Source organism: Segatella copri, assembly GCF_024330485.1.
Classification (GTDB): domain Bacteria; phylum Bacteroidota; class Bacteroidia; order Bacteroidales; family Bacteroidaceae; genus Prevotella; species Prevotella copri_L.
Map to the genome: position 1 here is coordinate 1 of NZ_JANDWX010000004.1, position 115,343 is coordinate 115,343.

90 protein-coding genes, 2 tRNA genes and 1 rRNA gene (1 of these 93 running past the window's edge) are annotated in these 115,343 nt (G+C 47.0%); 54 read left to right on the forward strand and 39 right to left on the reverse strand.

The features are described from left to right. Positions 1–4: 4 nt before the first annotated feature. From rrf to NNC77_RS04045, 16 genes are all read left to right on the forward strand, one after another. A 5S ribosomal RNA gene (rrf, locus tag NNC77_RS03970) occupies positions 5–117 on the forward strand. A gap of 380 nt (positions 118–497) precedes the next feature. Beyond that, the gene (locus NNC77_RS03975) at positions 498–938 is read left to right on the forward strand and encodes a lytic transglycosylase domain-containing protein (protein ID WP_254970174.1); all 441 of its coding nucleotides are present in this window, start codon (positions 498–500) and stop codon (positions 936–938) included. A gap of 199 nt (positions 939–1,137) precedes the next feature. Beyond that, positions 1,138–1,210: transfer RNA gene (locus tag NNC77_RS03980), tRNA-Met, on the forward strand. A 159-nt stretch (positions 1,211–1,369) separates the two neighbouring features. After that, entirely contained in the window at positions 1,370–1,966 is a 597-nt protein-coding gene (locus NNC77_RS03985) for a TetR/AcrR family transcriptional regulator (RefSeq protein ID WP_006847902.1), read from the forward strand. A 52-nt stretch (positions 1,967–2,018) separates the two neighbouring features. Beyond that, entirely contained in the window at positions 2,019–2,777 is a 759-nt protein-coding gene (fabG, locus tag NNC77_RS03990; protein WP_022120325.1) for a 3-oxoacyl-[acyl-carrier-protein] reductase, read from the forward strand. 28 nt (positions 2,778–2,805) lie between these two features. Next, complete coding sequence (locus tag NNC77_RS03995) at positions 2,806–3,474, forward strand: RluA family pseudouridine synthase (RefSeq protein ID WP_022120326.1); 669 nt, start codon at positions 2,806–2,808, stop codon at positions 3,472–3,474. 17 nt (positions 3,475–3,491) lie between these two features. Then, entirely contained in the window at positions 3,492–8,252 is a 4,761-nt protein-coding gene (locus NNC77_RS04000; protein ID WP_254970173.1) for a translocation/assembly module TamB domain-containing protein, read from the forward strand. Next, the gene (locus NNC77_RS04005) at positions 8,252–10,657 is read left to right on the forward strand and encodes a BamA/TamA family outer membrane protein (RefSeq protein WP_254970172.1); all 2,406 of its coding nucleotides are present in this window, start codon (positions 8,252–8,254) and stop codon (positions 10,655–10,657) included. Before NNC77_RS04000 ends, NNC77_RS04005 begins: the two co-directional genes overlap by 1 nt. A gap of 187 nt (positions 10,658–10,844) precedes the next feature. Beyond that, positions 10,845–11,756 (forward strand): nucleotidyltransferase, encoded by a 912-nt coding sequence (locus NNC77_RS04010; RefSeq protein ID WP_022120329.1) that lies wholly within the window; start codon positions 10,845–10,847, stop codon positions 11,754–11,756. A gap of 15 nt (positions 11,757–11,771) precedes the next feature. Continuing rightward, on the forward strand, positions 11,772–12,806 hold the full coding sequence (locus NNC77_RS04015) for a DHH family phosphoesterase (RefSeq protein WP_437183274.1): 1,035 nt from the start codon (positions 11,772–11,774) through the stop codon (positions 12,804–12,806). A gap of 163 nt (positions 12,807–12,969) precedes the next feature. Then, positions 12,970–13,668: a DUF4827 domain-containing protein gene (locus tag NNC77_RS04020; RefSeq protein WP_118065715.1), complete on the forward strand. Its 699-nt coding sequence runs from the start codon at positions 12,970–12,972 to the stop codon at positions 13,666–13,668. Positions 13,669–13,688: 20 nt separating this feature from the next. Further along, the gene (glmM, locus tag NNC77_RS04025) at positions 13,689–15,080 is read left to right on the forward strand and encodes a phosphoglucosamine mutase (RefSeq protein ID WP_022120332.1); all 1,392 of its coding nucleotides are present in this window, start codon (positions 13,689–13,691) and stop codon (positions 15,078–15,080) included. Positions 15,081–15,331: 251 nt separating this feature from the next. Then, complete coding sequence (locus tag NNC77_RS04030; RefSeq protein ID WP_234564656.1) at positions 15,332–16,255, forward strand: hypothetical protein; 924 nt, start codon at positions 15,332–15,334, stop codon at positions 16,253–16,255. Between the two features lie 21 nt (positions 16,256–16,276). Beyond that, on the forward strand, positions 16,277–16,780 hold the full coding sequence (locus NNC77_RS04035) for a S24/S26 family peptidase (RefSeq protein WP_234564655.1): 504 nt from the start codon (positions 16,277–16,279) through the stop codon (positions 16,778–16,780). Between the two features lie 13 nt (positions 16,781–16,793). Next, on the forward strand, positions 16,794–17,060 hold the full coding sequence (locus NNC77_RS04040; RefSeq protein ID WP_234564654.1) for a PqqD family protein: 267 nt from the start codon (positions 16,794–16,796) through the stop codon (positions 17,058–17,060). Further along, positions 17,057–18,721, forward strand: coding sequence for an ABC transporter ATP-binding protein (locus tag NNC77_RS04045; RefSeq protein ID WP_234564653.1), 1,665 nt, complete (start codon positions 17,057–17,059; stop codon positions 18,719–18,721). The genes NNC77_RS04040 and NNC77_RS04045 overlap by 4 nt, the downstream gene beginning before the upstream one ends. Positions 18,722–19,406: 685 nt before the next feature. Here the strand turns inward: NNC77_RS04045 and NNC77_RS04050 are convergent. Beyond that, positions 19,407–19,790, reverse strand: coding sequence for a hypothetical protein (locus NNC77_RS04050; RefSeq protein ID WP_234564652.1), 384 nt, complete (start codon positions 19,788–19,790; stop codon positions 19,407–19,409). A 228-nt stretch (positions 19,791–20,018) separates the two neighbouring features. Between NNC77_RS04050 and NNC77_RS04055 the strand changes: the two genes are divergently transcribed. From NNC77_RS04055 to NNC77_RS04065, 3 genes are read left to right on the forward strand one after another with little or no spacing between them, the layout of a single operon-like run. Further along, positions 20,019–21,413, forward strand: coding sequence for a hypothetical protein (locus NNC77_RS04055; protein ID WP_254970170.1), 1,395 nt, complete (start codon positions 20,019–20,021; stop codon positions 21,411–21,413). A gap of 18 nt (positions 21,414–21,431) precedes the next feature. After that, positions 21,432–23,921, forward strand: coding sequence for a C10 family peptidase (locus tag NNC77_RS04060; RefSeq protein ID WP_254970169.1), 2,490 nt, complete (start codon positions 21,432–21,434; stop codon positions 23,919–23,921). Positions 23,922–23,974: 53 nt separating this feature from the next. Beyond that, positions 23,975–24,427, forward strand: coding sequence for a PepSY-like domain-containing protein (locus NNC77_RS04065; RefSeq protein ID WP_254970168.1), 453 nt, complete (start codon positions 23,975–23,977; stop codon positions 24,425–24,427). Between the two features lie 69 nt (positions 24,428–24,496). Here NNC77_RS04065 and NNC77_RS04070 read toward each other — a convergent pair whose 3' ends face one another. The 5 genes from NNC77_RS04070 to NNC77_RS04090 all read right to left on the reverse strand — a co-directional run bounded on the left by NNC77_RS04070 (position 24,497) and on the right by NNC77_RS04090 (position 30,254). Then, positions 24,497–25,555, reverse strand: a complete 1,059-nt coding sequence (locus NNC77_RS04070; RefSeq protein WP_254970167.1) for a YncE family protein — start codon at positions 25,553–25,555, stop codon at positions 24,497–24,499. Positions 25,556–25,568: 13 nt separating this feature from the next. Next, positions 25,569–26,858 carry a hypothetical protein gene (locus NNC77_RS04075; protein WP_254970166.1) on the reverse strand — a complete coding sequence of 430 codons (1,290 nt, stop codon included), beginning with the start codon at positions 26,856–26,858 and terminating at the stop codon, positions 25,569–25,571. A 236-nt stretch (positions 26,859–27,094) separates the two neighbouring features. After that, positions 27,095–28,453, reverse strand: coding sequence for a hypothetical protein (locus NNC77_RS04080; RefSeq protein ID WP_147329675.1), 1,359 nt, complete (start codon positions 28,451–28,453; stop codon positions 27,095–27,097). 17 nt (positions 28,454–28,470) lie between these two features. After that, positions 28,471–29,118 (reverse strand): zinc ribbon domain-containing protein, encoded by a 648-nt coding sequence (locus tag NNC77_RS04085; RefSeq protein ID WP_233339638.1) that lies wholly within the window; start codon positions 29,116–29,118, stop codon positions 28,471–28,473. Between the two features lie 245 nt (positions 29,119–29,363). Continuing rightward, positions 29,364–30,254, reverse strand: a complete 891-nt coding sequence (locus NNC77_RS04090; protein WP_117694032.1) for an Rpn family recombination-promoting nuclease/putative transposase — start codon at positions 30,252–30,254, stop codon at positions 29,364–29,366. Positions 30,255–30,525: 271 nt separating this feature from the next. On the opposite strand from NNC77_RS04090, the gene NNC77_RS04095 reads away from it, so the two are divergent. Further along, positions 30,526–33,189, forward strand: a complete 2,664-nt coding sequence (locus NNC77_RS04095) for a thiol protease/hemagglutinin PrtT (protein WP_254970165.1) — start codon at positions 30,526–30,528, stop codon at positions 33,187–33,189. Positions 33,190–33,298: 109 nt separating this feature from the next. Here NNC77_RS04095 and NNC77_RS04100 read toward each other — a convergent pair whose 3' ends face one another. The 4 genes from NNC77_RS04100 to clpB all read right to left on the reverse strand — a co-directional run bounded on the left by NNC77_RS04100 (position 33,299) and on the right by clpB (position 41,378). Next, positions 33,299–34,957 (reverse strand): FumA C-terminus/TtdB family hydratase beta subunit, encoded by a 1,659-nt coding sequence (locus tag NNC77_RS04100; protein WP_153139232.1) that lies wholly within the window; start codon positions 34,955–34,957, stop codon positions 33,299–33,301. 43 nt (positions 34,958–35,000) lie between these two features. After that, positions 35,001–36,857, reverse strand: a complete 1,857-nt coding sequence (locus NNC77_RS04105; protein WP_254970164.1) for a DUF4954 family protein — start codon at positions 36,855–36,857, stop codon at positions 35,001–35,003. 28 nt (positions 36,858–36,885) lie between these two features. Continuing rightward, entirely contained in the window at positions 36,886–38,133 is a 1,248-nt protein-coding gene (hflX, locus tag NNC77_RS04110; RefSeq protein WP_022120421.1) for a GTPase HflX, read from the reverse strand. 728 nt (positions 38,134–38,861) lie between these two features. Further along, positions 38,862–41,378: an ATP-dependent chaperone ClpB gene (gene clpB / locus NNC77_RS04115; protein ID WP_254970163.1), complete on the reverse strand. Its 2,517-nt coding sequence runs from the start codon at positions 41,376–41,378 to the stop codon at positions 38,862–38,864. A 487-nt stretch (positions 41,379–41,865) separates the two neighbouring features. Here clpB and NNC77_RS04120 point away from each other — a divergent pair, with 487 nt between their 5' ends. From NNC77_RS04120 to rodA, 6 genes are all read left to right on the forward strand, one after another. Then, on the forward strand, positions 41,866–42,459 hold the full coding sequence (locus tag NNC77_RS04120; protein ID WP_006847876.1) for a phosphoribosylaminoimidazolecarboxamide formyltransferase/IMP cyclohydrolase: 594 nt from the start codon (positions 41,866–41,868) through the stop codon (positions 42,457–42,459). A 177-nt stretch (positions 42,460–42,636) separates the two neighbouring features. Beyond that, entirely contained in the window at positions 42,637–43,659 is a 1,023-nt protein-coding gene (locus NNC77_RS04125) for a rod shape-determining protein (RefSeq protein ID WP_006847875.1), read from the forward strand. A 31-nt stretch (positions 43,660–43,690) separates the two neighbouring features. Then, on the forward strand, positions 43,691–44,563 hold the full coding sequence (mreC, locus tag NNC77_RS04130; RefSeq protein ID WP_218459593.1) for a rod shape-determining protein MreC: 873 nt from the start codon (positions 43,691–43,693) through the stop codon (positions 44,561–44,563). A gap of 29 nt (positions 44,564–44,592) precedes the next feature. Then, positions 44,593–45,090, forward strand: coding sequence for a rod shape-determining protein MreD (gene mreD / locus NNC77_RS04135; RefSeq protein WP_022120425.1), 498 nt, complete (start codon positions 44,593–44,595; stop codon positions 45,088–45,090). A gap of 63 nt (positions 45,091–45,153) precedes the next feature. Beyond that, positions 45,154–47,004, forward strand: coding sequence for a penicillin-binding protein 2 (gene mrdA, locus NNC77_RS04140; RefSeq protein ID WP_118151608.1), 1,851 nt, complete (start codon positions 45,154–45,156; stop codon positions 47,002–47,004). A 38-nt stretch (positions 47,005–47,042) separates the two neighbouring features. Continuing rightward, positions 47,043–48,506: a rod shape-determining protein RodA gene (rodA, locus tag NNC77_RS04145; RefSeq protein WP_218459594.1), complete on the forward strand. Its 1,464-nt coding sequence runs from the start codon at positions 47,043–47,045 to the stop codon at positions 48,504–48,506. 44 nt (positions 48,507–48,550) lie between these two features. Here rodA and NNC77_RS04150 read toward each other — a convergent pair whose 3' ends face one another. From NNC77_RS04150 to NNC77_RS04165, 4 genes are all read right to left on the reverse strand, one after another. Further along, entirely contained in the window at positions 48,551–49,033 is a 483-nt protein-coding gene (locus NNC77_RS04150; RefSeq protein WP_022120428.1) for a gliding motility lipoprotein GldH, read from the reverse strand. Positions 49,034–49,053: 20 nt separating this feature from the next. Continuing rightward, positions 49,054–50,493, reverse strand: coding sequence for a regulatory iron-sulfur-containing complex subunit RicT (gene ricT / locus NNC77_RS04155; RefSeq protein ID WP_254970162.1), 1,440 nt, complete (start codon positions 50,491–50,493; stop codon positions 49,054–49,056). A 101-nt stretch (positions 50,494–50,594) separates the two neighbouring features. Continuing rightward, entirely contained in the window at positions 50,595–51,707 is a 1,113-nt protein-coding gene (locus NNC77_RS04160; protein WP_254970161.1) for an ATP-binding protein, read from the reverse strand. Next, the gene (locus tag NNC77_RS04165) at positions 51,708–52,664 is read right to left on the reverse strand and encodes a methylenetetrahydrofolate reductase (RefSeq protein ID WP_117727839.1); all 957 of its coding nucleotides are present in this window, start codon (positions 52,662–52,664) and stop codon (positions 51,708–51,710) included. 206 nt (positions 52,665–52,870) lie between these two features. Here NNC77_RS04165 and xylE point away from each other — a divergent pair, with 206 nt between their 5' ends. The 5 genes from xylE (at position 52,871) to NNC77_RS04190 (ending at position 57,620) form a co-directional block, all read left to right on the forward strand. Next, a complete protein-coding gene (xylE, locus tag NNC77_RS04170; protein WP_117693998.1) occupies positions 52,871–54,322 on the forward strand; it encodes a D-xylose transporter XylE in 1,452 nt (483 codons plus the stop codon). A gap of 949 nt (positions 54,323–55,271) precedes the next feature. Beyond that, entirely contained in the window at positions 55,272–55,856 is a 585-nt protein-coding gene (locus tag NNC77_RS04175) for an HU family DNA-binding protein (RefSeq protein ID WP_181975300.1), read from the forward strand. A 25-nt stretch (positions 55,857–55,881) separates the two neighbouring features. Beyond that, positions 55,882–55,986 (forward strand): smalltalk protein, encoded by a 105-nt coding sequence (locus tag NNC77_RS04180; RefSeq protein ID WP_022120813.1) that lies wholly within the window; start codon positions 55,882–55,884, stop codon positions 55,984–55,986. Positions 55,987–55,996: 10 nt separating this feature from the next. Next, a complete protein-coding gene (locus NNC77_RS04185; protein WP_118064333.1) occupies positions 55,997–56,425 on the forward strand; it encodes an N-acetylmuramoyl-L-alanine amidase in 429 nt (142 codons plus the stop codon). 235 nt (positions 56,426–56,660) lie between these two features. Next, positions 56,661–57,620 (forward strand): Rpn family recombination-promoting nuclease/putative transposase, encoded by a 960-nt coding sequence (locus tag NNC77_RS04190; RefSeq protein ID WP_254970160.1) that lies wholly within the window; start codon positions 56,661–56,663, stop codon positions 57,618–57,620. A gap of 162 nt (positions 57,621–57,782) precedes the next feature. Here NNC77_RS04190 and NNC77_RS04195 read toward each other — a convergent pair whose 3' ends face one another. The 4 genes from NNC77_RS04195 to NNC77_RS04210 all read right to left on the reverse strand — a co-directional run bounded on the left by NNC77_RS04195 (position 57,783) and on the right by NNC77_RS04210 (position 62,185). After that, complete coding sequence (locus NNC77_RS04195) at positions 57,783–59,300, reverse strand: fimbrillin family protein (RefSeq protein ID WP_254970159.1); 1,518 nt, start codon at positions 59,298–59,300, stop codon at positions 57,783–57,785. Positions 59,301–59,311: 11 nt separating this feature from the next. Beyond that, a complete protein-coding gene (locus tag NNC77_RS04200; RefSeq protein ID WP_254970158.1) occupies positions 59,312–60,301 on the reverse strand; it encodes a fimbrillin family protein in 990 nt (329 codons plus the stop codon). Between the two features lie 32 nt (positions 60,302–60,333). Next, positions 60,334–61,245 carry a fimbrillin family protein gene (locus tag NNC77_RS04205; protein ID WP_254970157.1) on the reverse strand — a complete coding sequence of 304 codons (912 nt, stop codon included), beginning with the start codon at positions 61,243–61,245 and terminating at the stop codon, positions 60,334–60,336. Between the two features lie 61 nt (positions 61,246–61,306). Next, positions 61,307–62,185 (reverse strand): FimB/Mfa2 family fimbrial subunit, encoded by an 879-nt coding sequence (locus NNC77_RS04210; protein ID WP_254986860.1) that lies wholly within the window; start codon positions 62,183–62,185, stop codon positions 61,307–61,309. A 483-nt stretch (positions 62,186–62,668) separates the two neighbouring features. On the opposite strand from NNC77_RS04210, the gene NNC77_RS04215 reads away from it, so the two are divergent. Continuing rightward, the gene (locus NNC77_RS04215; protein WP_254970155.1) at positions 62,669–62,908 is read left to right on the forward strand and encodes a hypothetical protein; all 240 of its coding nucleotides are present in this window, start codon (positions 62,669–62,671) and stop codon (positions 62,906–62,908) included. A gap of 381 nt (positions 62,909–63,289) precedes the next feature. Here NNC77_RS04215 and NNC77_RS04220 read toward each other — a convergent pair whose 3' ends face one another. Beyond that, entirely contained in the window at positions 63,290–63,952 is a 663-nt protein-coding gene (locus NNC77_RS04220) for a DUF4840 domain-containing protein (RefSeq protein ID WP_254970154.1), read from the reverse strand. A gap of 297 nt (positions 63,953–64,249) precedes the next feature. Here NNC77_RS04220 and NNC77_RS04225 point away from each other — a divergent pair, with 297 nt between their 5' ends. Beyond that, positions 64,250–65,047, forward strand: a complete 798-nt coding sequence (locus NNC77_RS04225) for a DNA/RNA non-specific endonuclease (RefSeq protein ID WP_254970153.1) — start codon at positions 64,250–64,252, stop codon at positions 65,045–65,047. 83 nt (positions 65,048–65,130) lie between these two features. On the opposite strand, the gene NNC77_RS04230 is transcribed toward NNC77_RS04225, so the two are convergent. From NNC77_RS04230 to NNC77_RS04240, 3 genes are all read right to left on the reverse strand, one after another. Further along, positions 65,131–65,203, reverse strand: a tRNA-Lys gene (locus tag NNC77_RS04230). A 78-nt stretch (positions 65,204–65,281) separates the two neighbouring features. Then, the gene (locus NNC77_RS04235; protein ID WP_118081201.1) at positions 65,282–66,409 is read right to left on the reverse strand and encodes an AI-2E family transporter; all 1,128 of its coding nucleotides are present in this window, start codon (positions 66,407–66,409) and stop codon (positions 65,282–65,284) included. A gap of 14 nt (positions 66,410–66,423) precedes the next feature. Next, a complete protein-coding gene (locus NNC77_RS04240) occupies positions 66,424–67,008 on the reverse strand; it encodes a thymidine kinase (RefSeq protein WP_006847860.1) in 585 nt (194 codons plus the stop codon). A 95-nt stretch (positions 67,009–67,103) separates the two neighbouring features. Between NNC77_RS04240 and rsmI the strand changes: the two genes are divergently transcribed. Together rsmI and NNC77_RS04250 are read left to right on the forward strand one after the other, a co-directional pair. After that, positions 67,104–67,868 carry a 16S rRNA (cytidine(1402)-2'-O)-methyltransferase gene (gene rsmI, locus NNC77_RS04245; protein ID WP_254970152.1) on the forward strand — a complete coding sequence of 255 codons (765 nt, stop codon included), beginning with the start codon at positions 67,104–67,106 and terminating at the stop codon, positions 67,866–67,868. A 70-nt stretch (positions 67,869–67,938) separates the two neighbouring features. After that, positions 67,939–68,790, forward strand: coding sequence for a hypothetical protein (locus NNC77_RS04250; protein ID WP_254970151.1), 852 nt, complete (start codon positions 67,939–67,941; stop codon positions 68,788–68,790). Here the strand turns inward: NNC77_RS04250 and NNC77_RS04255 are convergent, their stop codons facing one another. Continuing rightward, a complete protein-coding gene (locus NNC77_RS04255; protein WP_117587405.1) occupies positions 68,791–69,237 on the reverse strand; it encodes a nucleoside deaminase in 447 nt (148 codons plus the stop codon). A gap of 103 nt (positions 69,238–69,340) precedes the next feature. Here NNC77_RS04255 and NNC77_RS04260 point away from each other — a divergent pair, with 103 nt between their 5' ends. The 3 genes from NNC77_RS04260 (at position 69,341) to pyrH (ending at position 71,281) form a co-directional block, all read left to right on the forward strand. Next, positions 69,341–69,718, forward strand: a complete 378-nt coding sequence (locus tag NNC77_RS04260) for a YraN family protein (protein ID WP_254970150.1) — start codon at positions 69,341–69,343, stop codon at positions 69,716–69,718. Positions 69,719–69,752: 34 nt separating this feature from the next. Then, the gene (locus tag NNC77_RS04265) at positions 69,753–70,493 is read left to right on the forward strand and encodes a biotin--[acetyl-CoA-carboxylase] ligase (RefSeq protein ID WP_254970149.1); all 741 of its coding nucleotides are present in this window, start codon (positions 69,753–69,755) and stop codon (positions 70,491–70,493) included. 77 nt (positions 70,494–70,570) lie between these two features. Next, on the forward strand, positions 70,571–71,281 hold the full coding sequence (pyrH, locus tag NNC77_RS04270; RefSeq protein WP_118086156.1) for a UMP kinase: 711 nt from the start codon (positions 70,571–70,573) through the stop codon (positions 71,279–71,281). Between the two features lie 113 nt (positions 71,282–71,394). Here pyrH and pssA read toward each other — a convergent pair whose 3' ends face one another. Together pssA and NNC77_RS04280 are read right to left on the reverse strand one after the other, a co-directional pair. After that, positions 71,395–72,126 (reverse strand): CDP-diacylglycerol--serine O-phosphatidyltransferase, encoded by a 732-nt coding sequence (pssA, locus tag NNC77_RS04275; protein WP_119238358.1) that lies wholly within the window; start codon positions 72,124–72,126, stop codon positions 71,395–71,397. A 71-nt stretch (positions 72,127–72,197) separates the two neighbouring features. After that, entirely contained in the window at positions 72,198–72,890 is a 693-nt protein-coding gene (locus NNC77_RS04280; protein ID WP_117727847.1) for a phosphatidylserine decarboxylase family protein, read from the reverse strand. Between the two features lie 165 nt (positions 72,891–73,055). On the opposite strand from NNC77_RS04280, the gene dnaE reads away from it, so the two are divergent. Then, complete coding sequence (gene dnaE, locus NNC77_RS04285; protein WP_117693972.1) at positions 73,056–76,766, forward strand: DNA polymerase III subunit alpha; 3,711 nt, start codon at positions 73,056–73,058, stop codon at positions 76,764–76,766. 37 nt (positions 76,767–76,803) lie between these two features. Continuing rightward, on the forward strand, positions 76,804–77,118 hold the full coding sequence (trxA, locus tag NNC77_RS04290) for a thioredoxin (protein WP_217326923.1): 315 nt from the start codon (positions 76,804–76,806) through the stop codon (positions 77,116–77,118). A 93-nt stretch (positions 77,119–77,211) separates the two neighbouring features. Here trxA and tsaE read toward each other — a convergent pair whose 3' ends face one another. Together tsaE and NNC77_RS04300 are read right to left on the reverse strand one after the other, a co-directional pair. Then, positions 77,212–77,622 carry a tRNA (adenosine(37)-N6)-threonylcarbamoyltransferase complex ATPase subunit type 1 TsaE gene (gene tsaE / locus NNC77_RS04295; RefSeq protein ID WP_022122095.1) on the reverse strand — a complete coding sequence of 137 codons (411 nt, stop codon included), beginning with the start codon at positions 77,620–77,622 and terminating at the stop codon, positions 77,212–77,214. A gap of 50 nt (positions 77,623–77,672) precedes the next feature. After that, positions 77,673–79,226, reverse strand: a complete 1,554-nt coding sequence (locus tag NNC77_RS04300; RefSeq protein WP_022122094.1) for a bifunctional response regulator/alkaline phosphatase family protein — start codon at positions 79,224–79,226, stop codon at positions 77,673–77,675. A 192-nt stretch (positions 79,227–79,418) separates the two neighbouring features. Here NNC77_RS04300 and NNC77_RS04305 point away from each other — a divergent pair, with 192 nt between their 5' ends. The 6 genes from NNC77_RS04305 (at position 79,419) to NNC77_RS04330 (ending at position 90,481) form a co-directional block, all read left to right on the forward strand. After that, complete coding sequence (locus NNC77_RS04305) at positions 79,419–82,793, forward strand: SusC/RagA family TonB-linked outer membrane protein (protein ID WP_153113101.1); 3,375 nt, start codon at positions 79,419–79,421, stop codon at positions 82,791–82,793. Positions 82,794–82,817: 24 nt separating this feature from the next. Further along, positions 82,818–84,350, forward strand: coding sequence for a RagB/SusD family nutrient uptake outer membrane protein (locus tag NNC77_RS04310; protein WP_254970148.1), 1,533 nt, complete (start codon positions 82,818–82,820; stop codon positions 84,348–84,350). A 145-nt stretch (positions 84,351–84,495) separates the two neighbouring features. Further along, positions 84,496–84,807 (forward strand): LysO family transporter, encoded by a 312-nt coding sequence (locus NNC77_RS04315; protein WP_022122090.1) that lies wholly within the window; start codon positions 84,496–84,498, stop codon positions 84,805–84,807. Continuing rightward, complete coding sequence (locus NNC77_RS04320; RefSeq protein WP_006847844.1) at positions 84,804–85,406, forward strand: lysine exporter LysO family protein; 603 nt, start codon at positions 84,804–84,806, stop codon at positions 85,404–85,406. The genes NNC77_RS04315 and NNC77_RS04320 overlap by 4 nt, the downstream gene beginning before the upstream one ends. A 33-nt stretch (positions 85,407–85,439) precedes the next feature. Next, complete coding sequence (locus tag NNC77_RS04325) at positions 85,440–88,595, forward strand: glycoside hydrolase family 2 TIM barrel-domain containing protein (protein WP_022122089.1); 3,156 nt, start codon at positions 85,440–85,442, stop codon at positions 88,593–88,595. Between the two features lie 5 nt (positions 88,596–88,600). Continuing rightward, positions 88,601–90,481, forward strand: coding sequence for an MGH1-like glycoside hydrolase domain-containing protein (locus tag NNC77_RS04330; protein WP_254970147.1), 1,881 nt, complete (start codon positions 88,601–88,603; stop codon positions 90,479–90,481). Between the two features lie 172 nt (positions 90,482–90,653). On the opposite strand, the gene NNC77_RS04335 is transcribed toward NNC77_RS04330, so the two are convergent. From NNC77_RS04335 to NNC77_RS04365, 7 genes are all read right to left on the reverse strand, one after another. Then, a complete protein-coding gene (locus NNC77_RS04335) occupies positions 90,654–91,604 on the reverse strand; it encodes a FecR family protein (RefSeq protein ID WP_118139320.1) in 951 nt (316 codons plus the stop codon). A 53-nt stretch (positions 91,605–91,657) separates the two neighbouring features. Continuing rightward, on the reverse strand, positions 91,658–92,179 hold the full coding sequence (locus NNC77_RS04340) for an RNA polymerase sigma-70 factor (protein WP_254970146.1): 522 nt from the start codon (positions 92,177–92,179) through the stop codon (positions 91,658–91,660). Positions 92,180–92,242: 63 nt separating this feature from the next. Continuing rightward, a complete protein-coding gene (locus NNC77_RS04345) occupies positions 92,243–95,368 on the reverse strand; it encodes a tetratricopeptide repeat protein (protein WP_254970145.1) in 3,126 nt (1,041 codons plus the stop codon). A 47-nt stretch (positions 95,369–95,415) separates the two neighbouring features. Continuing rightward, entirely contained in the window at positions 95,416–96,216 is an 801-nt protein-coding gene (locus NNC77_RS04350) for a metal ABC transporter permease (protein ID WP_153083001.1), read from the reverse strand. Between the two features lie 59 nt (positions 96,217–96,275). Beyond that, the gene (locus NNC77_RS04355; protein WP_022122083.1) at positions 96,276–96,659 is read right to left on the reverse strand and encodes a hypothetical protein; all 384 of its coding nucleotides are present in this window, start codon (positions 96,657–96,659) and stop codon (positions 96,276–96,278) included. A gap of 20 nt (positions 96,660–96,679) precedes the next feature. Continuing rightward, positions 96,680–97,924 (reverse strand): 3-phosphoshikimate 1-carboxyvinyltransferase, encoded by a 1,245-nt coding sequence (locus NNC77_RS04360; RefSeq protein WP_118081232.1) that lies wholly within the window; start codon positions 97,922–97,924, stop codon positions 96,680–96,682. A gap of 46 nt (positions 97,925–97,970) precedes the next feature. Then, entirely contained in the window at positions 97,971–99,179 is a 1,209-nt protein-coding gene (locus NNC77_RS04365; RefSeq protein ID WP_254970144.1) for a zinc-dependent metalloproteinase lipoprotein, read from the reverse strand. Positions 99,180–99,560: 381 nt separating this feature from the next. On the opposite strand from NNC77_RS04365, the gene NNC77_RS04370 reads away from it, so the two are divergent. After that, positions 99,561–100,067 carry a toxin-antitoxin system YwqK family antitoxin gene (locus NNC77_RS04370; RefSeq protein ID WP_022122080.1) on the forward strand — a complete coding sequence of 169 codons (507 nt, stop codon included), beginning with the start codon at positions 99,561–99,563 and terminating at the stop codon, positions 100,065–100,067. A gap of 229 nt (positions 100,068–100,296) precedes the next feature. Here the strand turns inward: NNC77_RS04370 and NNC77_RS04375 are convergent, their stop codons facing one another. The 5 genes from NNC77_RS04375 to NNC77_RS04395 form a co-directional block, all read right to left on the reverse strand. Next, positions 100,297–101,049 (reverse strand): exodeoxyribonuclease III, encoded by a 753-nt coding sequence (locus NNC77_RS04375; protein WP_254970143.1) that lies wholly within the window; start codon positions 101,047–101,049, stop codon positions 100,297–100,299. Positions 101,050–101,189: 140 nt separating this feature from the next. Further along, positions 101,190–101,783, reverse strand: coding sequence for a GTP cyclohydrolase I FolE (gene folE, locus NNC77_RS04380; protein WP_006849057.1), 594 nt, complete (start codon positions 101,781–101,783; stop codon positions 101,190–101,192). 348 nt (positions 101,784–102,131) lie between these two features. After that, positions 102,132–102,779: an SPOR domain-containing protein gene (locus NNC77_RS04385; protein ID WP_254970142.1), complete on the reverse strand. Its 648-nt coding sequence runs from the start codon at positions 102,777–102,779 to the stop codon at positions 102,132–102,134. A 148-nt stretch (positions 102,780–102,927) separates the two neighbouring features. Further along, positions 102,928–105,021: a BT_3928 family protein gene (locus NNC77_RS04390; protein ID WP_254970141.1), complete on the reverse strand. Its 2,094-nt coding sequence runs from the start codon at positions 105,019–105,021 to the stop codon at positions 102,928–102,930. A 9-nt stretch (positions 105,022–105,030) separates the two neighbouring features. Beyond that, on the reverse strand, positions 105,031–105,579 hold the full coding sequence (locus tag NNC77_RS04395; protein WP_254970140.1) for a DUF1599 domain-containing protein: 549 nt from the start codon (positions 105,577–105,579) through the stop codon (positions 105,031–105,033). 111 nt (positions 105,580–105,690) lie between these two features. Between NNC77_RS04395 and NNC77_RS04400 the strand changes: the two genes are divergently transcribed. The 7 genes from NNC77_RS04400 to NNC77_RS04430 all read left to right on the forward strand — a co-directional run. Beyond that, entirely contained in the window at positions 105,691–107,133 is a 1,443-nt protein-coding gene (locus NNC77_RS04400; protein ID WP_234563928.1) for a CCA tRNA nucleotidyltransferase, read from the forward strand. A 176-nt stretch (positions 107,134–107,309) separates the two neighbouring features. Further along, a complete protein-coding gene (locus NNC77_RS04405; RefSeq protein WP_254970139.1) occupies positions 107,310–108,521 on the forward strand; it encodes an efflux RND transporter periplasmic adaptor subunit in 1,212 nt (403 codons plus the stop codon). 34 nt (positions 108,522–108,555) lie between these two features. Further along, the gene (locus tag NNC77_RS04410) at positions 108,556–111,822 is read left to right on the forward strand and encodes an efflux RND transporter permease subunit (RefSeq protein ID WP_254970138.1); all 3,267 of its coding nucleotides are present in this window, start codon (positions 108,556–108,558) and stop codon (positions 111,820–111,822) included. 27 nt (positions 111,823–111,849) lie between these two features. Continuing rightward, positions 111,850–113,244 carry an efflux transporter outer membrane subunit gene (locus tag NNC77_RS04415; RefSeq protein ID WP_254970137.1) on the forward strand — a complete coding sequence of 465 codons (1,395 nt, stop codon included), beginning with the start codon at positions 111,850–111,852 and terminating at the stop codon, positions 113,242–113,244. 30 nt (positions 113,245–113,274) lie between these two features. After that, the gene (gene lpxA / locus NNC77_RS04420) at positions 113,275–114,057 is read left to right on the forward strand and encodes an acyl-ACP--UDP-N-acetylglucosamine O-acyltransferase (protein ID WP_118139306.1); all 783 of its coding nucleotides are present in this window, start codon (positions 113,275–113,277) and stop codon (positions 114,055–114,057) included. A 282-nt stretch (positions 114,058–114,339) separates the two neighbouring features. Continuing rightward, a complete protein-coding gene (locus tag NNC77_RS04425) occupies positions 114,340–115,218 on the forward strand; it encodes a cell division protein FtsX (RefSeq protein ID WP_254970135.1) in 879 nt (292 codons plus the stop codon). Between the two features lie 75 nt (positions 115,219–115,293). Next, positions 115,294–115,343, forward strand: the beginning of a protein-coding gene (locus NNC77_RS04430; protein ID WP_006849068.1) for a DUF3098 domain-containing protein. 181 nt of this gene lie beyond the right edge of the window; only the first 50 of its 231 coding nucleotides appear in the window; its start codon is at positions 115,294–115,296; its stop codon lies beyond the right edge, outside the window.

Consider the following 115,343-nt stretch of genomic DNA (forward strand, 5'->3'; position numbering starts at 1 on the left):
ATTATCAGGTGGTTATTGCGGTGAGGTCCCACCTCTTCCCATTCCGAACAGAGAAGTTAAGCTCACTTGCGCCGATGGTACTGCAATGCAATGCGGGAGAGTAGGTAGCCGCCTCCTTTTATCAAGAGCCTCGATTACGAAAGTAGTCGGGGCTTTTCTGTTTTCCCACTGCTCCTTTTACCTTTTATAGTTCCTTTTACCTTTTTACTCTTTTACCTTTATATTGATTTATATCAAACCTAAGTGTTACTAAGTGTTTAATTACGTAAAAATGCGCTGATAATCAGCTGATTACTTGCATAATTCGATTTTTTTTTGTATCTTTGCAAACGATAAGAATAAGGATACCAGTATCTTGTGCTTTTTGTTGTGTGAGAAGGTATCCATTAAGGTATCTAACGGGACTGAGGTGAGCAGCCTTTCTTTTTCTCACAAGTTGCCACCGCGAAATCTCTGATGTTGTATTTCAGCTTTTCAGGTTCCATAAAACAATTAATATGAAGAGAATAACAATGGTATTAGTCAGCATGTTAATGCTGACATTAGAAATTCATGCAGCGTCGGCTGCAACATTAGGAAATGTATCCTCTACCAGCGAGATGGACTGGACTCCAGTGATGGACGCTATCATTCAGGTAGAGAGTAAGGGTGATCCGAAAGCTAAGAGCGGTAACTCTGTAGGTGTGATGCAGATCACTCCAATTTTAGTAGCAGAATGTAATAATATTCTGAAGCGCAAGAAATCGAAGAAGCGCTACACTTTGGCTGATAGATATAATGTAGCTAAATCTAAAGAAATGTTTCTATTGATTCAGAGTGTCTACAATCCTCTTAATAGTATCGAGCACGCAATCCGTTCATGGAATGGCGGTAATCATTTCAGTAAGAAGCGTACTCAGAGATATTTCGAGAAGGTAATGAAACTTTTGAAAAAGTAATTCTTTTCCATAAGGCCCGATTGTTCTTTTTCAGAACAATCGGGCTTGCTTTTTACTCGTTTTCGCCTCTTTTATGTACGTTTTGTTGCTATTCAGTTTAATAACTGTTAAATATATGCAGATTTCTGACAAAATGTTTGGTGGGGTCGGGAAAAAGTCGTACCTTTGCACTCGCAATTCAGAAATGAGTTGGTTATATCGCGGTGTGGAGCAGTTGGTAGCTCGCCAGGCTCATAACCTGGAGGTCGCATGTTCGAGTCCTGCCGCCGCAACAATGATCGGGTAAGAAGTTGGTCAACAACATCTTATCCGATTTTTTTATGCCCTAATTTATTAATTTAACATTAAATATTTGTTTAATTCGAATTAAAGTGCTACTTTTGCACAATAATATTTTTATGTGCAATAAATAAAATAGGAAGGGCTTCAATATGTCAGTATCCAAAACAAGACAAAAACTGGTAGATGTCGCGCGACAACTCTTTGCCAAGAATGGTATAGCAAATACTACGATGAATGATATTGCTGTAGCTTCAGGTAAGGGTAGACGTACGCTCTATACTTATTTCAGTAGGAAAGAGGATGTCTATTACGCTGTGATAGAATCAGAGTTGGAGCGTCTTTCGGATAAATTGGACGAGGTTGCCAATTGCAAGATGCGTCCACAGGATAAAATCATCGAGCTTATCTATACTCACCTCAGTATGATCAAGGAAACGGTTGTAAGAAACGGTAACCTCCGTGCTGAGTTCTTCCGAAACATCTGGATGGTTGAGAAGGCGAGAAAAAACTTCGATGAAGACGAAATAGAGATTCTCAGAAGAATTTATGCCGAAGGAAGAGAAGATGGTGAGTTTGATATTGATAACATCGATCTGGTGGCCGATATTACTCACTATTGTATCAAAGGTCTCGAGGTTCCATTTATCTATGGACGTTTGGGCCATGGCATGAATGTGGAGTCGAGCAAACCTCTTGTTGCCAAGGTGGTTTATGGTGCCTTGGGAAAGTCGGGCTTGAAACTCTAGATAAAAGATAGTAAATACGTAACTAATTGATAATTAATTAAATAAGAAAGAAATGGGATTATTAAGTGGTAAAACAGCCCTTGTAACAGGTGCTGCTCGCGGCATCGGTAAGGCTGTCGCTATGAAGTTCGCCTCTGAAGGCGCTAACATCGCATTTACAGACCTCGTACTCAATGACGATATGGCTGCCGGTTTGGAAGCTACTCGTAAGGAGATTGAGGCTCTTGGTGTAACCTGTCGTGCTTATGCTGGTAATGCAGCAGATTTCGAGGAGACACAGAAGACAGTTAAGCAGATTCATGAGGACTTCGGTTCTATCGATATTCTGGTTAACAATGCAGGTATCACCAAGGATGGTTTGATGCTCCGTATGAGCGAGGCTCAGTGGGATGCTGTTTTGAATGTAAACTTGAAGTCAGCCTTCAACTTCATTCATGCTTGCTCTCCAATCATGCTTCGTCAGCGTGGTGGTTCTATCATCAACATGGCTTCTGTTGTAGGTGTTCATGGTAATGCAGGTCAGTGCAACTATGCAGCTTCTAAGGCTGGTATGATTGCTTTGGCTAAGTCTATCGCTCAGGAGTTGGGTCCTAAGGGTGTACGCGCCAATGCTGTAGCTCCTGGTTTCATCGAGACTGCAATGACTGCACAGTTGCCTGAGGAAATCCGCAAGGACTGGATGAAGAAGATTCCATTGCGTCGTGGTGGTCAGACTGAGGATATCGCAAATGTTTGCCTCTTCCTCGCTTCCGACTTGTCTAGCTATGTAAGCGGTCAGGTTATTCAGATCGACGGTGGTATGAACATGTAATCTCTCGGCAACGTTTTGTTGATAAAACATGCAGGTAGTTTACGAAGACAACCATATAATCATAGTCTCTAAGAGAAGTGGCGAAATCGTGCAGGGCGACAAGACCGGCGACGAACCTCTCTCGGAGACTGTGAAACAGTACATCAAGGAGAAGTATCACAAGCCGGGAAATGTATTTCTCGGGGTGGTGCATCGCCTTGACCGTCCTGTTTCGGGTTTGGTCGTATTTGCCAAGACTTCTAAGGCATTGAGCCGTCTGAACAATATGTTCCGGGATGGCGAAGTTCACAAAACCTATTGGGCAATCGTGAAGAACATGCCAAAGGAACCTGAGGCTACGCTCACCCATTGGATAGTAAGAAATGAAAAGCAGAATAAGAGCTATGCTTACGACCATGAGGTGAAAAACTCGAAGAAAGCGATATTGAAGTATAAGGTGATAGGTCATACAGACCATTATACACTTCTGGAGGTGAATTTGATGACGGGTCGTCATCATCAGATAAGATGCCAGCTTGCCAAGATGGGATGTCCTATCAAGGGAGATCTGAAATACGGTTCTCCACGTAGCAATGCAGATGGCAGTATTTCTCTCCTTTCACACAGAGTAGAATTTGTTCATCCTGTGTCTAAAGAAACAATAGTAGCAGAGGCTCCGCTGCCGGATGATAATCTTTGGCGGGCTATTGCACCCTAACTCAAAAATCCATGCTTATGAAGAGGTATGCGAAATGGGCAGGAATCACGGTGTTGACTCCATTGGTGCTCATCTTGTTGTTATCCATTCTGCTTTATCTGCCACCTGTTCAGAATTGGGCGGTAAAGCAAGTGGCTGCTTATGCCTCAGAGTCGACGGGTATGGATATTTCGGTAAAGCAAGTACGCCTCGTCTTCCCTCTGAAACTGGGAGTGGAAGGCGTAAAGGTACTTCAGCCAATCGACTCACTCAAGAATTCCCCAAACTTGGCTTTAAGAAATAAGAGAGATACCGTTGCCGACATCCAGAAGATGGTGGTAGACGTACAATTGTTGCCTCTTTTCGAAAGTCAAGTCATGGTGGATGAACTCAATTTCACCCAGATGAAGGTGAATACCACGAATTTTATTCACGAAGCCAGAATCAAGGGCAATGTAGGTAATCTGCGCCTGAAGGCTCATGGCATTGACCTCGGTAAGGAGAAGGTGAGGGTGAATCATGCCCTGTTGGCTGATGCCCGACTCTCGGTAGAACTGAGCGATACTGTGCCGCCGGATACTACGCCTAGTACCAATTTCTGGAAGGTGAATATCGAAAAACTGAAACTGAAGAACACTGATTTCGTATTACACATGCCTGGAGATACCCTCCAGGTGAATGCTTATTTTGGAGATGCGGTGGCGCAGACTACCTATCTCGACCTTTATAAAGGACTTTATCAGATAGGTCATCTTGACTGGAAGAAGGGCAAGATGAACTATGACCAGAACTATATCCGTCCGGTATCGGGCATGGACTTTAACCATATCGCCCTGTCGGCCATGACTTTGAAGGCAGACTCTTTCTATTATTGCGATTCAAAGATAGATGTCAAGATACGTGAAGCTCAGTTTAAGGAGAAAAGCGGTTTGCAGGTAGACCAGCTCTATGGCAGATTCGTGATGGATTCCGTGAAACTGCAGTTGCCTGATATTTGTCTCCGTACCCCATACTCCCAGTTGCAGGCAACGGTGGATATGGATTTGAATGCCTTTGATGAGGTGAAACCTGGCAAGTTGATGGCACAGCTGAAGGGAGCTTTGGGTCGTTCAGATTTGTTCCTCTTTGCAGGCGATGCCTTCCCAAGCGCCATGAAGAAGAAATGGCCATTCTATCCGATGAAGATAGAAGGTTCGTTCAAGGGAAATATGCAGCAGGCATCTTTCTCGGGCTTGAAACTGTCACTGCCTACAGCCTTCGAACTGAGTGCTGATGGAAAATTGAGTAACCTGACGGATATGAACCGTCTGAAGGCAAATGTAGATCTGAACGCCCGTACCTATCATCTGGATTTCATTACCGCCATGCTTGACCCTTCTCTGATGCAGGAGATACGTGTGCCTAGCGGTATCGGAATCCGTGGTAACATTCAGGCAGACGGCTCCAGATATGCTACCCGACTCGCCATTACCGAAGGTCGTGGCAGGATGAAGGTAGATGCCAAGATAGATGCGAAGACCCGGAAAGACGGCAGTATTGATATGAATCGTCTGGCTTATCAAGCTAAGATTCAGGCGCACAACATCCAGGCAAAGCATTTCCTGCCAAAACAGGATTTGCATTCTTTCACCGGCTCATTGCAGGCGAAGGGAGTGGGAACCGATTTCCTTTCTCCGCGTACCCGATTACAGGCTAAGGCACAGGTAAACCAGATTCAGTATGGCAAATACAAACTGGATCATGTATTGGCAGTGGCTCACGTTGCCAATGGAAAGGTGCATGCCGATATTGACAGCAAGAACCAGTATCTTACAGGGCTCGTCAGCCTTGATGCACTTACGAATTCCAAGAAACTGGAGGCTACCCTGGTGGCAGATGTCCGCGATGTGAATCTTTATTCGTTAGAGGTAACGAAGGCACCGATGCGCCTGTCGCTCTGCGGTCACATGGATATCAGGTCCGACCTGAAGGACAGTCATGACATCATGGCTTCGATGAGTGATATTACGGTTCGTACGGCAGAAAAGAATTATCGTCCGGTGGGTGTTGATGCTGATGTCTTTACCCGCAGAGATACCACGCATGCAGTTATCGATTGCGGCGACTTCCATCTCAACATGGATGTACACGGAGGCTATAAGCAGTTGCTGAGCCGTTTTGCCGGATTGCAGAAAGAATTGGCTCATCAGCTCAGAAACCATCATATCGACCAGGTGAAGATTCGCAGCCAGTTCCCGTTCGGTCATGTTTATCTTACCACAGGAAAGGACAATTTCATTTCCCGTTTCATCGCTTACTGCGGTTATGATTTCAAGACGGTGGATATGAAGATGACCATGTCGCCTGTAACGGGTGTCAATGGTTATCTCAACATTGATTCTCTGGTAGCGAGTGGCATGCAGTTGGATACAATCCGTGCCTTGGTGAAGACAGAGGGTGATACCATCCGCTATGCAGCACGTGTTCAGAACAATAAGCATAATCCTCAGTATGTGTTCCGTGCACAGGTAGAGGGCGAACTGCAGGAGAAGGGTTCCAATATCGATGCCCGCATCTATGATGCCAAAAACAGATTGGGTGTAGATGTGGGTCTGGAGGCGCTGTTGCTGGAAAACGGTGTGAAGATTTCGCTCATTGATACCCATCCTGTCCTGGGTTACAAGAAGTTTACTGCCAACGATGACAACTATCTGATGTTGGGCAATGACGACCGTGTTTCTGCCAATCTGAGTCTGAAGGCAGCCAACGGCATGGGTATCCGTATATACAGCAATGATGAAAACGAAGAAGCGCTGCAGGATCTTACGGTGAGCATGAGCCAGTTTAATCTGGATAAAGTGCTCAGCGTGATTCCTTATATGCCGGATATCTCGGGTATTCTTGACGGCGACTTCCATATTATCCAGACCAAGGATGAACTCTCGGTTTCTTCTAATCTGAACATCGACAATATGGTTTACGAAAAGTGTCCGATGGGAGATGTCGGTACTGAATTCGTTTACATGCCAAAGAGCGACGGTTCTCATTATGTAGATGGTTTCCTCAATTATGAGGGTGAAGAAGTAGCTACCGTAAAGGGTACTTACAAGTCTGAAGGAAACGGTTATCTTGATGCCGAAGTGGGCATGGAGAAGTTGCCTCTGCATTTTGTCAACGGTTTTGTTCCAGACCAGATTATGGGTCTGAAGGGATATGGCGAAGGAAAACTGAGTTTGAAGGGAGCCTTGAGCCAGTTGGATGTAGAGGGCGAAGTATATCTGGATTCGGCTTATCTCGTCAGTGTGCCGTATGGCATCACGATGCGTTTTGCCAACGATCCTGTCCGTATCATCGGCAGCAAGTTGCTCTTCGAAAACTTCATGATGTATGCCAACAATGAGAGTCCGCTCAATATCCAGGGCAGTCTCGACTTTACGAATATAGAGAAGATGATGCTCGATATCCGGATGCGAGCACAGAACTTTCTGCTGATTGATGCCAAGGAGAATGCCCGTTCCGAGGCTTTCGGCAAGGCGTATGTCAACTTCTATGGTGCGATGCGCGGACCGGTAAGCAATCTGAAGATGCAGGGTAAACTGGATGTCCTCGGCAATACGGATATGACGTATGTGCTGAAAGAATCGGAACTGACTACTGATACGCAGCTCGATGAGCTGGTGAAGTTTACGAATTTCAAGAGTGGCAAGCCTGTCGTTGTCAAGCGTCCGGCACTGGAAGGATTGAACATGATGTTGGGCATGTCGATAGACGAGTCGGCTCATATCCTCTGTGCTTTGAATGCCGACCAGACCAACTACATCGACCTGATGGGCGGTGGTAATCTGACGATGACTTACAATTCGGTTGATGGCATCGGCATCACGGGCAAGTATACCCTGAACAATGGCAAGATGAAATATTCGCTGCCTATCATTCCGCTCAAGACGTTTGATATCCAGGACGGCAGCTACATAGAGTTTAACGGCGATCCGTTCAACCCGACCCTGAACATCACGGCAACAGAGAATGTCAGGACAACGGTAAACGAGGGACAGGGAACCGGCCGCTCGGTGGATTTCATTTGTGGCGTAAAACTCTCGCAGACATTGAATAAGCCAGGCATCCAGTTTATCGTTTCCTCACCAAACGATGCCACCTTGCAGGATGAACTGAACACGATGAGTATTGAAGAGCGGGGTAAGATAGCCATTACGATGCTGGCTTCGGGCATGTATCTTGCCAACGGAAATACCAATTCGTTCTCCATGAACAGTGCCTTGACCTCATTCCTCAACTCAGAGATCAATAATATTGCAGGTTCAGCGATGCGTTCTGTGGGTGTGGATGTCGGTATGTCGGTAGATAACTCCACCAATGCAGCAGGTGCCATGCACACCGATTACAACTTTAAGTTTGCCAAGCGGTTCTTCAACAACCGCTTGAGTTTCAGTGTGGGCGGCAAGGTTTCTACCGGTGCAGAAATGGAGAATGCAGCCAACAATGATGATGCATTCTTCAACAATATCGAATTGCAGTACCGTCTCAACGAAGGTGCGAGCCAGTATATCCGTGCCTTCTACAACAACAATACCTACGATTGGCTCGAAGGTTTGATAGGTGAGTATGGTGTCGGTTTCAAATGGCAGAGAAAGTTGCAGCATTTCAAGGACATCTTCCGGTTCAAGACCGATAAGCAGCAGATTCCTGAAGCCCCAATGGAGAAGAATCCTGCGGTGAAGAAGAGTACGAACGAAAAGAAGGATACGATGGAGAAAGCTAGAACAAAGGACTTTGACCCATTGAAACTTAACGAAAAGTAATGAGCGATATGAAACAGCAGAACAGGTTATACCTTATTATATATATGGCAGCATTGCTGATGTTGTCGGGGCAGCTCATAACGGGTTGCTCTTCAACCAGTGCGCTGAAAGACGACGAGCAGCTGTTTACGGGTCTGGTACCTATCGAGTATAAGAACTACGAGAAGGGAGCTTATGCTGATTCTACCATCACCGAGATGGAGTATGCCCTGGCTTCGGCTCCGAACGGTGCCTTGTTCGGGAGCAGCTATTACCGCACGCCGTTCCCTGTGCGCCTCTGGATATGGAATGCTTTCTCTCAGTCGGATGGAGCAATGGCTAAGTGGATAACCAAGGTATTCGGTTCCAAACCTAAGCTGATGGCGAATGTGAATCCGCAGCTACGTGCCCAGGTAGCCGAGCATCAGCTCGATAAATATGGCTATTTTAATGGTAAGGTGACTTATGATGTGCTGACACAGAGTAATCCGAAGAAGGCGAAGGTTGCCTATCATGTAGACTTCGGTCATCTCTGGACGCTCGATTCCATGGCTTATCTCAACTTCCCAGCCAAGAGCAAGCAGCTCATAGATGCCTCCATGAACAAGGCGCTCATCCGGAAGGGGAGTCCTTTCAATGTCGCCAACATGGAATCGGAACGTCAGCGTATCACCCGTCTGTTCCGCAACAGGGGCTATTATTTCTATCAGAACAGTTATGCTTCTTATCTTGCCGATACCGTGAATGTGCCCGGCAAGGTGCAGTTGCGGCTGATGATGGCAGACAGCGTGGACGATAGGGCTACCCGCCAGTGGTATATCGGAAAGATTCATGTTAATTTCAGAAAGCAGTATATGGAGGAGTTGAAGGATTCCTTTGTGCGCAGCTATCTGAGTTTCCATTATAATGGAAGAAAGATGCCGATACGTCCGGGCATCGTTTTGCAGAGTCTGCGCCTGCGTCCCCGTGAACTGTATCGGGTACGTACCGAGGAACGTGCCAAGACCGGACTTCAGGAGATGGGACTCTTCAGCTATTCCAGCATCCAGTTTACCCCCCGTTCGGTGCAGACCCTAGACAGTTTGGGCAATGTAGTATATCGTGATACCTTGGATGCCAATATCGATCTGGTATTCGACAAGCCATACGATTTCTATGTCGAGGCAAATGCCCGCGGTAAAACGACCGGTAGAGTAGGACCGGAGCTGGTAGTGGGTCTTACCAAGCGCAATGCTTTTCATGGAGGCGAGAAACTTACTGTCAACCTGCATGGTTCGCATGAGTGGCAAACCATCAGTCAAGCTGGTGGAGGTTCTACCCGCATCAATTCCTATGAATACGGATCGGATGTATCCGTAGAGTTCCCTCGCATCATCACGCCTTGGAATATGTTCAGAACGATGGAGCAGAATGAGCGCAGATACCGTGCCGGGCATATGCCTACCAAATATCGGGGTGTGCCAACTACTACCATCAAGGCTTCGATGAATGTGCTGAACAGAGCCAGCTATTTCCGGCGTCATGTGGCAGCGGGCGAGTTAACCTATGCGTGGTCTACCTCTTACCAGCATCAGCATTCTTTCAGTCCGCTGATTCTCTCTTATGAGTTTATGAACAGCCGCACAGCCGCTTTCGACAGCATCCTCGCCCTGCATCCTTATCTTCAGATATCTATGCGCGACCAGTTTGTGCCTAAGATGAGTTACACCTATACTTATCGCAGTCCGCGCCGTTACCGCCATCCTATCACCTGGTCAACCACCATCAGCGAGGCAGCCAATATCCTTTCGCTCGGTTACATGGCGGCCGGAAAGGGATGGAACGAGAAAGACAAGAAGATGTTCAAGAATCCGTTTGCTCAGTTCCTGAAACTGGAGACAGATTTCGTGAAATATTGGCGTATCACCCAGGATGGTACGCTGGTGGGACATGTCAATGCCGGCATTATCTGGAGTTATGGCAATGCCGAGAATGCTCCTTATTATGAGCAGTTCTATATCGGTGGTGCCAACAGTGTGCGTGCCTTTAATGTGCGGAGTATCGGACCGGGCAGATACCAGCCTACCAACAGCAAGTATTCGTATATCGACCAGACGGGCGACATCAAGTATCTGATGAATCTGGAATACCGTCAGAAGGTATGGGGCGATCTCTATGGAGCTCTTTTCCTGGATGCAGGTAATGTGTGGACCTTACGCAACCATGAGTACAGTCCGCTCGGCAAGTTTGATGTAGACAAGTTTTTCCGGCAGCTAGCGGTAGGCACCGGTGTCGGTGTGCGTTATGACATGGGTATGTTTGTGATACGTGTCGACTGGGGTATCGGTCTGCATGTTCCTTACGATACCGGCAAGAATGGCTTCTATAACATCCGTCGGTTCAAGGATGCCCAGAGTCTGCATTTCGCTGTGGGTTATCCTTTCTAGGTTTAGCCTGGGAGATGTGTCCGAAAATAAGTCTGATATGTGTTACAGATAGTGCATAAAAGGACAAAAATTGATATTAATCAAAAAAAAGTAGGAAAACGTGCGGTTAACTGCATTTTTTTTGTTACTTTTGCATCGTTATTTTATAAATAACTATCAACTATTAATAAATAAAAGTATAGACAAAATGAAACCTACGTTATTGCTTTTGGCTGCCGGTATGGGTAGCCGTTATGGTGGTTTGAAACAGCTTGATGGTCTGGGTCCTAATGGTGAGACTATCATGGACTACAGCATCTATGATGCTATTCAGGCTGGTTTCGGAAAGATCGTATTCGTTATCCGCAAGGACTTCGAAGATCAGTTCCGTGAGAAGATTCTTTCAAAGTATGAGGGTCATATTCCTGCAGAACTTTGTTTCCAGGCATTGGATGATCTCCCAGAGGGATTCTCAGTTCCAGAAGGTCGTGAGAAGCCATGGGGTACAAACCATGCTGTCCTGATGGCAAAGGATATCATCAAGGAACCTTTCTGCGTAATCAACTGCGATGACTTCTACAACCGCGATTGCTTCATGGTAATCGGCAAGTTCCTCTCTGAACTTCCAGAGGGCAGCAAGAATCGTTATGCCATGGTAGGTTTCCGTGTAGGTAATACCTTGAGTGAGAATGGTACCGTAGCTCGCGGCATCTGCTCTAAGGATGCTGATGAGAACTTGACAACCTGTGTAGAGCGTACCGAGATCATGCGTATCGACGGTAAGGTATCTTACAAGGACGAGCAGGGCGAGTGGGTTGCTGTTGGCGACAATACTCCTGTTTCCATGAACGTTTGGGGCTTCACACCTGATTACTTCCAGCATAGTGAGGAGTACTTCAAGGAGTTCTTGAGTGATCCTAAGAATATGGAAAACAAGAAGGCTGAGTTCTTCATCCCATTGATGGTCAACAAGCTCATCAATGAGGGTACAGCTACTGTTAAGGTGCTCGATACTACCAGCAAGTGGTTTGGTGTAACTTATGCTGCCGACCGCCAGAGTGTTGTTGACAAGATCCAGCATCTTATCGATGAGGGTGTTTATCCTAACAAGCTCTTCTAATTTAATGTGATGGATATAAACATTAATATATTGACAGATCAGGAAGCCGCTATTCTCCGAGAGACGATAGCGGCTTCTCATCGTATAGTCGTCTGTGCACATAAGTCGCCAGACGGTGATGCCATCGGCTCTTCTTTGGGATGGGCTGGTTATCTTCGCTCTTTGGGCAAGAAAGTTGACATTTGTGTGCCGGATATGGTACCGGATTCTATTTCCTGGTTGCCTGGAGCTGCCGGTATCCTGCGATATGACAGACAGCCTGAACAGGTGCAGCGAGCATTCGATGAAGCCGACCTGGTATGCTGTGTTGACTTTAGCAGTGAGGGACGTCTTGATGAGATGGACCATGTATTGTTGGGTTGCAAGACTCAGCGTGTCATCATCGACCACCATCTGGCTCCTAATCTTGAGGCTAAGCTGCTGGTTTCGCAGCCACATGCCAGCAGTGCCAGCGACCTGGTATTCCGTGTAGTCTGGCAGTTGGGAGGTTTTCCACAGATGGATCAGACTTGGGCTACCTGTATCTATTGCGGCATGATGACCGATACGGGCGGTTTCACCTATAATTCTACCCAGCCTTATATCTATTATATCATCTGCTTGCTGCTTACCAAGAACATCGACAAGGATAAGATTTACCGTAATGTCTTCAATAATGCCCGCATTCCGGCAGTCCGGTTCCGTGGCTATCTGATGAATGAAAAGCTGCAGGTAGTAGAGGGACTTCATGCCAGTTTCTATACAGTGACCCGTAAAGAGTTGAAGAAGTATGACTTTATCAAGGGCGATCTGGAAGGATTGGTGAACGTACCTCTTACCATCAAGGGACACAAACTCTCCATTTCTCTTCGTGAAGATACGGATATAGACAATCGCATATTGGTAAGTCTCCGTTCGGTAGACGATTTCCCATGCAATAAGATGGCAGCCGAGTTCTTCAATGGTGGCGGTCATCGCAATGCTTCTGGCGGCAAATTGCTTTGCAGCATACAGGAGGCAGAGCAGATAGCATTGAAGGCTATCCTGGCATACGCCGATATGCTGAAGTAGCCGATTTTTTCCTTAGAAATGACGAAAAAGACAGAAAACAACCCCGTTTTGAGGCAATAGGATGATAATAAGTGATAAATAATAATAAAATCAACCTATTCCTCTCGGTGTTGTCTTATCTTTTTTGTACCTTTGCCCAATAAATCAGATTTTAAAAAGAAGAATGAAGAAATTTTTGTTTGCAATGATTGCTTTCGCGGCTGTTTTATCGTTTGCCGCATGCAATGATAGTGAGACTTATAAGGACATGCGCGACAGAGAACTCGATTCTATCAGCTCTTTCTTGCGTAAGGAAAATATTAAGGTCATCTCTGAGGATGAGTTCAACAGACGTTGGAAAAATAATGAAAAACTGACGGATACTGCAAAGAACAACAACGAATGGGTACTTTTCAACAGTAACGGTATTTACATGCAGGTGATTGACCAGGGATGTGGCGACTATATCAAGAAAGGTACATCGGTAGATGTATTGGTCCGCTTTGATGAGTATAACCTTTCGTATGCTGCTGAAATGAGCGATAAGTGTCTCACGCTTTCAAACAAAGTTCCTGCTTATTCCTATTATATAGATAAGATAAGTGTTACCAATACTTCCGGTACATTCACCGGTTCTTTCGTAGATCCTTCAGCCAGTCTGATGGCCAGAACATATAATTCATCCAGTTATGGCAGTGTAAGTTCTACTGTGCCTAGCGGCTGGCTCATACCATTCACCTGGATTAAGATAGGCAGACCGAAGACTGTTGATGAACGCATCGCTCATGTCCGTTTGCTCGTACCTCACTCTTACGGTACCACATCGGCATCGGGCAGTGTGCAGGCATGTGTCTACGACATGACCCTGCAGAAAGGAAGATAAACATAAAAAGAGATATATTTATGACACTGATTAAGTCAATTTCTGGTATCCGCGGTACTATCGGCGGTCCAGCGGGCGATACTTTGAATCCGCTCGATATCGTAAAGTTCACTTCAGCATACGCTACCTTCATTCGCCGTAGCGGTGCTTCAGAGAGTAATACCATCGTTGTAGGCCGTGATGCGCGCATCTCTGGCGAGATGGTAAAGAATGTGGTTTGTGGAACCCTCATGGGTATGGGCTACGATGTGCTGAACATCGGTCTGGCTACTACTCCTACCACCGAACTTGCTGTTACCATGAGTGGTGCCGCCGGCGGTATCATCATCACAGCTTCTCACAACCCACGCCAGTGGAATGCCCTCAAGCTCCTCAACGAGAAGGGTGAGTTCCTCACAGCAGCTAATGGTAACGAGGTGCTGGGTATCGCAGAGAAGGAAGACTTCGACTATGCGGATGTGGATCATCTCGGAAAATATACTGAAGACAATACCTTCAACAAACGCCATATCGACTCCGTACTTGCTTTGAAGCTCGTAGATGTCGAAGCAATCAAGAATGCCCACTTCAAGGTTTGTGTAGATTCCATCAACTCAGTTGGTGGCGTTATACTTCCTGAGTTGCTCGATGCGCTCGGTGTAGCATATACTTTCCTCAATGGTGAGCCTACAGGCGACTTTGCTCATAATCCGGAGCCATTGGAGAAGAACCTCGGTGGTATCATGGATGAGTTGAAGAAGGGTGGCTACGATATGGGTATCGTTGTAGACCCTGATGTTGACCGTCTGGCTTTCATCTGCGAAGATGGCAAGATGTTTGGCGAAGAGTATACCTTGGTAAGTGTGGCAGATTACGTATTGGGCAAGACTCCAGGTAATACCGTCAGCAACCTTTCATCTACCCGTGCCCTCCGTGATGTTACCGAGAAGCATGGTGGCAAGTACACCGCAGCTGCTGTAGGTGAGGTGAATGTAACTACCAAGATGAAGGATGTTCACGCTGTTATCGGTGGTGAAGGCAATGGTGGAGTTATCTATCCAGAGAGCCATTACGGTCGTGATGCCCTCGTTGGTATCGCCCTCTTCCTGAGCAGTCTGGCTCACAAGGGCTGCAAGGTGAGCGAGCTCCGTGCCAGCTTCCCTAACTATTTCATTGCCAAGAACCGCATCGACCTGACTCCATCAACCGATGTAGATGCTATCCTCGTGAAGGTTAAGGAGATGTATGGTAAGGAGAAGGATGTCACCGTAACAGATATCGATGGCGTCAAGCTCGATTTCCCTGACAAGTGGGTTCACCTCCGCAAGAGTAATACCGAGCCTATCATCCGTGTATATAGCGAGGCCTCTACCATGGAGCAGGCTGATGAACTGGGCAAGAAGCTCATGCAGGTGGTTTACGATATGCAGTAAGATACTGAATATGAGATCATATAAAAAGAGATGAAGCAACGTAGATTTTGCTTCATCTCTTTTTTTTGTGCGCCGATTTCCATCTGCAAAACTTCAGTAATTTGAAGAAAGATAGAGAAAGATTTGGCTTTCTCAGATAAAAATCGTATTTTTGTTGCGAAATTGCAGACAATGAGGCCTCTGAGCCTTTGTTGCAGTAATGAAAAACTTGAACCGTTCCTGATAGGGAGCATAAATGAAATTACAGAATAATGGAATCTATTATAAAGCATTATCAGGTAGCCCATGTCGGGTTCAGCCTTTCTTATCCTGATTCCTCTCAGGAGATGATGGCTGTTTTACTGGAGCCTTATCAGGCGTTTGAATGCGATGAACAGGTCGCATCTGCTGCCCTGACCTCCTTCTCTCTTACCTTGAACGAAAGCGGGGAAGAACTGAGGAAACCTGCCGGTTTCAAGGAGGAATGCAGACAGGATGAGGAGGGACAGCTCATTATCAGCGGTAGTCTGGGAGAGAAGCAGAAGGCGTTCCTGATGGCAATGACTGATATGAAATCGATACTGGTTACAGGTCATGATTATCAGCATTCCAGTCTTCTGGTTCCTGCTGGTACCTTCAGCCAGAAGTCGGCTTTCGGGTCCCTCAAGGCAACCGTTGACACCTCGCTGATGCTGCTCTATGCCATGCGTTCGGCTGCCGGAAATACACTCCTGTTTCATTCTTCTACCATAGTAAAGGATGGAAAGGCTTATCTCTTCCTGGGCAAGAGCGGAACGGGCAAGAGTACGCATTCCGGACTGTGGCTCAAACATATCGATGGCACCCGATTGCTGAATGATGACAACCCGGTGGTATATATATCGCACGAAGGAACGCCCATGGTGAGTGGCTCGCCTTGGAGCGGAAAGACACCTTGCTATAAGAACGAGGAATATCCGATAGGGGCAATTGTCCAATTGCGCCAGGCACCAGAGAATAAAATCAGAAAACAGACCGTCATAGAGTCTTATGTGTCTATCAAGACTTCTGTCTCCGGCAAGGCATGGGAGAAGGAAATTGCAGATGGCCAGCATCAAACGATAGAGAAGCTGATCGGGGCTACCCGGCTTTATCAGCTCGACTGTCTGCCTGATGCCGGTGCAGCCCTCCTTTGCAGTCAGACCATCAGCCAGTAAAAACAATTGAGCAATAGAAAGATGAATACATCCGATTCAAAATATAAGGCAATAGCCGCGCTCGAGCAATTTATCCGTGAAGGTCGTCCTGTCAAGTTTCCGGTCAAAGGAACCAGCATGCTTCCCTTTATCGTAGGTGATAGAGATTGCGTAGAATTCTATCCGGTAGAAGGCGAGTTGAAGGTGGGCGATATTGTGATGGCGAGGGTAGAAGAAGGCTATCCGGTGGTGCATCGCATCATCGGGATAGAGCCTGTTGCAGGAGCAGCATCCCCCGCATCTTTTTCTGCAGATGATTGCCGTATCGTGCTGACGGGCGATGGAAATCTCGGTTTTAAGGAGCATTGCCTGCGCAAGGATGTCATTGCGAAGGCGCATGCTGTCATCTGTCCCGACGGCAGCCGCAAGAGTCTCATCTCGCAGAAAGCGCTCAGAAACTGGCACAGATGGCAGAGGTTGAGGCCTGTGCGTAGGGGCTTGCTTAAAATAATCAAGCTCTATATCCGTTTATCATATAAAAACTAAAAAACAAGATACAATGAAGATCAAGAACGATTTCAAGCTCCGCGAAATTTGCGGTGAGTATGTGGTAACAGCTGAAGGTATGCAGGCTGTAGACTTTACCAAGTTGATCAGTCTCAATGAAACTGCCGCCTTTCTCTGGAAGACGGCTGAGGAACAGGGTGAATTTACGGTAGCTTCGTTGGCTCAGGCTCTGTGCGATGAGTATGATGTAGTCATGGCTCAGGCAGAAAAAGACTGCGAGGCGATTATTGCCCAGTGGCAGAAAGAGGGACTGGTATGAGGAAGTATGCACTATGGTTTTTCCGCCAGATGTCTGCAGTCCGTGGACGTTTGCTGTTGCGCATCATCGCCGGTCTCCTGCAGGTAGCATTAGGTTTGTGGCTCGTCTGGCTGTGTCGCCGGTTCATCGATGTGGTGATCTGGCGTGGTAATGTGCTGCGCGAAACCATCGTGCTTTTTTCAGTCATCGCCCTGCTGATAGCCCTTCGCCAGCTGGTATTCTATCTTTCCGGCATCACCGAGGTTATCCTCCAGAATGATATGCGTAGCCGCCTCTTCCGGTTTGTGCTGGGCAGGAAACTCTATGCCGTTAAGCATCAGGCTGAGGCTGGTCCCGGAAAGCCTGCTTCTGATATGCTTTCCGGCGACATCAGCCAGCGTTTGGAGCGCGATCTCTCATCAGCCTCTTCGGTAGTTACGGATATTCTGCCCACAATCGTAGTCACCCTGGTGCAGCTCTTCGGTGCCTTCTTCCTGATGCGTTCTATCGATTCCATTCTGGCATGGAGCCTTCTGGTACTGACACCGGTGGTTGCGGTCTGTGCCAAGTATCTCGGCAGCCGACTCAAGAAGATGACGCTGGCGATACGTGAGGAGGAGAGCAGCATACAGATGATGATTCAGGAGACGGTAGAACATGAACTCACCATCAAGACCTTGCAGGCAGAGAGCACGGTTTCCGGTAGGGTAGGCAGCATGCAGCAGCGTTTGCATCATCTGGTTCGCCGTCGTATCCGTTTTACGTTGATATCCCGTCTGCTCCTGGCTTTCACCTTCAGTTACGGCTATTTCGGAGCCTTTGTCTATGGTGCCATCCAACTCAAGAATGGGTTGATAACCTTTGGTGTGATGACCGCCTTCCTGCAGTTGGTGGGTCAGATACAGAGTCCTATCATGTCGCTCTTGGGCATGATTCCCCAACTGATTCATGCATCAGCGAGTGTAGACCGGTTGGTAGAGATTGAAAATACCGAGCAGGAGGAATCTCTGGTGCAGGCAGATGCTTCTATCCCTTTGCAGCGTGCTTGCGGCATCCGTCTTCAGAATGTGAGTTATTCATATCCCGATGAGCGAAAGAAAGTTGTTGTCAGTCATTTCTCTTATGATTTCCGTCCCGCCACATCTGTGGCGATAGTAGGAGAAACCGGTTGTGGCAAGACCACCATCCTGCGTCTCTTGTCGAGTATCATCCAGCCCGATAGCGGAAGGATAGTATTGTATGATGCCCTGGGCAAAGAGACAGAAGGAACCGGCATGCGTTCGCATATCGTGTATATAGAGCAGGGTAATACGCTGATGAGCGGAACCATTCGCGATAATCTTCTTCTTGCCAATCCCGTGGCTACCGATGAGCAGCTTACCGAAGCCCTTCATGTAGCCTGTGCCGATTTCGTTTTCAGTTTGCCGGCAGGTATGGATACGAAGATAGGAGAGCATGCCACCCGTTTGAGTGGCGGTCAGGCACAGCGTATTGCCATAGCCCGCAGTCTTTTGCGCGAAGGTAACATTCTGTTGCTTGATGAAATCAGCTCATCGCTGGATGCCGAAACCGAGAAGCTTCTTTTCGACCGTCTCTTTACTTCGTATGCCGATAAGACTATTATCTGTGTTACGCATAGGAAGGAGGTGGCAGACAGATGCCAGGAGCAGATACGGCTGTGATGAAATGACCTAACCTCTTTATGCTCTGGGGATAGGTTATCCCCAGCCCCCAGGCAGTATCTGGTAATGTGTAGTGAGAATATCGTGAGGGATAACCCCAAATCGTGATGGATGATAGATGATTACATAAAACTTATTCACGAATACGGCTGCATCGGGTTACAAATATGGCTGCGTGGGGTTACAAATATGGCTGCGTAGGGTTACGAATATGACTGCATCGGGTTACGAATATGACTGCGTAGGGTTACAAATATGACTGCGTAGGCTAACGGAGACGTATCTGTAAGCTTATCGAGACGTCTGCATCAGCCAACAGAGACGTCTGAACTCGCTGACTGAACTACTTGAGTTTCTTGACTGAACCACTTGAGTTTCTTGACTGAACCACTTGAGTTAGCTGACTGAACCACTTGGGTATTCTTCTTCATGTGCTTGAATGTAACCATAAAACTTTTCAACCATACAGGTCGAAATTGTTTCAGCGGGCGAGAGCCCCCTCAAACTTTTACTTTTATTTATGAATCGTCAGCCCGACGCAGTGAAGCGGAGTGCTGTTTTTATAGCATTATAAATACTTTCCCGGAATCTGCTGCAAGGCAAAATCCCCGGAAAGTATAAGCCCCCAGCCTGCTTGCGAAAGTAGGCTGGGGAATTTCTTATCTGTTACCTCTAAGATAATATCTTATTTCAATTTTTCTATCTGTTCCTGGGTAAGACCGGAATACTTCATAATCAGATTGAGGTCAACGCCATCAGCAAGCATATTTCTGGCAATATCAAGGCTTCGCTGGTTCATACCTTTTTCCATACCTTCCGCAAGACCTTCTTGCTTACCTTTCGCCATACCTAATTCCATTCCCTCCTTCATACCCTTTTCCATACCTTCAGCTATACCTTCACGCTTAGCTGTGTCTACGGAATTCTTGATGTCGCGATATGCCATCTTGCTGGTCTCGTACTCCCTCATTTCCTGAGGAGTAAACTTGGCTATCTCGGCTTCCTCGAAGAGGCGGTCGAAGCCGAAATCGGTCAGCAAGCTGATGTATCTTTCTTCTACCTGTTTCATACGCTTTATGTTTTTGCCTTGAAGATTATACAGTACTACATGCGAACGGTCGGTTTTAAAGAAAAAATAACGAATATCTGTTAATAAAAGTTTAAGCGTGTCCTGTCTTGGAAAAATTATAGTATATTTGTAACCGAAAAGACGGGTCGGCGTGACTCGTAGTGATCCATGAGATGACAGAATAAAACAGAAACTCAAAATTAGTAATTATTTAACGAGAAAAATAAGATGAAAAGAACCATTTTAACAGCAGTGTCGCTGCTAATCTTATTCGTATTGCCACATCATCTTTCTGCCGGGCCACGATCCTGGCAACAGGCGCAGAAAATAGCGGAAAGAATTGGCTGCTGGGCAAAGAATTCGGTGGCGCCTATGACGCCGGGCAACGTATTCCTGAAAATGGGGGATAAGGAAACGGCGGTGCCGCTAAAACTGACCAACTGGGGTGATACCGAGGTGACCAGCATCAGCTATACCTTTTATTATACAGATAAGCAGGTGAGCGAGGGACCTTTCGTGTTGCACTTAGACCAGCCGCTCAAGGATGGAGAAACGCGAGAGGTAAAAATTCCTATCAAACCGGGCCAGAAACTGGGAAAGGAAGAGTTGCTCTTCAATATCACACAGGTGAACGGACAGTATAACGAGGCTTCGGCGGGATATGCCTATCTTACCTGCTGCACGGTCAACAAGATGCCGCACAAGCGGGTACTGGTAGAAGATTATGCGGGAATGTGGTGCTGGCACTGTCCTATCGGACTGGTGGCTACCGATGCCATAGCGCGTATGTATCCCGACGACGTAGTGGCTGTTTCTGTTCATAAAACTGATGATATCAGCAAGGTTGTATCCCGTTGGGTATATGAAGGCTTGATAGACCGCTATGCCGTAACGGTTCCTGCCGTATGGGTGGCACGTGATAACAAGGCTGCCGGTTTTGACATTACCGATGCTTTCAAGATAGAAAAGAGCAAGGTTACCTACATGAACATGGAGGTGGACGCAGAATGGGATGAGAACGGTAATAACATACGTGTGAAAACCCAGGTGGAACCATGCATGTTGCCTGATGAGGGCGAAACGTTTGCCATAGGCTATGTGATGACTGCCAGCGGACTGAGCGACGACAAATGGCGACAGGAGTCGAATTATGCCGAGTATTCCAGCGACAGTTATAAGGATGCACCCGAAGAGATGAAGTTCTATGCCGATGCTGCCAACTATGTAGAGGGCTGGTCGCAGGTTAAGGGCATGGTGTATAACCATGTAGCGATAGAATCGCAGGGTATGGACAACGGACTGGAGGACTCGAAGATGACCGACTTCCGGGCAGACGAGGTAAAGACGCACTCCACCACTTTTGAGGGTGTAAACAAATACAGCGTGATCCGCGACCGCAGCAAGATAGAGATAGCAGCGGTGCTCTTCAACACCAAGACCGGGAAGATAGAAAATGCTGCCCGCTGCAGTGTGCGCAATCATGGCACTACAGGTATACGTCCTAACCTTGTTCAGGAGCAGAAAAAAACGGAGGGCATCTACGACATGCAGGGACGCAAGGTGAACGGCAAGCCGAAGCCGGGCATCTATATCGTGAACGGCAAGAAAACGGTAATCAGATAATTCTTTTTGACCTGAGATATGATGGATAAGAAATTTTACGCCATAGCCGTATCGGCGATATGTGCTATGAATGTCTATGCCGGACCGGTAGACGTGAACAAGGCGCAGACAATGGCAAGAAAGTTTATCGGAAATCCTGTGAGTGTGGGGCCGTCGGTGGTGCAAAGCCGCGGACCCCGTACTTCAGAACCATCGCTTCACCTCTTCAACAACCAGGATGGTGAAGGCTTCGTTATCGTGGCGGGTGATGACCGGGTAGGCGGGGTACTGGGATATAGCGACAGGGGAAGACTGGATGCTGAAAATATGTCGGCTCCGATGAAAAAACTCCTGGAGCGATATGCACGGGTGGTGGAGCAGGTGAAGGTAGACAGCATCAGCGTGACGCCGGTTTATGCCAAACCGCCGAAGGCATCGGTAAAACCGCTCGTCAGTGCGGAGTGGAGCCAGGATTATCCTTATAACTACTATACCCCGCGCAGCAGCACCAGCGGCAAGCCTACCTATACGGGCTGTACCATCACGGCGATGGCACAGGTGCTCTATGCCCACCGCTGGCCTAAGATGAGACCCGAGGGGGTAAACCGGGGTAAGGGTGCCATGGCATACGATTATTATGACTGGGACAACATGCTCGATTCCTACAGCGGAGGAGGGTACAGTGAAGCACAGGCGCAGGCAGTGGGCGTGCTGATGCGCGACTTGGGAAAACTGGCTCAGGCTACCTACGGTGTGCACGGAACCCTCTGTGATGAGGCAAAGTTATGGAGTTCCCTCGAGCACGATTACAACTGCAATGTGCGCCAGCTGGAGAAGGACAGACTGCCGGGCGGCGAGTTTCTGCAGGCTATCTACCAGGAACTGTCTCTCGGCTGTCCGGTCTTCATGACGGGCGGCGACCATGCCTTTTTATATGATGGCTACGATGAGAACGGACTGGTGCATGTAAACTGGGGATGGGCTGGTCTGGACAATGGCTATTTCGACATCAATACGGCAGCGACGGCGGGCGGAGGTTACGGCAGCGACGGCTGTTACTACGAACATCAGATAGCGCTCTTCGTGCATCCGAACGACGGAATGATAGAACCGCTGCAACCTAAACCGGTGGTGCTGTCGGTGAACAATGACCAGGGACTGCAGTTCCAGGCGAGTGAAGGAATGACGGTGAAGTCGCTTATTCCGGCGCAGATCAAAGGTGTGGGAGCCCGCAATCTGGCTCAGAATGCCGGAGGCGCCTATACCGGACAGATAGGCATCGGACTCTTTACGCAGGACGGAAAGTGTATGCATGTCTTCGGGCAGTCGGGTGTCTTGACTTGGGCTACCTATTATACCAGCTACAATTTCGAATATGACTGGTGGAAGATGGACCTGAATGAGATAGACGGTCTGGCAGACGGCACCTATACTCTGCGACCTTTGGGCCGCCGACTCCTGGATGCTGACAAGGGCGTTTGGGAAGACTGGAGGCAGATGGTGAATGGCAATTCCGTGCCGATGATTGTAAACCGTGGCGAGGTTACGCTGGTACAGGCAGACAACAAGCCTCACCTGTTGCTTGCGGGAAAGCCAGAGGTGCTGGAGCCAGCCTATCAGTACAGCAGCCAGTTGGCAGGCATTCTGCTGAATGTATCTAACCTGAGCCGCTATCAGGCTCGCGGCGAGTTACAGGTGGAACTGGAGGGCACGGGAAATCTGGCGGGTGAAACCTATCAGGTACCGAATGCCTATCTCGTCCACATGGTGGCGCAGCGCATGGATACTACCCAGTGGCTCGTGAGGTTCATGACATCCTATTCGGGCTCTACCGGCTCTCATGAGCTCAAGGCAGGCAAGTATCGCATGAAGCTCCGCTTCAACCACAATATCGAGACGAAGAATCCTGGCGTCTACGAGATTCCGGTGCCGGAAGATTTCCTGCTCGAGGTATATCCTAACAACTACGAAGGCAGGGTGACCGTTACATCAGTGAAACTCCTGGATGAAACGGGCAGTTATGTGCCTTCCCATTACTTCGACCTGGATCAGAAGCCGCAGCTGGTGCTGGGTATGTCGGGCTATATGAAGTATCTGACGCAGGGCAGCCTGCAGACCCGCATGCGCTACCGTCTGGTCAATGTGGCTACGGGCGAGACTGCGTATACGAGCAGCATCAGCAGAGTGAGCATTCCGCGCAACAATGATACGGATCTTACGGGTTCTACCCGCCATACCGTGAATCTTTCTGAGTTGGCAGAGGGCACCTACGAGATACATGTAGATATAGAGCGTGACGGCATGTGGCTGGACCGCTGGAATGCCAATACGTTGCGCCGCCGCATTACGCTCTACCGCAAGGCGCCTACTACAGGCATCACGAAGCCGGCTCTATCGCAGGGCACGGGCAGTGCAGCCGCTTCTTCATCTTCTGATGCAGTATACGGATTGGATGGCCGCAAACTTACCAAAGTTACCCAGCCGGGCATCTATATCCGGAATGGAAAGAAGGTGGTAATGCGCAAATAATAATTGACAGAATAAACAGGTAATTGATTCAATAATTTTTAAAATTAGACAACATGAAAAGAAAGTTTTTGACGGCATTTTTGTCGATGGTATTGGCTATGATATCAGTATCTTGCCACAGCAGTGAGGAAAGAATAATCAGTTTTGATGATTTGCCGATGCATGCACAGCAGTTTGTAAAGAAGCATTTTGCCGAGGTTGCCGTGAGCCATGCGGAGAAGGAAAAGGACAACGGCCGGTGGGAGTATGATGTATTGCTCAGCGATGGAACCCAACTGGAGTTTGATGAGAAAGGCGAGTGGACTTCGGTTAACTGCAAGTTCTCTGTGATGCCTGATGGTATCATTCCAGCCAACATTGCAGCAGATATAGCGAAGCGATATCCTAATCAGAAGCCTTACAAGATAGAGAAAGAGTTAGGTGGATATGAAATCGATATCCCTGGTTATGAACTCTATTATAATAAAGCCGGTGTCTTTATCCGTGTAGAAGCCGATTATCATTAATAACAGAAATCCCCCATCCAGCGAAGGCAGGATGGGGGAATTTATTTTAAAAATAAGACAACGCTACGGTTATTTCTGTCTTGGCTTGATTTCGTATGCCGGATTGTTACGGATATCCCAGCGGTCTAACTTTGCACCATTGGTGAGTATCAGTTTCTCCTTCTGGTAGGTTATGATGGTCTGCGAAGGAAGGAGGACGCGGTCATCGGCGGTGAAACAGCGCAACGGATTGGCAAAGTTTCTTGCCTGGAAATCGGCGAGACTGTATTCTGCCAACTGTATCTTGCCGTCCTTCAACATTGATACGAAGAACTTATCCTTGTCACCGGTCTTTGAAATGGAACGGATCTTGAAGTTCTGGGAACGGGAAACCTTGAGCGGGGCATAATCCTTTTGCTGGATGATGTCTTCTACTTTCCATGAATAGATGGTTCCCGTGCGAGGGATGAAGGCATAGAGCGAATCGCCAATCACCTCCATATCGTAGGATTCTCCCAGCGGCTCATCCTTGCTGCCAATGAAATCGCCACCCGTACTGAGCTTGGCAAATACCTTATTGTTGTTTGCTGCCTCCAGGTTCAGCGCCTCGCGGTCGAAGACCCGGATGTTGGTATACTTTGAGTCGCGCACGAAAACAAGACGAGGGGTTGCGCAAACACAGCCCACCTTCGAAACCATGCTGGCTGGCCAGGAACCTGTGCCCAGGCGGCTGAGATATTTGCCCGTTTTCCTGTCGAAGATCTGTACCTCCTGATTTTCGCCGGCAGCCACAAAGAGATGGTCGCCTTCTGCATAAACATCGCGTGCCAGCGTGCGGTCTCCGTTGCTCATGCTGCGCTTGAATTCCAACGTTTCGGCATCGAAGACATCAACACACTTGCCTGCAAAATTCGCCACATACAACTCTTCGCCATCGTGAAAGAGGTTGGCTGCATCCAGCGGTCTGCCACCTAAATCTTCGGCTGTGCGGGAAAGATGTCCGTCCAGATAGAAATGATCTGCCACCTTGATGGTATCTACCGGTTGCGGTACCACTCTGTCTTCCGTTATCTCACGTATTTCTGTCTTATCGCAGGAAGCTAAAGCCAGCATCATTCCTGCTCCTATCATGATCATATTTTTTCTCATATAGTTTCCTCCTTTATTTTGCATGATCTTTAATTGGGTTCTCTGTGAAATATTTCACCAATCTGCTCTTTTTGTAAAAATCCTCTATGGTCTTCTGCAGTTTGGCATCATCCTTGAAGGTATCATTGATGCCACAGTCGCGATACTTAGCATTCTCCTCTTTGTGGAAGCCCAGCAGATTGCGGTCGGTATAAGGGAGATCGCCCTTATGGTTCAGCCACATGTGCAACTGCCAGATAAATTCCGGCCATCCTACGTTGACACCTTCCGGTGTTTTGGCTGGATACGTCATATTGCTGTCGTGACTATAGTCCATGCAGTGCATGTGCTCGTGGGTAATTGCTTCCCATCCGCTGAACGAACCATAATGGCCATAGAAGTTCCAGTCGGTAACGGTCCAGATGTAGCCGCCGCCCAATCCACCGTATGCCGGACTAGACTGTCCGAGCACGAAGTTTTTCGGTGCCTTGAATCTTTCCATTTCGCTCTGGTATTTCTCGGCTGTGAACGTTACTTTATTGTTGTCGTAGAGATCGCCGCCCATCACCTTCTTGAAGTTTGCCATCACATGCTTATATTCCGGAGTGGTCATCATATAGGTATAGTTGGTGACAATCACCACCCATTCGCGGGCGTAGATAGGTTTCATTTCACGGAAATTGTGTGATTCTCCTACCTCTGGAGTCCACCCGTAGTTGGAGAAACTGCAGATCCATCTGGCATCAATCTTCTGGAGCATCTTGAAGTGCTCATCATCGCTCACGAGACGTGTCTTCATCCTGTTAAGGTCGAGATACGGGCAGGTGAAACTCACGAAGTTTCCGTTTTTCTTTTTCCAGATATTCCGTCTGCCAACGAATGATGGCTTGAAGGAGAAGCGGGAGAAGGCGGGAATGGATTTAATGAACGCCACCGGAATGTATTCATCCACTTCCGGGATATACATCTCGAGTGTTACGTTGGAGACTGGTTTTGCCGACCAACTGGTGATGACGAGCGATTCATCCTCAGTAGATTTCCTAACATTGATGAGGTTGTCAGTCTGGAAGGTGTAATCCGGTTTGTCTACGATTTCAGTTGATGGGTCAGATAGATTCAGGATGTGTTTAGCCTGTTCTGCCGGCAACTTTTCGAAAACCACCGTATCCTTTTTGAAATCTTCCTGGAACGGTTTTTCAATGTCGTTGTATACGATCTGGTCTTCATAATCGGTGGAGCAGGATGCCATCAGGGTCATCGCTGCCACGAGTGTGGTTCCAGCAGCCAGTGCCGGAATCTTTCGATGTTTTTTCTGCTTCATCATTTTGAGTTTTTACTGTTAAAATACTTACTATGAAAAATAGGATGCAAAGATAAGAATAAATATTGGTTTGTCCAAATAATCATGCTGTTTTTGGGGGCTATTTCTTACATTTTTATAGAAGCAGAGACAAGTTATTTTTATTACGCAAGGAAACTTGCAAAAAACTCTGTTTCTTTTCATAAAAATAAAGTGCCGAATAGGATAAACCCTATCGGCACAATCTTCAATTCAATTAATTAGAATTCTTTTTGGTATGCTATGGTAACAGTTGAATACTCTGATTCATTCAGATTTATAAAACTGACCATAATACTTGTTTTTTTATCTTTAGAAATAAAATTATGCAAATCGGCAAGGCCTCCATTGTTTTTCCCCTTATAGATGTAATGCTGCTTCATCCATGTTAAAACGCTTTCTTTTTTAACTTGCATAAGCATAGATGTTGCACTGAAGTACTGGCCATTCATTATCATATACATGATGGATGGACTATGAGGGTCATTATCATCATCGCTGGCAAAAGCCAACATGTCTTCATCGCTCTTCACATAGCCTGCTTCCTTCATATAAGCTGTGATAGTAGCTTTGTTTGCAGACCAATCAAGAATTGGTTCGATGTATTTACGCCCATTAGGTTCGGAAATAAAATCATAGTAGCTGAACTTACTTGTTGAACCGGTCTTTTGACTTGATGCTGCTGTTCCAACATTACCAGTTACTGAAGCAGCCGAAATTGTATTCTCTGTAGATTTTTCCACTTGCATACCAGAGTCTGCAATGAATCCGCTACCACCATATACATTTCCCATAACATCGCCTAATCCTTTTAAAAGTCCCTTTTTCTCACGGGTTTTGACAACCATATCTACACTGGAATTTACAGATGAGAAAATGTCAACCTCGCCACTATTGACTTTACAAAGAGTTTTTGTATCAGAAACTTCTGTTGCGGTCAATGTTCCAATATTTTTGGCTACTTGCTCTCCAGCTACGTCTTTCATGATGGCAACATCAAACTTCTGTCCCTTTTTAATTCCGTTTGATGCTCCCAGATTAATATATACGGTCAGAGCTTTATCATCTTTAGCATTGTCAATTAATACAATCTTTCCAACCACAGGAAACACCTTTTCCATCATCTTGGTCATGCTTAACTTTACCATCTTACATGCATCAGCAATCGCATCAGCCTCGCCACTCATGCTGTTACCTCTGGTTGTGAACATAAACGAAGTTGAAGATTCCTGCGAATTCGGCTTAATCATAGTAATAACATAGTTAAGGTTTACTTCTGTCAGCGTAAATCTTTCTCCTTTATCTTCTGCAGTTTGGCTGGATACGGCTGGTTTTTGAAGATGACCTTTAAGTAAAGTATACTGCTTGTCAGTGGCTTTACAGTTTTCTGCATCTAAAACGTTAACTCGCATAGTCTTGACTAATGCTCTAATAACATTTTCCCTTAAAGTTCGTATATCACTGTCAGTATAACCGCCTTCTGCAGTAAACTTCTCAACCAATACGTTAGCTTTCTCTTGTGCATGAGTAAATACCATTACCATGAACAACATAGATATACACAAAATAATTCTTTTCATATAATTTTTTAATGAGTTTAATTATTATTTTTCTCTTCTAATTCCTTCTTCCATATTTCAAGAGCCTGGGAGTCATTCTTCGATTTGAAAATCTTATCCATTTCATCTCTATGTTCTTTCATATTGGCATATGAGAAGTATTTTTGTAAACCCCAAATGCCCAATATAACGAATACAAAGATCCAAAATTCGGCAGAACTCCAAGTTAATATTCCATGTTTAGACCCAAAAGCTCTAAATATAAATGTCATGACAATGGCTAAAATAACTATGGTTGCACATCCAAGACCTACTTTCTTGCGTTTGTTGGTTATGTCGTCAAAATAAAAAGGATCAGTATCCCCACAATTAGGACATGTCTGAGCGCTTGAACTGATCTTTTCCTTGCATGTTTTACAGTAAAGAATGTGTCCGTCATTAATTACAGTTGTTCCTTTTGAATCAGAAGTATCTGAAAGAGTTTCTGTTTCATCCAAAGCATATGTAGGTTCATTGCATATAGGACATACCTTTGCATCTGCAGCAATAGATTCTCCACAGGCAGGACCGTTTTTTGTTTCCTTTAAGGGATGAGTTTCATCTAACCATTCCCCACAATGTTTGCATTTCTTCGCAATTGCGAGAATTTCTTCGCCACAATAAGGGCATCTCTTTGTTTTTTCCATAATTTTATATTATTATCATTTTCTGCTGCAAAATTAAATGTTTTTTGTGATATATGGATAGAATAAACCCTAATATAGCATAGGATTTTCCCTATACTCATAATGATAGGATATAGATAAGTAAAGCTAAATAACCTGTTTCCATCGTTTTTCTTAGCTATATCCAGGGCATTCTGGCTCATATCGCGTTATGCCTTTTTATTAGCTTCATACTCCCTCATTTCCTGTTTCATATGCCATTCGTTTTATGAGTTGCCCAAATTCTCGACAAAATTCAAAGGTAACTGGGTTGCCTTAGCAACTCGTTCGGCAGAAAGTCCCATTGCCAGCAAACGTTGTGCCGTTTCAGTGTTGGCCTCATGTTTGCCTTTCGCCATGCCTATTTCAATACCCTCCGCAAGACCTTCTTGCTTTGCCGTATCAATGGAATTCTTGATGTCTCGATATGCCTTTTTACTGGCTTCATACTCCCTCATTTCCTGCGGAGTAAACTTGGCTATTTCGGCTTCCTCAAAGAGGCGATCGAAGACCTTGTCGCACAGTTCTTTAGGGCGCTGTGTAAGCTTATAGAGATTCTTCAGGGCATAGAGCCACTTCTCGTAGAGCGTATCCAGTTCTTCCAGGGGCTTGTTGAACTTGGCTATCTCTACATAGATAAATTCCAACTTATCGTAGAAAATCTTGTGGGTAGCGGTATCGCACAACTGTACATGATGGCGGATTTTCTCCTTGTCGAAGGCATCCTCGTTCATGTTAAAGTTGAGCAGCGCTACGGTATAGACATGATTGAGTTTGAAATCCCAGTCACTCCCCTTGGGTGCCTGCTCGCGAATCGGGAAAGTAGAGTAGAAAAGGGAGCGGTCCTTGAAATATGTCTGGTAGGCATTCTGCATTTCAACGATGAACTTCTCGCCGTTTTCGCCCTCACAATAGACATCGAAGATGGCTTTGCGGTCGGTATAGACATCTCCCACGTGCTCTGGGTTCAGATACGACACGTCCTTCACAACCTGTTTGCCATTAAACAAACTGTTGAGGAAGCAAATGAGCAAATCCTTGTTCATTGCTGTTCCAAAAATTCGCTTGAAACCGAAATCGGTCAGCAAACTGATGTATCTTTCTTCTACCTGTTTCATACGCTATACCATATTATCACTTATTTGTTCCGAGATATTCGGCTTTCTCCTAAGTCTGCTGCAAAGTTAAGACTTTTATTCGTAATAAGCAAGAAAATTGGAAGAAACTTTTATTTTATAAACACACGAATATTTGGAAAAATCTCTGTATTTTTCAAAGAAAAGTTGTATATTTGCAGAAAACTTTCTGGATGATGGCAAAGTGTAGCTAATCAGATATTTCCAGAAGGTGGCGTAATTAACTCAATATCAAACATAAAGACCTGAAGAAATGAAAAAGAATGAAGAAAGAAGAAAATGGAAGGGACTGAAAAACGGGTTCCTGTTGGTGGGATTCATAGCCCTGCTGATAGCCAGTTCGCAAACTGTTCGTGCCGAGGAAATCAATTGGCTGAAGGCGGCGGAGATAGCTAAGAGATATGTCACTCTGCCGCAAGATACCGGTATGAAAGCAAAGGAGAAGGGCAGGAAAAACAAGACCGGTTCACCTTATTATATATATAATGATGCGAGGGGACAGGGATTCGTTATCGTATCTGGTGATGACCAGATGGGAGAAGTGCTGGGATACAGCAAAGAAGGCAGTCTCGATACGCTCAATGCCAATCCCTGCGTAAAACTGCTGCTTTCGGGATACCGACAGACTTTCGAGGTGCTGAAAGAAGGAAAGGTGAAGGTGCAAAGCCATACACGCACCGGACTTTACTCTAAAACCGTAGCGCCGATGATGAAAAGCAAATGGGGACAGTCATATCCGTTTAATGCTAAAACGGGATATGATTACAGCGGCTGTGTGGCTACGGCTGTGGCTCAGATGATGTATTATCATCAGTGGCCGGCTCAGGGACAGGGAAAAAACGAATATGTGGTAACCTACTACCAGGCAAAGAAAAGTGCGGATTTCAGTCAGTCGCATTACGACTGGGCCAACATGTTGCCAGACTACCGCTATCCGGTTCAGGCTACTCCTGCACAGATAGATGCCGTAGCCTTACTGATGAACGATGTGGGTGTGGCTTCTTTCATGCAATATACGCCCAGCGCAAGTGGAACCCAGGGAGTCTTCGCCTATCAGGCGCTGCAGAAGCATTTCGATTATTCGGCAGCCTACGTTACGAAAGCTGTAGAAGGACCGGGGAGGTTTGCAGAAATCCTGAGACAGGAACTGCTCAACGGATGTCCGGTTTATCTGGAAGGCAGACCAGCCGGTTCGGCTTCCGGTCATGCCTGGGTAACTGATGGTTTCGATGAAAACGGCCTCTTCCACATGAACTTCGGCTGGGAGGGACAGGGCGATGCCTATTATTCGCTCACCAATCTCAATGTTTCGCAGACCGGAAGTGAGTTTCAGGGCAAACCGCTTGCCTTTAACCGTGCCATTACCGCCATATTAGCTCATCCCAACAACGGGAAATATCCCGAAATAGAGCGCGGATTGCTGGAAACATCGCCGCAGCTGATGTTCAACGAGGGTGGTTCTCTCAGCCTGAAAGAGGCGTCAGGAAAGTTATTCGACCCTTCACAGCCGGTAACTGTCGAGATGACTTCCTTCGTCAACAGAGGCAAGCCTTTCAGGGGTGACATCGGTGTTGCCGTTTATGATGAAGCAGGGAATCTCAAGCAGGTGGTTTATTCTGATGATCATCAGCAGGGAGGCTTTACGGAAAGACTTTATGGCGGAGAGCAGAAGGGATGGATGGGAACTGATTATCTTATCAATCAGGCTCAGAAAATCAGTCTCAGTCTTGCCGGTCTTGAAAACGGTTATTACCGTATCATCGCTATATGTGCAGCCCGGAAGGATGATGGTTCATGGGATGATTTCCTGCCGATGAAGAAGGCACCTGTTATCGGGGTGGAACTGAAAGACGGTGCCGGCCGCATCTCTGAAATCTGTTCGGAAGATGCCCGCTTCCAACTGATGGGGCAGCCAAGACTTGACGGCAAAGCTGAACAGGGCAGCAAGGTACGTGCCTTCTTCACTATCAAGAACCTCAATGGTGTGCCGCGCGACTGTTATCTGAGAGTGAAACTGCTGGATGAGAACCAGGAGGTTGTGTTGAGTATACGTGTGGACCAGCTGACCGAAATAGATGGTTTCAGTGAGACCGAAATCCCGATTCTCCTTTCGGTTCCTGCCCAGCTTGCTCCGGGATATTATCAGGTAAAACTGGAGATTACTTCGGATGAAGCCGAAACCCAGAATTGTCCGGTCAACGGTATCCACGATCAGGATGCAGCCTATATAGAGGTGGTAAAAGGAGAGGAGAAACCGCTGATGGCAAAAGCTGAAGTCTTTCTGACTGATGATTCGCACGAGAAGATAGAAAGCGGAAGCGTCGATGTATCGAAGGTATCTCTCTTCAAGATGGGTGTTTCGCTGCGTACGACAGAAGACCGCAGTTACGAGGGGCTTGTTTCCCTCATCTCTGAAGATGTAGATACAAAGAAAGAAATAGTGGTAAATGGAATCAGCGATGAGGTAAGCGTCTCATCAGCTTTCGACGTGCCGCTTTATAGCTACTGGCTGCGCAAGGGTAATCTGTCTTGGACCGATGGTCATACTTATCTGTTCAAGGTGATGGGCGAGATAGGAGGAAAGAAAGTGGAACTGAAGAATCCGCAGGAACCTTCTTATTATCTCAAGCGAAAGGGCGATATCCTTATTCTCTATCAGGATATAGCTACAGGAATAGAAAATGCTACCATCTCTGATACTGAAACCGAGATCTGTCGCGAGGGACATCAACTCCTGGTTTCGGGCAAGGACGTGAGAAAGATTAAACTGTATCATGCGGGAGGAAACCTGCTCAGACAGGCATCTGCTACGGATGGAAAAACAGTCAGCCTCTCTTTACAGGGTATCAGACAAGGCGTTTATCTGTTGCGGGTAGAAACCGGTATGCAAAGCAAGACATATAAACTGCTGCTTTAAACGGATGTTCCTGTTTGGGAAACAGAACAGGTTATCCGATGTAAGTATAAAAAGAAAGCTCAGGGCTATCTGCCCTGAGCTTTTTTCATTATCATGATTTCTGTATCATTTACTTCTGGCATTCCTTGCAAGGAGTCCAAGGCTTCAACTGCTTGAAGAAGTCGTTGCCCTTATCATCTACGAGGATGAATGCAGGGAAGTCCTCTACGGTAATCTTCCAGATAGCCTCCATACCGAGCTCTGGGTACTCTACGCACTCGATGCTCTTGATAGAACTCTTAGAGAGAACGGCAGCTACACCACCGATAGTACCGAGGTAGAAACCACCATGCTTCTTGCAAGCCTCTGTAACAACATCGCCACGGTTACCCTTGGCAATCATTACAAGGCTAGCGCCATGATCCTGGAACTCATCTACGTATGGGTCCATACGGTTGGCTGTGGTAGGTCCCATAGAGCCACATGGATAACCCTCTGGAGTCTTGGCTGGTCCTGCATAGAGGATAGGGTGGTTCTTGAAGTACTCTGGCATCTCCTCGCCTGCATCCAGACGAGCCTTGAGCTTAGCGTGAGCGATATCACGAGCCACGATGATGGTACCCTTCAAGTTAACACGGGTGCTTACAGGATACTTGCTCAACTCAGCACGAACTGCGTCGATACCCTTGTCGAGGTCAATCTCGATACCCTTGGTACCCTCACCAGGGTTACGGAGCTCCTCAGGAATCAACTCTGTTGGGTTCTCATCCATCTTCTCCAACCAGATACCATCCTTGTTGATCTTAGCCTTGATGTTACGGTCGGCAGAGCAGCTTACACCCATACCGATAGGGCAGCTTGCACCATGACGTGGCAAACGGATCACGCGGATATCGTGAGCGAGATACTTACCGCCGAACTGTGCACCCAAGCCAATCTTGTGAGCCTCTTCGAGGAGCTTGTTCTCCAAGTCGATGTCACGGAAAGCACGACCCGTCTCATCACCTGTTGTAGGCAACTCATCGTAGTACTTGATAGAAGCCAACTTCACGGTGAGGAGGTTCTTCTCAGCTGAAGTACCACCGATAACGAAGGCGATGTGGTAAGGAGGACATGCTGCTGTACCCAGACTCTTCATCTTCTCTACGAGGAATGGGAGCAGTGTGCCCTCGTTCTGGATAGTAGCCTTGGTCATTGGGTAGAAGTAGGTCTTGTTGGCAGAGCCACCACCCTTAGCTACCATCACGAAGCGGTACTCGTCGCCCTCTGTAGCCTCGATATCAATCTGAGCAGGAAGGTTGCAACGGGTGTTCACCTCATCATACATGTTGAGAGGAGCGTTCTGAGAATAGCGGAGGTTGTCCTGTGTGTAGGTGTTGTAAACACCCAGGCTCAGTGCCTCTTCGTCCTCGAAGTCGGTCCATACGCGCTGGCCCTTCTCACCGTGGATGATAGCAGTACCTGTATCCTGGCAGAATGGGAGAATGCCCTTAACGGCAGTCTCTGCATTGCGGAGGAACTGGAGTGCTACGTACTTGTCGTTCTCTGAAGCCTCTGGGTCGCTGAGGATCTTAGCCACCTGGAGGTTGTGCTCACGACGGAGCATGAACTCTACGTCGTGGAAACCCTGCTGTGCCAGCAAAGTAAGAGCTTCCTTAGAAACCTTGAGGATAGTCTTACCCTCGAACTCTGCTGTACTTACGCCTTCCTTAGAGATAAGGCGATACTCTGTCTTGTCCTCTCCAATCTGGAACATTGGAGCATACTTAAAATCTGGAGTTTTTGCCATAATGTTTTTTGTTATTTTAAACTGTTGAAATATTCAAGTCTCATTAATTCTCGTATTCTATTTCCTGGTCGAGGCTGTCGACGAAGTTGCGGAAAACCTCTTCCTCCACATCGCCCATGGCAAATTCTTTCTCAGCATCCTTTCGGATTTCTGCTATCCATGAGCGGCGTGCCTTGATATAATCTTCGTGTATGCGGTTGGCATCTTCGAGTGTGATGTCACTGATGCCGTAGTAATCGCAGATCATCTGGTAGGTCCATGCCCACTGGTAGTCGCGATAGTTGGCATTGATTTCTTCAAACCGGTCGAGCAACTGTTCTATATTCTCGATAGTTCCTTCCTTCACATCCCTAACGATGCCTTCTTCTTCAGAAACCGGGAGTAGGAGTCCCGAAAGATCATCCCAATCGCCCACGCCGACATGGCTGGCTGGAGGGGTGATGGCTGGGTCGCGCTTCAGTACACGCTTCAATACGGCACCCATGTAGATGCGGAGGGCGATATCATAATATTTGATGCCCTTGTGGAGCGATGAAGCCGGTATGATATATTCGTGATAGAGATACTGCGAAACATTATCGCCCGTTACCTCGCGCAGGTTTTCAAGAATCTTCTTACCCTTCAGAATCTCGCCAACAGAATAAGGTGAAAGCCAGTCGAAGTTGACGATGCTCTTGCGGTTCTCCATAGCACGGAGATCACGCTTAGGCCATTTTTTGATATCGCGGTACAGACCTACGGTAGTGATGTTTCTGCCCGGGATGAGGAACATCTTGTCGCCATCGGCAATGAGGTAGGCGAAAGGCAGATTGCGGGTGTTAGGGTGGTGCATCAGCTTGCCGAAGCATACTGAGAAGGAACCCAGAGTGGCTGGCATCAGGAGATAAGCACCGCTGGCTGTCTTGGAACCGCGCTCCAGAATGCCCCAGTGCATAGGTCCCATCTTGTAGGCATGGTTGCTGAAGTTGGTGGCAGAACCGGCGTTATAGAAAGAGAACATGCCTCCGATAAGCAGACTGCTCTTATGATGAGAAGCGGTGAAAGGACCGCAGAAGGCTGCACAAGCCTCGCCATTGCTCATATAGGAGTTGGCGAAGAATACGGAGGCTGAAGCGGTAAAGCCGTTAGACAGCTGGCAGGCTTCGCCTACGAAGCAATCTTGTATCTTTACGCTGTTGATGACGCTGGCGCCTTCAGCGATGATGCTGTTTTCTGTAATAACGCCTGTGCCGATATATACGTTGCCATGAGCTGAGCCTAATAGTGTACAATCGCTCAGACGGGAAGCACCATTCACTTCGCAGTAATCATTGATTACGCAGTTGGTAATCTCCTTGGTATTGATGATCTTCACATTATTGCCAATCTGGCCCCGATCCGGCATCTTGTTGTCGATGTCGGTCTTGATGAGCTGGCGGATTTTCTCCTTCATTTCCTTGTCAGGGAAATGTTTCACCATGAAGGCTGCGAGCTGGCTGTTCAGATCGCTGAAGAGGATTACGTTGCCTTCGCCCACCTCGTTGAGTACGCTCACAAGATTTCCTTCGCCGTAAGTAGCTCCCTCGGTGGTTTCCATGGTCGAGATGTTTGAGATGTAGCAATCATCGCCAATGGTATAGTTGTTGATGAAATTGCCTACGTTTTCTATCAGACAGTCATCGCCTATGGTTACATTGCGCAAGGTGGCATTGTTGATGCCCGAATGCTTTACGAAGCCCTGGCTCACCTCCACGTTCTTGTTGAAGGATCCGATGTTTATTTCGCCATAGAGCATCACGCGGTGCATGAAGTTGGGCTTGAAATCTTCTGATACATTGACTGAGGTCCAGTCTTCGGCCCAGCAGTCGTTATGTTTAAGCACCTCGATTTCCTCGGTGGTTAAAGGTCTGTAATCATTCATAACTTACTTGTTATTGATATTTATGTTCTTACTCATAATCCTGGTACAGGAAGTCGTTGTATGGATACTTCTGTACGTGCAACTCTCTTACTTTCTTGTAGAGTATCTCGCGGAATTCGTCGATGTTCTCCTTGTTCTTTGCCGAGATGAAGAGGCAGTCCTCATTGAGCTTTGCCATCCAGGTCTTCTTCAGGTCTTCCAGCGGGATGTTCTCTTTCTCCATCGGTGTGAGGTCGTCTTCCTCTTTTTCTACCCATGAGTAGTTGTCTATCTTGTTGAAGATAATCATCGATGGCTTATCGGCGCAATCCAGTTCCTTGAGCGTATTCTCTACTACCTGGATCTGCTCTTCGAAGTCGGGATGTGAGATGTCTACTACGTGCAGAAGAAGGTCGGCCTCGCGTGTCTCGTCAAGGGTACTCTTGAATGAGTCGACCAGGTCGGTTGGCAATTTGCGGATGAATCCTACGGTATCGGCAAGGAGGAACGGCAGGTTGTCTACCACTACCTTGCGAACGGTGGTATCGAGGGTAGCAAAGAGTTTGTTCTCTGCAAACACCTCGCTCTTGCTGAGCAGATTCATGATGGTAGATTTACCTACGTTGGTATAGCCCACCAGTGCCACGCGCACCATTCTGCCTCTGTTTTTTCGCTGTGTAGTCTTCTGCTTGTCGATTTCTGCCAGTCGCTCTTTGAGGAGACTCATTCTGCCGAGGATGATACGGCGGTCCATCTCGAGCTGGGTCTCACCCGGTCCACGCAGACCAACAGATCCCTTACCGCCACCAGATCCTGAACCACCACCCTGTCGTTCCAGGTGAGTCCAGAGTCTTTGCAGACGAGGGAGCATATAGCGGTATTGCGCCAACTCTACCTGGGTTTTAGCCGCAGCGGTTTGCGCACGCATGGCGAAGATGTCGAGGATGAGTGAGGTGCGGTCCAGAATCTTCACCTGCAGTTCCTGTTCGATGTTACGGATCTGTTTGGCAGAAAGCTCATCATCAAAGATGACCATACCTACTTCTCTATCTTCCTCTTCTTCGTTTTTGATATATTCTTTGATTTCTTCGAGTTTACCCTTACCCACATAGGTGGTCTGGTTAGGAGAAACCACCTTCTGCGTGAATCGCTTTACGGTGACAGCCCCCGCAGTATCGGCAAGAAATTCCAGCTCGTCGAGATATTCTTTTGTCTTGGCTTCGTCCTGTGTCTTGGTAATCAGACCCACGAGTACAGCGGTTTCCGCCTTGACTTCTGATATTACAAATTCTTTCATCTAATTTCTTTATATATATAATAATGTGAAAAGATAGTGCAAAGATAGTGTAAAATACAGAGAAAACAAAATATAGCATCAATATTTTAACTTTTTTATTAATGTGGCAGAAAATATTCAAAAGACACAAAATGCACAGCTGTATTTTAGCCACAACTGCTCACAAAGGGTCTTTTTGGTGCGCAAAAATTGTAAACGTTTACGTGGTTTTTTGCATAAAAAATCGAGATTTATTTGATTTATATCAATATTTGTCTTAATTTTGCACCCAGAAAAAGAAATTGATTTTCAAAAACGAACAAATCATAACTACATAAAAAACACAAACTGCTGAAACATTCAAAAACTTCAAAGGCCTCGACGTGATGTCGGGGCTTTTTGTTTTCTTCTCATTCAGGAGCGATTCTTGTTGTACGCTACAGTAACAGAAGCTGGAACGTCGGCTATACTGCTGTTGCGTCATAGACAGATAATAATTTCAACCTAACAATAAAATGAAAATGAAGCAAAAAATTGTATTGCTGGTATTTTGTTGCTCGGTGCGGTTTGTGCGCAAGCCAACAATTATGAAGTAACATCACCTGATGGCAGATTGGCGGTCAAGGTGGAGTGTGTTGATGGAAAAACAGTGTATAATAAATAAAAAAGGGTGGCAGATATCTGAATCTGTCACCCTCTTTATTTTATGTTTCAATCCGTTTCTTCCGCGGATTGGTTATCTGCTGGAATTATTGGTTTTTGAAGACCAATCCATCTGCATCTGTATGATCGATGGTAATTGGCTTCTCTCTACTAACCTCTTCTGCAAGAATCTTCTTACTCAAGTCGTTTAATACATAATCCTGGATAGCACGCTTTACAGGACGGGCACCAAACTCAGGATCGTATCCAACCTTTGCCAGATTCTGGATAGCTGCAGGAGTCCAGCGAAGTTCAAAGCCCTGAGGCTCCAACATCTTCTTTACTCGCTTCATCTGAAGTTCTACAACCTCGGCAATCTGCTCCTGGGTCAACGGCTTGAAGGTAATGATATCATCAATACGGTTCAGGAACTCAGGACGGAAAGTCTTACGCAACATCTCACGACTTGCGTTGGAAGTCATGATGATGATGGTGTTCTTGAAGTTGACTACACGCCCCTTGTTGTCTGTCAGACGGCCATCGTCCAATACCTGCAACAGGGTGTTGAAGACATCTGGGTGAGCCTTCTCTATCTCATCGAAGAGAACCACGCTGTATGGTTTGCGGCGTACAGCCTCGGTCAACTGACCACCCTCATCGTATCCTACATACCCCGGAGGCGCTCCAATCAAACGGGTGACACTGAACTTTTCCTGATACTCACTCATATCAATTCTCGTCATCATCGACTCGTCGTTGAAGAGATATTCTGCTAAAGCCTTGGCAAGTTCCGTCTTACCTACACCGGTAGTACCGAGGAAGATGAAACTGGCGATAGGACGCTTAGGATCCTGCAAACCGGCACGGCTGCGGCGAACGGCATCACTTACTGCGGTGATAGCCTCATCCTGTCCGATGACTCTCTTGTGGAGTTCTTCCTCCAGATGGAGCAGTTTCTCACGCTCGCTCTGCATCATACGGCTTACTGGTATTCCGGTCCAGCGGCTTACAACCTCAGCGATATCATCAGCAGTAACTTCCTCTCTGACCATCGCTGCGCCACCCTGTGTACTCTTCAGCTGCTCCTGAATCTTCTTGATGTCATCCTCGAGCGCTTTCAGTTTAGAATAGCGGATTTCAGCTACGCGTTCGTAATTGCCTTCGCGCTCCATGCGTTCAGCCTCAAACTTCAGGTTTTCTATCTCCTGCTTATCCTGCTGAATCTTGTTGACGAGTGCTTTTTCGCCTTCCCATTTAGCACGGAAGTCATGCTCCTGATCCTTCAATTCTGCAATTTCCTTATCCAACTGCTGAATCTTAGGCTGGTCATTCTCGCGCTTGATGGCCTCACGTTCAATCTCCAACTGCTTCAAGTGGCGGGTAATCTCATCCAGTTCTTCTGGTACAGAGTCACGCTCCATTCTCAGTTTGGCTGCTGCCTCATCCATCAGGTCGATAGCCTTATCAGGGAGGAATCTGTCAGAGATGTATCTCTCTGATAACTTGACGGCTGCGATGCAGGCATCATCCTGAATACGTACCTTATGATGGTTCTCGTAGCGCTCCTTGATACCACGGAGGATACTGATGGCGTCTACCTCGTCAGGTTCATTGACCATGACGGTCTGGAAACGGCGTTCCAGCGCCTTATCCTTCTCGAAGTACTTCTGATACTCGTTGAGGGTAGTAGCACCGATGGCTCTCAGTTCACCACGAGCCAGGGCTGGCTTCAGAATGTTGGCTGCATCCATGGCACCTTCGCCACCGCCAGCACCTACCAGCGTGTGAATCTCATCGATGAAGAGGATAATCTGGCCGTTGGCGTTGGTTACCTCTTTGATGACGCTCTTCAGACGCTCCTCGAACTCACCCTTATATTTGGCACCGGCTACCAGTGCACCCATATCGAGAGAATAGAGTTGCTTGTTCTTCAGATTCTCCGGTACATCGCCACGCACGATACGCTCGGCAAGACCTTCTACGATGGCGGTCTTACCTGTACCAGGCTCACCTATCAGAATAGGGTTGTTCTTGGTTCTTCGTGACAGAATCTGGAGTACTCTTCTGATTTCCTCATCACGTCCGATAACTGGGTCCAGCTTGCCACTTCTTGCCTGTTCTACAAGGTTTTTCGCATATTTCTCCAAGCTCTGATAGTTATCATCAGCGCTTTGTGATTTTACGTTCTGTCCCTGTCTCAGTGCCTGAATGGCAGCGAGCATATCTTTGGCATTTGCACCAGCATCCTTCAGAATACGTGCAGCAGTAGAGTTGCCCTGTACGATAGCCAACAGGATAGGTTCTACGCTAACGAACTCGTCGCCCATTTTCTTGGCGGTATCCTCGGCATTCATCAGTATTTGGTTAGTCTCGTTGCTGAGGTACGGCTGACCGCCGCCCTGCACACGAGGCAGATGTTGCATCTCCTGACGCAAGAGCATGGCGATTTGCTGTCCGTTCATGCCCAACTTCTGGAAGATGTAGTTGGTCACATCGGTAGCCTTTTCAAGGATACCGCTAAGCAGATGCACCGGTTCGATGGTTTGCTGACCATTTCGCTGCGCAATGTTTACGGCTTCCTGTACCGCCTCCTGCGCCTTGATTGTAAATTTGTCGAATGTCATATTAATATCTCCTTTCTTATATTATATATTCATATTTGTGTTATTTGGATGAGCGCCGGAATCTCCTCTTCGGAAACCTCCCGGTGCGTTCCTCCCATCCTTTAGCGAAACTTATGCCTATTCGTTGAAAATCAGTGGTTTACTGACAATCTGTCTTGTTTTGGGTAGATAAAAGATAGAAATAAGAGATATTTTCGGACAGAATGACAGAAGAAGGCGGTTTGAGTACGGGCTGAAGTCCCAAATGCTCCAGAAGCAGCACGCCCTGAAGACTCAGGTTCCTTTCAGGGCGTGTGGGGCTTACTGGCGAAGTTCAGTACGCGAAGAAATGATAGAATTAGAATTCGCTCAGATTGCTTATTTCTTGATTTCTCTCAATTATCTTTTAAATATCCTTTAAATAATGCTATTTTATGGGGGGAAATGTTGTGTAATCAAAATAATCTTCGTACCTTTGCACCATCATAAATTATAATTTATAAGTTCAATGGCTGAAACAAAGAAAATCAAGACAGCGTTGGTGTCTGTCTTCCACAAGGATGGCTTGGACGAATTGCTCGCCAAGTTGAATGAAGAGGGTGTAAAGTTCCTGAGTACTGGTGGTACCCAGAAGTTTATCGAATCTTTGGGTTATGAATGCGAGAAAGTTGAGGAGGTCACTACCTATCCATCTATCTTGGGTGGTCGCGTAAAGACTCTTCATCCTAAAATATTTGGAGGTATCTTGGCTCGCCGTGACAACGAGGGTGACCAGGAGCAGATGAAGGAATACGAAATCCCTTCTATCGATCTCGTCATCGTAGACTTGTATCCTTTCGAACAGACTGTAGCTAGCGGCGCTAGCGATGCTGATATCATCGAGAAAATCGATATTGGCGGTATCTCTTTGATCCGTGCAGGTGCCAAAAACTTCAAGGACGTGGTGATCGTTCCTAGCAAGGCAGAATACGGCGTTTTGCTCGATATCCTGAAGAAGAAGGGTGCTGAGACAGATATCGAAGACCGCAAGATGTTTGCAGAGCGTGCATTCGGTGTAAGCTCTCACTACGATACTGCAATCCATGCTTGGTTTGCTAAGTAAACTCTCGGAAAAATAAAGTAGTTAAGGAGTTAAGAAGTGGAAGAAGTCAGGACAAGTGTCTGCGGGGATTCCATCCCCGGTATATGACAGACTGTTGCCGTGGCTTCTATGCTCCTTTAACTCCTTAACTCCTTAAATAAAAAGAAAATTTTAAGCTTAAAATAATTTAGAAACGAAATGGGATTTTTTTCATTTATTCAGGAAATCGCAATGGACTTGGGTACAGCCAATACCATCATTATCAGTGATGATAAGATTGTAGTGGATGAACCTTCTGTTGTAGCCCTTGACCGCCGCACCGACAAGATGATTGCTGTGGGCGAGAAGGCTAAGATGATGTACGAGAAGACTCATGATAATATCCGTACTATCAGACCATTGCGTGATGGCGTGATTGCCGACTTTACTGCCTGTGAGCAGATGATGCGTGGATTGATTAAGATGGTTCATACTGGTAGCCGTCTCTTCTCTCCTTCACTCCGTATGGTAATCGGTGTACCTTCTGGTTCTACCGAGGTTGAGCTTCGTGCTGTGCGCGACTCTGCCGAGCATGCCGACGGACGTGATGTATATTTGATTTTTGAGCCAATGGCAGCCGCTATCGGTATCGGTATCGATGTTGAGGCTCCAGAGGGTAATATGATTGTTGATATAGGTGGTGGTTCTACCGAAATCGCTGTCATCTCATTGGGTGGTATCGTATCGAACAACTCAATCCGTACAGCCGGTGACGACCTTACAGCCGATATCCAGGAATATATGAGCCGTCAGCACAACGTGAAGGTTTCTGAGCGTATGGCTGAGCGTATCAAGATTCATGTGGGTTCAGCTCTGACCGATCTGGGTGATGAGGCTCCAGAAGATTTCATCGTACATGGTCCTAACCGTATTACAGCGTTGCCTATGGAGGTGCCTGTATGCTACCAGGAGATTGCTCACTGTCTGGATAAGACCGTGGCAAAGATTGAGAACGCTGTGCTCTCAGCATTGGAGAACACACCTCCTGAGCTCTATGCCGATATCGTGAAGAATGGTATCTGGCTCTCTGGTGGTGGTGCTTTGCTCCGCGGTCTCGACAAGCGTTTGCAGGATAAGATCAATATCCCATTCCACATCGCAGAAGATCCATTGCACAGTGTTGCCAAGGGTGCTGGTATTGCGTTGAAGAATGTAGACCGTTTCTCATTCTTGATGAGATAATCAGAACTTATTCTAATAGTAAGAATAAAGTATGCGCAACCTTTTAGAGTTTTTAGCGAAATACAACCATTGGTTTGTCTTCCTGATTCTTGAGGTGGTGAGTATGGTGCTGTTGTTTCAGTATAACAGCTATCAGGGCAGTGCCTGGTTCTCCTCGGCTAATGCCGTAACGGGTAAGTTGTATGAATGGGATGCGAATGTAGAAACATTCTTCTCACTTACCAAGGTGAACCAGGAACTGACACAGCGCAATGCGTATCTCGAACAGGAGGTGCAGAAACTTTCCGACAGTCTCGTGTGCGTGACCAAGGATAGCAGCATCTACCATCGTGACCAGTTTGCATTGCTGAGAAACTATCGTCTGATTCCGGCTAAGGTGGTGGCGAATAGTATCGATAAACCCGGCAACCTGATGACAATTGACAAGGGTAGCGCGGATGGCATCCACAAGGATATGGGTGTAATCAGCGGTACGGGTGTAGTGGGTATCGTGTATCTGGTGGCAGAACATTACGCTATCGTGATTCCGGTATTGAACACGAAGTCGAACATCAGTTGTATGATTCAGAATAGAGGCTATTTTGGCTATCTGCGCTGGAAGGGTGGTGTGTCTGACCTTGCCTATCTGGAAGAGGTGCCACGTCATGCTCACTTTAAATTGGGTGACTATGTGGTAACGAGTGGCTATTCTGCTGTATTCCCTCCTGGAGTGAGAGTAGGCAGGATATTGCACGTGTTCAACTCCGCCGATGGACTGTCGTATCGCGTACAACTTCGCCTCTCTACCGATTTTGCCCGTCTGCGTGATGTATGTGTAATTGATGATGCCGCCATGAAAGAGCGGTTGGAGATTATGCGTGCAGCACAGGATAGCATCGAAACAAATGGAGACAATAATCAATAATGACGTATAGTAAGAGGATATAAAAAGCAATGAGTATAGATTTAGTGAAAAGACTAGCTACCTTTGTGGTGCTCGTGCTGGTACAGGGATTGGTGTTTAATCATATTCATCTATTCAATTGTGCCACCCCCTTGCTGTATATCATTATGGTACTGCATTTCCGCCGCAACCATCCTAAATGGGCGGTGTTATTGTGGTGCTTTATGATGGGGCTTTGTGTGGACGTATTTGCCAATACGCCAGGTGTTGCAGCAGCTTCGATGACTGCCGTAGGACTGCTACAACCTTATTTGTTTGAACTTTTCGTACCGCGTGACAGCGCCGACGATCTGGAACCGTCCATGCGTTCTATCGGCGTAGGTGCATATTGCTGGTACGTATTCTTCATCATTCTCGTTTATAATCTATTGTTCTTTACACTCGAAACATTCAATTTCTTTAATTGGGTTCACTGGTTGGAATGTATAGGCGGAAGTACGGTTATCACTTATATATTGGTGATGGCGACAGAAAGTTTCAGGAAATAAGATTCCGGATAAGTGATGAGAGAGAAAAGAACACGATTTTTAGTTTGCTATATATAATAAGGTATGTTGGATTACAATCTTGAAAAACGTAGATTCGTTATCAGTGGAGTGGCCATAGCTATTGTGGTCATTTACATGATTCGTCTGTTTACGCTTCAGATTATGAGCGACGACTACAAGAAGAATGCCGACAGTAATGCCTTCTTGAAGCATATTGAGTTTCCCGCCCGTGGTGCCATTTACGACCGTAATGGTAAGCTGCTGGTGTATAATCAGCCGTCTTACGATCTGATGGTGGTCATGAACGAGGAGAGCGGCAGGCTTGATACGATGGATTTCTGTAATTCGCTGGGTATCACGAAAGAGTTTTTTATCAAGCGAATGAACGATATCAAGGACCGCTCTAAGAACCCGGGCTATTCGCGCTATACCCAGCAGCTCTTTATGGGACAGCTGAGCGACCGGGATTTCAGTGTGTTCCAGGAGAAGATGTTCCGGTTCCCCGGTTTCTATGTCCAGAAACGTACCGTCAGAGAATATACCTACCCTTATGCAGCCCATGTGCTGGGTGATGTGGGTGAGGTTTCGCAAAGCGATATTGAAGATGATGACTACTATCAGGCTGGCGACTATATCGGAAAACTGGGTATCGAGAAGTTTTATGAGAAGCAGCTGCGTGGTGAGAAGGGTGTGAAGATCATGCTGAGAGATGCCCACGGAAGAATACAGGGTAGCTATCAGAATGGTAAACTCGATCAGAAACCTGTGGCAGGAAAGGACTTGACGCTGGGATTGGATGTCAAGTTGCAAGCCTTGGGCGAACGTCTGCTCCAGGGTAAAATCGGCAGTATCGTTGCCATCGACCCCAGAACGGGCGATGTGCTGGCTATGGTTTCTTCTCCTTCTTACGATCCAAGACGTCTGGTGGGTAGAAACCGCGGCAAGATGCACAAGTGGCTCTCGCATAATCCTTGGAAACCGCTCCTGAACCGTAGTATTCAGGGTCAGTATCCTCCGGGTTCTACCTTTAAGACCAGTCAGGCGCTGACCTATCTTACTGAAGGTATCATCACACCGGGAACAGCATTCCCATGTAATCATGGTTTCTCTTATAAGGGTCTGCATGTGGGCTGTCATGGTCACCCGTCGCCTATTTCGCTGGTTGATGCCATCAGTACCTCTTGTAACGGTTACTTCTGTTGGGGTCTTTACTATATGATAGGTAACCGCAAGAAGTATGGCAGCGTACAGAATGCGATGACCGTATGGAAAAATTATATGGTGAGCATGGGATTCGGCTATAAGTTGGGCATCGACTTGCCTGGCGAGAAACGCGGTCTGATTCCGAATGCACAGTTCTATGATAAGGCTTACAATGGTTCATGGAACGGACTGACGGTAATCAGTATTTCTATCGGTCAGGGTGAGGTTAACCTTACGCCGTTGCAGATAGCCAACCTGGGTGCTACCATTGCCAACAGGGGATACTATTATGTGCCTCATGTAGTGAGAAAGGTGAAGGGCGAACCGCTTGATACGCTCTATACCCGACGCCATTATACCAAGGCTTCCCGACGGGCTTACAACTATGTGGTAGCCGGTATGAGAAGTTCGGCGCTGAAGGGAACCTGTAAGCTGCTCGGCCGCTACGATTTCGAAGCTTGCGGCAAGACGGGTACCGCACAGAACCGTGGCCACGACCACTCTGTATTCATGGGCTTTGCTCCGATGAACAACCCGAAGATTGCCATTGCCGTGTATGTAGAGAATGGTGGTTGGGGTGCTGACTATGGTGTGCCTATCGGCGGTCTGATGATGGAACAGTATCTCAAGGGTAAGTTATCTCCTGATTCTGAGCGCAGGGCTGCAGAGATGCAGGCTCGTAGAATCGCCTACGGATTAAGCAGTAGATAGTTTTCAGTTAACAGTTTATAGTTGATAGTTTATAGATTATGATCGATAATAAACAACCTAGTGTGCTTGCTTCACTTGACTGGTGGACGATAGGTATTTATCTGGCACTCCTCATCTTCGGATGGGTGAGCGTCTGTGGAGCCAGCTATAACTATGGTGACAACGAGATATTCAGTCTGGGTGCCCGCTCGGGTATGCAGATTATATGGATTGGCACATCCATAGCACTGGGATTGGTAATCCTGCTGCTTGATGACCGGTTTTACGATACCTTCTCGTATGTCATCTATGGTGTCCTGATACTCTTGCTCTTTGCTACGATATTCAATCCGCATAGCATCAAGGGTTCCCACTCCTGGCTGGTGTTGGGACCGCTCCGACTGCAACCGGCTGAGTTTGGTAAGTTTGCTACGGCTCTGGCGGTAGCCAAGTTTATGTCAAGCTATGGTTTCAGTATGCAGAACCTGAAGCATTTCATGGCAGCCGTAGGCATTATCGTTCTGCCGATGCTCTGTATCGTAGGTCAGCGCGAAACGGGTTCTGCCCTGGTTTATCTTTCATTCTTCCTCATGCTTTACCGCGAAGGAATGCCGGGTGCCATTCTCTTTACCGGCGTGTCGATGGTGGCTTACTTCGTAGTGGGTGTGAAGTATGAGAACGTGATGATGTGGGATACCTATACTTCTGTAGGTAAGTTTGTCGTGCTTCTGCTGGTGCAGATTTTTACGGCTGGCATGGTGAACTCCTATACGGGCGACAGGAAACAGGCACTGATGATCCTTTCCTATTCGGTAGGCATTACGCTGCTCTTCGTGCTCTTTTCTACCTATGTCATTCCGTTCGACATTGTGTGGATCCAGCTCTTCCTGTGTGCTATGCTCATCGGATTCCTGGTTTATCAGGGACTGAGAACCCGGTTCCGGAATTACTTCCTCATCTCCATCTTTTCGTTGGGAAGTATCGCTTTCTTCTATTCTGCCGATTATGTGCTGAATCATGTGATGGAACCTCATCAGAGAGTGCGTATCAACGTACTGCTGGGACTGGATGAAGATTTGGCTGGTGCGGGATATAACGTGCATCAGAGTGAGATTGCCATTGGTTCCGGCGGACTTCAGGGCAAAGGTTTCCTCAATGGAACGCAGACCAAACTGAAGTTCGTGCCTGAGCAGGATACAGACTTTATCTTCTGTACGGTAGGCGAGGAGGAAGGTTTCCTCGGTTCGGCAGGCGTGCTGCTGCTTTTCCTGGCTTTGATATTGCGGTTGATGCATCTGGCTGAGCGGCAACCTTATAAATTCGGGCGTATCTACGGCTATTGTGTCCTGTCGGTATTCCTCTTCCACCTGTTTATTAATGTGGGAATGGTGCTGGGTTTAACACCGGTTATCGGTATTCCGCTGCCGTTCTTCAGTTATGGTGGCAGTTCGTTATGGGGATTTACCATCCTTCTTTTCATCTTCTTGAGAATTGATGCGGGAAGGAACTTAGTGAGAAGTTAAAAAAAAGAGTGAACAGATTGTTGATGAATCTGTTCACTCTTTTTTTATTGTATCTTGGAAATCTTGATGCCGATGTCACTCACACCGGGCAGGATTTCTCTTTTCATATCATGTCTGATGGCTACGTGTATGGAATCGCCCTGATGCATCTGATAGATGTTGATAGGGAAGTTATACTGATAGTAGCTGATACCCTGTCCTTTGCTCACGCCGTTGTTGTCAATCAGCTGGCAGTTTACCGTATCTATCTTGCATTCGCCTGGTATCTTTCTGTTTCGGTGATAAACCGTCTGTTCTACGATGAGCGTAAGTCCCATGAACGGATAGGCACCTGTAATGCGAAGTCCTAGGCTTTGTTTGTAATGCCCAGGCTCGAGTAGAGGTGATACTTCGAATGATAGGGTGTCGTTCTTCTCCCATCCTGCAATCGGTGTATGGGCATACTCATCGTATACAGTCGAACCGCTGCAGGCAGAGAGAATGTGAACGATCGCTGTCAAAACGATGAAATAAACAGTCTTTTTCATCTTTTTCTAGCTCCTATTCTTTATTCTTGTGGGGCATTGTTGCCTTGTGGTTTGTTACCACCTTGTGGGGCATTATTGCCCTGTGGCTTGTTGCCATTCTGAGGGGCATTATTGCCATTCTGTGGCTTGTTTCCACCCTGTGGCTTGTTGCCATTCTGCGGCTTGTTGCCCTTGTTAGGTCGTCTGTCGTTTCTTGGCTGGCGGTTGTCACCCTTAGGATGATTGCCCTGATTACGGTTGTCGCGGCGCTGGTTGTTTGGCTTGCCTTCATTCTTCTGAGGTTTGTTGTCGCCATTCTGCGCACGGTTCTCGTTCTTCTGAGGCTTGTTGTCTCCCTCCTGCTGGCGAGGTCCCTTGTTCTTATTGTTCTTCTTCTTCTTTTTCTTAGCCTTGTCAAAGCGGCTCAAATCTGCTTCGGCAAGCAGGTCGACTGGCTTGGCTACAGGTTTTGCCTTACCGTCTTCCAGCAGACTCAATGGCTTCTCGCCCTGACGGTTCATTTCGATGATAGCCTTGGCACGCTCGATGCTGATGGTTTCGAGGTTGGAAGCAAGGTTCTTGTCAGAAGAGTAGGTGATAAGGCCAGCCAGGATATCCACCTTGAACTGATGGAAATCACCGTCGGCAGTCTGCAGTACGGCATCCTTAGGAGGCAACTTTCTGCTAGCCTCTACATAGCTGTCTACCTCGTAGTTGAGACAGCACTTCAGTTTGGCGCACATACCGGCAAGTTTCTGAGGATTCAGAGAGATATCCTGGTAGCGTGCTGCATTGGTGCTAACGCTGATGAAGTTCTTCATCCAGGTAGCGCAGCAGAGTTCTCTGCCGCAAGGACCCGTTCCACCGATGCGGCCTGCTTCCTGTCGTGCACCGATCTGTTTCATCTCAATGCGCACATGGAAGGTATCGGCAAGAACCTTGATGAGCTGGCGGAAGTCCACACGTTCGTCAGCGATGTAATAGAAGATAGCCTTGTTGCCGTCTCCCTGATATTCTACATCACCTATTTTCATCTTCAGTCCTAGATCTTTGGCTATCTGGCGGCTCTGGATCATGGTGCCGTGTTCACGGCTCTTAGCCTCCTTGCATTTGTCAAGATCCACCTGTTTGGCGATACGGTAGATACGCTTGATATCATCCTGCGACTTGAGGTTTGCCTTCTTAATCTGGAGTTTTACCAGTCTTCCGGTCAGCGTAACCACACCGATGTCGTGACCCGGGTTAGCCTCTACCGCCACTATATCGCCCTTCTTCAGGTCGAGGTTATTCACATTGTGGTAATATCCCTTACGGGTATTCTTGAACTGTACCTCCACGAGGTCAGTACTTTCAGCATTGCCGGGTACATCGGCAAGCCAGTCGTATGTGTTGAGCTGTCTGTCCTGTCTTCCTACGCCCTTAGCGCACAGACCACGGTCGCAGCCGTTACACATCCTGAATTTCATATTTTTGTAATCCACGATCGTCTAATTTATAATGTATAATTTATAATGTACAATGAATAATGACCGGCATCTGCCCCGTTATTCATTTGAATTCTTCACTCTTCACTTTTCTCTTTTCACTTCCTAAGCAGGAGGACGATGATTTTGAGCGCCATATCGAAGAAAACGATTTTGGCATTGGCATTTTGCGAAATCATGCGCTTGCTGTCTTCGAAGAGGTTGGAGATGTCAATGATGTTTGCCTCGTTGATGAAGCGGGCAAAGTTCTTGGCAAAGTTCTCCTCATCCTGCGTCATGTAGCTCAGTTCCGGATTCTGGAAGTTGTACATGAAACTTTCTCTGAGCATGTGCATGAAGTAGTCGAGCATGCGTTTCTGCTTTTCTCTTCCGAAGGTGGCAATCACATCGGTCCACTTCTTGAGGTCACCTATCTTGCGCATGTAAGCCAGTCGCATCAGCATGATGAACATGTCGAGATGCTGCCGGTTTTCGTTTCCAGCATCCAGTTCTTCGAGTGCGAGGTTCCAGTTGCCGTTGGCGATACGGGCTATGCGGTGTGCCATGTTTGGCTCCAGCGCTCTCCGTTCCGTCAGCGCTTTTTCCATCTCAGCGGTTTCTATCTTCTTGAAGTCGATACGCTGTGTACGGCTTCTGATGGTTTCGAGCAGCAGTTCCGGATTCTCGCTTACCAGCAGGAACACCGTCTGGCGAGGCGGCTCCTCCAGCAGTTTCAGTATCTTGTTGGCACTCTGGATGTTCATACGTTCCGGGAGCCATATCAGACTTATCTTATATCCGCCCTGACTCGACATCATCATCAGTTCGTGAGAGATGGCATCGGTTTCTTCGGCAGTGATGATAGCCTGTTTGTTATAGTCGGCATCCGTCTTGCCCATCTTCAGCATCCAGTCGCTAATCTGGATGTAGGGACCTTTAGAAAGCAGCAGCTCTCTCCATTCCTTGATGAAGTCGAGGCTCACCGGTTTGTGTTCGCTGCCCATATTGGCGGTCTTGATGGTAGGAAAGGTGAAGTGGAGGTCCGGATGTTCCCATTTCCTGAGCATCGGTGAATCGCCCAGAAGATAGCTGGCAAAAGCCAGTGCCATCGCCAGTTTGCCGCAACCCTGCGGGCCGCAGAACATCAGCGCATGGGGCAAACGGTTCTCCTGAACCATCTCCATGAGACGGTTCCATATTTCTTGCTGACCTATAACTTCATTTCTTTGCATTTAAAACAGAATTTTTGCTATTTGCTTGACGCTGTCTACAGCCGATACGGTGAAGAAGTGAACATTGTTATAACCATGTTCGAAGAGATCTTGCACCTGAGCGGTGGTCCACTCGATACCGAGCTGCTTGGCATCATCGTCAGTTTTACATTTCAATACCTCCTGTGCGAGTTCTTCAGGAATATCGCAGTGGAAGGTTTTCGGCACTACAGTGAGCTGGCTCAACTTGGCGAAAGGCTTGATGGCAGGAATGATAGGAATGGTTACGCCTATCTGCCGAGCCTTTTCAACGAAAGCATAGAACTTCTCGTTGTCGTAGAAGAGTTGGGTAACGGCATACGCAGCGCCCAACTGTTGTTTCTCCAGCAGATGCTGCATATCCATTTCGAGGTTTGGCGCCTCTTCATGCTTCTCCGGATAGCAGGCTACACCGCAGCAGAACTTGTCGCCCGGGTGCTTGATGGGTGTGCCGTCAAAGAAGAAACCGTCATTAAACTGATTCACCTGCTTCAGGAGGTCGGTGGCATGGGCATGACCGTTCTCGGTTGGTGTAAACTGCCGGTCTTCTTTCGCCTTGTCTCCTCGCAGAACGAGAATGTTGCTGATGCCCAGAAACTGGAGGTCGAGCAGTTCGTACTCGATGTCTTCCTTCGTAGCACCGCTGCAGATAATATGAGGGATGACAGGTATGTCGTACTTGTTCTGTATAGCGCCTGCGATGGCCACAGTGCCCGGGCGGCGGCGCACACGCTGGCGAGTGAGGAGACCGTTTTCCAGTTCCTTGTATACATACTCGCTATGGTGCGTAGTGATGTTGATAAAGCGAGGACCAAACTCGCTCAGCGCATCGATGGTACGGAAGAGTGCTGCTGTTCCGTTACCTTTCAGCGGAGGTAAAACCTCGAACGAAAAGCCTCGCTTATCGCCCTGCTGATGTAGAAAATCTGCTATGTTCATATTACCTAAATTCTATGTTTCTTCTTATTTTGGTGCAAATTTACAAAAAAAATAGGGGAAAACCGCATGTTGAACGTAATATTTATAAAGAAAAAACGTATATTATTAGGTGGAGATTGATTTTTGGCATGAAAAAAGAAGATTTCCTGCCGGTAAATGCTACGCTATTCTACAGAAAAGTGATTAAAATTTAAACCTAAAAAATAATGGAACAAAAACAAACAGGCTCTAGAGCCTATCTTATTTCAATTGTGATGGTAGCCGTTTTGGGCGGCTTGCTTTTCGGTTATGATACCGCGGTAATCTCGGGAGCCGAGAAGGGTTTGCAGGCATTCTTCATGGGTGCTGAGGATTTCACCTATACCGATTTCTGGCATGGATTCACTTCTTCCAGTGCTCTGATTGGTTGTATCATCGGTTCGGCGCTTTCGGGTGTGCTGGCTTCTAACTGGGGCCGTAAGCGTTCGCTGATCTTTGCGGGTGTGATGTTCTTCATCTCTGCATGGGGATCTATGTGTCCGGAGTCTTTGGTGTTGCCAAAGGGCGAACCTAATCTTACGCTTCTCATCGTGTTCAACCTCTATCGTGTGATTGGCGGTATCGGTGTGGGTCTGGCATCTGCTGTGTGCCCGATGTATATCGGTGAGATTGCGCCTAGCAACATCCGTGGTATGTTGGTCAGCTGGAACCAGTTTGCTATCATCTTCGGTCAGCTGGTGGTTTATTTCGTCAACTTCTTCATTCTTGGCGATCATATTGCTCCTGCTATCCAGAGTGTGGGTAACGGTATGAACCAGATTCTGAATGGTGGCGAGGCTGCCTGGGCTATCGAAACCGGATGGCGCTATATGTTTGGTTCTGAGATGGTTCCTGCGGGTTTGTTTGCTCTGCTTATCTGCTTTGTTCCTGAGACTCCCCGTTATCTTGCCATGGTTGGTCAGGATGCGAAGGCTGAGCGTATCCTGGCTCGCATCAATGGTGCTGAGGAGGCTAAGAAGATTTTGGATGACATCAAGAATACGGTTACTGAGAAGAAGGAGAAACTGCTTACTTACGGTGTGCTCTGTATCTTCGTAGGTGTGATGCTCTCTGTATTCCAGCAGGCTGTAGGTATCAATGCCGTGCTTTATTATGCTCCTCGTATCTATGAGGCTATGGGCTTTGACAATCCGATGGTATTGACCGTATTCAATGGTATCGTGAACCTCGGTTTCACCTGTGTAGCCATCTTTACGGTAGAGAAGTTGGGACGTAAACCTTTGCTCATTACCGGTTCTCTGGGCATGGCATTGGGTGCCATCGGTGTAGCCATCACCTTCGGTAATCCTAATCTGCAGTTGTTGTGCATGGTATCCATCATGGTTTACTCTGCATCATTCATGTTCTCTTGGGGACCAATCTGCTGGGTACTTATTGCCGAGGTATTCCCTAATACGATTCGTGGTGCTGCCGTAGCGATTGCCGTAGCCTTCCAGTGGATTTTCAACTGGATTGTTTCTACCTCTTTCGTTCCGATGGCTAACAGCCTGGGCTATTGGTTCACCTATGGCCTGTATGGTGTTATCTGTATCCTCGCTGCCATCTTTGTATGGAAGCTCGTTCCTGAGACCAAGGGTAAGACACTGGAGGATATGACCAAGCTTTGGAAGAAAAACTAAGTTCTTATTCTGTGAAATATCTAGACCGCCAGGCGTAGAAAGAAACGCCTGGCGGTTTTTCTTTATGCCCCCGGCTCGTCAGCTTAATCCATACCATGATATGATTTAATTTTTCCATTTTCGTTTTTCTCTTTAAATTGTTAGTGGCCTACCGATTGGGGCAAGCTTGGTGTCCTTCATCGGGAGGAGAATCACATTCTCCGCGCTTTCATGTTGCAAAAGTAATGTTTATTTCAGACTTATGCAATTTTTTGAAGAGAAAAAATGCATTTTAATAGCTGATTTGTTGAAAAAAATCTTTTTCCTCCCGTATTACGTATAATGTAAAAAATGTAAACGTATATATATAATATACTTGGTATAATGTAGGGAAGAAAAACTAGCACCTAACTATCTGATATTCAATATCTTGTATTTTTAAGATTCGCCCTGGTAGTCATTGGGGCATATCAGAAGGCACATGATTGGCTCTGATGGTACCTATTATTGGCCCTGGTAGTCATCAAAAAAGGATAATTCTCTCTGGTAGTCATTGCCCACCCAAATGAGGTAAAAAAATGATGTTCTTCCGTTTACCAACTGATGTGGCTGCGTCGGGTTAAGGATATGGCTGAACTGGGTTACGCAGACGGCTGGATTCGCTTACTCAGACGGCTGGACTCGCTGATTGAGCCACTTGAGTAATCTGACAAAGCCACTTGAGTAAGCTGATTGAGCCACTTGAGTAAGTTAACTGAGCCACTTGAGTAAGTTAACTGAGCCACTTGAATATTCTGCAGCATACGCTTGCGTGCAAAAGTATACATAATTGAGCCAAATAGAGCACAACTGGTACTTATCGTACCAAAGTGGACAAGTGGGGCACCGCCGATGTTGTATCTTTGTATCAGCATTCGGGAAGAGACCGGTGCACAACATGATTATTCACAATTTTAAAATTTTATGTATTATGGCAATTAATTACAGTTTAGTAAAGCTTGCGTCAAAATTTGGTGACAAAGCAGGAGTTCCTCTTTTCTACGCCCGTGCTCAGATGAAAGACTCCATTTCGCTCAAGAAGTTCGCGAAGTTGATCTCTATGCAGACCACTGTATCCTATGCGGATGTAACAGCCGTTCTGGTCAGTATGCAGGAGAACATGATCATCGAGTTGCAGCGAGGCAACCAGATTGATTTCGGCGAGTTGGGCAAGTTCCGCCTCCAGCTTACCAGTGAGGGTGCTGCAACCGCAGCCGAATTTAAGAGCGACATCAACATCAAGGGTGTGAACATCCAGTTTATCCCGGGCAGCGATCTTGCCAACATCTTCGTAGGTATGGAGTTTGAGCAGGTTGCATCACGTGCCGTACAGAAGGCTGCCCTCAAGGCTGAGAAGGAGGGTGCCAAGACCCTCGACATCGAGGAGGCTAAGAAAAAGCCTGCCAAGGACAATGCTCCTTCTGGCGGCGATACCACGGGTGGCAACACCTCTGGCGAACAGACTGGCGGCACGGGTAGCACTGGCAACGGTGACACAGGAGACGGATTAGAATAATTAACCTTTTAAAACAGAATAGATTATGACAGAAAAGAACAAGCAGAAATGGAATGAGATTCTCAAGTTTGCAGTAACCGTACTGACAGCTCTCCTCGGGGCGTTGGGCGTTTCGGCAGGTGGACTTTAGAGTGATGCCTATGAGAGACATCGATATGATAGTGGTGCATTGCAGCGGTAGCCGCTGCGATCACCGTTATACGATGAAGATGCTGCGCTACGACCATGTTCATAACAACGGCTGGACTGACATCGGCTACCATTTCTACATCACGCTGGATGGAGTGGTTCATGCCTGTCGCCCGGTAGAGCGTATGGGCTCTCATGCCATCGGTTACAATGCGCACAGCATAGGCATCTGTTACGAGGGTGGTCTTTCGCCATCGGGCTGCATCAGCGACACCCGCACTCCTGAGCAGAAGGAGTCGATGAAGCATCTGATTCAGGATCTTCACCACCGTTTTCCGGGCATCCGTACCATCCTGGGTCATCGCGATTTGCCTGGCGTTCAGAAAGCCTGTCCGTGTTTTGATGCCACGAAGCTCCAGTACCTCCTGGATGCTTCCTGATTCTCTCCCATTAAGAGGGTTTTTCAAGAGCAGAATCCCTCTGATTTTATTTAACAAGTTAGGGCGCATCCCAATCCGATGCGCCCTTTTTCTTTGTCGCCATATTTCTTTCATTCAACACTCAACATTCAACATTCAACACTCACCATTCTCTAACTTTTTCCGAAACTTTTCCTAGAAAACTCTTGCGGGTTTGAAAATAAAGTCGTAACTTTGCGCTAGCATTTTAATATAGATGATTATGAAGCAGGTAGAAGAAAGATACATCAGCTTGTTGACCGACTTCGGTTTCAAGCGAATTTTTGGAACAGCGATGAACAAGGATTTGCTCATTTGCTTTCTCAACAGCTTGTTTAATGGCAAACAGGTTGTGAAGGACGTGTCGTATCTGAACCCGGAGCATGTGGGAGATGTATATACCGACCGCAGAGCCATCTTTGATGTATATTGTGAGGGCGAAAACGGCGAGAAGTTCATCGTAGAAATGCAGAATGCCTACCAGACGTATTTCAAGGATCGTGCCCTTTTCTACTCAACCTTCCCTATCCGTGAACAGGCACCAAAGGGGAATGAATGGGATTTCAAGCTCAATCATATCTATACCGTTGCCCTGCTCAACTTCAACATGAACGAGGATGCATTCGACAAGGAGAAAATCCGCCATCATGTGCAGTTGTGCGACACTGCTACCCACAAAGTATTTTACGACAAACTAGAATATATCTATGTAGAGATTTCCAAGTTCAACAAATCCCTGGAAGAATTGGATACACTCTACGAGAAGTGGCTCTATGCACTGAAGAATCTCTATAAGCTTACCCAGCGCCCTAAAGAACTGTGCGATAAAGTCTTCGACCGTCTCTTTGAGGAAGCCGAGATAGCCAAGTTTACTCCGCAGGAAATGAGGGAGTACGAGACCAGCAAGATGGCATATCGCGACATCAAGAATTCCGTAGACACCGCTAAGCGTGAAGGTATAGCTGAGGGTAAGGAAATTGGTATGAAGGAAGGTATGGAGAAAGGTAGAGAAGAAGGCAGAGCTGAAGGCAGAGCTGAAGGCAGAGCTGAAGGCATGAACCTGCGAAGCCTTGAAATTGCCAGGAAGATGCTGGCAAAGGGTATGGATGAAGCGTCTATCATGGATATGACGGGGCTGACGGCAGAGGAGATAAAGCTGCTGAAAGCGGAGATGTAGATTACGAATATCACCATATAACCAAGGGTCTATACGCCACCTGTTCTTCGTGGCATATAGACCCTTGTCGTTTCCCGTGAGGTGCGGGGGGATATAATTGCTGGGCAACTTATACTCCTGCCCAGCTTAGGAGTTTATCTAATGTTATTAATTTCTAAATTGTTATTGAGGATATGTATTACGTCCACATTTTATGGATTTGAATATTTTTCCAAGAAATTGTCGTTGTTTATGATCCGGAGAATCTGCATACTTCTCAGATTCATCAGATTGCCACGCATCAATATCTTTTTTTGTCATAACCTTTTGATCTTCTGACAAAGTTAAATCTACACCTTCAGTAGGTACAACATCAAAGATACTGAAACCTGCAGCGGAAATATTACCTAATGTCACCGATCTTAGCCTATGACAATCGGCAAAGGCAAGGTCACTTATAGATGAAACTCTCGGAGCATAGATTGTTTCAAGACCATTACACCCATGAAAAGCAAACGACTCTATACTCTTTACATTTTGCAAGCTAATTGATTTCAGCGGTTGACAATCCGAAAATGCATTAGACGGCAAAGCCTCAACTTTGTAAACAGTTAATTCTATACTGCCATCATTTGCACCTTTTAGAGCTTCTCTTATAGCATCAAACACACTCTTATCTGCATTTGCAGGCAAGGTTAGTTCTATATCAGTTTTATTTGCAGCCAAAGCATCTGCAATCGTCTTTTTAACAAACGACACATCGTCTAAAGCCTCGCCACCAGGAATCGCTTCACCAGTTTTCCAATCAGATACTGTAATTTTATCTACAACAAGTTCGTCCTTACCAATCTTTAAAAAGTACTCGTAGCTACTACCAGCTTCTGTACCTGTATGTGGAATGCGCCTAACTTCAAATTCTTGCTCACCTGTGCCATCAGGCTTTGCCACCTTTACTGTCATGAAAAGCAAATAATTATACATATCCGACACTGGCTTTGTCGGAGTAATAAGCGCATAAAACTTACCATCAGTGTGTTTGTACGCTTTCACACTAACATCTTTTGAATCAGCGGGAACAACTTCACCATCGGAATATCCATTTGTATTAGGATGGATTATTACTTCTGTCAGTTCCAACCCTTCATCCATCGTGTCTCCCCAAACATTAACATCTCTTAGGCCGACAACGATGCGCACCATTTTGCGCTCCATTTCCAAGTTCACGCCATCATTATCGGAACTACGCTTGCGGCTACCACTAAATGTCATATAGTCACCCAAAGCCAAGTCCTCTAAGCTATTGTATGCAGTAGGTAGTGTGAAGTCTGTAAAAGAAGCATCATTAGCATTTGCAGGATAAAAAGCCTTAAAATTCATCTCGTTACTATTCCAAACTAAGTGCAGACCTTTTTCTTTTGGACTCCAACTGGTACCATCATAAGAATAAGTAACGGCATCTTGGTTATCTGCAACAACAAAAATGGCATCGCCTTCATTAAACTTTGCTTGCTCAACTTCACTACCCAATGGATTGGAGCGAGAAATAAAGCCACCTGTAGCTTCATTACTTCCCACTTGGGCTGTAATGTGAACAGCATTCGAATCTTTAAGATAGCTATTTGACAAGCCATCATCTTGGCTACACGCAACAACAGATAGAGAAGCTGCAGCCACCAATATGTATTTATTTATAATTTTCATACTTCTAGTCATTAAAAGGTTTCTATATCCGACTTGTTGTCCACTTCTTCATTATTTTCGTTTTTGTGTTTTGTATTCCAAGCCTTAGATGTAACTTCTACAAGATTAGCCTGATCTTTTCCTGCTGTCAGTTGCAATGTGTATTGAGTGCCTGCTTCCAATTTAACAGCAGCATCACTGTACCAACGATAAGTTTTGCCTAAAACATTAAATTCAACACCAAAGTTTCCTGCCTCAACAGTCTGTGGAGCTAAAATCACCTCATAACAAACTTTCGCTTTTGGGGAATCATCCGTAGGCTTGGTGTAACCCGCAAGATATGGTATAATTGGCTCTGCAGAAGCGTCATCACTAACATCCGAATGTCCATCTAACCATTTTACTTTTCTCTTAGTTCCTACAATCTGCATATTATTGACAGGATTTTGCTCCTCTTCATATTGACTACCCAAAGTCAACTCTAGGGAGAGTTTTGACATTTGATGTTCCAATTTTAACTCAATAGCCTTAACCTCCATATTTTTATCTTTGTTTAAGGCATACAAATGGTCACTTGCCTTGACACTGGCATCTAAGCTTTGGTCTGCCAGAACCTCTAATTCTATAGATTTAATCTGGTTTCCGCTTTCATCCAGTTCGTATCCAGGAAATGTAGTAGAATAGAGATCGCAAGTTATATTATATCCTGCTCGAAGTAATTGAACCGTTTCAGTCTTGTTTTCAGCATTATAAGCAACCCATTGGCCATTTTCCAGTTTCATGACAACATCATACCAATATTTTTTTTGCTCTTTAAGCCCTTGTCTTATCTTAAGATAGAATTGGTTAGGTACGCTATTAGCATCATATCCTGCACGTGTTTTCATACCTGCTACAGATGCATTAATCTGCAACGGAGTATCTTTCAATGTATCTATAGCAGGTGTCAATTCTCCTTCACTTGAGCAGCTAACGAATCCAAGAGCCATTGCTGCTGCCACTAATATTTTATTTATCTTCATGACTTTATAATTTTAAATATTATACAAATTTTTTAATCTGTTTGCGCTTCACCACCATTGATGTTTTCTCCTTCGCCCCAATCAGCGATGCTTACATTGCCAAGAGTAATCTCGTCACGACCTACAATGAGATTTACTACCGTATATTTGCCACCCTCCAGTTTGATATCAGTAGGATGAGTGTAGACATATTGCTTGCCATTTATATTAACAACAATCTTGGTAATGCCTGATTGTGGTATCATGATAGACTCATATTTTTCATTTTCCTTGATTACAGGGATACTGATGTCGGTGCGAGCAGCATCTGTAGCTACAGTTACAGTCTTGGTCAAGAGATTGACAGAGGCATCAGATGCGGCATTCTTAACAACAAGGCTCTCTACGGTAGGCTTACCACCAAACTGATTGCGATATTGTAGATTGACTATCACCTTCGACATCACATGAGTAAACGCTAATGGCACCGTTTGCTGTTCATCGGCATTATAGGATATGCCATCTTTGTTGACTGCCACCAAAAGGTCGCTATCCTCCTGTTTCGCAACATCAAGCTTATATTCGCCAGCTGTAAAATCGGATATTGCTGCTGTAGGATACACACCGATGAAATAATGTTTGTCACGGTTGTTCTTCCACAGCATCTGCGGAGTTGATACCCATGAGCCGTTGGTCAACTTATTGATGGCGTTGTTCACTACACGCTCGCTTGTCTCAGGAGCAACAGTTGCATCGCCAGTCCAGGCATACACACTGATTTCATCACCCTCTTCAAAGGTTTGACCGCCATTCGCATCTGTGGCAACACGGGTCATATTGCCGATGCTGGTAGAAACGGTGATATACTTGGAGGTCTCGCCTCCGATACCATTCTCGTTGTCTGAACAGCTGCCCAATGTCAAAGCCATTGCCATCAGGGCAATGAGATAAGTCTTCTTTTTCATTGTCTTTTACTATTTTATGTTTATATTCTTGTTTTGATTCTTGCTTAAATGATAGAGCCGCTTAATCTTCCGGATTCAAGATTTCGCCTCGATACACCCAGCCTTCTGTCCAATCATCTATCTTCGTGCTCGTAAGATACATATAAGGTTTCATCTCCTCGTATTCCAAGTTTATCTGATACTTGCCTCCAGACTTCATGATGGGTGCTTCGATGTCGTAGTTGCTAACTACTCCCCCAGGAGAAATCAGTTGGATAAACAACTTGGTGGTATGAAAACCGTGGGCTGTCGGCATCAAGCGTAATGTTTCCGTTTTTAAAGTTTCGCCAGGCACTGCGATTCTCAAAGGAATATCACACTCTTCCTTGGTATAGCTTGCCGTCCCAAATGTTCCATCCTCATTCTTTTGCAGGGGAAGGAGTCCGGTTGCCACATTCAGAACCTTACCTATCATTGCAAAATTGTCAGGAACTCCTTCAATGAAGATGGTCAATTCTGCAAGTATATGTCGCATTTCATTTTTTGTTATGTAGTTGACATTTGATTTGTCTATACCGATGTCCGTGACACCATAATAGGCATGGTCGGGAGAGGCACTTGGATTGGACAATCCAAACATGAGTTGGTTCATATTGAGGGTTGCCCTTGTAGCCTCACCGATAAAAAACGGTTCTATAAGGTTGGTGGTAGCCAGAATCTGATAATGCCCTACTGGAAGAGCGAAGCGTTGGCTTGCTACCTCCTGCGCACTACCATCATGTTTTTCCTCAACTAAGGAACCGTCATCGGCATTGAATATCCAGAGCTTCACGTCATTCACTTCCGTACCTTTATCAGCTTCATCTGCCCAAGTGAGCGATACCGACAAACCACCCTCATCCTCATCAGAATGAACATCATGGTCGCAACTTGCCAAGAGGCATGGGACACATAACAGCACCCATAACCCAATATTAAATCTTCTTTTTGGAAGAATAAAAGCAAGTGCTGCGACCAGTAACCGTTCTTTTCCAGTTAAGTAATTTCTCATATTAATCTATTATGTTTTGATTATAATTTACGACATTTTAAATCTTTACTTGATACAGATTATAAAAAATCCTGGTGCAAAGTTAAGGGTTTTATATGAAAGTGGGGGGGTAATATTTGTTTTTTCAGGTATGATTTTTTGGTTTTAGGTGTCTCATTCGTGAGCAATGCGACACCTTGTTAGTATTCTTTAACGTTTTCAGACTCTATTCAAGAAGTAATTATCAACAAAGACTAATTATACGTCACCTGTTCATCGAGGCATATAGACCATTCAACACTCCACATCCAACATTCAACAATCTCTAACTTTTTCCGAAACTTTTCCCTAAAATCTCTTGTGGGTTTGAAAATAAAGTCGTAACTTTGCGCTAGCATTTTAATATAGATGATTATGAAGCAGGTAGAAGAAAGATACATCAGCTTTGAGACCAGCAAGATGGCATATCGCGACATCAAGAATTCCGTTGACACCGCTAAGCGTGAAGGTATAGAAATAGGTAGAGCAGAAGGCAAACATGAGGCCAACACAGAAACGGCACAACGTTTGCTGGCAATGGGACTTTCTGCCGAACAGGTTGCCAAAGCTACCCAGCTACCTTTGGAAATCATTAAGAATCTGAGCAATTCATAAAAAATATAATAGCGGAGATGTAGATTACGAATATCTCCATATAATCTAGGGTCTATACGCCACCTGTTCATCGTGGCATATAGATCCTTGTCGTTTTTTATTCATTTTATCCATCGTATTGAATAAAATCAGTACTTTTTTATTCAATACGAATGATTTTCAGCCATTTTCTCCCGCCATTCGGTAGGAGTACAACCAAAAGCGTTCTTTGTATATATGCAACAAGGCGCAACCTTCTCACGAAGACTGCGCCTCTAATAGTTTTCTTTTTTGTTTAATTTTTAAGAGAGTATTAACATATATATTTCTTTTAGAGTATTCTGTATCTTGTGAGAGATGTCTCTCTCTCTCGGGATAGAGTTTTCGTTTTCTTGCTTGTTCTTATTTGCCTGTCTTCTTCCATATATTGCGAACAGCGAAGGCAACTGTGCTATAGTTAGAAATGGAATTCTTTATATAGCCAGTCTGTGCACCATCCACCCAAATCTGATAGAGAGCGAACTGAAAGCCCAGCTTTCTTGGATCCTTGAGGGTGCAATAGCCGTAATAGTTCTGGTTAGGCATGAATACCAGCTGCACCTTGTGGCTCTTGTTGTCTGCGCCATAGGTCAAATTCAGCTCGATAACGTTAGGACATGCGATGTAATATGCCACTTCTGAAGTGCTTTTTGGCATCACGTTATACTTGCAGGTGATGGTTCTTGGAGCCTCATTTGCGATGGCTTGAGACAAATCCTTATTAGAGATGTGCTGTGCGATTGCAGCAATAGGGAAGTTTGAGATGCTCATAGTACTATCACCGGTCATGCTGATGCCTACAGTTGAAGCCACAGAGTCGATCTGGTTCTTGACATTGGCATCGTTCTTCTTTTCGAAGAGAACGACCATGTCGTTGTAAGAACCTATTGACATTGCCATTTGAAAATTTTTCTGTGCTTCCTTGCTCAATGGGCTGTAGCCGTTGTCGCTATCTGTGTTGCATGATGTGAAAGACAAGGCTGCCACGAAGGCTGCCAGAATAGAGAATAATGTAATCTTTTTCATTTTTTCTGCTGATGTTTATTTCTTTAATTTATTTGTCGAACAGTATTTGCAAGGATTTCTAAACCCTGCTTTTTCAAGCACGTTTTCCCGCGCTATTTCTATTAATAAACTCCCGAATTGCCGAAAACTTGCATCTGTTTTTGTTAAAAGCGGTTAAAAAGTAGGAGAATATCTGCAAGATACTGCTTTTTTGTCGGATAATCTTGGCAGAAATGATAGAAAGCACTACTTTTGTGATGCTCTTTTGAAACATTAAAGACTCAAGAATGAAAGAATAAAAATACAGGATTAGGAATTATGGAAAGAAAAAGTAGAAAAATCAAGATGTGGATGATGGCGGGATTTATCGCCTTGCTCTCATCCTTTATGTTGTCTTCGTATGAATTGCCGGTTGCTCAGGCGGATGCTCCGGGACTGGAGATTCCGGTGGTTCAGAAGAAGGCTGCTAATAGCAAGGCTTCTGGAACCATCAAGCGCCGATTCGCCTATACCGTATCTTATAACCATGGTACCCGACAGCCTAACTGGGTGGCATGGACTTTGACCCGTGCCCATGCATCGGGAAAACTGAAGCGTGGCGATTTTGAGGATGATATGGATATGCCATCACCTAAGGGTACGAAGGCAGATTATTTCAATACGGGTTTCGACAGGGGACACATGTGCCCGGCAGGCGATAACAAATGGAGTCAGCAGGCGATGGATGAATGTTTCCTGATGACCAATATGTGTCCGCAGAACCACAGTCTGAATGCGGGGGTATGGAACACGATAGAGCAGCAGTGCCGCAACTGGGCGAAGCAGTATGGCAAGGTTTATATTGTCTGCGGACCGATATTTCTGAATAAGGAGCATCGCAAGTTGGGTAAGAACAAGGTGGTAGTGCCTGATGCCTTCTTCAAGGTGGTTCTTCATACGGGCAAGAATCCGCAAGCCGTCGGCTTTATCTGCCGTAACCAGTCGCAGAAAGGCAGAAAGAAGACGGAATTCGTAAATTCAGTAGATGAAGTGGAGCGTATCACCGGCTATGATTTCTTCCCTCAGCTTCCGGATGATGTTGAGAAGAGGGTAGAGGCTAAGGCTGAAATGTTTTAAAAAGGAATTTCTGCAGTATCCAGTAATAGGATATAACAAAAAAAAGGCTTTCCGTAATGGAAAGCCTTTTTCTTGAAGATCTGTGACTCGCATGGGGCTCGAACCCATGACCCCAACATTAAAAGTGTTGTGCTCTACCAGCTGAGCTAGCGAGTCAATCTTCTGCTTTATGTTTCAAAAGCGAGTGCAAAGGTACGGCAAAAATCTGAAATAACCAAATATTTTGCCATATTTTTACTGATTTTCTTCATTTTTATCCGAAATCGGGACATTTTTGCCCATTTCTTCATGATATTGCGGCTTCTCCTTCGTTACATACCGCTGCCAGTAGGCTATGATGAGCGTTGTGAGCGGAAGGGCTACTATCAATCCCAGGAAGCCCAGAAGTGCACCCCAAACCGAGAGACTCAAGAGGAGAATGGCTGGGTTCAATCCCATCGCCTTACCCATAATCTTCGGGGTAACTACCATGTCGGTGATGACCTGCACCACACAGAACACCAGAACAGCCAGACCGAATACCAGCCAGAAGTTCTGACCTGTGTCGGCAGCTTTCAGCATGGCAAGGAATGCCGTAGGGATGAGGGCGAAGGTATGGAGATATGGAACCAGGTCCATGATGCCGATGAGAATGCCCAGACCTATCGCCATCGGGAAACCGATGATGGTAAAACCGATGCAGAACATGATGCCCATACAGAGCGCTACCAGTCCCTGACCACGGATATAGTTGTTGAGCTCGCGCTCCACATCCTTCATCAGCGCACTCCAGAACGGACGGTTCTTCTTAGGGAAGATTCTCACCCAGTTGGCTGTCAGCGTCTCATAATCGAGCAGGATGAAGAACATATATAATAAGGTAATCATCGATGCCACGATACTCATCAGTACCGTTGCCGTCTGGCTGACTACCGAGAAGACCTTAGGCATGGTGGTCTTGATGGCATCGCTGAAGTCCTTGCTTTTCAGAAAATGCTCTATCTGTTCCTGGTTAGCCTGCAGCCAGTCTTTGATCAGCGCCGTCAGGTTGTTGGTATGAGTCGTCTGATGTAGCCATCGTGTCAACACCTCACCGAGTTTGTCAAACTGGTCAATCATCGGAGGGATGATGAGCCACAGCACGCCTCCTATAACAGCGATAGCCGTTCCCATGGCGATGAGGATAGACAGCGCACGTATTCTGACGTGGAGTTTGTTTTCGATAAACTTCACGACCGGATAGAGCAGGTAAGCGAAAAACCATGCAATGAAGAATGGCAGCAGTACACTGCTCAGATAGTTGGTCATGTAGAGCACGGCCAGTACGATGAGGGTAACACCCGCCCATCTTATAAATTTATCAAATGTAATCTCCTTTCCCATAACTGTTCCTTTTGTTATAATTTTTCGTTAAGAATCGCCTTCTGGTAGCATTCTCTGCAGAGTGGCTCGTATTCATCTTTCTCGCCCAGAAGCACCCGTTTGTCGTTATTGACCAACCGGTGGCTCACATAGGCAACCGAACCGCACTTTACGCAGATGGCATGAACCTTGGTCACCTCGTCGGCGATGGCACAGAGAGCAGGAATCGGACCGAAGGGAACTCCCTTGAAGTCCATATCCAGTCCTGCCACGATGACTCTCACGCCACGGTTGGCGAGTTCGTTGCATACCTCCACGAGCCCATTGTCCAGGAACTGGGCTTCATCGATACCCACCACGTCGATATCAGAAGCCAATAGCAGTATCGATCCAGAGGACTCAATAGGAGTAGACCGGATAGAGTTCTGGTCATGGCTCACTACATCTTCCTCGGAGTAACGAGTGTCAAGCGCCGGCTTAAAGATTTCCACCTTCTGCTTGGCGAACTTCGCACGCTTCATTCTTCGGATCAATTCCTCTGTTTTTCCGGAGAACATCGATCCGCACACCACTTCAATTCTTCCGGGACGGTGCGCCTCCCCAATTAGATTTTCTGTCATTTCGGGGGCAAAATTAATAATAAGGTTTTAAAAAATGCAAAGAAACGCGTTTTTTTTTTGCTATGAAAGATTAATTAACTACATTTGCGGTCAGTATGGGCACATTATACATCGTTCCGACTCCAGTTGGTAACATGGAGGACATGACAATGCGAGCCATTCGCATACTGAAAGAAGCGGATTTGGTACTCGCTGAGGACACTCGAACATCGAGTGTTCTGCTGAAGCATTTCGATATAAAAAATCGATTAGTGGCTCACCATAAGTTTAACGAACATGGCACATCTTCTGCCATCGTAGAGCGACTGAAGGGTGGCGAAACCATCGCCTTGATCAGCGATGCCGGAACACCGGGTATCAGCGATCCTGGTTTTTACCTCGCCCGCGAGGCAGCCAAGGCAGGCATTACGGTGCAGACTTTGCCTGGACCTACGGCATGCATACCGGCCATCGTTTCATCGGGTTTGCCATGCGACCGTTTCTGCTTCGAAGGATTCATTCCGCAGAAAAAGGGCAGACAGACCTATCTTGAATCATTGAAGGATGAGGTGCGCACCATGATTTTCTATGAGTCGCCTTATCGTGTGGTGAAAACCTTGCAGCAGTTTGCTGAGGTTTTCGGGGATGACAGACAGGTGAGCTGTTGTCGTGAAATATCCAAACTCCACGAGGAGAGTGTGAGGGGTACGCTTGCTGAGGTTATCGCTCATTTTGAGGAGACAGAACCAAGGGGCGAATTTGTCATCGTATTGGCAGGAAAAGATCCTAAACAGCTCAAGGAGGAGATGAAGGAAAAGAAGCGTGAAGAGCGCCGGCAGAAGAAAACCGGGGCTCGCAGGGATGAAGAAAGTAATGAATAAAGTATAGGAAGCGACGCGTTATACGCGAAAAGATAATTTTTTAAATCAAACATTAAAAAGGAAAATGATTATGAAAAAGCTATTATTTGCGGCATGTTTAGCTGCTTTTTGCTTGACCAGTTGCAACAACGGCAAGAACAACACCCAGGATTTGGCAAATCAGCAGAATGATTCGCTAAACAGTATCATCGCTCAGAAAGATAGCGAAATTAACGATATGATGGGTACATTGAATGAAATCCAGGATGGTCTGAACCAGATCAGTGAGGCTGAGCACAGAGTAACTCTCCTGAAGAACGGTGAGGGTGCCAGCAAGCGACAGCAGCTCAAGGAGGATGTTCAGTTCATCGCTACCCGTATGCAGCAGAACCGCGAACTCCTGGCTAAACTGCAGAAGCAGATGGCTAACAGCTCTTTGCAGGCTGACCAGTTGAAGAAGACCATCGCAAACCTTCAGGAGCAGATTGCACAGAAGGATAAGGAACTCCAGGTGCTTCGCGAGGAGTTGGATAAGAAGGATATTCATATTGCAGCGCTCGACGAGACTATCAACAATCTGAATACCAAGACCTCTCGTCTTACTACTGAAAGCAGCCAGAAGACAGAGACAATCAATGCACAGGACAAGCAGCTCAACACTGCCTGGTACGTATTCGGTACCAAGAAGGAGTTGAAGGAGCAGCATATCATGGAAAAGGGTAAGGTAATGACCGGTAATTTCAACAAGAGTTATTTCACCAAGGTTGATATCCGCAACATTTCTGAAATCAAGTTGATGTCAAAGTCGGCTAAGTTGCTCACTACCCACCCATCAAGCTCTTATGCATTGGTACGTGATGCCAACAAGCAGTATACTCTCCGCATCACCAATCCACAGATTTTCTGGAGCACCAGCAAGTATCTTGTAGTGCTCGTTAAGTAATTATCTCTTTCTCTGAAAGAAATCCTGCATGAGTGCGCGGCACTCATCTTCCAATACGCCCGATGTAACTGTCGTCTTAGGATGCAGTGCATCGGGCGCATATTTTGTATACCCCCTTTTCTCGTCGCTGGCACCATATACCACGCGACTGATCTGTGCCCATCCCAGCGCTCCGGCGCACATCACGCAGGGTTCTACCGTAACGTAGAGGGTACAGTCTTTCAGGTATTTTCCTCCCAGCATGTTGGCTCCCGAAGTGATGGCCTGCATTTCGGCATGGGCCGTAACATCGGTCAGCATCTCCGTAAGATTGTGGGCACGCGATATGATCCGGTCTTTACAAACGATGATGGCGCCTACCGGAATCTCGTCTTCATCGAATGCCGCCTGAGCCTCCATCAGGGCACGGCGCATGTATGCTTCGTCTTTATTCTTAATATCTTCCATTGTTTTTCGTGCAAAATTACATAAAAAAGTTTGAAGTGTGGACTTTTTTTGTTATTTTTGCAAGGTAAAAGCATCTTTTGATGCAAAATAAAGGAAATAGACTATGGCAGAGCATAATGAATTAGGCAAATGGGGAGAAGACGAGGCTACGCTCTATCTCGAGAATGAAGGCTATGTCGTCATCGACAGAGACTGGAAAGCCGGCAAGCGGGATCTGGATATCCTTGCCATTTCGCCGGATGGTAAGACGCTGGTTGTGGTAGAGGTCAAGACCCGTTCGGGTGAAGAATACCAGCAGCCCGAGGAAGCCGTAGATGTCAGGAAGATGCGTAATCTGGCAATAGCCGCCAATACTTACGTCAAGGAACAGAAGGTGGAAAAAGAACTTCGCTTTGATATTGTTACCGTGGTAGGGGTAGGGCATCAGGTGAAACGCATCGAGCATCTTGTGGATGCCTTCAACCCGTTGCTGATTGGATAACCCGTTGTGATTCGCTATACATTATTATATAGACATGGAAAAGAAGATTATACGATTAAAGGAAGTGGATTCCACGAATACCTTCCTGAAGAATTTGGATACTTATGATGAAGATGCGCTGACCATTGCCATTGCCGACTATCAGACAGCAGGCAGGGGACAGGGCGTGCATACCTGGGAGAGTGAGCCGGGCAAGAACCTCCTCTTCAGTATGATGATGTGTCCTAAGTGGGTACCTTTGCGCCAGCAGTTCCTCCTTTCCGAGGCTGGTGCACTCGCCGTGAAGGATGCTCTTGATTCCTATACGGACGGCATTACGCTGAAATGGCCAAATGATGTGTACTGGTATGACAAGAAAATCAGTGGCACGCTGATAGAGACCGTCATCGACTCCAAGGGCATCAAGCGCTGCATCTTCGGTATCGGCATTGATGTCAATCAGACTGAGTTCCACAGCGATGCGCCCAACCCTGTATCTCTGGCTCAGATTCTGGGGCATGAGGTGGATAGGGAAGAGGTGCTGCAGAAGGTGATTGAGGCTTTCTGCAGATACTACGAACTTCTGCGTCGTGCCGATTATATGGATGTGTCGGGACTCTATCATCTTTCGCTCTACCGTCGCAAGGGTTACCATTGGTATGAGGATAAGGACGGTAAGTTCGAGGGTGCCTTCGTAGAGGTGGAGGACGATGGTCATCTCATCCTTCATGACAAGAAGGGAGTGATACGCTCGTATGCGTTCGGAGAAATCAAGTTCCTGGTTAATAGTTTATAGTTAATAGTTAATAGTTAATAGTTTATAGGAGGCTACGCCCTATAAACTGTTAACTGTAAATTGTAAATTAAAATAAAATGGCAAAGTTTAAAAGAATTCTTTTGAAATTGAGCGGCGAGAGTCTGATGGGCAAGCAGAGCTTCGGCATCGACCCAGAGCGCCTGAGTGATTATGCTAAGCAGATAAAGGAGGTCCATGAGATGGGCGTTCAGATAGGCATTGTGATTGGTGGTGGTAACATCTTCCGCGGTTTGAGCGGAAGCCAGAAGGGTTTCGACCGTGTCAAGGGTGACCAGATGGGTATGTGTGCTACCGTTATCAATTCCCTGGCATTGAGCAGCGCGCTCGGAGCCTTGGGCGTTAAGAACAAGGTGCTTACTGCCATCCGCATGGAGCCTATCGGCGAATTCTACACCAAGTGGAAGGCGATTGAGGCGATGGAGGCAGGCTATATCTGCATCTTCTCTGCAGGTACAGGTAGTCCATACTTCACTACCGATACCGGTTCTTCTCTCCGCGGTATCGAAATCGAGGCTGACGTGATGCTCAAGGGTACCCGTGTAGACGGTATTTATACCGCCGACCCAGAGAAGGATTCTACAGCTACCAAGTTCAAGGACATTACCTATGATGAGATTTATACCAAGGGCTTGAAGGTAATGGATTTGACAGCTACCACCATGTGTAAGGAAAACAACCTTCCTATCTACGTGTTCAATATGGATGTTGTAGGTAACCTCAAGAAGGTGATGGATGGTGAAGAGATCGGTACGCTCGTACACAACTAATCATCTCTCTCAACAGGAAGAAAAAAGCAAATGCGACTGGATTCACATCTAGCCGCATTTTTCAGTTAATAATCTACATAAATACCTAAATATCCCAATAAAGGGGATTTCTTCTATTTCGTCTTCTTCAGATAAATAATCGCCGAGATGATGACGTATGCCACGATGACAAGCCACCAGCCGGTGAGGAAACCGGTCAGACCATCGAGTGCTACCGAAGTAGCGAGGATGATGATGGTGAGCGCGGCAAAGCCATATTTCACCTCATTGCCCTTGAAACCCCACTGCTTGAACTTCAAGGCGAAAAGAGGCATTTCGCAAACCAGCAGATAGCTGGTGATGAGAATCAGAGCCAGAATGATGAATACCGACCATGAATATCCTTCGAGCCAGCTTGGATTGAACACAATCAGCGAACCCCAGAACAGGGCGTTGGCTGGTGTAGGAACACCGATGAAAGAGGTAGTCTGGCGCTCATCAAGATTAAACTTAGCCAGTCGCAATGCCGAGAAGGCTGCGATGATGAAGGCTGCGTAAGGCAGCCATGGGCGCAAAGGCTCCAGAAAACCCGGATATTCCATCACAAAGAGTTGTGAGAATACGATGGTGGCAGGAGCCACACCGAAGGTTACGTCATCTGCCAGCGAATCGAGCTCCTTGCCTATTGGCGATGAAACGTGCAGCAGGCGGGCGCTCATGCCGTCAAAGAAGTCGAATACGGCTCCGATGATAATCCATAACAATGCCATCTTTGGGTTTCCGCCGAAGGCAAACGATGTTGCGATGCAGCCCGAAACCAGGTTGCAGCAGGTTATCGTGTTTGGAATATGTTTCTTGATACTCATTTCTTTCCAGTATATTATGATAGAGTGAAAGCCGGAAGTAAGTTCCGGCTTGCCCTCTATCTGTCAATATGTTATTTCAATTTAGCGATGATGGTCTGGTCGCCAGTAGTTGACTGTCCCATCTTTACGCATACTTCTGTACCTACAGGCAGGTAGACATCCACGCGTGAACCCAGCTTGATGAATCCCAGGTGCTCGTCGATGAAGCATTCTTCCCCTTCCTTGGCATAGGTTACGATGCGGCGTGCCACTGCACCGGCAATCTGTCGGCAGAGTACATCCACTCCCTCAGGTGTGGTAATCATCACGTCGGCATGCTCGTTTTCCTCGCTAGCCTTAGGCAGCCATGCCTTGTGGTAGTTGCCGTCCACATGCTTCACGAATTTCACCTTACCATCCACCGGGAACCAGTTGGCATGAACATTCCAGAGGCTCATGAAGATGGAAATCATCAGGCGGCGGTCACCGAAGTAGGGAGCATTCTCCACCTCTTCTATTACCACAATCTTTCCGTCGGCTGGTGCTACTACCAGTTTCGAAGTATCCTCTACGTTGAGGTATCTGATAGGACAACGGTAGAAGTTGAGCACGATACCATATACCGTACCGAACACAACAACAAAAGCCCAGAACGGAATCTTGTTGTCTAAGGTTGTCCACAATATAGCCGCAATGGCTACCAATGCTATCGCTCCGGTTACCAGCTGATCGGTACCTTCGCGGTGCAATCTTATCTTCTTTAATTTCTTTATTTTCTGTCCCATATACTAGGATTAAGTTTTTATTGGTGCAAAGGTACGTCATTTTTATCACTTTTGCAAATTTTTTGTGGGTTTCTTTTACCTTTTTCAATATTTTCGCATATTTCTTTTGGCTTTTTCAATATTTCGCCGTAACTTTGTTGTCAAAATTCGAATTTTAAACAGATAATGGAAGATTTTGTTCATTTGCATGTACACACCCAATACTCCATCCTCGACGGCCAGTCGAAGATACCGCATCTGGTAGATAAGGCCATCAAGGACGGCATGAAGGGTATGGCGGTAACCGACCACGGTGTGATGTTCGGCATCAAGGAACTCACCGACTATTGCGGCAAGATTAATAAAGACCGCAAGAAGGAGGGACTCGAACCTTTCAAGCCTATCATAGGCTGCGAGATGTATGTGGCACGCCGAACCAAAGCCGACCGAGAGAAGGATAAGGGCGATATGAGCGGTTATCACCTCATTGTACTTGCCAAGAATTATAATGGATACAAGAACCTCATCAAGCTGGTGAGCAATTCGTGGGTGGATGGTTACTACATGCGCCCACGAACCGACCGTGCCGATCTGGAGAAGTATCACGAAGACCTCATCGTCTGTTCGGCATGTATTGCAGGCGAGGTGCCATCCAAGATTCTGCATGGTGACCTGGAAGGAGCCCGTGAGGCTTGCCAGTGGTACCACAACCTCTTTGGCGATGATTACTATCTCGAGCTCCAGCGCCATAAAGTACCCGATGACCCGAGTCTGCTTGCCAATCGCGAGGCTTACGAGTTGCAGCAGCGTGCCAACAAGGAACTCATCAAGATGGCAAGGGAGTTTAACATCAAACTGGTGTGCACCAACGACTGCCACTTCGAGGATAAGGAGACTGCCGAGGCCCACGACCATCTGCTCTGTATCGCTACCGGCAAGGATCTCGACGACCCTAACCGTATGCGCTATTCCAAGCAGGAATGGTTCAAGACCCGCCAGGAGATGAACGATGTGTTCTCGGATATTCCCGAAGCGCTTTCCAATACCCTCGAAGTATTGGATAAGGTGGAGATTTACAGCATCGACCATGGTCCTATCATGCCTTTCTTCCCGATTCCGGAGAGTTTCGGTACCGAGGAGCAGTTGCGACAGAAGGTATCAGAAGAAGACCTCTACAAGGAGTTTACCTCTGATGAGAACGGCAAGAACCCGCTGCCACCAGAGGAAGGTCAGAAGGTAATCGACCGATTGGGCGGTTACGATAAGATATACCGTATCAAGTTTGAGGCAGAATATCTGCGCCACCTTGCCTACGAGGGAGCCAAAAAGCTTTATGGCGACCCGCTGCCCGAGAATGTAGACGAGCATGTAAACTTCGAGCTCCACGTGATGAAGACCATGGGTTTCCCGGGCTACTTCCTCATCGTGTCAGACTTCATCAGGGCGGCGCGCGAGGAACTCGGCGTGATGGTGGGCCCGGGACGTGGATCTGCGGCAGGTTCGGTGGTGGCTTACTGCTTGGGCATTACCAAGATTGACCCATTGAAGTATGACCTCCTGTTTGAGCGTTTCCTGAACCCAGACCGTGTGAACCTTCCGGATATTGATACCGACTTTGATGACGACGGCCGAGGCAAGGTGCTGAGATGGGTAATGGATAAGTACGGTCATGAGAACTGTGCCCATATCATTACTTACGGTTCCATGGCGACGAAGAACTCCATCAAGGATGTGGCGCGTGTAGAGAAGTTGCCGTTGGATAAGGCGAATGCACTCTGCAAGGCTATCCCAGACCGTTTGCCTGACGGTGCCAAGATGAACCTGACCAATGCCATCAAATATACCCCAGAGCTGCGCGAGGCAGAGTTCTCCAACGATCCCCGCGAGAGCAATACCATCAAGTATGCCAAGATGCTCGAGGGAACCATCCGAGGCACGGGTATCCATGCCTGCGGATTCATCATCTGCCGCGACCCTATCAGCAACTGGGTGCCTGTATCTACTGCCGATGACCCTGATTTCCCGGGACTGAAGACGGCGGTAACGCAGTACGACGGCCATGTCATCGAGACCACCGGTCTGATTAAGATGGACTTCCTGGGCTTGAAGACCCTCTCCGAGATGAAGGAGGCATGCAAGGTTATCAAGCAGACTACGGGCGATGTCGTTGACCTCGATACCATCCCTATCGATGACGAACTGACCTATCAGCTCTATCAGCGCGGTCAGACCATCGGAACCTTCCAGTTCGAGTCGCCGGGTATGCAGAAGTATCTCCGTGAGCTGAAACCTACGGTATTCGAGGACCTCATCGCCATGAACGCCCTCTACCGTCCGGGACCTATGGATTATATCCCTGACTTCATTGCCCGCAAGAACGGCAAACAGGCGATTACCTACGATATCCCGTGTATGGAGAAGTATCTGAAGGATACCTACGGCATCACGGTCTATCAGGAGCAGGTGATGCTTCTTTCCCGTCAGCTTGCCAGCTTCACCCGAGGCGAGTCAGATGCGCTGCGTAAGGCGATGGGTAAGAAGAAAAAGGCTATCGTAGATGCGATGAAGCCTAAGTTTATCAAGCAGGGACAGGAGAACGGCCACGACCCGAAGGTGCTGGAGAAGATATGGGGCGACTGGGAGAAGTTTGCTTCCTACGCCTTCAACAAGTCTCATGCCACCTGTTATTCATGGGTAGCTTACCAGACTGCCTATCTCAAGGCGCACTATCCTGCCGAATATATGGCGGCGCTGATGACCCGACGCTTTGCACAGATTACCGAAATCACCAAGCTGATGGAGGAGTGCCAGTCGATGGGCATCAAGACCTTGGGTCCGGATGTGAACGAGAGTTACCGCGTGTTCGGTGTGAACGAGCATGGAGAGATACGTTTCGGTCTTTCAGCCATCAAGGGTATGGGTGCTCCGGCAGCCGATGCCATCGTGGCAGAGCGACTGAAGAACGGACCTTATAAGAGCATCTTCGATTTTGCCGAGCGTGTAGATTACTCCAGCGTGAACCGCAAGGCTTTCGAAACCTTGGCGCTGAGTGGCGGTTTCGACAGTTTCGGCATCCGTCGCGAGCAGTTCTTCGGCAAGAACAACAAGGGCGAAACCTTCCTCGATACGCTGGTGCGCTACGGTCAGCTCTTCCAGCAGGAACAGCACGAGGCTGCCAACTCACTCTTTGGCGGTACCGAGGCGATAGAGATAGCTACGCCGCCTATTCCTGATGCAGAGAGCTGGAGCACCATCGAACGTCTGAACCGTGAGCGCGAGCTTGTGGGCATCTATCTTTCTGCCCATCCGCTCGATGAGTACAGCATCATCCTCAACTCCCTCTGCAATACCCATTGCTCTGAACTGGGCGACAAGCAGGAGCTGGCAAAGAAGGAGGATGTGGTGCTGGGCGGTATCATTACGGGTGTGAAGTCGAAGTTTACCAAGACGGGCAAGCCGTGCGGTTTCGTTACGCTCGAAGACTTTGAGGGCTCAGGCGAGCTGGCTCTCTTTGGCGAGGACTGGGGCAAGTGGCGCGGTATCATGGTTGAAGGCAGCACCATCTACATTACCGCCAAGTGCGTTTCCCGTTACGGCAATGCCAACTATCTCGATTTCCAGATAGGCAATGTAGAGTATCTGCAGACGGTCAAGGAGAACCGCATCGACCGCTTCACCATCAATGTGGAGAGCGATGCGATAGATGAAACGATGGTCAGCGACCTGCAGACCATTCTGGAGAATGACGAGGGCAAGGCGCAGCTCTTTTTCCAAATACATGATGTTGACAGCAATACCTATCTGCTGATGCGTGCCCGTGAGCATACGGTAGGCGTGGGCCATGCCCTCATCCAGTATATCGAGCAGCATCCTAAGATGAGCTATCAGATTAATTAGAGATAATTTTAGTTTTAATATATAAAAGTATAGAAAAATGGAAGTAACAATTACAACCGAGAATTTCGAGAGCTACAAGAATGGCGAACTGCCATTGGTAGTAGATTTGTGGGCAACATGGTGCGGTCCTTGCCGCCAGATTGCTCCTATCGTATCAGAACTTGCTGAGGAGTTTGACGGCAAGGTGGTAGTAGGCAAGTGTGATGTAGAGGAGAACGACGACATCGCTATGGAGTTTGGTGTTCGTAATATCCCTACCATCCTCTTCTTCAAGGGTGGCCAGCTGGTAGACAAGTTTGTTGGCGCAGCCTCTAAGGCAACCCTCACCGAGAAGTTCCAGGCTCTCCTGTAATCAGCCCGGATAGAAAATGATAAAAGCATCTGGCTTGAGAAAACATGTTCTCAGCCAGATGCTTTTTTTGTTCTTTTTCCTGCTGTTGGTGACTTACCATTCTACGCTTCTTGTTCCGTCTTCTTCTACGGTGATAGTCACTTTGGTGCAGTCTTCCGGCAGCAGTTCTTCTATCAGTTCCGGCCACTCCAGGAAACAGAGGTTGCCGCTGTAGAAATAATCTTCGTAGCCCATGTCGTATACCTCATCGAGCTTCTTGATGCGGTAGAAATCGAAGTGGTAGACAGGTGAGCCGTCGCCCGCTGTATATTCGTTTACGAGGGCGAAGGTAGGAGATGTGATGACATCTTCTACGCCCAGTTCTTCGCAAATGGCTTTTACAAATGTTGTCTTTCCGGCTCCCATCTTGCCATAGAAGGCAAAGACCTTGCCGTCGCCCATGTTCTGCAGAAATTCCTTGGCTGCTTCATGGATCGTGTCTAATGAGTCAATTTTTATCTTCATATATGTTTTCTATAAACTGTTAACTATCAACTATTAACTATTAACTGACATTATCTTTTTCTAGGTGTCAGCGTGATGAGCGGTATGAGCATTTCCTCCATCGAGATGCCGCCGTGCTGGAAGGTATCCTTGTAGTATTGCACATAATAGTTGTAATTATTCGGATAGGCGAAGAAACTGTCGCCCGTGGCAAATACATACGAGGTACTCAGGTTAGGTGCCGGCAACTGGGCACGCTGAGGCTCCTTGATGGTGAAAACTTCCTTGCTCTGGTAAGCCAGATTCTTGCCCAGCTTGTAGCGCAGGTTGGTGTTCGTATTGCGGTCGCCTACAATCTTGATTGGTTTCGATGCCCTGATGCTGCCGTGGTCGGTGGTGAGCACTACCTGGTAATCGCTCTGCGAAAGGAGCTTGAAGAGCTCGGAGAGAACCGAATGGCGGAGCCAGCTCTGCGTGATGCTGCGGTAGGCACTCTCGTTGTTGGCAAGCTCGCGCACCATCTTAGATTCGGTACGCGCGTGAGAGAGCATGTCGATGAAGTTAATCACCAGCACGTTCAGGTCGTTGTTCCGGCATTCGTTGTAATGCTCCAGGAAGCGGTCGGCACCCTGCGAATCGTTCACCTTATGATAACTGAAGGTATAGTGCTTTCTGAATCGCTCTATCTGGGTCTGTATCAGCGGCGCCTCGTTGAGGTTCTTGCCTTCCTCCTCGTCCTCATCTACCCAGAGGTCAGGGAACATTTCGGCTATCTTGTTCGGCATCAGACCGCTGAAGATGGCGTTGCGCGCATATTGCGTGGCGGTAGGAAGGATGCTCATGTAGAGCTGCTCGTCGATGTCGAACAGGTCGCCGATGTCTTCTGCCAGCATGCGCCACTGGTCATAGCGGAAGTTATCTATCACAATCAGGAACACCTTCTTGCCCTCATCGAGCAGCGGGAATATCTTGCGCTTGAAGATGTCGGGACTCATCAGATGTCGGTCTCTGTTGTCGGGACTCACCCAGTCGAGATAGTTCTTGGCTATGTATTTGGCGAAACCCTGGTTAGCCTCTTCCTTCTGCATGCCCAGCATCTCTGCCATCGGGCTTGCCGTATCGCTCAGCTTCAGTTCCCAGCTTACCAGTCGCCTGTAAATCTCCATCCAGTCTTCCGCCGTTCTGCATTCCATCATCTGCATGGCTATCTGCTGGTAGTCCTGCTGGTATCCGCTCTGTGTCACCTCCGCCACGATGTCTTTGCGGTGGATGTTTTTCTTGAGCGAGAGCAGAATCTGGTTCGGGTTTACGGGTTTGATCAGATAGTCGGCTATCTTTGAACCGATTGCCTGGTCCATGATGTTTTCTTCTTCGCTCTTGGTGCACATCACTACCGGTGTGGCAGGCTGGATGTCCTTGATGCGTAGCAGGGTTTCCAGTCCGCTGAGTCCCGGCATCATCTCATCGAGCAGGATGAGATCGAAGGTCTGCTGGCGGCAAAGTTCAATGGCATCAGGGCCGTTGCTTACCGTCTGCACCTCGTATCCTTTCTTTTCCAGAAAGATGATGTGTGCCTTGAGAAGTTCTATCTCGTCGTCTATCCAAAGTAATAAACCGTTGCTCATATTTTATATCCTTTTTCTTTTCGGGGTGCTAAAGTACAAAGAAAAATGGAATGAGGAACACGACTTCATGTTAAAGAGAGTTAATGATGAAGATTCTTTGGTACTTTTTATGAAAACGTTTGTATTACCTTGTGACAAAACCTAAAAACATAGGTTATTTGAAACTTATTTGTATAACTAAACGTAAGCATTATGATCAGACGCAATTACTTGAAAAGTTTGATGATCTTCATCCTGACGTGCCTTCCTCTCTTGGGAGTATCGGCGCAGCAGAAAGTAACAGTCAATGTTGTGAATGCCTCCTTGAAGCAGGTGTTCAGTACAATCGAAAACCAGACATCTTACAGGTTTTCTTACAAGAGTGATATCATTGACCATCGCAAGGATATCACCATCAGGAAGAGTGGCGTTCCTGTAACAGCTGTACTTGATGCAGCCTTGAAAGGACGCAACTTGAAATACTCTGTGGTTTCGCAGAATTCTATCGTTGTTTCTGAGAAGCATGCAAAGGTTGCCGCTCCTCAGCAGAACAACAAGCGCAAGATGCAGGGTGTAGTGAAGGACGACAACGGTGAGCCTGTCATTGGTGCTACTGTTTCTGTTGTTGGTACCGATGAACTCGCAGTAACCGATATTGACGGCCGATTCACCATCAATGCAGCCAAGGGCGCTAAGGTGAAGGTTTCTTATCTCGGTTTCGTAGACCGCGAGGTGAAGGCTTCAGAAAACATGAACATCGCCATGAGCGAGGACACACAGGCGCTGAGCGAAGTGGTTGTAGTAGGTTACGGTACCATGAAGCGCAGCGATATGACCGGTGCCCTCTCTTCTGTAGATACCAAGGAGATGGCTAAGCGCACCACTACCAACCCAGCAGAGGCTTTGCAGGGTAAGGTAGCCGGTGTGAACATCCTGAAAAGTGGTGGTAACGCCGGTGCCGGTGTGAGCATCAAGATTCGTGGTATCAAGACATTCGGTGATAACGAACCTCTTTATATCGTGGACGGTTTCCCAGGCGATATCAACAGCATAAACCCTCAGGACATCGAGTCTATGGAGATTCTGAAGGATGGTGCTGCCGCTGCCATCTACGGTTCTGTAGCTGCCAACGGTGTGGTTCTGATTACAACCAAGAACGGTAAGAAGGGCGATGTAAAGGTGGATTTCAGTACCTATTTGAGCTTCACTCACGTTGCTAAGGACCTCGATATGCTTGATGCTGATGGCTATAAGGCTGTACATAAGATGATGTATGAGAACTATAAGACCCAGTATGGTGAATATCCTGGTGCCGGCTTACCTGCCTATATTACCCATGAAACTGGTGTGAATACCGATTGGCAGGATGCTATCCAGCGCAACGGATTGGCACAGAACTATATGGTCAGCCTCCGCGGAGGTGGTGATAAGGCACAGTATTCTGTATCTTACAACCATGCCGACGAGAAGGGTATCTTTATCGGCAACGAGCATCGTCATGATATCGCACGTATGAAACTCCATGCAACCAAGGGCATCATAGATCTGGATGCCAATATGGATTTCAAATATACCAACAGCCGTCAGCCTCAGTATTCTCTCAAGGAAACTTATATGATTTCTCCTCTCGTACCTATTTATAATGAGAATGAGAAGTATGGTTTCGGTTTGACTAACTTTGATGGTCTGCCAAACAACCGTAACGTTGTTGCAGATAACTACTATAAGAACGAAGTAGATAAGAAGTATCATACTTCTGCCAATGTAGCATTAACCTTCAAGTTCTTCCCTTGGCTCAACTTCAAGACCAGCTATGGTTATCGTGGTGAGCATGAGATAGATTCTTATCATGCACCTGATTATATAGCAGATACTAAGAGTCCTAACAATTATCCGAATAGCAGTGAGACCCGTGCCTACTGGGAAGAGCAGGTGTTCGAGAATGTGCTCTCCTTCAACAAGGAAATCAAGAAGCACAGCATCAATGCCATGCTCGGTACTTCGCTCACCAGCCGCAAGTATAACTGGAGTTCGGTAGGCGTAGAAGGTAAGACCATCGTCTATAAGGTAGAAAACGGACAGCTGCAGCAGAGTGAGAAGGCTGCAGGATTTCTGGATTCCAGCTTTGCTACCATCGGTGCCGGAGCAGGTGGTACCTTCAGTGGTGACGGTTCCTGCTGGAAGTATAACCGTGCTTCTTTCTTCGGCCGTTTGAACTATAATTTCAACGACCGCTATCTCTTCCAGTTCACCTTCCGTGAGGATGGATCTTCTAAGTTCGGTGCAGATAGCCGTTGGGGTTTCTTCCCATCTGTTGCTGTAGGTTGGAGAATCAGCGAGGAGCCTTTCTTCCCTAAGAATACCGTAATCAGCAACTTGAAGTTCCGTGCCAGCTGGGGACAACTCGGTAACGAGAATGCTTTGGGCTACTATGATTTCCTGGCGCTCATTTCTACATACAATGACCTCTATCAGGGTTATGTTCAGGGTTCTGGCTCTTCTGCATGGCCAGGCAGTATTGCCCGTGGATTGGAAAACCGCTCTTTGAAATGGGAAACTACTGATACCAAGAACATCGGTTTCGATTTCGGCTTCTTCAATAACCATCTGAGTGGTAATGTAAACTATTATATCAACGAGACACGCGACCTGCTGATTACCCGTAAGCTGGCTCCATCTGCCGGTCTTGCCAACCCAACGCTGAACGTAGGTAAGATGCGCAACCAGGGTTTTGAGCTGGAGTTGAACTGGAACGACAAGGTAAGTGATTTCGAGTATAATGTAGGCTTCAACCTCAGTACGGTATCTAATAAGGTGGTTTCTCTTGCTAATGAAGATCAGACCATTTACGGTATGGGTTTGAAGTATGGCTCAGAGCACTTCCCTACCCAGACCAAGGTAGGCAAGCCAATCGGTGCTTTCTACCTCTATCAGGCAGACGGTATCTTCCAGAATATGGATGAGGTAAATGCTTATAAAAACAAGGATGGCAAACTCCTTCAGCCAAATGCTCAGCCTGGTGATGTACGTTTCAAGGATATGAATGGTGATGGTGTGATTGACGAGGATGATAAGACCTATTCTGGTACAGGTATCGCTAAGGTTGAGGCTAACCTTAACTTGAGCGCCAGTTACAAGGGTTTCGACTTCTCAGCAGTCATCGGTAGTGCATTCGGCAACAAGATTTACAATGGTATCCGCTACTACTATGAGGGAATGAACTCAGCTTCCAACTTCCTCAGCAGCACTCTGGATGCCTGGACTCCTACCCATACCAATACCAGCGTACCACGTGCCATCTATGGTGACCCTAACGACAATACTCGCGAGTCAACCCGCTTCCTGGAGAATGGAGATTTCGTACGCTTGCGTCAGGTGCAGTTGGGTTATACCTTGCCAACATCGCTGGTTAAGAAGATTTATTGCGACCGCATCCGTTTCTACGTGAGTGCAGAAAATGTGTTTACCATTACAGGTTATTCTGGTGCCAACCCAGAATTCTCTATGGGCGTATTGAATAGTGGTATCGACCGCTTTACCTATCCGTTCTCTCGCTCTTACACAGTAGGTGCACAGGTATCATTCTAGTATTAACATAAAAAGGAAAATCTTATGAAAGCATTAAAATATATAGCAGGCATTTGCCTTGCTCTGTCACTCACATCATGTGATGACTATTTGACGCAGACTTCGCCAGATAAACTGACTTCCGATTCTTACTGGCGTGATAAAGCAGACGTAGAGTCGGCAATGTCATCAGCTTATTCCCAACTGTATTTTGCAGAATATTCCGGAGACCAATGGGACTTCTCTGAGGTGAAATGGCCAGTGGAGGCTTATCGTCAGGATGACGTAGATTTGGGTAAGGATGTACAGAACTATCCAAACTGGGTGCAGCTACGTAACTTCAGCTACAACAACGGAAACTCTCAGTTCTCTATCTACTGGAAGAGTTACTATCGCGGAATCAGTTTCTGTAACCAGATTATTGATAAGGTGGCTACCATGAGTGAAGGTCAGCTTGCTGCAGCAGACAGAAAGCAGCTCCTGGCTGAGGCTCATTTCCTTCGTGGCTTCTATCATATGCAACTCTTGCTCAACTGGGAGAAAATCATTATCCGTGATACATATATCACTTCTACCAGCCAGTTGGATAAGGCTCTTTCTGACCGTCCTGAGACTTGGCAGTTTATCGTAGATGAACTGAAAGCCGGTACGGAGATGAGTAACTCTCGCAGCAATGAAGAAGTGGGACGTGTTACCTCAGGCACAGCTTATGCCTACTTAGGCTATGCTTATCTTACGATGGCTTCTGAGCAGGCTGATAAGAAAGCAGAATATCTGAATGCTGCTGTAGAGGCATTCAATAATGTAAAGGGATATAGTCTGGAAAGCAATTATGCCAGCATGTTTAATGGTACAAACAAAAACTGTAAGGAGAGTCTTTTCGAGGTGCAGTTCTCTCTGAGTAGTGCCAATGGTGCCAACTATGCTACCCAGCTGCATCGCTGGATAGGTACAGAGGAGTTTGAAGGATGGGATGAGATTACCCCTTCAGAGACCTTGATGAACGAGTTTAAGAAGGAAGGTAAACTGAACAATGGCTTGTATGATGCCCGTCTTTATGCTTCAGTCTTCTTCCAGGATCCTTACTTTAACGATGGAACCGGAAAGGTATATGGTTACGACTGGGATGCTTGGGTCAAGAGGAATCCGGAGGTAGAAGAGGCTTATGACCGTCCTTCTTTCCGCAAGTTCATGCCTGCAACCTATGAAGCCCTGGCACAGTCAACTACCGATGTGAACATTCCTCTGATGCGTTATGCCAACGTTCTTCTGATGAAGGCTGAGGCTCTCAATGATTTGGGACGTACAGGAGAGGCTATTCCGCTGATCAATGAGGTGAGAAGAGTTCACGGCAATATGCCAGCCATGACCGGTACAACACAGGCTGAGGTTCAGGCTCAGATTGAGCACGAGCGTATGATTGAGTTCCCATTGGAGAACTTGCGCTGGTATGACCTGCGCCGCTGGGGCAAGACTGCTGAGGCGCTGACTGCTGTCGGCCGTACAGGCTTCGACAAGAGCAAGCTGTTCTACCCAACTCCTCTGACAGAGTTGAACTCAAACAGTCTGGCTAAGTAATAGGGGCGAGTAACCATTGAAGATTACTTATAAATATCATCAGGATTCTCGGTCTATTAAGCAATAATACGACCGGGAATCCGTTTTTTACGGTAAAGTAATTCATAAAAACGAACAATAAAATAAAGAAGAAAAACAAGAAACAATGCTCAAGATAGTAATGATTATGCTATGCGGAATAGGTACCGGCTATCTGCTCCGCAACAAGAAAATGAGTTTTATCGGCCGTATCATCACGGCGCTGATATGGGTACTCCTGTTCCTGCTCGGTATCGAGGTAGGTTCTAACCCTCGTATCATCAGCGGTCTTCAGACCCTGGGACTTGAGGCGATAGCCCTGACCTTGGGAGGCAGTCTGGGTAGTGCACTCTTTGCTTGGGCATTGTGGAAGTATGTTACAGCAAAGCAGGCTAAATCGTCGGCTCACGCTGAAACCGGGAAAGGAGGCAAGGCATGAAAGGCAGTTTGATTATCGTAAGCTTCTTTGTTCTGGGCATCATCGTAGGTTTGTGTGATGTGATTCCGGCAGGTCTTCTGGATAGCGACGTGAGCTATTGTGCACTCTGCTGCCTGATGTTCTGCGTAGGTATCAGCATTGGTTGCGATACCTCTGTGCTGAAGAGTTTCAAGAAGGTGAATCCCCGTCTGATGATGCTCCCTGTGATGACCATTCTGGGTACGCTGGCAGGTTGTGCAGCCGTATCTCTCATCTTGAGCCATCGCCAGCTTACCGATTGTCTGGCAATCGGTTCAGGATTCGGATATTACTCACTTTCGAGTATCTTCATCACCGAATACCGGGGCGCCGAACTTGGAACCATCGCCCTTCTTGCCAACATCTTCCGCGAGATTCTCACCCTGCTGTGTGCTCCGCTGCTGGCAAAATACTTCGGCAAACTGGCACCTATCAGTGTAGGTGGAGCTACGACCATGGATACAACGTTGCCAATCATCACCCGCTATTCGGGCGAGAGTTTCATCATCGTTTCCATCTTCCATGGCTTCTGTGTCGACTTTTCTGTACCCTTCCTGGTTACCTTCTTCTGTTCTTTGTAGAAATAGCTAAAAGCAGTTTTAAACCAAACCCGTATGAGACATATTTTCAGTTCATTCATGATATGTCTGAGCCTCTGCTGTGCCCATACCTCAGTAGCCCTTGCGGCTCAGGATGGCAAGCAGCCAGCAGCTTCAGACCCTTGGCAGGACGCCACCGTAACCCATATCAACCGCATGCCGATGACCGCTCATTACTTGCCTTTTACAAGTGAGAACGGAGCCTTGGCACAGTTGAAGATGGACGACGCCCGCCGTTTCCAGTTGAACACCCAGAATGAGCGTCGCCGCTCGCTGGATGGTGTATGGAAATTCAAACTGGTGAAGAATCCGAGTCTTGCCTTGACCGATTTCTTCAAGACATCCTATAATGTAAACGATTGGCAGAACATCAATGTGCCTGGCAGCTGGGAGTTGCAGGGCTTCGATGCGCCCATCTACACCGATGTAACCTATCCTTTCAAGCCAAATCCTCCTTTCGTGCCACAGGATTACAACCCTGTAGGACATTATGTACACGAATTTACCGTGCCTGAAAACTGGAAGGGCATGGATGTGATTATGGATTTCGAAGGCGTAGAATCTGCCTTCTATCTCTGGATCAACGGCAAGATGGTGGGTTATAGTGAAGATAGCCGTCTGCCTGCCCACTTCAATATATCCAAGTTCCTGAAGAAGGGCAAGAACCGCCTTGCCATGAAGGTGTTCCGCTTCAGCGACGGCAGTTACCTGGAAGGCCAGGACTACTGGAAGTATAGCGGCATCGAGCGCAATGTGTTCATCCAGGCTCGTCCTAAGAGCAGAATGAACGACTACGTATTGGGAAATAAACTAATCAATCAATATAAGGATGGCAATTTCACGCTCGACGTGAATATGCTCAATCCACAAAAGGGTCAGAAGGTTGAGGTGAAAGTGCTTTCGGCAACAGGTAAATCTCTCTTCAAACAAATCCAGAGCATCACCTCACCTGCTGATACCTTGATTCATTTCGAAAAACTGCTGAAGAACGTGCAGCCTTGGAGCGCCGAGAGCCCTTATCTCTACACCCTCGTCATCAATACTACCGACAGGAATGGCAGAGTAGAGGAGAGTGTGGCACAGCCTTTCGGCTTCCGTACCGTCGAAATGAAGAACGGACAGCTTCTGGTAAATGGTGTAGCCATCACCATTAAGGGTGTGAACCGACAGGAGCACAATGCCGTACACGGCAGAACCCTCAGCATCGGTGAGATGGTGAAGGATGTGAAGATGATGAAGCAGTTCAACATCAATGCCGTGCGTACCTCTCACTATCCAAACTATTCGGAGTGGTATCAGCTCTGCGATAAGTATGGTCTCTACATGGTAGGCGAGGCGAACATCGAGTGTCATGGTATTCTGGATACAGAATATAAGCAGCTGGCAGACAGGGAAGACTGGTATCCTGCTTTCCACGACCGCATGTACCGCATGATTAAGCGCGACCGCAACCATACCGCCATCATCATCTGGTCTATGGGTAACGAGAGCGGATATGGCAAGAGTTTCGAGAAACTCTACGATATGAGCAAGGCGATGGATCCAACCCGTCCGGTACAGTATGAGGGCGGCGGTTACTACGCCAAGTCGGATATCTACTGTCCGATGTATGCCCGCATCTGGGCTTTGCGCCGCCATGTCAACCAGCGTGATGAGCGTCCGCTGATTCTCTGCGAATACGCCCATGCCATGGGTAACAGCGAGGGTAATCTCAAGGATTACTGGGATCTGATTTACAAATACGACCAGTTGCAGGGTGGTTTCATCTGGGACTGGGTAGACCAGACCATCGCCAAGACCGATGACAAGGGGCACAAATATTGGGCTTATGGTGGCGATATGGGATTCGTAGGCGTAGTAAACGATTCCAACTTCTGTGCCAACGGACTTGTAGCAGCCGACCGCTCTCTGCATCCACATATCTGGGAGGTGAAGAAGGTTTACCAGAACATTGCCTTCGAGCCAGTAGCCTTCATGCAGAACCGCATCAAGGTAACCAACCGGTTCGACTATACCACGCTTGACAATTATCAACTCTTCTGGGCAGTAGAGGCCAACGGCGAAACCATCAGAAGCGGCAAGATGAACTTCCCAACCCTCCTGCCTCATCAGACGAAGGAGATGGAGATACCGATGGGCACTCTTCCTGCTGCCGACAACAAGGAATACTTCCTTACCCTGCGCGCCTTCAGCAAGCAGGCTACCGGAGCTGTTCCTGCAGGTCACGAGGTAGCCATCGAGCAGATGCAGCTGCCTGTACGACTGGAAAAAGCTCAGGAACAGGTAAGCGGACAGATAGAGAAGACCGAGACAGAAGATGCCATCACCATCCAGGGAAAGACCAAGGATTTCAGCATCAGCTTCTCTAAGAAGACCGGCGAGATGACCTCACTGAAATATGACGGTAAGGAAATGCTGCTGGCAGGCTTGCAGCCAAACTTCTGGCGCGGTATCACCGACAACGATGTGGCTAACGGTACTCAGGAACGCTGCGCTACCTGGCGTGAGGCTGGAAAGAAAATGGTACTAAAGGGCATCAAGACCCAGGCAGACAACCAGAAGGTTACCGTCATCGCAGACTTCGATATGCCTGAGCAGGAATCTCTGATGCAGATTACCTATCAGATGCTTGCCAATGGAAATGTAGAGGTGAACATGCACTTCATGCCTGGCAACAAGGCACTGCCGGAGATGCCTCGTCTCGGTATGCGCATGATTCTGAAGGGCGACTACGACCAGATGACCTGGTTGGGTAGAGGTCCGCAGGAGAACTATGCCGACCGTAAGAGCGGTTACCTCATCGGTAAGTATTCTGCCAGCGTATGGGAGCAGTATCATCCATACGTAAGAGCACAGGAAACTGCCAACAAGTGTGATGTACGCTGGTTCACCCTCGCATCGAAGGCTGGAGCCGGTATCAAGGTGGAAGGTGCTGAGCCATTGAGCGTAAGTGCCTGGAACTTCCCACAGGATGATCTCCTCTATGTTCCTTCTACCATCGAGCACCGTCATGGCGGCTGTGTTGACAAGAAGGACATGGTATGGGTGAACATCGACCATTTGCAGATGGGTGTTGGTGGCGATAATACCTGGGGCGCTATGGTGCATCCGGAATATACCATCACACCAAAGGAGTGGAGCTATAGCTTTACTATTAAGAACTTAAAATAAACGATATGAAGACTAAGTCTATAGCTATACTGACTATGGGGCTTGCCATGCTGTCTATGGACGGCATGGCACAGACCACCCGTCAGGAGTATAAGGATATTCTTGACATCCAGCTGACACCGGGGGCTCCCCGCCGTCAGAACGGATGCTTCACGGATATGGGTTCATGGATGGGTTTCACCCTCTCAGAGAAGGAGAAACCTACCGCAGGCTTCTGCGGACCTTTCAGTATCTATTACCGCAACTGGTATGCCCGTTCGCTGGTATCTCTCATTGATGGTACCGTGCAGGAACAGAGCTATTATCCGGGCGAAATCAGAATGAGTCTGAAGAAGGATGGTGCCGATTTCTATGAGAGTCTGCAGTTTGTAGATGCCCGTACGGCGTTGCTTACAGTTACCAATCCGTCCAAGGTTCCGTTCACGTTTACTGCCGACAGCATCAGTACCCGTGCCAATGTATCACGTTACAAGAACCGTGTTACCATCGGAGAGTTCTACGGTGAACGCGTCATCATCGACTTCCCTCAGGAGGTTAAGGTGACTGATACCGACCACAACTATCTGGCTACTGTGCCAAGAGGTGTAGAGCAGCTCACCATCGCCATTTCGCTAGTAGAGCAGGATACCGAGGCTTCGGTTCAGCATGTGCATACAGCTAGTCTGCTTGCCAATCCGAAGGTTGCACTCGATGAAAACGAGAAGCGCTGGAACGGTTATCTGAAGAAGGTGATACGTGATGATATGCCAGCAGAATACAACCGGGTGGCTGCGAAATCCATCGTCACCCTGCTTTCCAACTGGCGTGCCAAGCGAGGTGCCCTGTATCATGACGGTATCGTGCCTAGTCATGCTGTTGGCTATTTCGTAGGTTGCTGGGCATGGGATTGCTGGCGTTTCTCTGCCGGTATGGCTTCCTTCTTCCCAGAGTTGGCGAAGGATAACATCCGCGTGATGTTCGACTACCAGCAGCCAGACGGCATGATTATCGACTGCATCTATCCGGATGCTTCAGAGAACAACTACCGCGACAGTAAGCCTCCTCTGGCAGCCTGGGCGGTGAACGAGATTTACGAGCATACCCAGGATCTGGCTTTCGTAAAGGAGATGTATCCGAAGCTTCTGAAATATCATAAGTGGTGGTATGAGAAGAGAGATCACGACAAGAACCATATCTGTGAGTTCGGTTCGGTTGATGGCACGCTGGAGGCTGCTGCCTGGGAGAGCGGTATGGATAATGCCATCCGTTTCGACGGCACCAAGATGTTGCAGAACGGCAAGGATGCATGGAGTACAGACCAGGAGAGCGTTGACCTGAATGCTTATCTCTCGCTGGAGTATACCTTGCTCAAGAAGTTTGCCGGGTTGCTGGGCGAGCCTTTCGACTTGCCTGACTATCGTGGACTGGTTGCCGATTATTTCTTTGACCAGAAAGATGGCTTCTTTTATGACCGCCGTCTGGATGCCGACAGAAGTTTTGTACGTGAGGCTGGTTGTGAGGGCTATATTCCTTTCTGGGCGAACATAGCAACGCCTAAGCAGTTTGCCAAGGCAAGAAAGTTGTTAGACAATAAGAAGAAGTTCTCTACCTTCATCCCATTCCCGACGATAGCAGCCGATAATCCGAAGTACAATCCGCAGGGTTACTGGCGCGGTCCTATCTGGCTCGACCAGACCTATTATGGCATTAAGGGCTATCGCAATTATGGTGAGAAGAAGAAGGCAGATGCCTATACCGACCAGGTGTTCCGCAACTTGCAGGGTATTTCGGCAGGTACCCCAATTTATGAGAATTATGACACGCATACCGGCAAGCCTATGCAGGCTTCTCACTTCAGCTGGAGTGCCGCTTGCCTGATCATGATGTACAATGATTATGGAAAATAAACGATAATCTCATGTGTTAAACGTCATGTCAATGGGATTTGGCACATCTTAAAACCTAAATAAAAAAGCCTTTGAGCGTATCGGAAATGATAGCTCAAAGGCTTATTTTTTACCCTAAATGATTAAACTGTAACAAGCAAATTCCATACGCTTGGAAAGCGTGTGGTGTATATTATCTCAAAACATACTTTCCGGCTGGTGTCTTGCTGAATTTCACCTGATAGGCTTCAGAGACAATCTGCAGCGCCTCGGTAAGGTTGTTGTTCGGCAAGGTTCCTGTGAAAGGTTCGATGGTATCCATTTTCACAGCAATCTCAACCCCGTAATTCTTCTCCAGACTTCTGATGACTTTGCCCAGCGATGCATCGCGGAATACCAGCTGCTTCTTCTGCCATGCACAGGCATCCTCGATATGCGATACTTCGCGTACATCCATCCTTCCTGTCAGTTTGTTCACCACCACGATTTCGTTTGGCTTCATCGTATAGGTGCTGCCGTTGGCAAGGGAAGTGAGCATCACGCTACCGTTGAGTAGCGCAACTTCTGCTGTCTGTTCTTTCTTTCGGTTGATGACGTTAAACTCAGTGCCCAATACCTTGATTTCCATTCCCTGCATGTGGATGATGAACGGATGTCTGGCGTCTTTGGCTACCTTGTAGTGAGCTTCGCCTTCAAATTCAATCTCGCGATTGTCCTTGCAGAAATCCTGTGGTGCATACTTGATGCTGGAGAGCGAATTGAGCGCTACCACACTCTTGTCGGGTAGGGTGATGCTCACCTGTTCGCCTTCCTGGGTAGTGATTTCTGTCAGCGGAATCGCGGCATATTGCCTGTTTTCCTTATACATCATTCCCATAATCACCATGCAGATAGGCAGGGCAATAGCTGCCGCTATCTGGGTCCACTTGAGGACGCGCTTCAGGGTGAATTGTTTACGGGTTCCTATCTGTTCATGAATTTCAGCCTTGATACGTGCCAAATCTTCGTCAGAGATACCGCTATCCGGGATGATGCCGTGCAGCCATTCCTCTTCCATGGCTGCTGCTAATTCTTCATCTGAACAGTTGTTGATCCGTTCCTTCAGATTAGCTAAGTCTGTACTATTCTTGATGTCGTCTAACATAAAACAATCTTTTTTTAGATTATACACGGTTCGGTAGAGAATGTACCGTTAAATTATACTAAAAACAAGAGCCACATCAGGTTGGTGCGGTTGCTGATAAGCTGTCGGAGCTGTTTCAAACCCATCGACAACTGGTTCTTAACGGTCTGTTCACTATAGTTGAGTTTCTCGGCAATCTCCTGATTGTTGAGTATCTCCAACTTGGAGAGTCGGATGATTTCCTGCTGCGTCTTGGGCAGCTTGGCAAGCATCAGGTTGAGCTGTCTGACGAAATCATCATACTCCAGCTGACTGTCAGCAGTGGTGCTGTTGTGATGGTCAAGATAGTCCATGTAGTCTTCATACACGGGCGAATTGATGACCTTCCTGTAGGCGTTGATGAGGTAATGCTTGGCTCTGAGGAAGAGCAGCGGCTTTACGCTGTCTGCCTCTTCCAGCGTGCTTCTGTTGTTCCAGAGCCATACGAAGGTATCTTCCATGATTTCTTCGGCATTCTCCTTCGACTTGGTATATTTCAGGCAAAAGGCAAAGAGTCTGCGGGCATATAGCCCGTAGATTTCATCGAATGCCTTCATAGATCCTTTTTTGAGTTGAAGGATAAGTTCTGTTTCTGTCTTTTTAAACATGATAACTATTCACTAAAATCCATCTAAATCATATTCTTCGCTGTCCAAATCCAGACTGTCGTCGTTGTCGAAAGTTGTATTTGGTGCTTTTTCTTCCTTTATATCCGCATCGGTTCCCTGGGTTCCGGTAGTTCCGTTTTCGGATGTTCCGGTTGTTCCGTTGCTGAAAGTTCCGGTAGTTCCGGTTTTTATTTCACCGGTTGTTCCGCTTTCGGCAGTTCCGGTTTCTTCTTCATTTTCTTCTGAATCATCCGTCTTTTCCTGCTGGATGATTTCCTCCGGTTCTTCAAGCAGTGGGTCCTTGCTGATTTTCAGCGGTGCCAGATGCTGGGTATAGAAGAGGGTATAGTCGTCGTAGCTCAGACTGGTGCCCAGCAGCAGGAGGTTTGGCTCGCTGATTACGATGCCTCGGGCTCCCTTTGAGAGGAGCTGGGTGATGGCCTGATGCTGGTAGATGTCGTTGGCATACTGGCGTGCTTCGTCGTAATTGCGGAAGCCCTTTACCTGCATGCGGTGCAGACCATTCTGCTCGTCAATGACGAGGTCGAAATTGCGAACGAGATAGGAGGTGAAATTATATTTCGCCATCTCGAAGAGCAACTGGTTCTCGTTTACAGAATCGGGAACGTAGGCGAGCATGAAGACGAACGGCTCGTTGCGCTCAATGCTGAATACCTTTGCTTTGGATTTGACATCATCATTGAGTACGGCGTTGCGGCGCGACCATACATTGCTCAGGTCGAATGTGCCGCCCTTGAGCTGTCTGCCGGCTTTCACTCCGTTGAGAATCATTCCCGCCATTTCGCTGAGTCGGCTGTTCGGATATTTCTCTACCACCTGCTGCATATCATCAAGACAAGCCTGGATATTACCCTCGTGGAGCTGGGTGAGTCCGCCGATAAAGAGGAACTTGTCGCGGTTGGCTCCTTCAGGATAGCGCTTGTCTGAGATAGCCCTGTTGTGTACCACCTTATTATATAGGTTAGCCTTGAAGGCGTCGTAGGTGGCAGCATAGAGCGAATCTTCGAGATGAATGCCCATCTTCGCATCTTCCTCATAATAAGGAGAGGTGAGCAGGGCGGTCCATTGGCTCTCCGGATAATTCGCTTTCAACAGGTCGAGATAGCGGCTGGCGATGGCTGGCTGCTTCCTGATGTTGTAGAGCAGGTAGAGGTGATAGTAGGCATCATCGAGATGTTCGTATGCTGCGTTCTTCTTCACCAGTCGCTGCAGCATGCGTTCGCTTTCGTCCAGATCATTGAGTTTGTCTTTCAGAATGATGCCGGCATGCAGCAGTCCGTCGTCCAGAATCTGATTGCTTTCTGCCATCTTCTCTTCGGTGAGCGGAATCTGAGCGAGATAGTAGGCGCGCTGATGCGGATCTTCTTCTGCACTCAGGTTCTTCTCCTTCTCCTTCTCAAGGTCTTTCTTCTGTGCCTCGTTGAGGAGAGAATCGCGCTGTTCATCAGTCATTTCTTCTACACCTTTGGCATCGGCTACTACGGTCTGGTTGCTCCGCTGCCAGTTGTCTATGTTCTTTCTTTTGCCCCAGAGGCGCTCAAACTGCTGTTTGCCTTGGGCTACGGCAGATTGGGAGTAGAAATACCAGGTATTGGTGTTGCCGAAACCGCCGTTGCCCTGGGCTCCGTTTCCGAAGCCGGATGAGGCATTGTTGTTTCTCTGATTCCTGTTATTTCTGCTGTTATTATTGCCGTTGTTTCTGCCGAAGTCAGAGTTGTCTTGTTTTTCTGCCAATTCCTGGTCGGCAAGTCTTCTCTTTTCTTCCTTTTCCTGCTTTTTCAGGGCATCTATCACCTTGTCAATGGCGACATTCCGTTCTGTTTCGCTCATGCGGGCAAGCGATTGCAGGGAGTCCTGCAGATGGATGGCGTCGGTATAAGGCACCAGTTCATCGAGAACCTTCGAACGGTTGGAGAGCTGTTTGTAGTCTTTTCGGTCCTGGTCTAGGAGTCCGATGGCAGCATCATAGCATCGCTTGGCATCGCCATAACGGTGGCATTGCCAGTATACATTGCCCAGATGCAGCAACAATACACCTTTCTCTACTCCGTTGCGGCTTGATTTCGCAGCACCTTTTTCGTATGCAGCAATAGCCTGAAGGGTATCGCCTTGGTTGAGATGTATGTTGCCGATGGCATAATAAACCTGGTCGAGATATTCCTGGTTCTTGTCGCTCGCTGCCATTCGCTTCAATTTAGATACCATCTTCCGGGAGTTGTTGGTTGCCAGTACCTCGGTCATGGAGATGCGGGCATTGAACTCCAGTTCGTAAGGCGGATTGAGACGGATGACATGCTTGAAGGCACGGTAGGCATTCTGGGTATGTCCCTGTTGTGCTTCTACCTGTCCCATCAGATACCAGAGGCGGGCTTTCTGCTTGCGTCGCATCTCATAGCCGATGGCTTTGCGGAGATACGGAACGGCCTCCTGATAGCGTCCGGTCTTCAGATAGTAGAGGGCATAGGTCTTGTCCCATTCCTTCTGGGCACGCCAGTGGATGGAATCGCGCTCGATATTACGGATTACATCTTCGGCATCGTATATCCATCCTGATTCGAGATAACTCTTGGCGAGCCAGGCACGTGCCTTGCCGTAAATGCCGGGTTGGGTGGCGTAGAGACGGCTCATATAGGCGAATGTAGCTGCTGCCGACTGGAAATCGCCTTCAAAAAACTGGGAACGGCCCATCAGCATCCATGCCTTCCAGAGGAACGGATTATATTCACGGCGCTGCAGCCATTCCAGGTCTTTGGCAGTCTTGCGGCGTTTCTTGTCCCATACCGGGCGGCGCTTGATGCTATGCTGGTGAATGGCTTTCTCGCATTTCTCGATGGCGCGGTCGTAGTTCGACTTGCCCAGTTCGCGGCTGTTCTTGTTGCCAACCGTATAATAAGGAATCATTTCAGAGTAATTGTCCTTATTCCCGTTTTCCTTTTCGAGCGAGCCTTCTATATAGGCTACGGTACCATTATAATAGGTGTTGTATCGGGCGTTGAAGGCATGCCACCATCTGCTCTTCGCCGTATTCTTCTGCGTAGAGCATCCTGCTATGGTCATTGCAAAGGCAAGGACAACCATAGCTGGCAAGAAGTTTCTGAATGGGAAATGCTTCAACATAAGTTTCTTCTTTGTTTAAAATTTTTCTTTCAGAGTGCGTGAAAGCCTTAGTGCTTTCTGGCTGCCAGTATCTTTGCTGCTGCAAACAGGATGATGCTGACGAAGATGATGGTTGCACCTGATGGCACATTGAGCAGATAACTGGCATAGAGGCCTACGATGCAGTCGATGCAGCCTATCACGATGCTGGCTCCTATCATGCGCTTGTAGCTGTAGGTGAAGAGGTTGGCTGTCATCTGTGGTATGGTGAGCAGACTGATGGCGAGTACGATGCCCACCATCTTGATGGTTGCCACGATGGTCATGGCGATGAGCGTCATCATCATATATTCTATCGCAGTAACCGGCAGATGTTGCGATTTGGCAAAGGTGCTGTCGAATGCGATGGTCTGGATAGGACGCAGCAGAAAGGTGAACAGCAATGCAACAAACAGGGTAAGACCTGCCAGAAGCCAGAGGTCTGTGCTGTCGATGGCAAGTATACTTCCGAAGAGGAAAGAGGGCAGGTCGGGCATGAATCCCGGAGTAAGGAAGCAGCAGATGATGCCCACGCTCATGCCTAGGGTCCAGAACATGGCGATGGCAGAGTCTTTGCGCACATCTTTCTTCCTCGATACCCATTGAACGCCGAAGGCGCTCAAGATGGCGAATACCATGGCAGAGAGTATGGGGTTGATGCCTGCAAATACGCCGATACCGATGCCGCCAAAAGAGGCATGCGTAATGCCACCGCTGATGAAAACCAGCCGGCGTGTGACGATGTAGGTGCCTACAAAGCCGCACAGGATGCTTGCCAGTAGGGCGCCAATCAGCGCGTTCTGAAAAAATGTATATTGCAGTATATCCATGTCTTTACTTTGAACTTTGAACTTTAAACTTTGAACTTTAAACTTTGCGTATTGCATGTTTAACTTAAAAAACTGATGACTTCGTCCTTAATCTGGTTAGGCAGGTTGATGCCTCTCAGTATCAGACTTCGGTTCCATCCCGCCACCTCTTCCGGTTGCATCGTATAGAGCACTTCCGAGAATTCCTCTACCTCCTCATCGGTATAGTCGTCGGCAGCTCTTCCTGCAAACCGGTCGAGTTCCTCGTCATCGTAGTATTCTATTTCCTTGGTGGCGGCTTCCATCATGCATTCCTGTTCGCATTTGGAGTTCTCTCCGTTGCAGGTATTGCATGATACGCCTTCCTGCAGCGGTTCTTCATCCTCTCCCTTGCGATGAGAGATGATGCCGAAAATGGCGCTTATCAAGCCTAGGACCACCAGGGCCAAAACTAAATATAGCATAAACTGTTAACTATTAACTATTAACTTTCAACTATCTCAAACCCAACTTTCTTCAAGTCTTCCCAATAATGAGGATAGGATTTGCTCACCACCTCAGGATTGTTGATTTCAATCTGAGGGAACTTGAAGGCAAGAGGGGCGAAGGCAAGTGCCATGCGATGGTCCTCGTAGGTGTCGATAGGCTCAAAACTAGGCTCGCAAGTCTCGCCATCCCAAATCAGCGTGTTATCGTTCTCGTCATAAATCACGTAACCCACCTTCTTCAGCTCCTTCTTCAATGCCTCGATGCGGTCGGTCTCCTTGATCTTAAGACTGGCAAGACCGGTGAACTTAAACTTTACGCCCAGGGCACAGCAGGCTACAACGATGGTCTGTGCCAGGTCTGGAGAACCGCTGAAATCGTAGTCGAAACGAGGTAAAAGACAACGCTGGACTTTCAACTTGACAGGAGAAAGAACATCACGGTTCTCAAATTCTGATTTCACGCCCAGCAGACTGAAGATGTATTTCACAACAGAATCGCCCTGCTTGGAACTGTCGAACAAGCCTTCGAGTCTTACCTCAGAATCAGGGTTTCCGTTCAGCGCCATCATTTCATACCAGTAAGAAGAAGCACTCCAGTCATTCTCGATGGTGTAGTCGGCTACGCAGCTGTAAGGTTGTGGCTTTACGGTGATGGTATCCACATCGGTCCATTCGGCACTGGCTCCGAAGTTCTGCATCGTCCACAGTGTGAGGTCGATGTAAGGACGTGATGCAATCTCGCCCGTCAGTTTCAGTTCCAGACCGTTTTTCAGAATCGGACCAATCATCAGCAGTGCCGAGATATACTGCGAACTGATGTTTCCCACCACTTCGAGATGTCCGCCTTCCAGTGGCTTACCAACGATGTGGAGTGGAGGATAGCCCTCTTTCTTTTCGTACTGTATATCAGCTCCGAGGTAGCGCAGGGCATCTACCAGGATAGCAATAGGGCGGTTCTGCATGCGCTCGGTACCTGTGATGGTATGCTCGCCTGGTGTAGCAGAAAGATAGGCGGTCATAAAGCGCATGGCGGTACCGGCAGCCTTGATGTTGATGATATCAGGCATATCGCGCAGTGCCGCAATGATGACTTCTGTATCATCGCAATCGCTCAGGTTGCGGGGCTGCAACTTGCATCCCGCCATGGCATTGATTACCAATGCACGGTTGCTGATACTCTTGGAAGCTGGCAAGTTGATACTTGCATTGAGTTGGCGTGGAGCCTTGATTGTATATTTCATTTTCTTCTTGTTTCTATTTCTTTTAATACTCTTTTTTCTGATTTTGCTATTTCTCAGCCTTCAGTATCCGGATGTCCTTGATGCAGACAGCCTTTTCCTTGGCATATCGGATAGGGAGGTCATCTTCTGTTTCCGGCATCTCATCCCATGCACGGGTTCTCGGACGAATCTTCTTCGGACCTGGTATCAGGGGCGAATAATACAGAACCTGGCGGATGCGGTTTGCCTGTTCTGGGGTGAATCGCATGCTGTAACAGATGCTGTAGTCCATCAGATTGTCTGACTGCCATTCCTCATTCTTGCTGTTGGTGCGTTTGGCAAGCTCTCTCATGCTGAGCGTGGTATCCTTCTTGATGGCTTGTGCCTTGCTGACATATTCTGTCAGCCATTTGCCGTATGCTATTCGGTTGTAGCTTGGTGTATCATCGCAATAGTCTGAGTCGTCATCATCATCGGCAGCCTCTGATTTGTCTTTCACTGTCTTTTCTGAGAAACTGTGGAAGAGCCCCAGATAATGTCCCAATTCGTGAGCCAGCGTAGCATTCGGGTCGGCTGTATTGTAGGTATATCCTTTATGATTCTTATCTGTAGTATACCGGGTTCCTTCATTCTCCCTTCCCACATAGATTGAATTAAGCGAAACGCAATATGGAAATTTGCCCGGTTTGCTCAGCGGGTAGTTCTTGCCATTGCTCAAACCGTCTATCTGTGGATAGCCGCCTACTTGGTAAGGCAGATGACTGATGCCCAGCGTGGTGCTGTTTTTATCGGTCTTCTTGAAGGCATATACCATCACATTGATGTAGTTGTTCTGGTCCCAGCAGTACTGTACATACTTCTTGTCCTTCATGAAACTCTCGCAGTCGAACTCCGATTCTGAAACCTTGATATATTCCACACCCGGTGTGCTGAGTCTCTTGCCGCTTTCATTCTTCTCAGCCAGTTCGAACTGGATATGCAGGTTCTCGCTCGGGACGGTATCCATCTGATAGTTGTATACATCACCCTGATAAAGTTCGTTCACATTGGAGAGAATCTCCTTGAGGCGGGTATATTCGATGTATTGCGTGGTGTTACTGTAGAAGACATGGAAGATGACAGGCAGATGATAGACATAATCATCGCCCGTAATGATATCTGTGTCACGGTCTTGCCCGTTGGATCTGATAGGGTCGCCGATAGAGCCTTCGGTATCCTTGCATGATGCAAAGCTGAGGACGGTGAGGGCGATCATGAAATAAAGAATTTTTCTCATGCGCGTACCTTATATTATATATTTTCGTGCAAAAATACAAAAATAAAAGAAGATAGGCGAGAAATATCCTGAAAAAGTTTCTCAAAATGCCAAAAAACTTGTGCTTCCATCTTCTTGATGTATATCAATTCAGTTACATTTTGTAAACTTGACTCCATGAAAATGGCGTTTTATAAGGTATGTCTTCGTGCAATATGCTAAATTTTAGGCTGTGAAATTGCAAATTGTAAGCTTGTGTGCGTTCAAAAACAAAAAGTATTACTTGCTCAAAAAATAAGATAAAATAGCGTTAAGGAATTATGAATTTTTCGGAAATCGTTGTATCTTTGCACCAGAAAAAGAAACAAAGACAATTACAATAACATCCTAAAAATAAACGATATGAAACGAATGATATTATTCTCATTGATGGCTTTGATGACCATAGCAGCTTTCGGTCGTAAGCACGTAGAGAATGCAACAGTTGTAGCTGACACTATTTTCTATGCAGAAAATATGAGCAATGTAACCAGTGCAGATCAGGCTAGTTATTACAGACTGCTGATGACTACTGGTTCAGGCCTTAACAAGAAGGACGTTTTCCAGGACTTCTATATGAACGGTAATCTCCGTGCTGAAGGTGGTTATAGTTTTATCGACCTCGGCAACGATCGCAATACTATCTTTAATGGTGAGGTTACTACCTATTATAAGAATGGTAAGGAGAAGTGGCATGGCAACTATGTCAATGGTAAGCGCGAAGGCTACTTCACACTCCAGCTCCGTGAAGGCGGTGTAGCTGTCGTTCAGTTCAAGAATGGCAAGTCTGTTCACGATTACTTCATGGTAACTTACAAGGACGGTTCTTCTGAGAAGAGAAATCTCTCTGAGTTGAAGCAGTTCATGTAATCAGAAATAAGCAACTATAGTTTTGTTACTTCATTGAATTAGAAGAAAATCTCTCTTATATAAATTAAAATTTTATGTTGATATGACCAATATGGGGATGGCTTCCGTGAGGAAGGTGCATCCCCTTTTTTTTTGACCTATATTTACCAACAACAAGAAGAGGGTGAATCATAAACTTATGACACACCCTCTTCTGATTATTCTTATTGATGTTGGCTGAAAGATAGGATTAGAACGTTAAATCTACTTCTACCGGACAATGGTCGCTGCCCATGATTTCAGTATGGATTTTAGCTTCTGTAATCTGTTCCTTGATACGGTTGGAGACAAGGAAGTAGTCAATACGCCAACCGGCATTCTTCTCGCGCGCCTTGAACCGGTATGACCACCACGAATAGGTTACCTCATCAGGGTGGAGATAACGGAAACTGTCGGTAAAGCCATCATTCAGAAGAATGGTCATCTTTTCGCGCTCCTCATCGGTGAAACCGGCATTGCGGCGGTTGGTCTTCGGATTCTTGATATCTATCTCTTCGTGTGCTACATTCAGATCGCCGCAGATGATAACAGGTTTCTTGGCATCAAGAGATTTCAGGAACTTGCGGAAATCGTCTTCCCAAGTCATGCGATAATCCAGGCGCTTGAGTTCTGTCTGAGAATTTGGGGTGTAGCAGGTAACGAGATAGAACTGGTCATATTCCAGCGTGATGATTCTGCCTTCATGATCATGTTCCTCTACGCCCATGCCATAACTTACGTTTAATGGCTTGTGCTTGGTATAAATGGCTGTACCAGAGTATCCTTTTTTCTCAGCGTAGTTCCAATAACTCTCGTAGCCCTCAAACTGAAGGTCGAGCTGTCCCTCCTGCATCTTTGTTTCCTGCAGGCAGAAGAAGTCGGCATCGAGTTCCTTAAACTGGTTCTCGAAGTCCTTGCCTACGCAAGCGCGCAGGCCATTTACATTCCAGGATATAAACTTCATTTTTTGTAATGTTGAATGTTGAATGTTGAATGGGGGAGGAGTGTTGAGTGTTGAATGTTGAATGTTGAATGTTGAATTGCCAGTTGCTATGGCGTATGCCTAATTCAACATTCAACATTCAACATTCAACATTTATATAATTAAATTCTTTTACTTTCTCCTCTCAGCAGACTCATAAACTCCTGGCGGGTGTTCAGTGAATTGAAGACTCCGCTGTAGTCGCTGGTGGTGGTGATGGAATTCTGTTTCTCTACACCTCGCATCTGCATGCACATGTGCTTGGCTTCTATCACTACCATCACGCCCTGCGGATTCAATGTTTCCTGAATGCAGTCTTTAATCTGCTGGGTAAGACGCTCCTGTACCTGGAGACGGTGGCTGTAGATATCAACCACACGGGCAATCTTGCTCAGACCGGTAATTTTGCCGTTCGGGATATAAGCTACATGCACCTTGCCATAGAAAGGAAGCATGTGGTGCTCGCACATCGAGAAGAAATCAATATCTTTCACGATGACCATCTGGTTGTATTTCTCTTCAAAGAGGGCATCGGTCAATACCTTGTGTGCATCCTGTGTATAGCCGCGAGTCAGTATCTGCATAGCCTTGGCTACTCGCATCGGTGTTTTTACAAGTCCTTCACGTTCAGGGTCTTCTCCCAAGAGTTTTAATACTTCAGTATAGTGTTCTGCGAGTTCGTCCAATCCCTCGCGAAATTCTGTTTCTGGATTCATCTTATTTACTTTATAATTGATTATTTATAATTAATAATTAGGCCTACGGTATCAATGCTGTAAACTATTAACTATTAATTGTTATCTGAAGTTTCGCAAGTTTTGCACCACACGCCCTGAAAGGGCAGAAGCTCCTAGCCCAGGGCATCGCCCTGGGTAATTACGGACGCATACCTGTCGCCCTGTAAGGGCAAAAGCTTTAAAACTCCAAGCAACACATAAAGCTTTTGCCCTTACAGGGCGCCTTGTTGATTGCTATGATACCCAGGGCGATGCCCTGGGCTAGGAGCTTTTGGGCCTTCAGCCCGTACTTAAACCACTTGCGAAACTTGAGTTGTTAATTATTAACTAGTACTGTACCGTAATCTGTCCCTTTACAAGGCATGCCTGTCTGTATCCCAGGGAGCGAACCTTGGCAAGCATCTTCTGGGCTTCAGCTAAACTGCGGAAGTTGCCCATTCGGCAAATCCATCTTGGAGAGTAGAAATGAACATAAACCGGCTGCTCAGGGAAATGAACTTTCAGCTGGTTGCCAGTCTGTTCTGCTTTCAGGCGGTCGTTACGCGAATTGCCGCCAGCAAAAGCCTGTACTCTATATCCTGTAACCTTATAGCTCTTGCGCATCACTTTCTTGCGCATATCCACTACAGGTGTCTCTGTTTCTTCTTTTTTGTTCTCTGCCTTTTGGGCATTGTTCACGTGGGCATTCTCTCGGGTTGCCTCATGATGCTGTGGCTCAGTCTTCTTCAGGGAATCAGGACCCTGCTTGTGCTGAGTTTCAGGCTCTTTTTCTTTTTTCTGTGGGGTAGTCTTAGTCTTGTCGTCTTGTGGAATCACTTGTTTGCCGTTTACCAGTTCATCAATCGCCTTACTTTGGTTCACGGTTACAATACCCTTTCCCGGTTCCTTCTGTTTGAGATGGTCCAGGTAGTTCTGCGCATTAGCTGTGAATGTTGAGCAGAGGATCATAATCAATAATGTGACGAATTGTTTCATGACTATTCCTTTTATGTTTGTCGTCTTGTTTTTTAAACGTTACCTTATTTTTAGTTATCTCTATTTATATAATAAGGTGTAATGAAGAATGAAGGGATGCACTTCAGGAAGAAGGCATCCCTTCGGGAAATGTAATATCCTTATGAGATTACTTCTTCCAAGCGTCGATGATACCCTTGAAGTCAGCAGCCTTCAAAGAAGCACCACCGATCAAACCACCGTCGATGTTTGGCTTAGCGAAGAGCTCAGGTGCGTTGCTAGCCTTGCAGCTACCACCGTAGAGGATTGATGTATCCTCAGCAGCCTCGTTGCCATACTTTTCTGCTACGATAGAGCGGATGTATGCCAACATCTCTTCAGCCTGGTCAGAAGTAGCAGTCTTACCTGTACCGATAGCCCAGATTGGCTCGTAAGCAAGGATGATGTTCTTCCAAGCGTCAGCGCTCAAGTGGAATACTGAACCTTCCAACTCAGCCTTTACTACCTCGTTCTGCTTCTCAGCCTCACGCTCCTCAAGAGTCTCACCGCAGCAGAAGATAACCTTCAAACCGTTAGCCAAAGCCAACTCTACCTTCTCCTTCAGAATCTCTGCTGTCTCGCCATAGTACTGACGACGCTCTGAGTGACCGAGGATAACATACTGAGCACCTGTGCTCTTTACCATCTCAGCTGAAACCTCACCTGTGAAAGCACCCTTAGCCTTGTCTGCGCAGTTCTCTGCACCAAGACCTACAATCTCTGAATCCAAAACCTGAGCTACAGAAGCCAAGTGGATGAATGGAGTACAGATTACTACGTCGCAGTTTGGTTTGTCTGCTACCAATGCCTCGTTAATTTCCTTAGCGAGAGCAACACCGTCCTGCAGGTTCATGTTCATTTTCCAGTTACCTGCTACAATTTTCTTTCTCATTTTTCTTTTCTTTTTAAAAGTTGATAATATTCTGTTCGAATTCTCTTTCTTTCTGATCCAGGCGCCCCAAGCCCAGAGCCGGTCGGCAATGGTGAGGAGTACCAGCGGAATGATGAACCAGGAGATGATGCCGGCTATCTTCTTGGCGGCACTTACTTCCGGCATCTTGCCTATCTCGGTCTTCTCCAGTGGCTTGTCACCAATCTCTGCCATGTCTGGCAAATCGTTGTGGCTCCATTTCCGGATGATGGTTCCGTCCTTCAGCAGAAGAAGACCTGGGTTGCTGCGGATTACCGTCTTCAGCGTAGTCTCGTCTGTGACATAGAAGGGATATTCTGCTCCAGTTATGTCCTGCCAGTGCTTGATGGCTTTCTCCGTACTTGCCGTGAGGCAGAGAAACCGGTAGCCATGGTCGTTGGCATATTCGTAAATTTCATCGATATTGCCGAAGTTGCTGTCGTCGGCAAATTCAAGATGTGGCGAAACCAGGAGGAAGGTGTAGCCTTTATCGTGAATTACTTCCTGGGTGATGTCTTCTCCCGTCTTGGCATCAGCTATGCTGAAGTCGTGGATTGGAGGTACGTAACCTTCTTCGGTCTGAACCGTCTTGCTGTCGATGAAGGTCCAGGTAGAGTCGGGATAGTTGTCTATCGTAAACTCCTTCCGCTCTCCGTTCTTCTCCAGGATGAAGGTGGTATCAAACTTGGGTTGCTTGGCTCCTTTCGGTATCTCCATGCCCTTGGCGATGTTGACACCTATATGATAAGGACGGAAGTCGAATTGCGGAAGATACCACAGACTCCAGATACTCATCACGATAGAGAAGAGAAAGGTGTAGTTGATGGCAATCCACTGGGTTGGTTTAGATACCAGCTGTGGCATTTCCTGCGGTTTCTTCCAGAGTAGGATAGCGATGGCAAGGAGGATGAGGTTCTTGACGAACGTCTCCATGTTGGTGAGCACGATGGCATCACCGAAGCAGCCACAATCTTTCACTGGGTCTGCGATGACAATCCACAGGGTAATCAGCGTCATCACGCTCATCACGAGCAGCGCAATCTTGCTGACCAGTTTTCTGCGGATGGCAAGGAGCAGGAAGATACCGATGGCAAACTCGAACATAGCCAGCACGATAGACATCAGCAATGTGCTCCATGAAGGGAACATCCAGTCGATGTGCAGCGCCTCCAGATAGTCGGTTATCTTGTATTGCGTGCCTAATGGATCAATTCCCTTCACAAATCCTGAGAAAATGAAGGTTATTGCCATCAGCAGTCGCCCGATGTTAACCGCTATCTTTGTTAATATGTGAGTTGCCTTATTCTTCATCATTGATTTCTTTTACTTCTCGCTCATTTTGATGGCACCGAAGACGGCATAGTTGATGATGTCCATATAGTTGGCATCAATACCTTCAGAAACGAGGGTAGCGCCGGCGATGTCTTCAATTTCTTTCACGCGCTGAATCTTGGTCAGTATGAAGTCGGTATAACTGCTTACTCTCATCGAGCGCCATGCCTCATCATAGTCATGGTTCTTCTTGAGCATCAGTTCCAGCGCCTCCTTTGCATGGAGGTCGTATAATTTCATAGCCTCTTCGGGTGTCATATCCACTTCATCCACGAAAGGCTTTTCGAGCTGGATGAGTCCTATGATACCATAATTGATAAGGGCGATGAATTCCGGACGGATACCTTCGCCAACCAAAGATTCTTTCTTGATTTCGAGCGAGCGGATGCGCTTCGCCTTGATATAGAGCTGGTCTGTCAGAGAAGAAGGGCGCAAGATTCTCCAAGAGGCTCCATAATCATGAAGCTTCTTCTCAAATAATGTCCTGCATTCGCTCATGACATTCTTAAACTGCTGTTCTGTTTTCAATAAATCTGCCATAATAATTTCGAAATTCGGTGCAAAATTACACATTTATTGTGAAATAGCCAAATATTTATTTTGTATTTTACATATTTTGCAGTAACTTTGCACCCCGAAAGTAGAAAGAGTATGAGAAATTTGACCAATGCCGAACTGGCACAGATACTGGATAAGGATATATTTCATAAGATTTCAGAGGCAGCAGATGGGCTGTCTGTGGAGTGTTATGTAGTAGGTGGATATGTGCGTGACCTCTTCCTGGAGCGACCTTCCAATGATATTGATGTCGTTGTGGTTGGTAGCGGTATAGAGGTAGCTTCTGCCTTGAAGAAGATGCTCGGGAGAAAGGCGCATCTCTCTGTGTTCCGTAATTTCGGAACAGCACAAGTGAAATATCAGGATACAGAAGTGGAGTTTGTTGGCGCCCGTAAGGAGAGCTATCATCGCGATTCCAGAAAGCCTATTGTGGAAGATGGAACGCTGGAGGATGACCAGAATCGCCGCGACTTTACCATCAATGCGATGGCTATCTGCCTGAACAAAGACCGTTTTGGAGAACTCGTAGATCCTTTTGATGGTGTCTACGATATGGAAGATGGCATTATTGCCACTCCGCTCGACCCGGATATCACTTTTTCTGATGACCCGCTGCGTATGATGCGTTGCGTGCGTTTTGCTACCCAACTCAATTTCCAGATAGAGGAGGAGACCTATGATGCGCTCTCCCGTAATGCCGAGCGCCTGAAGATTATCAGTGCTGAGCGAATCTGCGACGAGATGAACAAGATTATGCTCTCCAAGCACCCAAGCAGCGGTTTCTATTACCTGAAAGATACAGGTCTGCTCGATCTCATTCTGCCAGAACTGGTTGCGATGGACAAGGTGGAAACCCGTAACGGTAGGGCACATAAGAATAATTACGACCATACGATGGAGGTGCTCGAGAATGTGTGTAAGCATTCAGATAACCTCTGGCTCCGCTGGGCTGCTCTCTTCCACGACATCGGTAAACCGAAGAGCAAGCGCTGGGACAACAATATCGGCTGGACATTTCACAGTCATAATATAATAGGTGCAAAAATGATTCCGGGTATCTTCCGCCGTATGAAACTTCCGATGGATGCGAAGATGAAGTATGTGCAGAAACTGGTAGAACTCCACATGCGTCCGATTGTGATTGCTGATGAGGAGGTTACCGACAGTGCCGTTCGCCGCCTGCTGAATGATGCCGGCGATGACATCAACGACCTGATGACGCTCTGCGAGGCTGATATCACCAGCAAGAACCAGGTGCGCAAGCAGCGCTTTCTGGATAATTTCAAGATGGTGCGCGAGAAACTGGTTGATTTGCAGGAACGTGATTACAAGCGACTTCTCCAGCCATGCATCGATGGTAATGAGATTATGGAGATGTTCCATCTTACCCCTTGCCGCGAGGTAGGCACCCTGAAGCAGTATCTCAAGGATGCTGTATTGGATAATAAGGTGGCTAATGAGCGTGAACCGTTGATGGAGCTTCTGATGAAGAAGGCTCAGGAGATGGGATTGGTAAATGCAGAAAACTCAAAATAGAGAATAATTTTTGTTAAATAACGGCTCCTTGCGAGCCGTTATTCATTTATTATTAGTACTTTTGCAGCGCTTTTAAAACTTAAAGGCGCATAAAAGTTTTCGTTAGAGGACGGAAAGAACTTTTGAATAAGAGAAGATAAAAGATTAAATAATAAATTTATAATATAAAAATAGGTATGAAAATTAAAAGCGTTTTGTTTGTTGCAGCAGTTTGTGTTCTTGCTGCGTTGACATCATGTGGTGGAAGTAAGAAGGGCGGTCTGCCTAACTTCGGCGACGATGAGTTCGCTGTGGCTACTATCGGTACTTCCAGCGCCGCATTGCAGACTACCTATCCTGCTACCATCAAGGGTATCCAGGATGTAGAGGTACGTCCTAAGGTTTCTGGTTTTATCACTAAGGTTTTTGTACACGAGGGACAGACTGTTTCAGCAGGTCAGGCTTTATTCTCTATTGATAGCGAGACCTATCAGGCTGCTGTCCGTTCTGCTGCTGCCGCTGTAAATACAGCTAAGGCACAGGCAAATACAGCTAAGTTGACTTATCAGAACAACAAAAAGTTGTATGATAGCAAGATTATCGGTGAATATGAACTTTCTACAGCAGCTAACAGCTATGCAACCGCTAAGGCTCAGGTAGCTCAGGCAGAGGCTTCTCTGGCTTCAGCCCGCGAGCAGTTGGCTTGGTGTACCGTTACCAGTCCTTCTGCAGGTGTTGTAGGTAGCCTTCCTTTCAAGGTAGGTGCTTTGGTCAGCGCTTCTGGTCAGGCTTTGACCACTGTTTCCAACACCAGTACCATGGAGGTATTCTTCTCACTCCCTGAGTCTCAGATTTTGAGTATGTCTAAGACCAATGGTAGTGTTCAGGCAGCCATTGCTGCATTCCCAGCTGTTAAGTTGCAGTTGGCAGATGGTTCTATCTATAATCATCCAGGTAAGGTGGTTAAGATGAGTGGTGTCATCGATGCTACATCTGGTTCTATCTCTCTCATTGCTCACTTCGCTAACCCAGAGAAGTTGCTGAAGAGTGGTGGTGCAGGTGCTATCGTGGTTCCTAACGATCATAACAGTGCTATCGTCATCCCTCAGGAGGCCTGCTCTCAGGTGCAGGATAAGATCTTCGTTTATATCGTAACCAAGGATAACAAGGTGAAGTATTCTGAGATCAAGGTTAATCCACAGGATGATGGCAAGAACTATATCGTAACTGCAGGTCTTCATGTAGGCGATCGTATCGTATTGAAGGGTATCACCAAGTTGACCGATGGTCAGCAGATTAAGCCTATCACTTTGGAGCGTTACAATCAGAAGATTGCCGAGGCTGCCAAGTTGGCTGAGTCTCAGGATAACGCTCATGCCTTCGCTACTACTATGAGCGGCAAGAAGTAATATATAATAAGGTATAAAGAAAAATAGGTAAATTATGTCATTTACAAACTTTATAAAGCGCCCGGTACTTTCGACGGTGGTTTCCATCTTCTTCGTCTTGCTGGGTATCATCGGCTTGGTATCGCTGCCTATCGAGCAGTATCCGAATATCGCGCCGCCTACCATCACGGTAACTGCTACCTATACGGGTGCAGATGCCCAGACGGTGCTGAACTCAGTCGTTGTTCCTCTGGAAGAGAATATCAACGGTGTGGAGAACATGACCTATATGACCTCTTCTGCGTCTAACTCTGGTTTTGCTCAGATCACCGTTTACTTCAAGCAGGGGTCCGACCCTAATATGGCTGCGGTCAATGTACAGAACCGTGTGTCTCAGGCACAGTCTCTGTTGCCTGCCGAGGTTACCAGGGTGGGTGTCACCGTAACCAAGCGACAGAGTTCCAACGTACTCATGTTCGCTCTGACTACAGACGATGGCCGTTATGACGACCAGTTTGTTACCAACTACGCATTGATCAACGTCATTCCTCAGTTGAAGCGTATCAATGGTGTGGGTGATGTGCAGAGCCCTTCTACCCGTAACTACTCTATGCGTATCTGGTTGAAGCCGGAGAAGATGAAGGAGTTTGGATTGATTCCTTCTGATATTTCTCAGGCATTGGCTGAGCAGAATATTGAGGCTGCCCCTGGTAGCTTTGGTGAGAGCTCTGATATGCAGTATGAATATACCTTGCGTTACAAGGGTCGTTTGAAGACTCCATTGGAGTATGAGAATATCCTCATCAAGAGCAATACTTCCGGTCAGACGCTCCGTCTGGGTGAAGTTGCCAAGATTGAGTTGGGTGGTTTGCAGTATAATGTAAACCTGCTCAATGATGGTCAGCCTGCCGTGATGGGTATGGTTCAGCAGATTGCAGGTTCTAATGCTACCCAGATTGCAAGCGACGTAAAGAAAACGTTGGATGAACTGGAGAAGAGTTATCCTCCAGGGTTGAAGAATGTCATCCTTCAGGATGTTACTGAGTTCTTGTTTGCATCTATCGAGGAGGTAATCTTCACCTTGATTATCACTCTGGTACTGGTGTTCATCGTAGTGTATATCTTCTTGCAGGACTTCCGTTCTACGCTGATTCCTATGATTGCCGTACCTGTGGCTCTGGTCGGTACGTTCCTCTTCCTCTGGATCTTCGGATTCTCCATCAACCTGCTTACGCTGTCAGCCCTGCTGCTGGCTATTGCGATTGTGGTCGATGATGCCATTGTGGTGGTCGAGGCGGTTCACGCCAAGCTCGACCAGGGTTACAAGAGTGCCCTTACTGCATCTATCGATGCGATGAACGAAATTTCCAGCGCCATCATCTCTATTACATTGGTGATGTCTGCCGTGTTCGTTCCTGTATCATTCATCGGTGGTACTTCCGGTTACTTCTACCGTGAGTTCGGTGTAACCATGGCAGTATCTATCGTTATTTCGGCTATCAACGCGTTGACCTTGTCTCCTGCACTTTGTGCCGTATTGCTGAAGCCACATGAGGAGGGTCACGAGAAGAAGATGTCTTTCATCGACCGATTCCACGCAGGATTCAACTATCAGTTTGAGAAGATTACCAATAAATATAAGGGTGGTGTCAAGTGGGTTATCAACCACGGCATTGTCGCTGGTAGCCTCGTGGCTGTCAGCATCGTAGGTCTGGTTGCCCTGATGGGTACTACCAAGACGGGTCTGGTGCCTGATGAGGATACCGGTACTATCTTCGCTTGTATCTCCACAGCTCCTGGTACTTCTCAGGAACGCACAGCTGAGGTGGTAAAGCAGGTAGATAAGATGCTGGCTAACAACCCAGCCATTGCAACCCGTAACGCCATCATGGGTTATAGCTTTATCGGTGGTGACGGTTCTAACCAGGGTACCATCATCGTGAAGCTGAAGCCATTCGAGGAGCGTCCGGGTGGATTCTTCCACCGTATCAAGGAGGCTTGTACCGGTGGCGGTATCGAGGCATTGTTTGTCAACCCTATGGAATATACTTCTGTGTTGGGTATGATCTACAAGCAGACTGCTACCATTAAGGATGCACAGGTTCTTGCCTTCGCTCCACCTATGATTTCCGGTTTCTCTGTACAGAATGGTATCACCATGACCATGCAGGATAAGACCGGTGGTGACTTGAACAAGTTCTATGACAATGTGAAGAAGTTCCTGGCTGAGTTGAACAAGCGTCCTGAAATCCAGACCGCTCAGACTCAGTACAACCCTAACTATCCTCAGTATATGGTGGATGTAGATGTTGCCAAGACCAAGCAGGCTGGTATCTCTCCATCTTCAGTATTATCTGTGATGCAGGGTTATCTCGGTGGTCTCTACGCATCTAACTTCAATGCCTACGGTAAGCTCTACCGCGTGATGATTCAGGCTGGTCCTGAGAGTCGTATGCGTCCAGACGATCTGAGCAAGATTTACGTTCGTTGTGCTGATGGCACCATGTCTCCTGTAAGCGAGTTCGTGACTCTGAAGAAGATTTATGGTCCATCTAACATCACACGTTTCAACCTGTTTACCTCTATGGATGTATCTGTAACTCCTAACACCGGTTACTCTACCGGTGACGGTATGAAGGCGATTGCTGAGGTTGCCAAGGAGACATTGCCGGAGGGCTACGGCTATGAGTACTCTGGTTTGACCCGTTCTGAGGCTGAATCAAGCAACTCAACAGGTTTGATCTTCGCACTCTGTATCGTATTCGTTTACCTGATCTTGAGTGCCCAGTACGAGAGTTACATCTTGCCTTTGTCTGTAGTGTTGTCTATCCCATTCGGTTTGGCTGGTTCGTTCATCTTCACCAACCTCTTCGGCCACTCTAACGATATCTACATGCAGATTTCGTTGATTATGTTGATCGGTCTGTTGGCAAAGAACGCCATCCTTATCGTACAGTTCGCCCTTGAGCGTCGTCGTACGGGTATGGCCATCAAGTACTCAGCTATCCTGGGTGCCGGTGCCCGTCTCCGTCCTATCCTGATGACCTCTCTGGCGATGGTTATCGGTCTGTTGCCTCTGATGTTCGCATCAGGTGTAGGTAAGAATGGTAACCAGACCCTGGGTGCTGCCGCAGTAGGTGGTATGTTGATTGGTACTATCTGTCAGATCTTCGTGGTTCCTGCTCTCTTCGCAGTCTTCCAGTGGTTGCAGGAGAAGTTGACTCCAATGAAGTTCGAGGACGAGATGAACGAGGAGGTAGCTGCCGAATTGGAGCAGTATGCCAACGCCGCTCACGAAATGAAGGGTATCGAGAAGAAGTAATAACGCAATGTAACTTCAAAGGAAACAATGAAAAAGAATTTAAATATCATCATATTGGGTCTCGCAGCGCTCTCCCTGAGCAGCTGCAAGACTCTCTACGGAAAGTATGAGCGTCCGGATGTGAAGACCAGCGGTATCGTTCGCGATGTAGCTTCTGATACAGATACTTTGGCTGTAAAGGATACTACTACCTTCGCCAATATTCCTTGGCGCAGCGTCTTCACCGACCCTCAGCTCCAGTCGATCATTGAGAAGGGATTGAACAACAATGTCAACCTGCTCAATGCGGCTTTGAACGTGAAGATGGCTGAAGAGCAGTTGAAGTGTGCCAAGTTGGCATTCGTGCCTTCTCTGGCTTTCACTCCTCAGGGAACCATCGCTTCCTGGGACGGCAATGCTGCCACCAAAACTTACACGATGCCTGTTACAGCCAGCTGGATGGTAGACCTCTTCGGCAACCTGCTCTCTCAGAAGCGCAGTGCCCAGATGGCTCTGCTCCAGTTGCAGGATTATCAGGTATCTGTCAAGACCAACCTCATCGCCAACATCGCCAACATGTATTATACTCTGTTGATGCTTGACAAGCAGGTGGAGTTGGTTAACAATATGGAAGGATTGACCAAGGATACTTGGGAGACTATGCAGAAGATGCACGATCTCAGATTGGGTTACCGTACACCAGCCATCCAGTCAGCTGAGTCTAACTACTATTCTGTGTTGACCCAGAAGACCGATCTGTTGCGCCAGATTCGTGAGACAGAGAACTCTCTGAGTCTGCTCATCGGCGACCAGGCACATAGCATCGCCCGTGGCAAGTTGGATAACCAGAGTCTTCCGTCTAATTTCTCAACCGGTGTAGGCATCCAGTTGCTCAACAACCGTGCTGATGTCCACGCAGCCGAGATGAATCTGGCCCAGTGCTTCTATGGTATAGAGACCGCCCGCAGCAAGTTCTATCCATCTATCACCATTTCCGGTACAGGTGCATTTACCAATTCAGGCGGTGCAGGTATCGTGAACCCAGGTAAGTGGTTGCTCTCAGCAGTAGGTTCTCTTACCCAGCCAATCTTCCAGAACGGCCGTATCATTGCCGGTTTGAAGGTGGCTAAGATGCAGTATGAGCAGGCTTACAACACCTGGCAGAATACCGTGCTGAAGGCTGGTAGCGAGGTGAGCAATGCGCTTGTTCTCTACAACTACTCTGATGAGAAGAGCAAGATAGAGCAGAAGCGAATAGAAGTACTCGAGAAGAATGTTGAATCTACCAAGGAATTGATGGGTATTGCAGGCAGCTCTTACCTTGAAATCATCCAGGCACAGTCTTCACTCCTCAACGTACAGCTTTCTAAGGTAGCTGATGACTTCAACAAGATGCAGGCAGTAGTAAATCTCTACTATGCATTGGGTGGAGGAGCTAAGTAGTTTATAGTTAATAATTAATAGTTTATAGTTATGGCTAGTATAATAAGTCCAAAGGCAGAGGTTTCTCCAAAGGCTAAGATTGGAGACAACTGCAAGATATATCCATTCGCCTATATTGAGGACGATGTGGTCATCGGCGACAACTGTACCATCTATCCATTCGTGAGCATCATGAACGGTACTCGCATGGGTAATAATAATAAGGTGTTCCAGGCAGCCGTTATCGCTGCGCTCCCACAGGACTTCCACTTTACAGGTGAGGAGAGTGAGGTAGTCATCGGCGATAACAATACCATCCGTGAGAACGTGGTTATCAACCGTGGTACCCATAAGGGCGGCAAGACCGTTCTGGGCAACAACAACTTCCTGATGGAAGGTGCCCATATCTCTCACGATACCGTAATCGGCAACGGTTGCGTATTCGGTTATGGTACCAAGATTGCGGGCGACTGCGTGATTGGTAACGGTGTCATCTACTCAACATCTGTAGTAGAGAACGCCAAGACCCGAGTAGGCGACCTTGCGATGATTCAGGCAGGTACTACCTTCTCTAAGGATATTCCTCCTTATATCATTGCCGGTGGAAAGCCTGTGAAGTATGCAGGTCCTAACACCATCATCATGGAAGCAGCCGAGCTTACCGAGAAGGTTCGCAAGCATATTGCGAATGCCTACCGACTGGTATTCCATGGTCAGACATCCCTCTTCGATGCCATCAACCAGATCAAGGATCAGGTGCCAGATGGACCGGAGATTCAGAACATCATCCAGTTCCTGGAGAGTTCAGAGAAGGGTGTCATCACTAAGATGTAATGAATGTGCATAAAGGGATTTACCATCCCGAATAGTAAATTTTCATTTAGTAAATTCAAGTCATACCTATTTGAATTTTACTTATTATGTGAAGGGCTGGCCGTGAGGTTGGCCCTTTTCCTTTTTCAATTGAACTTAACTTTTGCCTGTGGTTCGATTAATTAATTGAATAAATGTAAATAAATGCTATTTTATTTTGTAATCTCTTCGTTTATGCGTATCTTTGCAGACAATTTGGGTCATTGTGCCCTTTTGGTTTTAAGTTAGTAAAGATTTTTAAAAATGAGAAAGAAACAATATAAGCCTAGCAATCATCGTGGATTGCAGGTCATTACTTTGTGTATCAGTACCGCTATGGTGCTCATTTTGTTGGGATTAGTTATCTTCTCTGTTCTCATGGGACGCAATCTCTCTTCCTATGTGAAGGAGAATCTCGTGGTACAGGTGATGCTCGAACAGGATATGACTAACCCGGAGGGATTGCAGATGTGTAAACGCCTGAATGCAAGACCTTATGTCAATACGCTGACTTATATCACCAAGGAAGAGGCACTGAAAGAAGCTACCCGCGATTTGGGTACCAACCCGAGTGAGTTTGCCGGTGTCAACCCTTTCCAGCCTTCCATAGAGATTACGACGAAGGCTGATTACGCGAACAATGATTCATTGAAGTGGATTACTAAGGAACTGAAGGCATTCCCGCGTGTTACCGAGGTTACTTATCAGCACGACCTGATAGAACAGGTGAACAATTCGTTGGCAAAGATCAGTATCGGATTGCTGATTGTTGCCGCCTTGCTTACCTTCATCTCGTTCTCGCTGATTAACAATACGGTGCGTCTGGGCATCTATGCCCGCCGTTTCTCCATCCATACGATGAAGCTGGTAGGTGCATCCTGGGGCTTTATCCGCCGTCCGTTCCTGCGCAGGGCAATGCTTGTGGGCGTTGTTTCAGCCCTGCTGGCAGATGGTTTTCTGGGCGGTTGTCTCTATGCATGGTCGCTCCACGAACCGGAACTGATGAATGTTTTGGGTTGGCAGGAACTTGCCATCACCGGCGGATCCGTCTTCCTCTTCGGTATCATCATCACCGCTTTCTGCGCCTGCATCTCAGTCAATAAGTTCCTGAAGATGAAGGCGGGAGACCTTTATAAGATTTAGTTAATAGTTAAAAGTTAATAGTTTATAGCAATCTTGCTATCAACATTCAACACTCAACATTCAACATTAAAAAAAATGGATAAGAAGAATTTAGCATTCGACAAGATGAACTTTATCTTGTTAGG

Bases quoted from the DNA above. Each gene is read 5' to 3' on its own strand.
- NNC77_RS03975 (WP_254970174.1), top strand. From the start codon at position 498: ATGAAGAGAATAACAATGGTATTAGTCAGCATGTTAATGCTGACATTA.
- NNC77_RS03985 (WP_006847902.1), top strand. From the start codon at position 1,370: ATGTCAGTATCCAAAACAAGACAAAAACTGGTAGATGTCGCGCGACAA.
- fabG (WP_022120325.1), top strand. From the start codon at position 2,019: ATGGGATTATTAAGTGGTAAAACAGCCCTTGTAACAGGTGCTGCTCGC.
- NNC77_RS03995 (WP_022120326.1), top strand. From the start codon at position 2,806: ATGCAGGTAGTTTACGAAGACAACCATATAATCATAGTCTCTAAGAGA.
- NNC77_RS04000 (WP_254970173.1), top strand. From the start codon at position 3,492: ATGAAGAGGTATGCGAAATGGGCAGGAATCACGGTGTTGACTCCATTG.
- NNC77_RS04005 (WP_254970172.1), top strand. From the start codon at position 8,252: ATGAGCGATATGAAACAGCAGAACAGGTTATACCTTATTATATATATG.
- NNC77_RS04010 (WP_022120329.1), top strand. From the start codon at position 10,845: ATGAAACCTACGTTATTGCTTTTGGCTGCCGGTATGGGTAGCCGTTAT.
- NNC77_RS04020 (WP_118065715.1), top strand. From the start codon at position 12,970: ATGAAGAAATTTTTGTTTGCAATGATTGCTTTCGCGGCTGTTTTATCG.
- glmM (WP_022120332.1), top strand. From the start codon at position 13,689: ATGACACTGATTAAGTCAATTTCTGGTATCCGCGGTACTATCGGCGGT.
- NNC77_RS04030 (WP_234564656.1), top strand. From the start codon at position 15,332: ATGGAATCTATTATAAAGCATTATCAGGTAGCCCATGTCGGGTTCAGC.
- NNC77_RS04035 (WP_234564655.1), top strand. From the start codon at position 16,277: ATGAATACATCCGATTCAAAATATAAGGCAATAGCCGCGCTCGAGCAA.
- NNC77_RS04040 (WP_234564654.1), top strand. From the start codon at position 16,794: ATGAAGATCAAGAACGATTTCAAGCTCCGCGAAATTTGCGGTGAGTAT.
- NNC77_RS04045 (WP_234564653.1), top strand. From the start codon at position 17,057: ATGAGGAAGTATGCACTATGGTTTTTCCGCCAGATGTCTGCAGTCCGT.
- NNC77_RS04050 (WP_234564652.1), bottom strand. From the start codon at position 19,790: ATGAAACAGGTAGAAGAAAGATACATCAGCTTGCTGACCGATTTCGGC.
- NNC77_RS04055 (WP_254970170.1), top strand. From the start codon at position 20,019: ATGAAAAGAACCATTTTAACAGCAGTGTCGCTGCTAATCTTATTCGTA.
- NNC77_RS04060 (WP_254970169.1), top strand. From the start codon at position 21,432: ATGATGGATAAGAAATTTTACGCCATAGCCGTATCGGCGATATGTGCT.
- NNC77_RS04065 (WP_254970168.1), top strand. From the start codon at position 23,975: ATGAAAAGAAAGTTTTTGACGGCATTTTTGTCGATGGTATTGGCTATG.
- NNC77_RS04070 (WP_254970167.1), bottom strand. From the start codon at position 25,555: ATGAGAAAAAATATGATCATGATAGGAGCAGGAATGATGCTGGCTTTA.
- NNC77_RS04075 (WP_254970166.1), bottom strand. From the start codon at position 26,858: ATGATGAAGCAGAAAAAACATCGAAAGATTCCGGCACTGGCTGCTGGA.
- NNC77_RS04080 (WP_147329675.1), bottom strand. From the start codon at position 28,453: ATGAAAAGAATTATTTTGTGTATATCTATGTTGTTCATGGTAATGGTA.
- NNC77_RS04085 (WP_233339638.1), bottom strand. From the start codon at position 29,118: ATGGAAAAAACAAAGAGATGCCCTTATTGTGGCGAAGAAATTCTCGCA.
- NNC77_RS04090 (WP_117694032.1), bottom strand. From the start codon at position 30,254: ATGAAACAGGTAGAAGAAAGATACATCAGTTTGCTGACCGATTTCGGT.
- NNC77_RS04095 (WP_254970165.1), top strand. From the start codon at position 30,526: ATGAAAAAGAATGAAGAAAGAAGAAAATGGAAGGGACTGAAAAACGGG.
- NNC77_RS04100 (WP_153139232.1), bottom strand. From the start codon at position 34,957: ATGGCAAAAACTCCAGATTTTAAGTATGCTCCAATGTTCCAGATTGGA.
- NNC77_RS04105 (WP_254970164.1), bottom strand. From the start codon at position 36,857: ATGAATGATTACAGACCTTTAACCACCGAGGAAATCGAGGTGCTTAAA.
- hflX (WP_022120421.1), bottom strand. From the start codon at position 38,133: ATGAAAGAATTTGTAATATCAGAAGTCAAGGCGGAAACCGCTGTACTC.
- clpB (WP_254970163.1), bottom strand. From the start codon at position 41,378: ATGACATTCGACAAATTTACAATCAAGGCGCAGGAGGCGGTACAGGAA.
- NNC77_RS04120 (WP_006847876.1), top strand. From the start codon at position 41,866: ATGGCTGAAACAAAGAAAATCAAGACAGCGTTGGTGTCTGTCTTCCAC.
- NNC77_RS04125 (WP_006847875.1), top strand. From the start codon at position 42,637: ATGGGATTTTTTTCATTTATTCAGGAAATCGCAATGGACTTGGGTACA.
- mreC (WP_218459593.1), top strand. From the start codon at position 43,691: ATGCGCAACCTTTTAGAGTTTTTAGCGAAATACAACCATTGGTTTGTC.
- mreD (WP_022120425.1), top strand. From the start codon at position 44,593: ATGAGTATAGATTTAGTGAAAAGACTAGCTACCTTTGTGGTGCTCGTG.
- mrdA (WP_118151608.1), top strand. From the start codon at position 45,154: ATGTTGGATTACAATCTTGAAAAACGTAGATTCGTTATCAGTGGAGTG.
- rodA (WP_218459594.1), top strand. From the start codon at position 47,043: ATGATCGATAATAAACAACCTAGTGTGCTTGCTTCACTTGACTGGTGG.
- NNC77_RS04150 (WP_022120428.1), bottom strand. From the start codon at position 49,033: ATGAAAAAGACTGTTTATTTCATCGTTTTGACAGCGATCGTTCACATT.
- NNC77_RS04160 (WP_254970161.1), bottom strand. From the start codon at position 51,707: ATGCAAAGAAATGAAGTTATAGGTCAGCAAGAAATATGGAACCGTCTC.
- NNC77_RS04165 (WP_117727839.1), bottom strand. From the start codon at position 52,664: ATGAACATAGCAGATTTTCTACATCAGCAGGGCGATAAGCGAGGCTTT.
- xylE (WP_117693998.1), top strand. From the start codon at position 52,871: ATGGAACAAAAACAAACAGGCTCTAGAGCCTATCTTATTTCAATTGTG.
- NNC77_RS04175 (WP_181975300.1), top strand. From the start codon at position 55,272: ATGGCAATTAATTACAGTTTAGTAAAGCTTGCGTCAAAATTTGGTGAC.
- NNC77_RS04180 (WP_022120813.1), top strand. From the start codon at position 55,882: ATGACAGAAAAGAACAAGCAGAAATGGAATGAGATTCTCAAGTTTGCA.
- NNC77_RS04185 (WP_118064333.1), top strand. From the start codon at position 55,997: ATGAGAGACATCGATATGATAGTGGTGCATTGCAGCGGTAGCCGCTGC.
- NNC77_RS04190 (WP_254970160.1), top strand. From the start codon at position 56,661: ATGATTATGAAGCAGGTAGAAGAAAGATACATCAGCTTGTTGACCGAC.
- NNC77_RS04195 (WP_254970159.1), bottom strand. From the start codon at position 59,300: ATGAAAATTATAAATAAATACATATTGGTGGCTGCAGCTTCTCTATCT.
- NNC77_RS04200 (WP_254970158.1), bottom strand. From the start codon at position 60,301: ATGAAGATAAATAAAATATTAGTGGCAGCAGCAATGGCTCTTGGATTC.
- NNC77_RS04205 (WP_254970157.1), bottom strand. From the start codon at position 61,245: ATGAAAAAGAAGACTTATCTCATTGCCCTGATGGCAATGGCTTTGACA.
- NNC77_RS04215 (WP_254970155.1), top strand. From the start codon at position 62,669: ATGAAGCAGGTAGAAGAAAGATACATCAGCTTTGAGACCAGCAAGATG.
- NNC77_RS04220 (WP_254970154.1), bottom strand. From the start codon at position 63,952: ATGAAAAAGATTACATTATTCTCTATTCTGGCAGCCTTCGTGGCAGCC.
- NNC77_RS04225 (WP_254970153.1), top strand. From the start codon at position 64,250: ATGGAAAGAAAAAGTAGAAAAATCAAGATGTGGATGATGGCGGGATTT.
- NNC77_RS04235 (WP_118081201.1), bottom strand. From the start codon at position 66,409: ATGGGAAAGGAGATTACATTTGATAAATTTATAAGATGGGCGGGTGTT.
- NNC77_RS04240 (WP_006847860.1), bottom strand. From the start codon at position 67,008: ATGACAGAAAATCTAATTGGGGAGGCGCACCGTCCCGGAAGAATTGAA.
- rsmI (WP_254970152.1), top strand. From the start codon at position 67,104: ATGGGCACATTATACATCGTTCCGACTCCAGTTGGTAACATGGAGGAC.
- NNC77_RS04250 (WP_254970151.1), top strand. From the start codon at position 67,939: ATGAAAAAGCTATTATTTGCGGCATGTTTAGCTGCTTTTTGCTTGACC.
- NNC77_RS04255 (WP_117587405.1), bottom strand. From the start codon at position 69,237: ATGGAAGATATTAAGAATAAAGACGAAGCATACATGCGCCGTGCCCTG.
- NNC77_RS04260 (WP_254970150.1), top strand. From the start codon at position 69,341: ATGGCAGAGCATAATGAATTAGGCAAATGGGGAGAAGACGAGGCTACG.
- NNC77_RS04265 (WP_254970149.1), top strand. From the start codon at position 69,753: ATGGAAAAGAAGATTATACGATTAAAGGAAGTGGATTCCACGAATACC.
- pyrH (WP_118086156.1), top strand. From the start codon at position 70,571: ATGGCAAAGTTTAAAAGAATTCTTTTGAAATTGAGCGGCGAGAGTCTG.
- pssA (WP_119238358.1), bottom strand. From the start codon at position 72,126: ATGAGTATCAAGAAACATATTCCAAACACGATAACCTGCTGCAACCTG.
- NNC77_RS04280 (WP_117727847.1), bottom strand. From the start codon at position 72,890: ATGGGACAGAAAATAAAGAAATTAAAGAAGATAAGATTGCACCGCGAA.
- dnaE (WP_117693972.1), top strand. From the start codon at position 73,056: ATGGAAGATTTTGTTCATTTGCATGTACACACCCAATACTCCATCCTC.
- trxA (WP_217326923.1), top strand. From the start codon at position 76,804: ATGGAAGTAACAATTACAACCGAGAATTTCGAGAGCTACAAGAATGGC.
- tsaE (WP_022122095.1), bottom strand. From the start codon at position 77,622: ATGAAGATAAAAATTGACTCATTAGACACGATCCATGAAGCAGCCAAG.
- NNC77_RS04300 (WP_022122094.1), bottom strand. From the start codon at position 79,226: ATGAGCAACGGTTTATTACTTTGGATAGACGACGAGATAGAACTTCTC.
- NNC77_RS04305 (WP_153113101.1), top strand. From the start codon at position 79,419: ATGATCAGACGCAATTACTTGAAAAGTTTGATGATCTTCATCCTGACG.
- NNC77_RS04310 (WP_254970148.1), top strand. From the start codon at position 82,818: ATGAAAGCATTAAAATATATAGCAGGCATTTGCCTTGCTCTGTCACTC.
- NNC77_RS04315 (WP_022122090.1), top strand. From the start codon at position 84,496: ATGCTCAAGATAGTAATGATTATGCTATGCGGAATAGGTACCGGCTAT.
- NNC77_RS04320 (WP_006847844.1), top strand. From the start codon at position 84,804: ATGAAAGGCAGTTTGATTATCGTAAGCTTCTTTGTTCTGGGCATCATC.
- NNC77_RS04325 (WP_022122089.1), top strand. From the start codon at position 85,440: ATGAGACATATTTTCAGTTCATTCATGATATGTCTGAGCCTCTGCTGT.
- NNC77_RS04330 (WP_254970147.1), top strand. From the start codon at position 88,601: ATGAAGACTAAGTCTATAGCTATACTGACTATGGGGCTTGCCATGCTG.
- NNC77_RS04335 (WP_118139320.1), bottom strand. From the start codon at position 91,604: ATGTTAGACGACATCAAGAATAGTACAGACTTAGCTAATCTGAAGGAA.
- NNC77_RS04340 (WP_254970146.1), bottom strand. From the start codon at position 92,179: ATGAAGGCATTCGATGAAATCTACGGGCTATATGCCCGCAGACTCTTT.
- NNC77_RS04345 (WP_254970145.1), bottom strand. From the start codon at position 95,368: ATGTTGAAGCATTTCCCATTCAGAAACTTCTTGCCAGCTATGGTTGTC.
- NNC77_RS04350 (WP_153083001.1), bottom strand. From the start codon at position 96,216: ATGGATATACTGCAATATACATTTTTTCAGAACGCGCTGATTGGCGCC.
- NNC77_RS04355 (WP_022122083.1), bottom strand. From the start codon at position 96,659: ATGCTATATTTAGTTTTGGCCCTGGTGGTCCTAGGCTTGATAAGCGCC.
- NNC77_RS04360 (WP_118081232.1), bottom strand. From the start codon at position 97,924: ATGAAATATACAATCAAGGCTCCACGCCAACTCAATGCAAGTATCAAC.
- NNC77_RS04365 (WP_254970144.1), bottom strand. From the start codon at position 99,179: ATGAGAAAAATTCTTTATTTCATGATCGCCCTCACCGTCCTCAGCTTT.
- NNC77_RS04370 (WP_022122080.1), top strand. From the start codon at position 99,561: ATGAAACGAATGATATTATTCTCATTGATGGCTTTGATGACCATAGCA.
- NNC77_RS04375 (WP_254970143.1), bottom strand. From the start codon at position 101,049: ATGAAGTTTATATCCTGGAATGTAAATGGCCTGCGCGCTTGCGTAGGC.
- folE (WP_006849057.1), bottom strand. From the start codon at position 101,783: ATGAATCCAGAAACAGAATTTCGCGAGGGATTGGACGAACTCGCAGAA.
- NNC77_RS04385 (WP_254970142.1), bottom strand. From the start codon at position 102,779: ATGAAACAATTCGTCACATTATTGATTATGATCCTCTGCTCAACATTC.
- NNC77_RS04390 (WP_254970141.1), bottom strand. From the start codon at position 105,021: ATGATGAAGAATAAGGCAACTCACATATTAACAAAGATAGCGGTTAAC.
- NNC77_RS04395 (WP_254970140.1), bottom strand. From the start codon at position 105,579: ATGGCAGATTTATTGAAAACAGAACAGCAGTTTAAGAATGTCATGAGC.
- NNC77_RS04400 (WP_234563928.1), top strand. From the start codon at position 105,691: ATGAGAAATTTGACCAATGCCGAACTGGCACAGATACTGGATAAGGAT.
- NNC77_RS04405 (WP_254970139.1), top strand. From the start codon at position 107,310: ATGAAAATTAAAAGCGTTTTGTTTGTTGCAGCAGTTTGTGTTCTTGCT.
- NNC77_RS04410 (WP_254970138.1), top strand. From the start codon at position 108,556: ATGTCATTTACAAACTTTATAAAGCGCCCGGTACTTTCGACGGTGGTT.
- NNC77_RS04415 (WP_254970137.1), top strand. From the start codon at position 111,850: ATGAAAAAGAATTTAAATATCATCATATTGGGTCTCGCAGCGCTCTCC.
- lpxA (WP_118139306.1), top strand. From the start codon at position 113,275: ATGGCTAGTATAATAAGTCCAAAGGCAGAGGTTTCTCCAAAGGCTAAG.
- NNC77_RS04425 (WP_254970135.1), top strand. From the start codon at position 114,340: ATGAGAAAGAAACAATATAAGCCTAGCAATCATCGTGGATTGCAGGTC.